Raw genomic sequence first — 112,913 nt, 5'->3', positions numbered from 1 at the left:
GGGATTTGTGGTCAACCGTCATCCACAGCCTGTGGACAGAATTTTCGTCCACAGGAGGTCGTCGATGTTGTCCACCGGCAACCCACAGGCTGAGCCCTGTTGTCCCCAGCTTCTTCCGGCTTCTCCACACCTCTGTCCACTGTTCGGCAACGCAACACACGCTCTCACCGCCCGGAGTGAAAGGCGTCACACCAAGGTGGTCGGTTGGGCTGTGGGGAACATGGGTAAAGCTGGGGACAGGCCTGGGGAGAAGTGGCCCCCTCCTGTGCATCGGGTGTGCAGAACTTTCGCCCGTCCACAGAAAGCCCCGGTTGTCCACGGGCGCCACCCACAGGACCGGTGGACAAAAAACAGTCGCTGACCTGCGCAAACGACGTTATCCACGGTATCCACAAGGCCTACTACTACTACTACCCAGAGTTAGCCAGGAATCAGCTTCGAAGTGGGGCCTGTGTACAACTCGACCGTCGACCGCCGCGGAGCTCTTGGCCCGACTTGACCCCGAGCAGCAACGACTGTCGGTGCCGTACGTCAGACTGGACCCCGGAGCCTCCCCAGCCCTCGGCAGGGAGCTCCGGTCCAGACGACGAAGGCCAGCAGGGCGAGCGAGCAACAGCAGGAGGCGGTTCCGGTGAAGATCCGGGTGGAGCGCGATGTACTCGCGGAGGCGGTGGCCTGGGTGGCCCGCAGCCTCCCGGCCCGTCCGCCGGCGCCCGTTCTCGCAGGCCTTCTGCTGAAGGCCGAGGACGGAGCTCTCAGCTTCTCCAGCTTCGACTACGAGGTCTCCGCCAGGGTCTCCGTGGACGCGGAGATCGACGAGGACGGCACGGTGCTCGTCTCCGGCCGGCTGCTCGCCGACATCTGCCGCGCCCTGCCCAACCGCCCGGTGGAGATCTCCACCGACGGTGTGCGGGCCACGGTCGTCTGCGGCTCCTCCCGTTTCACCCTCCACACACTGCCTGTGGAGGAGTACCCCGCGCTGCCGCAGATGCCGACCGCCACGGGCACCGTCCCCGGTGAGGTCTTCGCCTCGGCCGCCGCCCAGGTCGCCATCGCCGCGGGCCGCGACGACACGTTGCCGGTGCTGACCGGTGTGCGGATCGAGATCGAGGGCGACAAGGTCACCCTCGCCTCGACCGACCGCTACCGCTTCGCGGTCCGCGAGTTTCTGTGGAAGCCGGAGAACGCCGACGCCTCGGCGGTCGCCCTGGTGCCCGCCAAGACCCTCCTGGACACCGCCAAGGCACTCACCAGTGGCGACACGGTCACCCTGGCGCTCTCCGGCTCCGGCGCGGGCGAGGGCCTGATCGGCTTCGAGGGCGCCGGACGCCGTACGACCACCCGGCTGCTCGAGGGCGACCTGCCGAAGTACCGCACGCTCTTCCCGACCGAGTTCAACTCCGTCGCGGTGATCGAGACGGCCCCCTTCGTCGAGGCCGTCAAGCGTGTGGCCCTGGTCGCCGAGCGCAACACCCCCGTGCGGCTCAGCTTCGAGCAGGGCGTCCTCATCCTGGAAGCCGGCTCCAGTGACGACGCACAGGCTGTGGAGCGCGTCGACGCGGTGCTGGAGGGCGACGACATCTCGATCGCCTTCAACCCGACGTTCCTGCTGGACGGTCTGAGCGCGATCGACTCACCGGTCGCCCAGCTCTCGTTCACCACGTCCACCAAGCCCGCCCTGCTCAGCGGCCGCCCGGCCGTCGACGCCGAGGCGAACGACGCGTACAAGTACCTGATCATGCCGGTGCGCCTCTCCGGCTGATCCCGGCTGATCCGAACGTCCCCCGGCCGATCGGGGGACGTTCCCGCGGCAGTTTCCGGCGGGCCCGCTCGGCGCGGAGCGGGCCCGCCGCGCTGTTCCCGGCCGGGCGTAGGCTCGGTCCTGGGCGCAAACGCCCCGACGCTTATCGCCACGACGCTTAAGGAATCTCTGATGGAGCTCGGTCTCGTCGGCCTCGGCAAGATGGGCGGCAACATGCGCGAGCGCATCCGCCGCGCAGGCCACACCGTCATCGGTTACGACCGCAACCCGGATGTCGCCGATGTCCACAGTCTCGAAGAGCTTGTGGGCAAGCTGAAGGGCCCGCGGGTCATCTGGGTCATGGTCCCGGCCGGTGCCGCGACCCAGTCCACGATCGATGAGCTCGCCGATCTGCTCTCGCCCGGCGACGTCGTCGTCGACGGCGGGAACTCGCGGTGGACCGACGACGAGAAGCACGCCGTCGAGCTGGGCATCAAGGACATCGGGTTCGTGGACTGCGGCGTCTCCGGCGGCGTCTGGGGCCTGGAGAACGGCTACGCCCTGATGTACGGCGGCACCGAGGAGAACGTGGCGAGGGTCCAGCCGATCTTCGACGCGCTGAAGCCCGAGGGCGACTTCGGCTCCGTCCACGCGGGCAAGGTCGGCGCCGGCCACTTCGCGAAGATGGTCCACAACGGCATCGAGTACGCCATGATGCAGGCCTACGCCGAGGGCTGGGAGCTGCTGGAGAAGGTCGACTCCGTCACTGATGTGCGCGAGGTCTTCCGCTCCTGGCAGGAGGGCACGGTCATCCGTTCCTGGCTGCTCGACCTCGCGGTCAACGCGCTCGACGACGACGAGCACCTGGACAAGCTCCGGGGCTTCGCCGCCGACTCGGGCGAGGGCCGCTGGACGGTGGAGGCCGCGATCGACAACGCGGTGCCGCTGCCCGCGATCACGGCGTCGCTGTTCGCGCGGTTCGCCTCGCGCCAGGACGACTCGCCGCAGATGAAGATGATCGCCGCGCTGCGCAACCAGTTCGGCGGACACGCGGTCGAGAACAAGAAGTAGCCCCGCCGCGGGAAGCGCGGCAGCACGCACACGCACCACAGCACCACACAGCGGAACAGAGCGGAACGGCAAGGCCCGGGAGGTCGGCGCACATGCATGTCACCCATCTCTCGCTGGCCGACTTCCGCTCGTACGCCCGGGTCGAGGTGCCTCTCGACCCGGGCGTCACCGTGTTCGTGGGGCCCAACGGGCAGGGCAAGACCAATCTCGTCGAGGCCGTCGGCTATCTCGCCACCCTCGGCAGCCACCGGGTCTCCTCGGACGCCCCGCTGGTGCGGATGGGCGCGGAGCGGGCGGTGATCCGTGCGGCGGTCACCCAGGGCGAGCGATCCCAGCTGATCGAGCTGGAGCTGAACCCGGGCCGCGCCAACCGGGCTCGTATCAACAGGTCCTCGCAGGTCAGACCGCGTGACGTGGTCGGGATCGTACGGACCGTGCTGTTCGCGCCGGAGGATCTGGCCCTGGTCAAGGGCGACCCCGGTGAGCGGCGGCGGTTCCTGGACGAGCTGATCACGGCGCGTTCGCCCCGGATGGCCGGGGTCCGCTCCGACTACGAGCGGGTGCTCAAGCAGCGCAACACCCTCCTGAAGTCCGCGGCGATGGCACGGCGGCACGGCGGCCGCTCGATGGATCTGTCCACCCTCGATGTCTGGGACCAGCACCTGGGCCAGGTGGGCGCCGAGCTGCTCGCGCAGCGCCTCGACCTGATCGCCACGCTCCAGCCGCTGGCCGACAAGGCGTACGAGGACGTCGCGCCGGGCGGCGGTCCGGTGGCGTTGGAGTACCGCAGCTCGGTCGGCGAGGACACCGGCCCCGGGCGCACCCGCGAGGAGCTGTACGAGCAGCTGATCGCGGCGCTCGTGGGCGTCCGCAAGCAGGAGATCGAGCGGGGGGTGACCCTCGTCGGCCCGCACCGCGACGATCTGGTGCTCGGTCTCCGGGGGATGCCCGCGAAGGGGTACGCGAGTCACGGCGAGTCCTGGAGTTACGCGCTGGCGCTGCGGCTGGCCTCGTACGAGCTGCTGCGCGCCGAGGGCAATGAGCCGGTGCTGGTGCTGGACGATGTCTTCGCCGAGCTGGACTCCCGTCGCCGGGAGCGGCTGGCGGAGCTGGTGGCTCCGGGCGAGCAGGTGCTCGTGACGGCCGCGGTGGCGGAGGACGTCCCCGGTGTGCTGGCGGGGGCGCGGTACGCGGTGACCGCGGGCGAGGTGGAGCGGGTATGAGGGGCCGGGGTGAGAGCGCGGGGGGCCGGCGGGGGGCGGCCTCCCGCGCGGGCGGGGCGGGAGCGGCTCGCGCGAAAGCTACGGGCGCGGGCCGGGCGGGCGGTCCCGGTGGGCTGGGAGAGTCCCTGCCGGATCCGGCCGTTTCCGGGAATGCGTCCGGGACTTCCTCCGGGGCACCTTCAGGGGCGTCGAAACCGCCAGAGGTGACCGGCGTCGATCTCGCCCGGGTCGCGTTGCGGGCGGCGAAGGAGCAGGCCAGGGCGCGGGGTGCGGCGGCGCAACAGAAGAAGCAGGCGCGGCGGGGCGGCGGGCTGCGCTCGGGTGCCCGGTCGGACGGCCGGGATCCGCAGCCACTGGGCTCCGCGATCAACCGGCTGATCACCGAGCGGGGCTGGGAGACGCCCGCGGTGGTCGGCGGGGTGATGGGGCGGTGGCCGGAGATCGTCGGCGACGATCTGGCGAACCACTGTGTTCCCCTGCGGTACGACGACGATTCGGACGCCCGGGTGCTGACCGTGAGCTGCGACTCGACGGCGTGGGCGACGCAGCTGCGGCTGCTGGCTCCGCAGCTGGTGGCCCGGCTGAACGCGGATCTGGGACAGGGCACCGTACGGATGATCAAGGTGGTGGGGCCCGGGGGCCCGGAGCGCCGGTTCGGGCCGTTGCGGGCGCCCGGCAGCAAGGGTCCGGGCGACACCTACGGGTGAGGGTCCGGGCCGTCGGTGGGAGGGACTGCGCCGCCGTACGCCCGCGGTCGGGTTTCCCGTTCCTTCCCGCCGCTTCCGCACGGATGGCCGTTCACCGCGCTGAGCTGCACTTTTGGCGTAAAGTTGTCGTGTACCAGGCGGTTGTATGGGTGGGTTCGTCTGGGTTCACGCGAGAGAAAACCGGGTGGTACGGCCGGAGCGTCCCTCACCGTAGCGAGAGGTTGACAGGCCGAAGCGCTCAAAGCCCGTCAGGGCCTCTTGGAGCCCCTTCCCGAATATGGGGAGTCGTCAGCCGCTCATCCAGGGCGGCACATGCGTACTCAGGTACCGGCAAACCCCCATTCATGTCAGTGCTACCGGTAGACTGGTGAGTAATCCCGCCGCTGAGGCGGGAGTCGTCGATACAAGCCGAACGACGCAGCCGCTCCCGCCTGTCCGGAGAACGGCCTGTGCTGTGCCAGAAAGGGCGCTTCGTGGCCGATTCCGGCAACCCCAACGAGAACATTCCGTCCACAGTCGGTGAGCACGGCGAGGTCGCCGCCTCGTACGACGCCAGCGCGATCACCGTGCTGGAAGGGCTGGACGCGGTCCGCAAGCGGCCTGGCATGTACATCGGCTCGACCGGTGAGCGCGGCCTGCACCACCTCGTGCAGGAGGTCGTCGACAACTCGGTCGACGAGGCGATGGCGGGCCACGCGGACACCATCGACGTCACGATCCTCGCCGACGGCGGGGTGCGTGTGATCGACAACGGCCGGGGCATCCCGGTCGGCATCGTGCCGTCCGAAGGAAAGCCGGCCGTCGAGGTCGTGCTGACCGTCCTGCACGCGGGCGGCAAGTTCGGCGGTGGCGGCTACGCCGTCTCCGGTGGTCTGCACGGCGTCGGCGTCTCCGTCGTCAACGCCCTGTCCACCCGGGTGGCCGTCGAGGTCAAGACCGACGGCCACCGCTGGACCCAGGACTACAAGCTCGGCGTCCCGACCGCCCCGCTGGCCCAGCACGAGGCCACCGAGGAGACCGGTACGACGGTCACCTTCTGGGCCGACGGGGACATCTTCGAGACCACCGAGTACAGCTTCGAGACCCTCTCGCGCCGCTTCCAGGAGATGGCGTTCCTCAACAAGGGCCTCACCCTCAAGCTCACCGACGAGCGGGAGTCGGCGAAGGCGACGGCGGGCGCGGACAGCGCGGACGCGGTCGAGCCCGCCGATCAGGAGACCGTCCGCACGGTCACGTACCACTACGAAAACGGCATCGTCGATTTCGTGAAGTACCTCAACTCCCGCAAGGGCGACGTCATTCACCAGTCGGTGATCGACATCGAGGCAGAGGACAAGGACCGTCTCCTCTCGGCCGAGATCGCCATGCAGTGGAACACGCAGTACACCGAAGGCGTCTACTCCTTCGCCAACGCGATCCACACGCACGAGGGCGGTACGCACGAGGAGGGCTTCCGTGCGGCGATGACCTCGCTGGTCAACCGGTACGCGCGCGACAAGAAGCTGCTCCGCGAGAAGGACGACAACCTCACCGGCGAGGACGTCCGCGAGGGCCTCACCGCGATCATCTCGGTGAAGCTGGGCGAGCCGCAGTTCGAGGGCCAGACGAAGACCAAGCTGGGCAACACGGAGGCCAAGACCTTCGTGCAGAAGGTCGTCCACGAGCAGCTGACGGACTGGTTCGACCGCAATCCCAACGAGGCCGCCGACATCATCCGCAAGGGCATCGCCGCCTCGACCGCCCGTGTGGCGGCCCGCAAGGCGCGCGATCTGACCCGCCGCAAGGGGCTCCTGGAGAGTGCCTCGCTGCCGGGCAAGCTCAGCGACTGCCAGTCGAACGACCCCACCAAGTGCGAGATCTTCATCGTCGAGGGTGACTCCGCCGGCGGTTCGGCGAAGTCCGGCCGTAACCCGATGTACCAGGCGATCCTGCCCATCCGCGGCAAGATCCTGAACGTCGAGAAGGCCCGGATCGACAAGATCCTCCAGAACACCGAGGTCCAGGCGCTGATCTCGGCGTTCGGCACCGGGGTCCACGAGGACTTCGACATCGAGAAGCTCCGCTATCACAAGATCATTCTGATGGCGGACGCCGACGTCGACGGTCAGCACATCAACACCCTCCTGCTGACGTTCCTCTTCCGCTTCATGCGGCCGCTGGTGGAGGCCGGGCACGTCTACCTCTCGCGCCCGCCGCTCTACAAGATCAAGTGGGGCCGGGACGACTTCGAGTACGCCTACTCGGACCGGGAGCGCGATGCCTTGGTGGCGCTCGGCAAGCAGAACGGCAAGCGGATCAAGGAAGACTCGATCCAGCGCTTCAAGGGCCTCGGTGAGATGAACGCCGAAGAGCTGCGCGTCACGACCATGGACGTCGACCACCGGGTTCTCGGCCAGGTCACGCTGGACGACGCGGCGCAGGCCGACGACCTGTTCTCGGTGCTCATGGGTGAGGACGTCGAGGCACGGCGCTCGTTCATCCAGCGCAACGCCAAGGACGTCCGCTTCCTCGACATCTGAGTCGGCCGTACCAGCGACGCCGCAGCTCGAAAGGACTTTGACCAGCAATGGCCGACGAGAACACCCCTGTGACACCTGAACCCGTGCTGCCCGAGGAAGAGACCGTCCCCGGTGTGGGCATGCGTGTCGAGCCCGTCGGGCTCGAGACGGAGATGCAGCGCTCCTACCTCGACTACGCGATGTCCGTCATCGTCTCGCGTGCGCTGCCCGACGTACGGGACGGCCTCAAGCCCGTCCACCGCCGGGTGCTGTACGCGATGTACGACGGCGGGTACCGCCCCGAGAAGGGCTTCTACAAGTGCGCCCGCGTCGTCGGCGACGTCATGGGCACGTACCACCCGCACGGCGACTCCTCCATCTACGACGCCTTGGTGCGCCTCGCGCAGCACTGGTCGATGCGCATGCCGCTGGTGGACTCCAACGGCAACTTCGGTTCCCCGGGCAACGACCCGGCCGCCGCCATGCGGTACACCGAGTGCAAGATGATGCCGCTGTCCATGGAGATGGTCCGGGACATCGACGAGGAGACCGTCGACTTCCAGGACAACTACGACGGCCGCAACCAGGAGCCGACGGTCCTGCCGGCGCGCTTCCCCAACCTGCTGGTCAACGGCTCCGCGGGGATCGCGGTCGGCATGGCGACCAACATCCCGCCGCACAACCTCCGCGAGGTCGCGTCCGGCGCCCAGTGGTACCTGGAGCACCCCGAGGCCTCGCACGAGGAGCTGCTGGACGCGCTGATCGAGCGCATCAAGGGACCCGACTTCCCCACCGGCGCACTGGTCGTGGGCCGCAAGGGCATCGAGGAGGCGTACCGCACCGGCCGCGGCTCCATCACGATGCGCGCGGTCGTCGCGGTCGAGGAGATCCAGGGCCGCCAGTGCTTGGTCGTCACGGAGCTTCCGTACCAGACCAACCCCGACAACCTCGCGCAGAAGATCGCCGACCTGGTCAAGGACGGCAGGGTCGGCGGCATCGCCGACGTCCGCGACGAGACCTCCTCGCGTACGGGGCAGCGCCTGGTCGTCGTCCTCAAGCGGGACGCGGTCGCCAAGGTCGTCCTGAACAACCTGTACAAGCACACCGACCTCCAGACGAACTTCGGCGCGAACATGCTGGCGCTCGTCGACGGGGTGCCGCGCACGCTGTCGATCGACGCGTTCATCCGCCACTGGGTGACGCACCAGATCGAGGTCATCGTCCGGCGGACGACGTTCCGGCTGCGCAAGGCTGAGGAGCGGGCGCACATCCTGCGTGGCCTCCTCAAGGCCCTGAACGCCATCGACGAGGTCATCGCCCTCATCCGGCGCAGCAACACGGTGGACATCGCCCGTGAGGGCCTGATGGGCCTGCTGGAGATCGACGAGCTCCAGGCGAACGCGATCCTGGAGATGCAGCTGCGCCGGCTGGCCGCGCTGGAGCACCAGAAGATCACCGCCGAGCACGACGAGCTCCAGGCGAAGATCAACGGGTACAACGCGATCCTGGCCTCGCCCGCCAAGCAGCGCACCATCGTCAGCGAGGAGCTGGCGGCGATCGTCGACAAGTTCGGCGACGACCGGCGCTCCCAGCTGGTTCCCTTCGACGGTGACATGTCCATCGAGGACCTGATCGCCGAGGAGGACATCGTCGTCACGATCTCCCGCAGCGGTTATGTGAAGCGCACGAAGACGGACGACTACCGATCGCAGAAGCGCGGCGGCAAGGGCGTGCGCGGGACGAAGTTGCGGGAAGACGACATCGTCGACCACTTCTTCGTCTCGACGACGCACCACTGGCTGCTGTTCTTCACGAACAAGGGCCGGGTCTACCGGGCCAAGGCGTACGAGCTCCCGGACGCCGGCCGGGACGCGCGCGGCCAGCACGTCGCCAATCTGCTGGCCTTCCAGCCGGACGAGAAGATCGCCCAGATCCTCGCGATCCGCGACTACGAGGCCGTGCCGTACCTGATCCTGGCGACGAAGGGCGGTCTGGTGAAGAAGACCGCGCTCAAGGACTACGACTCGCCGCGCTCGGGCGGTGTCATCGCGATCAACCTGCGCGAGATGCCGGACGGCGGCGACGACGAGCTGATCGGCGCCGAGCTGGTGTCGGCCGAGGACGATCTGCTGCTCATCAGCAAGAAGGCCCAGTCGATCAGGTTCACCGCGACGGACGACGCGCTGCGCCCGATGGGCCGTGCCACCTCGGGTGTCAAGGGGATGAGTTTCCGCGAGGGCGACGAACTGCTCTCGATGAATGTCGTCCGGCCCGGTACGTTCGTGTTCACCGCAACCGACGGCGGGTACGCGAAGCGGACCCCTGTCGACGAGTACCGCGTCCAGGGTCGCGGCGGCCTCGGCATCAAGGCCGCCAAGATCGTGGAGGACCGGGGATCGCTCGTCGGTGCGCTGGTGGTCGAGGAGACCGACGAGATTCTCGCCATCACGCTCGGCGGTGGTGTGATTCGTACGCGAGTCAATGAAGTCAGGGAGACGGGCCGTGACACCATGGGCGTCCAACTGATCAATCTGGGCAAGCGCGACGCCGTCGTCGGCATCGCGCGCAACGCAGAGGCCGGTCGTGAGGCGGAAGAGGTCGATGGGGCCGATGACGTCGACGGCGAGGCGGCCGGGGTTCACGCCGATGGCGTGAGCGAAGGCACTGTCGAGGGCACGGAGCCTTCGACCGGGGAGCACGAGGAGTAGATCGTGAGTGGAGCCACGGGCGCCGGTTCGGCCGCTTCCGGAGCTGGAGCGAACGGTGCCCGTGGCTCTGCCACGGACTCCCAAGGGGGCACTGTGACGGACACACGAGGGCCTCAGCCCCAGTACGAGGGTTACGCGACCGGGCCCCTGCCCGGCGAGCGTGAGCCCGCACCGGGGTCTTCGGGGCCGTACCACCCGCCCCAGGCGTACCAGGCGCCCGGCGGCGGTACTCAGGGCGGCCAGCAGCACACCGGACAACAGGCCGGCGGCACGCTGGGCGGTGCGCAGGGCGTGGGCGGCGCTCAGGCGACGCGTAAGCCGCGCACGGGGGCGCGGACCACTCCGCGTACCCGCAAGGCCCGTCTGCGGGTGGCCAAGGCCGACCCGTGGTCGGTGATGAAGGTCAGCTTCCTGCTGTCGATCGCGCTGGGCATCTGCACGGTGGTGGCATCGGCGGTGCTGTGGATGGTCATGGACGCGATGGGCGTCTTCGAGACCGTCGGCGGCACGATCAGCGAAGCCACCGGATCGAACGAGAGCAACGGCTTCGATCTGCAGTCGTTCCTGTCGCTGCCGCGCGTGCTCATCTTCACCTCGGTCATCGCCGTGATCGACGTGGTGCTGGCCACCGCGCTGGCGACGCTGGGCGCGTTCATCTACAACCTGTCGGCGGGCTTCGTGGGCGGCGTCGAGCTCACGCTGGCCGAGGACGAGTAGCGCGCCGAGTATCGATTTTGGGACTGGCCCCGACGTGCGCTAATCTTCAGAAGTCAGCGCGACAGCGCGGCGGGGCTATAGCTCAGTTGGTTAGAGCGCATCCCTGATAAGGATGAGGCCACAGGTTCAAATCCTGTTAGCCCCACAGAACGAAGACCCCCAGTCATCAGTGGCTGGGGGTCTTCGCGTTGACGGAGTCGGTGCGGTCGGTCAGTCCTCGGGCCGGGTTCCGGGTTCTGGGCCGGCTGGGCTGGGTCCCGCCTCGGTTCGCGCGCGAATCGGGCCCGGGAGCCGGGCGTACGGACATGCTCCGGGTGTACGGGGAGGGCCTTGGGCGTCCGGGGAAGGCCCCGGGACTACGGGAAGTGGAAGTGGCCCCGGAGACGGAGAGGGCCCCGTGTCCATGACGGACCGCCGGGGCGCGGGACAGGTTCGGGGCGTACGGGAAGGGCCCCCGGCCGGTGTGAACCGGACCAGGGGCCCCGGAGTGCGGCGGCATCGGGATCAGGGGGGCGGAGCCGGGGAGTCGCCTTCCGGGGCTGAGGAGCGCGAGCCGGCCGGGCCGGTCGTGCGTGCGGTCTCCGTGGGGTCGAGCGACAGGTGCCGGGTGGCCGGTGAGGAGCCGTGGGCCTCGGCGCGGATGCGCTGCTTCATCGTGGGCGGAAGGGCCCGGTCACGCGGAAGGGTCCATCGGACCGAGGGGACGATCGGGGTTGCCGCGGTGGCTGCCGTGTGCTCCTGGGGCGCGGCGCTCGGCTGCGCCGCGGCGTTCGTGGCGCTCGCCGTGGCGGTGGCGGTGGCGAGGCCCAGCGATGCCAGGAGGGCGAAGAAGGCGGTGATGAAGGCGGTCCAGAGGTTCTTGGGCTGGAAGGTGCTCATGGCCCCTCGCTTTCGGACGGTCCGGTTGCTGACTTCTCCGATCATGTGGATCCGGGCCGCGTTTTCGGGGAGCGACGCCCGCTCTGTGCTGATCTTCGGATGAACACCACTCGTATGGTGCAACTGGAGTGGACAAGGCCTCGCGGGCGTTCGGAAGAGGGTGCCGGGAGGTCGTCCGGGGCGCCGTGGAGGGGGTGATCCGGGGCCCCGGGTAGGTCACCGATCGGTATCGGCCGGTGTGTATAGTCGGCGACAGAAGGCCCTTACGCCAAGGAAAGACGAGGTCGCGCGGTGAAGAAGCTTCTCCTGGTCGCACTGGCCGCCATCGGCGGGCTCCTCGTGTACCGCCAGATCCAGGCGGATCGCGCCGAGCAGGATCTGTGGACGGAGGCGACCGACTCCGTGCCCGCAGGTTCGGGTGTGTGAGACGGCACAGTCTGTTACGGGCCCCGGTCGCTTAGCGGCTGGGGCTTCGTGCTGTCCGGGGCCCGTTCATCGGCGTGCGGGCCCTTTATCGCGCGCGCGTGACACCCGTACCTCGTGACACCCGTACCTCGTGACACCCGTATCTCCGTGACGCCCTTACCTCTTGGCCTCTTGAGTTCACTTGAGCACATACATAAATTGCTCTGGTGAACTCCGGTGGGGTGTCGACGAGGGCAGGAACCCGGACAACGGGGGCAACGCGGCTGTGGCCGGAGACACCGGCGGTGCGGGCGGGGCAGGATGGACCGGCATCGCGGCCGGGCGGTCGACGGCACCGGCGCGTGAGGACGACGAGGGGAAGCGCGTGAAGAGGCAGCGCAACAGGGGCCGGGTGGTGGCCGCGGTGCTCGCGGCGATGTGCGCGGCGGCGGCCCTGCCGGGGCAGGCGCACGCGGCCGGCCCCGGGGCGTACGCGTTCGACCCCGACGCGAAGAACGTGCAGGGGGCGACGGCGAACGTCGAGGCGTCCGAACTCGACGAGGGCGTCCCGTACCGCAGCACGATCAGGCCGGGCGAGAAGCTCTACTACCGGGTCACGCTGGACGAGCTCTCCGCAGCCTACGTCTCGGCGGTCGCGGTGCCCGGCGACAGTGGCAAGGTCGCCTACGGCGACGGCATCAACGTCAGTCTCCGGGAGACCGACGACACCCAGTGCGGTGCGGAGCGGGCGAACTTCGGCCCGGGCGAGTACGCGCGTCCCATCGCCGCGTACGTCTCCCGGACCATCAAGGAAGGCAGCTCCAGCTGCCAGGAGAGCGGCCAGTACGACGTCCTCGTCGAGCGCGAGAGCAAGGAGACCTCCAACTCCGGTGCCTGGGACCTGGAGTTGCGCTTCCTCCAGGAGCCGCGGTTGAGGAGCGGGGCGGCCATGGCGACCGACGGGCCGAAGAGCTGGCCCTCGGCCTCGGCGAAGCCGCTGACCGGGAAACAGCAGAAGCGGACCGGTGGAGCCGGGTACTCCGAGGCCACCGGCCTGGAGGACGGCCGCTGGCAGGACACGGTCGCCCCGGGGCAGACCCGCTTCTACCGGGTGCCGGTGGACTGGGGCCAGCAGATCCACGCCACCGCCGGGCTCTCCAACAGCACAGGTGCCAAAAGGGACTTCGTGGGCAACGCGCTCACCCTGGCGCTGGACAACCCCGCCCAGGGGCATGTCTCCGACGCCACACTCTCGTACTCCGGAGGGCCCGCTTCCGCGTCCCTGAGGCCGCTGCCGCCGGTGGCCTACCGCAACCGGTTCGACTCCTCGACCCAGGTCAGCGCCATGCGCTTCGCGGGCTGGTACTACCTGTCGGTGTCCCTCAGCCCGAAGCTCAAGGAGTCCTACGGCGACGAGCCGATCCCGTTCGAGCTGGCGGTCCAGGTGAAGAACGACGCCGAGACGTCTCCGTACGAGGGCGACGCCGGGGTCTTCGGCGTCACCGACCAGGACCGGGAAGTGGCCCGGAAGGGGAAGAACGCCCGCGAGGCCGCGCGGAGCGGCCCGATGACGGTGGTCGCCGCGGCCGGCATCGGGGCGGGGTGCGTGCTGGTGCTCGGGCTGGGCGTCTGGACGTTGCTGGCCCGCCGACGCGCCGCCGGGGCCCCGGCCCCCGGCTCGCCGGCCGCCGGGGGCCACCGGCCGCCGCAGGGCCGGTAGCGGGCCCGGCGACGCCTCCGCGGTGGCGACCGCCGTTGGCCGGGACCGTCAGATCTGGGTCAGGGCCCAGATCCCGATGGCGAAACAGATCAGCGCCACCACCAGCACCACGGCCGCCACCTTCGGGGGCGGTCCCGGACGCGTTCCCCGCCGAGCGGCTTGCTGCACCGGCGGGTCCGGTACCGGTGGCCGCTGCTGGGCGGTGTAGGCGCGGGTGGCGACGGGATCGTGCGGCACGCCGGAGGTCGGCGCCCCGGAGAGGTCCGGCGCGCCGACGGCGTACGGGGGCGGCGCGTCCGCGGTGACCGGTGCGGCCTGAGGCCGCTGGAACCCCGCCTGAGGGTAGGGCTGTTGCTGTGGGGGTGAGGCTCCGGGCGGGGGCGCGAGGTGGAAGCTGCCCGTCTCCGACATCGACGTGGGGGGTGGTTCGGAGGCCTGCTGACCGGGGACCGGAACGGCCGGCCGCGCCGGTCCGGCCGCCGGACCCCCGGGCTGCCGAGGGGCGGTCACGGGCCCCTCGGGGCCGAACCCGGCCGGCAGCGGACCGATCTGGTCGAACACCTCCACCGGCTCGTCGCCCGGGCCGGGTTCGGGAAGCATCTCGACCGCCGCGGTCAGGGCCTTGCGGGCCCCCGTCGCGGTCCGGAACCGGGCGTGCGGGTCCGGTTGGAGCAGACCGGCGAGAACCTGCCACAGCGGCTCGGGAATGCCGTCCGGGGCACTCGGGGTGCCGTGCGTGGCGAAGTGCTCCACCAGCGCCTGGGAGTCGGGCTTCTTGCCCCGGAGGAGGTAGAGCGCGACCAGGCCGACCGCGAAGAGGTCCGCGGGGAAGTCGGGCTCGGCGCCCATCATCTGCTCGGGGGCGAAGTAGCCGGGCGTACCGACCACGTAGTTGGTCTCGGTCAGCCGGGGTTCACCCTTGCGCATCGAGATGCCGAAATCGGAGAGGCGCAGATGCGGGCGGCCCGTTCCGGTCGCCTCCATCAGGATGTTGGCGGGCTTGATGTCGCGGTGCACCACCCCTTCGGCGTGCACGGTGGAGAGGCCGGAGAGCAGCTGGTCCAGCAGCAGGCAGACGAAGCGTGGGGGCAACGGGCCGTAATCACCCAGGACATGGGCGAGCGAGCCTCCGCTCACGAGGTCCATGGTGAACAGGACCTTGTCGTCGTCGGCGGCCCAGCTGGCCGGGGCCAGCACGTGCGGATGTTCGATGCGCAGGGCCTGTTCGCGGACGAAGCGCAGCAGCGTGTGCGCGTCGCTCTGCTGGAGCACCTTGGCCGCGACGTACCTGCGGCGGCGGTGGTCCCAGGCGCGCCAGACGGCGCCGACCCCACCCCGTCCGATCGGATCGATCAGCTCGTACCGACCAGCGAAGACCTCACCCATTGCGCTGCGCCCGCTCCCCGTTCCTGTGGTGCCGCGGCGTCTGCCGCGGCCCGTTTCCGGCCCCCGTGCCCTGTCGGCACCAGGGCGCCGCACGGTGCGCGCGTGCCCTGGCTCCGTCGTCCGTCGTGGTCCGGAGCCGTTAGCTCTGGTGCCCCTCGTAGTGCGCGACCGCGTCCGCGGTGCGTCCCGCTCCGTACACCTTGAGGAACTCTGCCAGCTCCGGGTGGGTCGGGGCGAGGGCGTCCGCGGCATCGATGATGTCGCCGGCCGCCGCGACCGACCGCAGCAGGGACTGGATCTCGCGCACCACACGGCGGACGGTGGGAGCGCCGCCGGTGGAGGTGGTCTGGCCGGTGGCGGTCAGGACCGACCCGCCCTGCGACTTCTTGATCTCCTCCATGCGGTCGGTGGCCTCGCCCGCGCTGACGCTGCCGTCGGCCACCTGGCTCGCCAGCTCCTGGAGGGCCTGGACGCGCTGGACCACCGCGGGATTCCCGATCTTGGCCCGCTGGCCGCTCATCAGTTGGGAGAGCATCGGGGCGGAGAGCCCGAGAGCAGCGGCCAGCCGGGCCTGGTTCAGGCCGAGATCATCGATCAGCCGACGGAAGAGCGCCCCCAACGGCTCCCCGTACCAACTGCGTTGAAGCTCTCTGGCTCTTGCCGTCGCCTCTTGTTGCGCTGCGTCCATGGCGTCTCCCCATCGCTGCGGCTTCGCTGCTGCGAACCTTGCGAGCATCTTACGGAGCGTGGTCGTCCACGGGGAGTCCCTATCCTTTTGCAGGATTGCGGGGGTCACCCGGTACTCTGGTCTGCGAAGGTGACCCTGGCACGGACGTGCTGGGCGTTGCCCTCGTTCGTTGTGGCCCGGGGCCTTAGCTCAGTTGGTAGAGCGCTGCCTTTGCAAGGCAGATGTCAGGAGTTCGAATCTCCTAGGCTCCACATCACGAGACCCCATCCGACCTGCGGGAATGTAGGTCGGATGGGGTCTTCTCCTGGTTCTGGTGGGCGACGAGTGGGCCGCGCGGGTCGTCAACGGTCGATTCATGGCTTACGTGGAGACCCAGGATCTGGGCTTGATCCGCTTCGACGGACATCCTCCCTGGGCTGAACCCCTGATCTCGAATGTCCGCCACAGTGGATCAAGCCCACTCCCGAGCTGCTCACCACAAGAAGTGCGCGAGATCCCGGCGTACCGGATGGATTACGAGCTGGGTGTGAGTGCTGTGCGGTCAGTCGATCGGGCCCCAGGCCCGATGCGGCCGTCGCGGCGTGTTCCCGGAGGCGTTCTGCCCGGTGCCCGTCGTCCCCGGAGCGCCGGAGCGCCTCTCTCTCAGGGTGTACATCGCCACGACGAGGAGGGCTGCTGAGGGAAGGAGCAGTAAGGCGGCGAACACCAGGCTGAAAGCCGCCGCTGCGGTCTTCCCGTCCTGTACGGCACCGGATCCGGTGACGGCGAAGGCCCCACCGACAACGAGCGGAGGCAGTAGCCAGGGCCGCGGGTGGGGCTCGGGAGCGGGCTGGGAGGACCGTCCCTCACGGAAGGCCGCGTACCAGTAGCGGGCGCACCACCAGGCGACCGCGTACACCGAAACCGCGGCCGAGCCGAGGCCGATCAACGACCGAGTGCGGTCGGAACTGCTCACTGCCGTGGCACTGAGCGCCGTGCCTGCCAGAGCCAGGAACACCGTGAGGATCGCCCCCATGGCCAGGCGGCGCCGACGGCTGCCACGGAGAACACCGGACGGCATGAACATGATCGACACTCCAGCCATGCGCACCCTGTGAAGGGCGCTCGCGGACTCCGTCATGACGCGGACACCCGTGCAACCCTTGCCCGCCGCGCCTTTTCGTGCAACGGGTTTGATCCGGTCCGGCAGGATTCGTGAATGAATTCACGTAGATACGCAGTAAGGGCCGCGTGAAATACGGTCGAGCTGCTCGGCATTTGAACACCCCGGAGCGGAAGCGGTAGTTACTTACGGCATCAGGGTATGGCGATCATGGATACGCTCAGTTAAGTTATGCCGTGAGCTTTCTGTTTCCCGTAAGGAGATTGAATGCGTAGCGCCCTGAGTTGGTTATTGTCGCTCGTCGTGATTTTCGGTACCGCGAGTTTTGTCGGCGGTCCGGCTGTGGCCGCACCCGGAGATCCCATCACGGACATCAACGCACGCCTTGCCGCGCTTCCGGGGGTGACCGCCTCCAAGGAGGTCACCAACAGCGACCACTTCGACATGCGGGTGTACGAGGTCACGTTCGAGCAGCCCAAGGACCACCGCAACCGGGCGGCGGGCACCTTCCAACAGGTGGCCACCGTGGTGCACAGGGACGAGAACCTTCCCACGGTGCTCCTCCCCACCCAGCACCACTCCAACCAGCTGCCCCCGGGCATCATGTTCCTCACGAACAACGTCATGGTCGAGCAGCGCTTCCTGGGCGACAAACAACTGGATCCCAAGGACCTGGCGCATCTGAACATCTGGCAGATGGCCACCGATCTGCACCGCGTGACGGAGGCGATCAAGGGGATCTACGGCAAGAAATGGCTCTCCGCCGGTATGGGTGATGAGGCGGCTCAGGTCGCGACGTACCACCGCCGTTTCTACCCCGCGGACGTGCGGGGAACCTATGTCTGGGGCGGCCGGAACGACGCGCGGAACGACGACGATTCGGCGTACGACAAGTACTTCGCCCAAGTGGGGACTGCCGAGTGCCGGGACCGGGTGAAGTCCTTCCAGCGCGAGGCGCTGGTACGCCGGGACGCGCTGGGCGAGATCTTCAGCAAGCAAGCCCGGACGGACGGCGAGACCTTCGAACTGGTCGGCTCGGTCGACCGTGCCTACGAACTCGCGATCAAGAACTACCAAGAGAATTTCTGGGGGTCCGGGAGAGCGCGGCCCTGCACCCACGTGCCCCTGGAATCGGCCACCACAGCGGAGATGTGGAACGAACTCCGCTGGGCGAGCCCTCCCTTCCTCTGGGGAGACAAGGACCTGCGCTTCCACCAGCACGCCCGCTACCTGTCCGGGACCCAGACAGGCTGGCCCACGATCAGCACCCCCCACCTGGACGACCTGCTGCGCTACCCGGGCATCGACACACCGCGCACCTTCGTCGACCGCGGCATCCCGATGAAGTTCGACAGCGGGGCGATGGCGGACATCGACAACTGGGTCCGCAAGGAATCCTCCGAGATGATCTACATCTACACGAAGGACTCCCTCCGGAGCGTCGAGGGCTTCCGGGTCGGCCAGGGCAGCAAGGACTCGAAGGTCTATCTCAGCCCTCAGCCCAGGGGCGGGATCGGAAGCCTCACCCCGGCGGAACAGCAGGAGATCGTCGAGAAGCTGAGCAGGTGGGCCGACGTGAACCAGCCGACGACCGCGAAGCGCTGACGCGCCGGCCAACCGTAGGCCAGTGGAGCGTCGGATCCTGAACGCGTATCCCGCGCAATCTGTGCGACCCGCGCCCGCCGTGCACTCCCGCACGGCGGGCGCGGCGCGTCCCGGGGCAGGACACTCCGCCGCAGCGCGTCGTCCGACTTCGTCGCCGAACCAGCCGGTTCGGCTCCGCCGTGACATTCCCCGCCCGGGTGGCGAAACGCGGCTCCAGACGTTGCTCTCGCAACGCCTCTTCAGCCCGTGTCGACGTGTCAACACGGGGGCCGGATCGAGGCAGATGGAGCAGGACGCAGGAGGGTTGAAGCAGGGGTAGCGTCTGGTTCTCCGGCGTTTCCGCAGGTCAGCGGCGTAATGGTTTCGGGTTCGAATCTCCTGGGCTCCACATCCCCAAGACCCGCCTGAACTGCGGTGACGCGGCTCAGGGGGCCTTTCTCGTCTTGTTCCCGCAGCGACGGACCGCCGGGCGCCCGGCCGCCTGCCGGGCCCCGATCTCGTACGATCCGGATCCGGCGCGCTTCCTCCGGGGACCGAGCGCCGGAGGCACCAGGCACACTTCATACGTAAACAGTCGAGCCACAAAAGGACTCAGGCATGATCACGTTGACGAAGGAAGACGGCCCGGCCGACCTGGGTGGGGTGACCCATCTGTCCATCGGGGCGTCCTGGGACCCCACCGTCGGGAGCAGCGGCGGTCTGATGGGGAAGATCCGGCAGAAGGCCGGCACGGACCTCGACCTGATCGCCATCGCGCTGCAGGGCGAGGACCCGGTGCGGCTGGCAGGTCTGGACTCCCTGGACCCGCTGGGCAACGGATCGCTGGTGCACAGCGGGGACAACCAGACCGGGCACGGTGACGGTGACGACGAGACGGTCACCGTCGAGTTCTCCAAGATCCCTTCGAACATCACGGCGGTCGTCTTCATCGCTGCCGCGTACAAGAAGCGCAGCGCCTTCAGCAACGCGCGCAACATCAGCTTCAAGGTGTACGACGCGACGGGCGGCAGCACGCAGCAGGTCGCGGACATCTGGCCGAGCATGCTCACCCAGGACAACGGCGTCGCCGTGGCCAAGGCGATCCGCGAGGGCGCCGGCTGGAAGCTCCAGGTGATCAACGAGACCGGGAAGATCAAGCAGGGCGACGAGCAGGCCCTGATGCGCTTCGCCGTGAGCCGGTAGTCGCCGGGGGGCGGAGCCCCGACGCCGTCCTACGGCGGAGCGGGGCGACAGAACGAACGCGGCTGCGGTAACCGCCCGGGCGGTTACCGCAGCCGCGTTCGTTCTGTCAGGGGGTACGCACGGGGCGCCCCGTGCCGGCCGGGGTCAGGGCCGGTCGTCGAGGCCGGGGGTGTCGCCCGCGCCCGACTCGGCCTCGGCCTGCTTGGCCTTGACCTCCGGGTCGAGGTCGGCCCGGCCGCTGCCGTCGACCGAACTGAGCGGCGACCGCTCGTCGCCCACCTCGGTGGCGACGGGCGGCTCGACCAGCCAGTCCGGGTTGGCCTGCTTGTCCCACCAGCGCCAGGCGGCATAGGCGCCGCCGGCCAGGGCGCCCAGTACCAGGAACCCCTTCGCGGCCCGTCCCGCCTTGGCCCGCCGCTGGTGCTTCCTGGCCAGCTTCTGGATCTCCTTGGCCGTCACCTGGGTGCGCAGTGCCGCCAGGGCGGCCGCGCTGCGGGCGGAAGCCTGCTCGGCGACGGGCAGGGCCACCGACCGGACGTGCTCGACGCGGGGGGCGGTGTAGTCGGCGGCGCTCCGTGCGGCCCTACGGGTGGAGACCGCGGCGCGTTGCGCGGCCTCGTCGACCTTGGGCGGCACGTGCGTACGGGCCTGTTCGAGGCGCGGTGCGAGATGGGACGCGTACTGGACACGGGCCTGCTGGGCCGCCTTCGTCACCTTCGGCGCCAGTTGTGCGCGAGCCTCGTGTGCGTAGTGGGCCGCTTGCTTCTTGGCCGTGTCGGCGTAGGGCGCCACCACTTCCGCGGCGTGCTGCGCGCTGTCCTTCGCCGAGTCGGTTGCGGCGCGCACGCTGTCGATGCGGGTCACGAGATCCTCCTCCTTGGTGGCGGGTAGGTACTCCGCCTGTCCGCCCAGTTCGAAATCATGCCTGCTGCGTCCATGCCCGGCATGCGGGACGGGCATCCGGGTCATGATCGCTGCTTGCGGCCAAAACGGTTCCTGTGAAGTGTGCCGACGACAATGCCACGGTTCGGTGGTGAACGCGCCGTTTCGTCCGGCATCCGGCCGCACATTTCCCGGTCCGTGGGAGGATCGGCGGACGTCAGCGAAGGATGTGACGTCAGGCGAAGGACGAAGGAAGGCAGACCGTGGCCGAGCAGCTTTACGCCACCTTGAAGACCAATCAGGGCGACATCGAGATCCGGCTCCTGCCGAACCACGCCCCCAAGACGGTCCGGAACTTCGTCGAGCTGGCCACTGGGCAGCGCGAGTGGGTCAACCCGGAGACCGGCGAGAAATCCACGGATCGGTTGTACGACGGCACCGTCTTCCACCGCGTCATCAGCGGTTTCATGATCCAGGGCGGCGATCCACTGGGCAACGGCACCGGCGGCCCCGGCTACAAGTTCGCCGACGAGTTCCACCCGGAGCTGGGCTTCACCCAGCCGTATCTGCTGGCGATGGCGAACGCGGGCCCGGGGACGAACGGCTCGCAGTTCTTCCTGACCGTGTCCCCCACCGCCTGGCTGACCGGCAAGCACACCATCTTCGGCGAGGTGTCCGGTGAGGCGGGCCGCAAGGTCGTCGACGCCATCGCGGCCACCCCGACCAATCCGCGCACCGACCGTCCGTTGCGGGACGTGGTGATCGAGTCGGTGGTCGTCGAGACCCGCTGACGTTCGCTTCCCGGGGGCCTCGCCGGATACCCCTCGCGGGAACCAACCGCCCTGCCCGTCCGTACTGATACATAGCGGACCAGCGGGGCGGCCCTGTTCGCGCCGCCGAGCGACGAGGACCGAAAGGCAGGCCAGGACCGATGGACCAGCAGCCGCCGGGGGACCGCGGCGCCGCGGGAAGCGGTGTGCCGACGCCGACCTGCTACCGCCACCCCGACCGCGAGACCGGCATCAGCTGTACGCGCTGCGAGCGGCCCATCTGCCCCGAGTGCATGGTCAGCGCCTCGGTCGGATTCCAGTGCCCCGACTGCGTACGCCAGGGCTCGGGTACCGGGCACCACCCGGCCGCGGCCCGGCCGCGCACGCTGGCGGGCGGTGCGGTGGCCGCCGACCCGCGTCTGGTCACCAAGATCCTGCTCGGCATCAATCTGGCCGTCTTCCTGCTGGTCTCCGTCCGTCCCGCGCTGGTGAACGACCTGACGCTGCTCGGGCGGTGGGACCCGGCACCGATGCTGGTTCCCGCCACGGGCGTCGCCGAGGGCCAGTGGTACCGCTTGGTGACCTCGATGTTCCTGCACCAGGAAGTGGTGCACATCGCGTTCAACATGCTGGGGCTGTGGTGGCTCGGCGGACAGTTGGAGGCCGCGCTCGGCCGGACCCGCTATCTCGCGCTGTATCTGCTGTCGGGCCTCGCGGGCAGCGCTCTGACGTATCTGCTCGCCGCGCCCGGCCAGCAGTCGCTCGGGGCGTCCGGTGCGGTCTACGGCCTGTTCGGCGCGACCGCCGTCCTGATGCGCCGGATGAACTACGACATGCGTCCGGTGCTGGTGCTGCTGGCGCTGAACCTGGCCTTCACCTACTTCAACCGTGACGGCATCGCCTGGGAGGCACACGTCGGCGGTCTGATCGCGGGCGTCGTCATCGCCTTCGGCATGGTCCACGCGCCGCGCGAGCGGCGGACGGCGGTGCAGGCCGGTGCCTGCGGGCTCGTCCTGCTGGCGAGCGTCGGGATCATCGTCGCCCGCACGATGTCCCTCACCTGAGCCCGGCCCAGGGCCGGATCCGGAGCGGAACGGGGCCTTCCACGCCCAGGTCGATCGAAGTTGTCCACAGTGTGCGCGGAATCTTGTGCATGGCAGGAGGAACATTCGTTCCCCTTGTCGCTGAGCTGGGTTCTTCCGGCAGAACAACGGGGTGCAGCCCCCCTCGCCGAGGGGGGCTGCAGTCATACCGGCGTCAACCCGAGTCGAGGTTATCCACAGATCGTCTGACCTTTTCCCCCGACTGTGGATAACTCTGTGGGTAACTCAGGGCAAGGCTTGCGCTGGGGAGTGCTGAGCGGATACGGGACGAGCGGATACGGGGTGAGCCGATCGCCGCCGCGGCGTCAGCGGAGGAGGACCGTCACTTCCACTGCGTCGACACGGCGAAACCGCCGGCGATGAAGCCGAAGCCGACCACGATGTTCCAGTTGCCCAGGGCGTCGACCGGCAAATTGCCTTCGGTCACGTAGAACACCACGATCCAGACCAGCCCGATGAGGAACAGGGCCAGCATCACCGGAGCGACCCAACTGCGGTTGGTCAGCTTGATGGTCGTTGCCTGCTTCGCCGGGGGCGGCGTGAAGTCGGCCTTCTTGCGGATACGTGACTTCGGCACGAGGGACTCTCCTGTCGATGCGCTGCGTGACCGCGCAGAGATCTGTGGCGGGCGCCGGGGGCGGGATGCCAGGGGGAATGATGCCTCCCCCGAGCGTCCGTTAGCGTAGTGCTTCCCTGGCGCCTGATGAGATAAGGGTACGTTGAGCAATTCTGCCGACTCCCCAGAAGGCCCGGTCCGGCGCACCTCCGCGTGGGCGGTCCGGGGCCTCACCGCTGCGGTTTTCGCCCTGGCCGGGCTGATCTTCGTCACCAGCGCCAACACCGCCAAGGGCACCAATCTGCGCAGCGACTCCTCCCTGCTGAAGCTCTCCGACCTGATCAGGGAGCGCAGCGAGAAGAACGGAGAGCTGAACGATTCGGTCGCCGGCGCCCGCGCGGACATCGACGCCCTCGCCCAGCGTGACGACGGTTCCACCAAGGCCGAGGACGCCCGGCTGAAGGCCCTCGAGAAAGCGGCCGGCACCACGAAGATCACCGGCGACTCCGTCAGCGTGACGCTCGACGACGCACCTCCCGACGCCACCGCGAACCCCGGCTACCCCGAACCCCAGCCCAACGACCTGGTCATCCACCAGCAGGACCTGCAGGCCGTGGTGAACGCGCTGTGGCAGGGCGGGGCGCGCGGAATCCAGGTGATGGACCAGCGACTGATCTCCACCAGCGCCGTCCGCTGTGTGGGCAACACGCTGATCCTCCAGGGCCGCGTCTACTCCCCGCCGTACAAGGTCACCGCGGTCGGCGACCCGGGCAGGCTCAAGCAGGTGCTCAACGACTCCACCGCGATCCAGAACTACCTGCTCTACGTGAAGGCGTACGGGCTGGGCTGGAAAGTCGACGAGAACGAGGCGGTGACTCTTCCCGGGTACTCGGGCACAGTGGATCTCCACTACGCACAGCCCGCGGAGTGAGCCCGAGCTGAGCCCCGGGGAGGCCGTCCGGTGTCGGTGCGACTCGTCGTCAGAACCTTCAGTGAGCTCTGCGTCACCGTGGGTGCGCTGATCATCCTCTTCGTCGTCTACTTCCTGTTCTGGACGGGTGTGAAAGCGGCCGACGCGGCCGAGGGCGAGATCGACACCCTCCAGAGCCAGTGGGCCCGGGAGCCCGTGACGCCGGCCCCGCCGCCCGCCTCCGCGAGGACGCCCCCTTCGGCGGACCCGGACCCGTACCGAGCGGGAAAACCCTTCGCGATGATGCACATTCCCCGCTTCGGCGCCGACTGGGAGTGGCCTGTCCTGGAGAACACCGCGGTCAGAACCCTCCAGAAGGGGCTCGGGCACTACAGCGGAACAGCCCGCCCCGGTGACACGGGCAACTTCGCGGTGGCCGGCCACCGGCGGACGTACGGCGACCCCTTCAAGGACTTCCCGAAGCTGCGGGCCGGGGACGCGGTGGTCGTGAACGACGGCGCGACCTGGTTCACGTACCGCATCGCGAAGAAGCCGTACCGGACCGTGCCCACCGACACCGCCGTCGTCGACCCGGTGCCCCGCGGCTCCGGGTTCCAGGATGCCGGACGCTATCTGACGCTCACCACGTGCGAGCCGGAATGGGGAAGCAGCCACCGGCTGATCGCCTGGGCGCATCTGGACGCCACGCGGCCGGTGAGCGACGGAAGGCCGCCCGGGCTTTCCGGCTGACCCGGGCTTTTCCACAGCTGCCCCCCTCCTCGGCCACGGCCCTCTAGTCTGGTGCGGGTACCGAATGGAGGGGTCAGCATGTACGGCTGGATCTGGCGGCATCTGCCGGGCAACGCATGGGTGCGGGGTGTCATCTCGCTCGTGCTGGTTCTGGCGGTCGTCTACGCGCTGTTCCAGTACGTGTTCCCCTGGGCGGAGCCGCTGCTTCCGTTCGGTGATGTGACCGTCGACGGCGAGAGCGCCGGTGGAGCAGGAGCTGACCAGTGAGCGCACGCGTCCTCGTCGTGGACAACTACGACAGCTTCGTCTTCAACCTCGTCCAGTACCTCTACCAGCTCGGCGCCGAGTGCGAGGTGCTGCGCAACGACGAGGTGACGCCCGCCCACGCGCAGGACGGCTTCGACGGCGTCCTGCTCTCGCCGGGTCCCGGCACACCCGAGCAGGCCGGTGTCTGCGTCGAGATGGTGCGCCACTGCGCGGACACCGGCGTCCCGGTCTTCGGCGTCTGCCTGGGGATGCAGTCGATGGCGGTCGCGTACGGCGGGGTCGTCGACCGGGCACCCGAACTGCTCCACGGCAAGACCTCCCCCGTGACCCACGAGGGCAAGGGCGTCTTCGCCGGACTGCCGTCCCCCTTCACCGCGACGCGCTATCACTCGCTCGCCGCCGAACCCGGCGCGCTGCCCCCGGAGCTGGAGGTCACCGCCCGCACGGCGGACGGCACCATCATGGGGCTGCGCCACCGGGACCGGGCGGTGGAGGGCGTGCAGTTCCACCCCGAGTCGGTCCTTACCGAGTACGGCCACCTGATGCTCGCCAACTGGCTGGAGCAGTGCGGAGACCAGGGGGCCGTCGCGCGGTCGGCGGGGCTCGCGCCGGTGGTGGGCAAGGCCGCCGCGTGACCGCAGGCCGCCCCGGGCCCGACGCCGAACCGGAGGGCCCTTACGCGCAAGGGGCGTACGGGGCCGACGGCGCGTTCGTGGCGGCGGTGGACGGCCTCGCGGATCCGCTCAACGATCCGCTGCCCGGCGGTCACGCCTCGCCGTGGTTCCGGGCGGACAACATCCCGGGCCGGCCGGGAACGGACGGTCCCGGCCCGGAGTCCGGCCCGGAGTCCGCACCAGGTCCCGTAGCGCCGGAATCCGTGCCGGAGCCGATGCCCGGACACGTACCGGAGCCGGTGCTCGGGCACGTACCGACGGCGGCGTCGTCGCACGAGGCCGGTCACGCGCCCCACCAAGGGCCTCAGCGGCCCCAGGAAGACCCGAACGAGTGGTACGACCCCGCCGGGTACCAACGTGACTGGTACGGGCCCCAGGAGCCGTCTGCGCGAATAGCTCCGGCCGAGGAGCGGGCCCCGGCCCCGGAGCTCCCCGCCGAACCGCGCACCGAAGTCATCGCCGCTGTCGTCGGGGGGCCTGTCGAGCCCCGCACCGAAGTCATCAGCCGCATTCCGGCCGAGCCCGAGCCCGTTTCCCACCTCGGTCCGCCTCCCTCCGGCGGGCGGGCCGAGCGGCGCCGGGCGGCCAAGGGGCGTGGCCGTCGGCGCCCGGAACCGGTCGCCGCCCAGGCCGCCCCGATGTCCCGGATGGAGGCCCGGCGTGCGGCGAAGGCGGCCAAGGACAGCCCGGCGGTCGTCGCCAGCCGGGTGGTCGGCGAGGCGTTCATCTCGCTGGGCGTCCTCATGCTGCTGTTCGTCACCTACCAGCTCTGGTGGACCAACATCCGGGCCGAGCAGATCGCCGGCAATGAGGCGAACCGGATCCAGGACGAGTGGGCCAACGGCGACCGGAAGCCCGGGGTGTTCGCACCCGGCCAGGGCTTCGCGATCATGCACATCCCCAAGCTGGACGTCGTCGCCCCGATCGCCGAGGGCATCGACAAGGAGAAGGTGCTCGACCGGGGGATGATCGGCCATTACGGCGAGGGCAGACTCAAGACGGCGATGCCCTCCGACAAGCAGGGCAACTTCTCCGTGGCCGGCCACCGCAACACCCACGGCGAGCCGTTCCGCTACATCAACAAGCTCAACCCCGGCGACCCGATCGTGATCGAGACGCAGGACACGTACTACACGTACGAGATGGCCAGTGTCCTCCCGCAGACCGCGCCGTCCAACATCTCGGTGATCGAGCCGGTACCGGTTGGCTCCGGGTTCGAGGGCCCGGGCCGGTACCTCACGATGACGACCTGCACCCCGGAATTCACGAGTACCTACCGGCTGATCGTCTGGGGCAAGATGGTCGACGAACGGCCGCGCAGCCAGGGAAAGCCCGACGCGCTCGTCGGCTGAACATCCTCACGACAGGGACGGTGCGGTGGCAGCGAGGACCGAGCACGACGAGCGGGCCGAAACGTTCCCGTCCACGTCCCCGCCCCCGGTACGTCGGCGAGGCCGCCACCCCGTCGCGACGGCCGTCAGCGTCTTCGGCGAGCTGCTGATCACCGCGGGCCTGGTGCTCGCGCTGTTCGTCGCGTACTCACTGTGGTGGACCAACGTGCTCGCCGACCGCGAGGCCGACAAGCAGGGCGACACGGTCCGCAGCAAGTGGGCTGACGGACCGGGCGCCCTGGACACCAAGGACGGCATCGGCTTCCTGCACGTGCCCGCCATGAAGAACGGCGAGGTGCTGGTCAAGAAGGGCACCGACCCCGAGACCCTGAACAACGGCATCGCGGGCTACTACACGGACCCGGTCGAGTCGGGCCTCCCCTGGGACGACGAGGGCAACTTCACGCTGGCCGCGCACCGCGACGGGCACGGCGCGAAGTTCCACAACATCCACAAGCTGAAGAACGGTGACCCGGTCGTCTTCGAGACCAAGGACACCTGGTACGTCTACAAGGTCTACAAGACGCTCCCCGAGACGTCGAAGTTCAACGTCGACGTGATCCAGCCGGTCCCGGAGGAGTCGGGCGTCGACGAGCCGGGCCGCTACATCACGTTGACGACCTGCACCCCGGTCTACACCTCGAAGTACCGGTACATCGTGTGGGGCGAGCTGGAGCGCACGGAGAAGGTCGACAAGGACCGCACGATCCCGGCCGAGCTGCGCTGAGCCGCCGAGAAACAGCCGCTCGCGCCCGTGCACAAGGGAAGGCCCCGGTCACCATCATGGTGACCGGGGCCTTCCCTTATGCACGGGCGAGGTGTGCTGTGGTTCAGTCGTCGCCGATACCTCCGAAGAGGCCCCCTCCGCCGTCCCCGCCGCCCTCGATGGTCACGAGGGTGACGGTGCTTCCCTTGTCCGCCTGGGTGGTCGGCGCCGGGCTGCTCGTGATCACCTTGGCGTTCGGCTTGTCGACCGAGCCCTGGGAGAGCGCCACCACGAAGCCGAGCCCTTCGAGCTGGCCCTTGACGTCCTGGTACGGCCGGTTGCCGATGTCACCGGGGATCTGGACCTGCTCCGGCTGCGCCGGACCCTTGGAGACCTTCAGGACGATCTGCACGTCCTTGCCCTGCTTGCTCGGGCCGGTGGGGGTCTGTTCGATCACCTCTCCGGCCGGCTTCTCCGAATCCACTTCGGCCCGTGAGACGTTGGTGAACCCGATGCCGCGCAGTTGCTGCTCCGCCGCCTCGTACGTCCGGGTCCGCATGTCCGGCAGGTCGAGAGTGGCCTGCACGGCCACCGTGATGGTGATCTCCGCCCCGTCCTCGGCTTTCTCGCCGCCCTTGGGGTCCTGCTCGACCACGGTGCCCTCGGTCTTCTCGGACTCCTCCGTGGTGACGTTGACCGTGAAGCCCTTCTTCTCCAGCTCCTCACGGGCGCCGTCCTCGGACTTCTCCAGGACGTTGGGGATCTCGATCTTCGGTGCTCCGGCGGAGACGACGACCATGACGGTGCCGTCCTTGTCCATCAGGGCGTCGGCCGCCGGATCCTGCGAGCAGATCTCGCCCTTCTCCTGCTCCTCGCACGGCTCCTCGGTGCCGACCTTCATCGTGACGTCGGTTCTGGCCGCGAGTTTCTTCGCTTCCTGCACCGTGGAGCCCACCAGGTTCGGGGCCTTGATCTGGCCGTCGTCGCTGGTCGGGGAGAAGATCACCCGGCCGATCAGGATCGCGCCGATCAGCACCAGGATGCCCGCGACGACCAGCAGGATCGTCGAGGTGCTGCTCTTCTTCTGCTGGCGCCGGCGGCCCGCGCGGTCGTCGTAGCCGTAGCCGCCGTCGTCCGGGTTGACCGGGGGCAGCATCGAGGTCTGCGCGTTGTTCGGGTCGGTCGGGTGCAGGGCGGCGGTGGGCTGGTCGGTGTGGTAACCGTCGTAGCCCCCGTACCCCGCGGCGCCCATCGCCGCTGTGGCCGCGACCGGTCGGCCGTCGAGGCAGGCCTCGATGTCGGCACGCATCTCGTCGGCGGACTGGTAGCGGTAGTCCGGGTCCTTGGTGAGCGCCTTCAAAACGATCGCGTCCATCTCGGGCGTGATCTCGGGGTCGAAGTTGCTCGGCGGCTGCGGTTCTTCCCGCACGTGCTGGTAGGCCACCGCGACCGGCGAGTCCCCGACGAACGGAGGCCGGACCGCGAGCAGCTCGTACAGCAGGCAGCCGGTGGAGTACAGGTCGGAGCGAGCGTCGACCTGCTCGCCCTTGGCCTGCTCCGGGGAGAGGTATTGGGCGGTGCCGATGACCGCGGCGGTCTGCGTCATCGTCATCCCGGAGTCGCCCATGGCGCGGGCGATGCCGAAGTCCATGACCTTGACCTGTCCGGTGCGGGTCAGCATGACGTTCGCCGGTTTGATGTCGCGGTGGACGATCTGGGCGCGGTGCGAGTACTCCAGGGCCTGGAGGATGCCGACCGTCATCTCCAGCGTGCGCTCGGGGAGCAGTCTGCGACCGGAGTGCAGGAGCTCCCTCAGCGTCGACCCGTCGACGTACTCCATCACGATGTACGGGATGGAGACCCCGTCGACGTAGTCCTCGCCGGTGTCGTACACGGCGACGATCGCGGGGTGGTTGAGCGAGGCGGCCGACTGGGCCTCACGGCGGAACCGGGCCTGGAACGACGGGTCACGGGCCAGATCGGCCCGGAGCGTCTTCACAGCTACGGTGCGGCCGAGCCGGGTGTCGTGCGCGAGGTAGACCTCGGCCATGCCACCACGGCCGAGCACCGAGCCCAGCTCGTACCGGCCGCCGAGGCGACGCGGCTCTTCCATCTGTTCCAGCCCTCTCCGTCAGTCCCGACCGCACCCGTGTGTGGTCCGCGGCGGTGCGCTGTTCGCGCATACGCTACCGGGCACGGGTGACGTGATCAGCCCGCACCCGTCAGCCGATATCCGACCGGTATCCGATGTCCGGTATGACGGGCGGTCGCCGTGACAGGTCTCACTTCCTGCTGTCGATGACCGCCTTCATCACGTCGCGCGCGATGGGGGCGGCCAGCCCGCCACCGGAGATGTCGTCCCGGTTGGCGTTGCCGTCCTCGACCACGACGGCGACGGCGACCGGTGAGCCGTTGTCGCTCTTCGCGTACGAGATGAACCAGGCGTACGGCTTCTCGCTGTTGTTCAGACCGTGCTGTGCCGTACCGGTCTTTCCGCCCACGGTGACGCCGGGGATCCGCGCGTTGGTTCCCGTACCGTCCTTGACGACGGTCTCCATCATCTGCTGGATCTTCTGGGCGTTCTCACCGGAGAGCGCGCGGCTGAGCTCTTCGGGCTCGTGGGTGTAGACCGGGTCCAGGTTGGGCGCCTGCCGCTCGGCGACCATGTACGGCTGCATCAGTTTGCCGTCGTTGGCGATCGCGGAGGCCACCATGGCCATCTGGAGCGGGGTGGTCCGGTTGGACGCCTGGCCGATGCCGGCCATCGCGTTCTGCGGCCTGTTGTCCTCGGGGAAGATGCTCGCGTCGGCGCGGACGGGCGTGAAGACTTCCTTGTTGAAGCCGAACTTGTCCGTCTGCTCGATCATCTTCTTGTTGCCGAGGTCGTCGCTCATCTTCCCGAAGACGGTGTTGCACGACACCCGCAGGGCCTCGCGCAGCGTGGCGTCCTCGCAGGGGATGTTGCCCTCGTTCTGGAGCGGGGTGGTGGACTGCGGCAGCGTCCAGGGCAGCGGGGAGTCGGTCTTGGCGTCGATGTCGTCGTAGAGCCCGTTCTCCAGGGCGGCGGCGGCGGTGACGACCTTGAAGGTGGAGCCCGGGGGGTAGGTCTCGCGCAATGCCCGGTTGAGCATCGGCTTGTCCTTGTCCTTCAGGAGCTTCTGCCGGTTGTCCGAGTCCTTGAGGGAGTTGCCGGCGAAGATCGAGGGGTCGTAGGACGGGGTGCTGGCGAGGGCGAGGATGGCGCCGCTCTTCGGGTCGAGGGCGACCACCGCGCCCTTCTTGTCGCCGAGCCCCTCGAAGGCGGCCTTCTGGGCATCGCCGTTCAGCGTGGTGACGATGTTGCCGCCGCGCTTCTTGTCGCCGGTGAACATCGACAGCGTCCGATCGAAGAACAGCTGGTCGTCGTTGCCGGTGAGGATGCCGTCCTCCAGGTTCTCCAGCTGCGAGGAGTCGAAGGCCTGCGAGGAGTAGCCGGTGACGGGGGCCCACAGGGGCCCGTTCTTCCAGACCCGCTTGTACGTGAAGTCGCTGTCCTCGGTCTCGGTGGAGCCGGTGATGGCCTTGCCGTCGACGATGATGTCGCCGCGCTCGTGGGCGTACCGCTCGATCTCGACACGGCGGTTGTACTTGTGGCTGTTCAGCTCGTCGGCCCGGACGTACTGGAGCCAGTTGTCCCGGATGAGGAGCGAGAGGACGAGGATGCCGCAGAAGATCGCGATCCGGCGCAGGGGCTTGTTCATGGTCGGACCACCTGGGTCATCTCCGCGTCGGTGGACGGTGAGGGAGCCGGGGCCGGGCGGCGGGCGGTGTCGCTGATTCTGATCAGGATGGCGATCAGCGCCCAGTTGGCGAGCACGGAGGAACCGCCGGCCGCCAGGAACGGCATCGTCATACCGGTGAGCGGGATGAGGCCCATCACACCGCCGGCGACGACGAACACCTGGATGGCGAACGAGCCGGAGAGACCGATCGCGAGCAGCTTGCCGAACGGGTCGCGGGCCGCCAGCGCGGTGCGCACTCCGCGCTCGACGATCAGGCCGTAGACGAGGAGCACGGCCATCATCCCGGCGAGCCCGAGCTCCTCGCCGACCGTGGCGAGGATGAAGTCGGAGTTGGCGGCGAAGCCGATCAGGTCGGAGTTGCCCTGCCCGAGCCCGGTCCCGAGGGTGCCGCCGGAGCCGAAGGCCATCAGGGACTTCGCCATCTGCTCGCTGGCGTTCAGCTTGCCCCAGCCCGCGAACGGGTCGAGCCAGGCCGTGATGCGCTCCTGGACGTGCGGTTCGAACGTGGCGACGCCGACCGCGCCGATACCGGACATCAGCAGACCGAAGACGATCCAGCTGGTGCGCTCGGTGGCGACGTACAGCATCACGACGAACATGCCGAAGAAGAGCAGCGAGGAACCGAGGTCGGTCTCGAAGACCAGGATCAGGATCGAGAACGCCCAGACCATCAGGATCGGTCCCAGGTCACGGCCGCGGGGGAGGTACAGGCCCATGAACCGGCGACTGGCCAGGGCCAGTGCGTCCCGCTTGACCATCAGGTAGCCCGCGAAGAACACGGTGATGATGATCTTGGCGAACTCGCCGGGCTGGAGCGTTCCGACTCCCGGGATCTTGATCCAGATCTTGGCGCCGTTCACGGCGGGGAAGAACATCGGCAGGATCAGCAGGAACAGCGCCACGACCATGGAGATGTACGTGTAGCGCTGCAGGATGCGGTGATCCTTGAGAATGACCAGGACCGCGACCAGCATCCCCACTCCGATGGCGGAGAAGAGCAGTTGCTTCGAGGCCGCGGGAACGAAAGTGTCCAGGGCCTGGAAGCGTTCGGACTGGTCCAGCCGCCAGATCAGCGCCAGGCCCAGCCCGTTGAGCAGGGTGGCCAGGGGCAGGAGCAGGGGGTCCGCGTACCGCGCGAACCTGCGGACCGCGAGGTGGCCGACGCCGCCGAGCAGGGCGAGCCCCGCTCCGTAGCCGAGCATGCCCGCGGGCAGTTCGCCGTTGAGGGCGAGGCCCACGTTGGCATAGGCGAACACCGAGATGGCGACGGCGAAGACGACGAGTGCCAGCTCGGTGTTGCGGCGGCTCGGTGCGTCGATCGCGCCGATGGTGGTCGTGTTGGTGACAACGCTCATGGTGCTGAAGGCCCCCTACGGCTTACTGCTTACCGCACTGCGGGACCAGCTTCTTCTCTTCCTCCGAGAGGCTGGGGCCGGGAGTGGGAGCGGTGGTCGGCTTGGTCCCCTTGGCGGAGGACATGGCGGAAGTCCTGGTGGCGGGGGTTCCGGCGGTGCCGCCGGCCTCGCCCTCGCCCGTACGGGTCCGGTTCTCGGCGTCGGCCGCGCGGCGCTGCGCGTCCTTCTTGCAGGCGGAGGCCTGGGCGGCGAGCTCGGCGACCTTCTCGCGGGCGTCGGCGATGCTGCCCTCGGCGATCGTCGCCTCGACCTGCTTGCGCTGGTACGGCGGCAGGTACTTGAGCTCGATCTCGGTGTGGTTCTTCTCGACCTTCGAGAGCGAGACCCAGGCGAGGTCCTGGCTGATGCCCTGGAACAGTGCGACGTTCTCGTTCTGCGCGCCGACGTAGTACTGCGTCTGCGTCCAGCGGTAGCCGCCGTACAGACCGCCGCCGATCACGGCCAGTGCGAGCACGATGAAGACGGAACGCTTGAGCCATGTACGGCCGCCGCCCGGCTTGGTGAAGTCCTCGTCCGTGTAGGCGTCGTAGGAGCCGTCCGGCATGCCCCCGTAGCCGACGTCGCCGCTGCCGGGCGGACCGAAGCCGCCGGCCGGCGGGGGCACGGGGCGGCCGAGGCCGGCCGCGCGGCCGGCGGGCGTCTGCATGGCCCCGCCGTCGCCCAGCTGGGCCTGGTTCTCCGCGACCGCGCCGACGACGACCGGGGTGTCGTTGAGCTGCCCGGCCAGGGTGTCGTTGCTGTCGACGTCCAGGACGTCGGCCACGATGCAGGTGATGTTGTCCGGGCCACCGCCGCGCAGAGCGAGCTGGATCAGGTCCTGGATGGTCTCCTGCGGGCCCTGATAGCTGGCGAGGGTCTCTTCCATCGTCTGGTGCGAGACAACGCCGGAGAGGCCGTCCGAGCAGATCAAATAGCGGTCCCCGGCACGGACTTCACGAATGGAGAGGTCCGGTTCGACATGGTCGCCGCTGCCCAGCGCCCGCATCAGCAGGGAGCGCTGCGGGTGGGTGGTCGCCTCTTCCTCGGTGATCCGGCCCTCGTCGACGAGGCGCTGCACCCAGGTGTGGTCCTGGGTGATCTGCGTCAGGACGCCGTCTCGCAGCAGGTACGCGCGGGAGTCGCCGACGTGCACCAGGCCGAGGCGCTGACCGGTCCAGAGCAGAGCGGTGAGCGTGGTGCCCATGCCCTCCAGCTGGGGATCTTCCTCGACCATGACGCGCAGCTGGTCGTTGGCCTGCTGCACGGCCGTGCCGAGCGAGGTCAGGAGATCGGATCCCGGTACGTCGTCGTCGAGGGGGACGAGCGTGGAGATCACCTCGGAGCTGGCGACCTCACCGGCCGCCTGACCGCCCATGCCGTCGGCGATGGCGAGGAGCCGGGGACCGGCATAGCCGGAGTCCTCGTTGCCCTCCCGGATCATGCCCTTGTGCGACCCGGCGGCGAAGCGCAGCGACAGACTCATGCGCACCTCGCCCGTCGGCTCGGGGTACAGCCTGTCTCGAGCCACACTGCCCACCCTCCGGTCGGGAACCGGGCAGCGTCCGCCGTCGGGACCGCCACGGCTCGCTCGCTCCGCTCGCTCATTGTCGTACTACTTCCGCAGCTCGATGACGGTCTTGCCGATACGGATCGGCGCGCCCAGCGGAACTGGTGTCGGGGTGGTGAGCCGGGTCCGTTCCAGATACGTGCCGTTGGTGGACCCGAGGTCCTCGACGATCCACTGACCGTCACGGTCCGGGTAGATCCTGGCATGCCTGCTGGACGCGTAGTCGTCGTCCAGCACGATCGTTGAATCGTGGGCCCGGCCCAGGGTGATGGTCTGGCCCTGGAGCGCGACCGTGGTGCCCGTGAGCGTGCCTTCGGACACGACCAGCTTGGTGGGCGCCCCGCGGCGCTGCCGCCCGGGCTGTTGGCGCTGCTGGGGCGGCGCCGTTTGTTGTTGTTGGCGGCCCTGTTGGGGGCGCGCGTCGGCGGCAGTGCGGCGTGAGCCGCGCTGCGTGACGCGCGTTCCGAACAGGTCGCTGCGAATGACCTGAACGGCCACGATGACGAACAGCCACAGAACAGCCAGGAAACCTAGCCGCATGACCGTAAGGGTCAGCTCTGACATTGCCCCCGCTTCACCCTTCGGCTTGCCGGTAAACGATGGTGGTGCTGCCCACGACGATCCGCGAGCCGTCGCGGAGCGTAGCGCGGGTGGTGTGCTGCCCGTCTACCACGATGCCGTTGGTAGACCCGAGATCCTGGATCGTCGAGGGCGTTCCGGTCCGGATCTCACAGTGCCGACGTGATACGCCGGGGTCGTCGATCCGCACGTCGGCGTCGGTGGAACGTCCCATCACCAACGTCGGGCGGGAGATCTGGTGGCGGGTGCCGTTGATCTCGATCCAGCGCCTGGTCCGGGCGTCCGGCGGGGGGCCGGGCGTGGCCGGCGGGCGCCGGTCGTTCGTGGGGGCCGAGGGCCGTCCGGCGCCGGGCGGCGGGGCCGCGGGCATCGGCGGAGCGGCGCTCGGAGGGTAGCCGTAGCCGCCGGGAGCCTGCGGGGCGGCGGGCCGCCCGGCCGCGGGCTGCTGGGGCGGTGCCGACGGGTCCTGCTGTGACGAACTCGACGCCAGAGTGCGGCTGCGGACCCGGTAGAGCCCGGTGTCGAGGTCGTCGGCCTTCTCCAGGTGGACCTTGATCGGTCCCATGAAGGTGTAGCGCTGCTGTTTGGCGTAGTCGCGCACCAGGCCGGAGAGCTCGTCGCCCAGCTGACCGGAGTACGGGCTGAGCCGCTCGTAGTCCGGTGTGCTGAGCTCGACGATGAAGTCGTTGGGGACGACGGTCCGCTCGCGGTTCCAGATCGTCGCGTTGTTGTCGCACTCGCGCTGGAGGGCGCCGGCGATCTCGACGGGCTGCACCTCGGACTTGAAGACCTTGGCGAAGGTGCCGTTGACCATCCCCTCGAGGCGCTGCTCGAAACGCTTCATGACCCCCATGGGGCACCTCCTCCGGTGTCATCGTCCCTGTACTGCTTACTGATCGTATCCACGCGTCGGGAAATCGGCTGGTTCCCCTTGTCTGGCCTGTGGATGAGTGTCACCCCTCACATGGATCGTAGAGGTGGCCTCCTCACAGTGTCCCGCACTCGGGAGGCACTCTGGAGGAGTGGGGCGATGGTTCGGGGTTCTCGGTTCCCCTGCCGGGGCCGGCGAAACAACGGATGTGAATCCACCCTGTTCAGCGTGCTAATCTTCCGAATGTCGCCAGGCGCTCGCACCACACGGTGAGAGAGTCTGGAAACACCACTCATGCGCGAGTGGCGGAACGGCAGACGCGCTGGCTTCAGGTGCCAGTGTCCTTAGGGACGTGGGGGTTCAAATCCCCCCTCGCGCACGATGGGCATCGAAGAAGGTGTCCTGGTAGCACCGACGAAATGGTCGGCATCGTGATCACGATGCCGACCATTTTCGCATTCCCCCCGCTGGTCGGGGCGGTAACTGCGCCGCCAGGCGCAGGGGGCCGGTAGAGCGTGCAGATGTTCGACGCGGAAGCCGCTGCCGCCGCTCTCTCCCCTTCTCCCGTTCTCCCTCTCTCCCCACCGTCGGCGCGGGTGTTGCCGAACGCCTGCTTGCCGAACAGTTCCCGCAGTGGGCGCATCCGCCCCTCGCTCTGCTCGATCCCGCCGGTTCCCTCGAGGTGGACACCACCGATACGTCCGGGAGCGCCCCAGCCCCGCTCCATCGCGCGACAGCCGGCGGACTTCCTCACCGCGCTCCACCGGCTCGCGTCGGCGGACACGCTCCTCCCCGGCCCTCACCTCGACCACGTCGGCGAATCACGTGTCGGCACGGGACGACGACACGCGTGCCGCGATCGCCGCCACCGCGGACGTGATCGACGCAGCCGCCATGACGTACGTGGGGAACACGGTCCTCGAAGCCCCGCCCTGGTCCGGTCGACCCCGGTGCTTCCGGACGACGGGGCCTGGGCGCGCGGCCTGGCCGAGCACCACCGCTGAGACCGACGATCCGGTAGCCGGGGTCGCGCTCCCATGTAGCCTGAGGGAACTCAGCCGTATGCGGACAGCTGAGTTCCCTCGCATATTCTCAGTCGTTCGCGACTGTCGGGTTTGGTTCGGCAGAACCCCCGCTTCGAAGAGATCCGGAGCGGGGGTTCTGCCGTTGTTCCGTGGTTCGATGCCTGCTGTCCGCGGTGTTCCTCCCTCTCCGTGTTCCCGTCGGTCCGTGTTCTTGAAGGACGTGCGGGGTACGGAAAGGCGGGTGAGGAGAAGGCGGCAGCGGGTGCCCGTGGGCGGTGATCCACCGGGTGTGGGCACGGTTTCCGGACAGACTGATGGCCGGTGCACCGGCGCACTTGCATACGCTGGCCGTAGAGGTTGGATCGACGGCGACTCGGCGGTGAAGGGCTGAGCGCACAGAACGTCCCGGAGGCAGGAAATGGCGAAGCAGGCTCGCGCAGTCCAGACGTGGCGGTCGATCGTGGAGGCCGCGGCGAGTGTCTTCGACGACTACGGCTACGAGCGTGCCGCCATCTCGGAGATTCTCCGCCGCGCCAAGGTCACCAAGGGGGCCCTGTACTTCCACTTCGCCTCCAAGGAGGCCATCGCACAGGCGATCATGGACGAGCAGACCTCCACGGTCGAGTTCGAGCAGGAGGGGTCGCCGCTTCAGTCCCTGGTTGACGGTGGCCAGCAGTTCGCTTTCGCTCTGCGCCACAACTCGATGGCCCGGGCCGGTACCAGGCTCTCCATCGAGGGTGTCTTCCTCGGCGGACCGCATCCGTGGGGCGACTGGATCGACGCTACGGCCCGGATGCTGGAGCTGGGCCAGGAACGCGGTGAGGTGTTCCCGCAGATCGACCCGATGGTGTCAGCCAAAATCATCGTCGCTTCGTTCACCGGTATTCAGCTGGTCTCGGAGGCTGATTCCGGTCGGGCCGATCTGCGCGAGCAGGTGGCGGAGATGTGGCGCCACATCCTGCCGTCGATCGCTCACCCCGGCGTCATCGCCCACATCAAACCGGAGGGCCGGGTGGATCTGGCGGCCCAGGCGCGCGAGAAGACGGAGCGTGAGGAGCAGGAGGCCAGGATCGCCGCGGAGGCCAAGGGCGCGGCTTCCGATCCCGCGACCGACTCGGACTCCCGATCGGGCGGGCCAGGTATGCGGGGCGGTGGATCCGGCCGTGGTCCGCGGGCCGGGGAGACCGGCGACGAGGGCGACGAGGAGCCCGCAGGTGCGGGCGTGGCGGCCGGAGGGGGCGTCGCCTGATCTGCTCGGGCATGTTGTGTCTCACGCGATCTGCTCGGGGCGTGCTGTGTTTCACGTGAAACGTCCGATTGGGCAAGATCATTATATGGCAGGGTCGCGGTGCTCCTGTAGCCTCCGCGGCCCGTTCGGCGTTCGCCGAACGGCTGTTTACCTGCTGGGGCGGTGGGCGGACACCTGTCTGACGCGGGACGACGCGGCCGGCTCCGGGACCGGCTGCCGACCTCGTCCCCGCCGGCGGCCCCGGGAGCAGCACTGTCGTCCACCGGGCCCGCCCCGGCATCCGTCCACGGGTCCGGCGGGTGCCGGGCATCGGCGGTAGCGTCGTGCTCGGTCGCTGGAGGACAGGGCCGCTGACCGGTTCGACGGCCGGGCAGCCGGAAGCGGTACGAGGGTGGGGGAGGCGACGCTCCATGAGCGGAACCGAGGTGACGATGTCCGAGCGTCGGACTGCGGGAACGACGGGAACCGCGGCGACCGCGGGAGGGGATCCGCGCATTCCGGTCGTGCCCGGGTTCGCCCGGCGTGGTGCCGCGAGTTCACCCAAGACGGCGGGCAAGGCCCTCCGCGACCGGGTGCCGCGGTCCTCGCACGCCTCGTTGGTCCTGCCGCCAGGACGGCCGGACGCCGTGCGGGCGGTCGAGGAGTCGAACCGGGGCCGCGTGCCGGGCCTGACGCCGATACGGGTGGGCCGGATGGCGGCGACACCGTTCGCCTTCCTGCGCGGTGCGGCCGGGCTGATGGCCCACGATCTGACGGGCAGCCCGGTCACCGGGGTGGGCGCCCAGCTCTGCGGCGACGCGCACGCGGCCAACTTCGGCCTCTACGGCGATGCCCGGGGCAGCCTGGTCATCGATCTGAACGACTTCGACGAGACCGTCTTCGGGCCGTGGGAGTGGGACCTCAAGCGGCTCGCCACCTCCCTGGTGCTCGCGGGCCGGGCCGCCGGTGCCGACGAGGACACCTGCCGCCGGGGCGCGCACGACGCCGTCGGCGCCTACCGGCGCACGATGCGGCTGCTGGCCCGGCTGCCCGCCCTCGACGCCTGGAACGCGATCGCGGACGAGGAGCTCGTCTCGCACACGGACGCGCGTGACTTGGTCGGCACCCTGGAGCGGGTCTCGGAGAAGGCCCGCAACAACACCAGCGCCCGCTTCGCCGCCCGCTCCACCGAGGAGTGCCCCGACGGCGGCCGGCGCTTCGTCGACGCCCGGCCCGTGCTGCGCCGGGTGCCGGACGCCGAGGCCGCGGTAGTCGCCGCCGGGCTGGGGGGCTATCTCTCCACCGTCTCCGAGGACCGGATGCCGCTGCTGGCCCGGTACACGATCCACGACGTCGCGTTCCGGGTGGTCGGCACCGGCAGTGTGGGTACCCGGTCGTACGTGGTGCTGCTGCTCGATCACCGGGGTGAGCCGCTGGTCCTCCAGGTGAAGGAGGCACGCCCTTCGGTGCTCGCCCCCTATCTGCCCGCGGTCGGTTTCGACGTGCCGGAGGTGGCGCACGAGGGCCGCCGGGTGGTGCTCGGGCAGAAGCGGATGCAGGTCGTCAGCGACATCCTGCTCGGCTGGGCGGACATCGACGGCAGGCAGTTCCAGGTCCGGCAGTTCCGGAACCGCAAGGGCAGCGTGGACCCCGCCGCGCTCGCCGCCGACCAGGTGGACGACTACGGGCGGATGACCGGCGCGTTGCTCGCGCGGGCGCACGCTCACAGCGCCGACCCCCGCCTGCTGGCGGGCTACTGCGGCAAGAACGACGAACTCGACGAGGCGGTGGCCGCCTTCGCGGTGACGTACGCCGACCGTACGGAAGCCGATCACGCCGAGCTGGTGCGGGCGATCAATGCGGGCAGGCTGGCCGCCGAGTTCGGGATATGACGGCTCCGTGAGGCGGTGGGGCCCGGGCCGGGGTCCACCGTGTGTGCCGCGGCCCGGGCCCTGGCCATACGCTGGACGGGTGACCCACGAAGCCGCCGGGGTGCCGACCACCCGGAACGATGAAGACCAGCAGGACAACGACCGGCCGGACGCGCCCCGCCCCGCTCCTGAAGCGGGGAATGCCCCGGGGGTGCAGGACGCTCCGGAGACGCCGGACGCTTCCGGCGCCGCGGCTGCCGCTGCCGGGGAGTCCAACGGCCCCGAGGGTGCCGTGCCGCGCCCCGAGGCACGGCTGGCCAGGGCGGTGCAGGTCGCCGAGCAGGCGTTGATCGAGTTCGAGATCGCGGTGGAGACCTTCCGGGTGGAGGTCGAGAACTTCTCCCGGCTGCATCACCAGAAGCTCGGCCCGATGTACACCCGTCTCGACGAGCTGGACGCGCTGATCGCGGAGGCGCGGGCCGCCAGGACCAAGGATCCGGAGGACGAGCGCAAGGCGCGGGAGGCGCGGGCGAACGTCATGCCGATGCCCGGGGTCGACGAGCTGTTCCACGGCTGGATGGACACCGATGGGCTGTCCCCCGAGGCCGCGGCGATGCTCACCGAACAGCCGGTCCGGCCGCCGAAGCGGGTCAGGCCGAGCGAGGAGGCCCGCAAGCTCTACCGGGAGCTGGCCCGCAAGGCACACCCGGACCTTGCCCAGGACGAGCCGGAACGGCAGCGCCGGGACGAGTTCATCGCCCGGGTGAACGCCGCCTACGGGCGCGGCGACGTCGACCTCCTCAAAGAACTCGTGGCGGAGTGGGCGGCCGGCCCGGTGCAGTCCCTGACCCCGCTGAGCGAGAGCGAGGAGCTCTACGCCCGACTGGAGTGGCTGAGCCGGCGCAAGGAGCTGCTGACGGTGCTCGCCAAGGAGTTGGAGGACGGCGCGATCGGCTCGATGCTCAGGATGGCCCCGGACGACCCGGACCAGCTGCTGGAGGACATCGCGGAGCAACTGCTGGGCGAGGTGTCCCGTCGCGAGGCCGAGCTCGCGGGGATGGTGCAGTAGCGTTCCGGGTGACTCCGCCGCGTATGTACGAGGCCCAAGATCGCACGAGAGAAGGCATGACCCATGAATTTCGCCCCGCTGCCCTCGGTGGACGCCGCGGCGGTGCCGTCGGACGGCTTCGTCCTGGACGTCCGTGAGAACGACGAGTGGGCGGCCGGTCACGTCGAGGGTGCGCTGCACATCCCGATGAGCGACTTCGTGGGCCGGTTCGGCGAGCTGACCGAGTCCGCCGAGGACGGTCGGCGCGTGCATGTGATGTGCCGGGTCGGCGGCCGTTCGGCCCAGGTCACCCAGTACCTGGTCCAGCAGGGCATCGACGCGGTGAACATCGACGGTGGCATGCAGGCCTGGGACGGGGCCGGACGCCCGATGGTCACGGACAACGGGACGCCCGCCTTCGTCCTCTGAAGCCCGTGCTCGGCGGGTCTCGTCCGCTGAGCACCGCCGATCCCCCGCCGGGCGGGCCGGGCTCGGGGCCGGCAGGGGTTGTCGGTGCTGTCGGGTCAGCTGAGCGGGTGGGCGGCCAGCAGGTCGCCCAAGGCCTCCTCATGGGCCGCGGCCGGGCCGAGAGAGAGCTCGATCTGCTTCGCCCAGGCGTGGAAGCGGTGCAGTGGGTAGTCGGTGTCCGCGCCGAAGCCGCCGTGCAGGTGCTGTGCGGTCTGCACGACGCGACGGACGCCGTCGGAGGCCCAGATCTTCGCCACGGCGACATCGCCCGCCGTGGGCAGCGGCCCCCCGGCGTCGGCCGAGATCCGCCAGGCGGCCTGCCAGAGTGTCGCCTCCATCGCCCGCAGGTCGATGTACCGGTCGGCCGCCTGGACGGCCACCGCCTGGAACGTGGCGACCGGGAATCCGAACTGCTCGCGTTTGCCGGTGTATTCGGCGGTCATCGCGAGCACCTGCTCGCCCAGCCCGAGTGCGAGCGCGCAGGTTCCCGTGGTGAGCAGGGACCGCAGCCACTCCCAGCAGCCCGGCGCGTCGATCAGCTCGCGGCCCGTCACCCGCACACCGTCGAGCCGGACCTCGGCCAGGCGCTCACCGCTGGTGGAGACCTGGTCCGCCAAGGCGACGCCGTCGCGGGTACGGGGCACGAGGGCCAGGACCGGCCGCCCCCCGGCGGTGTGCGCGGGGATGGCGATCCAGTCGGCCGCCTGGGCCCAGGGAACCGCGGACTGCACCCCGTCGAGCACCCAGCCGGAGTCCCCTGCGGACGTCCCGCTCTCTCCGCTCTCCCCGTAAGGCCGTGCGGTGACGGCGAGTTCGGCGGGATCGTGACCGCTGCGTCCGTTGGCGCCGACGGTCAGGATCAGTTCACCCCGGCCGGCCGGGGGCAGCAACTCCGCCGCGAGGGTGCTCCCGCCGTACCGCTGGACCGCCATCGCGACCGCACAGCTCTCCAGCAACGGGACCCTGGCCAGCACTTTCGCCGACTCCCGCAGGACCAGGCAGAGCGCGATCGGGTCGAGGCCCGCGCCTCCGTGGTCCGGCGACAGCGTGAGACCGAGCAGGTCCGTTCGCGCCAACTCGTTCCACAGCTGTCGGTCGATGTCCTCCGCCACCGCGCCCGGGGTCAGGGCAGGGCTGGGCGCGCGGTCGGGTGCGACGTCGGAGAAGACCGCCCTGGCCGCCTCGACTGCCGCCTGCTGTTCCTCGGTGAAGGTGAAGTCCACTGTCCCGGCCTCCCGCTGACCATTCACGAGCTGATGTCTGACGGGTCGTCAAGATAGAACAGGTTCTAGAGGAAGGGAACAGTGCGGAGGCGCGAGTGTGCGGCGGCGCCCCCGGCACCGGAGGCCTCAGCGGCCTCAGCGGCCTCAGCGGTCCCAGCGGTCAAAGGACCTCAGCGGTCGAAGTCCAACTCCACCTCCGGGGTGAGCGGATGCGACTGACAGGCCAGCACGAAGCCGGCCCCGGTCTCCTCCGGTTCCAGCGCGAAGTTGCGGTCCATCCGGACCTCGCCCGAGACGAGGAATGCCCGGCAGGTCCCGCACACTCCTCCCTTGCAGGCGTACGGAGCGTCCGAGCGGCTTCGCAGGACCGTCTCCAGCAGGGATTCGGTGTCCTGCACGGGCCAGCTGCCCGAGCGGCCGTGGAGGGTGGCCGTCAGGACGGCGTCGGATGGGGCGGCGACCCTGACCACCGTCGCGTCGGTGGGGCCCTCGTCGACGTGGAAGATCTCCTGGTGGACCCGGGAGCGGTCGACGCCGAGGGTCTTCAAGGCCTTCTCCGTGCCCCGTACGAGGCCGAGTGGCCCGCACAGGAACCAGCCGTCCACCTCTGCCACCGGAAGCAGGGCGGGCAGCAGACCGGTGAGCCGTTCGGCGTCCAGCCGTCCGGAGGGGAGCCCGGCCGACTGCTCCTCCCGGGAGAGCGCGGTGACCAACTGGAAGCGGTCCGGATACCGGTCCTTGAGGTCGGCCACCTCGTCGAGGAACATCGTCGAGGACGCGGTGCGGTCGCTGCGGACCAGGCAGAACCGGGCTGTCGGCTCCCGGTCGAGGAGGGTGGCCGCCATGGACAGCACCGGCGTGATGCCGCTGCCGCCGACCACCGCCGCGAACAGACCGGGACGCGGCTTCAGGACGAAGCGGCCCATCGGAGGCATGGCCTCCACCCGGTCCCCGACGGCCAGCTCCTTCAGGGCGTACGTGGAGAACGCCCCGCCGTCGACCATGCGGATGCCCACCCGCAGGACCGGTTCGCCGGGCTGCTCGGTGGCCGGTGCGCAGATCGAGTAGGAACGGCGGATCTCCTGGCCGTCCACGGTGTAGCGCACGTTCAGATGCTGGCCGGGGGTGTGGCGGAAGGTCTCGCGCAGCTCGGCCGGTACGGCGAGGGTCACGGCCACCGCGTCGTCCGTGATCCGTTCGATCGCGCTGACCCGGAGCGGATGGAACATCTACAACTCCTTGAAGTGGTCGAACGGTTCACGGCAGGTGACGCAGCGGCGCAGGGCCTTGCAGGCCGTGGAGGAGAACCGGCTGAGCAGTTCCGTGTCCGTGGAGCCGCAGTGCGGGCAACGCACCGAGAGTGTCAGCGGCACGGGTCCGCCGCCGGCGCTGTGGGCGCGTGGCGGGGCGATGCCGAACTCGGCGAGCTTGCGGCGTCCTTCGGCGCTGATGTCGTCCGTCGACCAGGCCGGCGCCAGGACCGTGATCACGGAGACGTCCGGTATGCCGTGGTCGTGCAGCACCCGCTCGATGTCGGCGGACATCGCCTCGATCGCCGGGCAGCCGGTGTAGGTCGGAGTGAGCTGTACGGTCACCCGGCCCGGCCCGTCCAGCCGTACGTCCCGCAGGACGCCGAGCTCCGCCAGGGTCAGCACCGGTAGTTCGGGGTCGGGCACGGAGCCGGCGAGATCGCGCAGCTCCGCCTCCAGCCGGGTGTCGGTCACCATGACGCCCCCGGATGGCTGCGGTGCAGATGCTGCATCTCGGCGATCATGCGGCCGAACGGCTCGGTGTGCAGGCCCTGTCGGCCCGCTCCGGCCGCCCAGCCCCCGGACTGCGGGCCCGCCGGGAGGGTCAGGCCGGCCCGATCGATCACATCGGTGACGGCGGCGAGCCAACCATTCCGCAGCGCCCCCCAGTCGACACCGGATTCCGGGGAGCCGAGTCCTTCGACCGGCTGGAACATCTCCCCGGTGAACCGCCACAGCGAGTCCAGGCCGCTCCGCATCCGGTCGTGGCTCTCCTCGGTGCCGTCACCGAGCCTCAGGACCCACTGCTCGGCGTGGTCACGGTGGTAGGCCACCTCCTTGACGGCCTTGGCCGCGAGGCCGGTGAACTCGCTGTCCCCGGACGCCAGTCGCTCGTACAGCAGGTGCTGGTAGACCGAGAAGTAGAGCTGCCGGGCGATGGTGTGCGCGAAGTCCCCGTTCGGCTGCTCGACCAGCTGGAGGTTGCGGAAGGCCCGCTCCTCGCGGAGGTAGGCGAGCTCGTCCTCGTCGCCGGCGAGCGAGAGCAGCACCCGGGCCTGTCCCAGCAGGTCGAGGGCGATGTTGGCGAGGGCCACCTCCTCTTCCAGGACGGGGGCGTGGCCGGCCCACTCCCCCAGCCGGTGCGAGAGCACCAGCGCGTCGTCGCCGAGGGCGAGTGCGGCGCTCACAGGTGCTTCACCCCGTCCGGGATCTCGTAGAAGGTCGGGTGGCGGTAGGGCTTGTCGCCGGCCGACTCGAAGAAGGAGTCCTTCTCGTCGGGGGAGGAGGCGGTGATCGCGGTGGACGGGACCACCCAGATCGAGACGCCCTCGGAGCGGCGGGTGTAGAGGTCGCGGGCGTTGCGCAGGGCCATCTCGGCGTCCGGCGCGTGCAGGCTGCCCGCATGGGTGTGGGACAGTCCGCGCCGCGAGCGCACGAACACCTCCCACAGAGGCCAGTCGGTCGAGCTGCTCATGCCGTCTCCTCCACCTGGTGCGCGGGCGCGCTGTTCTGTGCTGTCGACTGTGCCGACGTCTGGGGCGATGACTGCGCCGGGGTGTGCTTGGCGGCGTACGCGGCCGCCGCGTCCCGGACCCAGGCGCCCTCCTCGTGGGCCCTGCGCCGCTGGGTGATCCGCTGTTCGTTGCAGGGGCCGTTGCCCTTGAGGACCGCCTGGAACTCGGCCCAGTCGATCGCGCCGAAGTCGTGTCGGCCGAGCTCCTCGTTCCACCGGATGTCGGGGTCGGGGAGCTCCAGGCCCAGTACTTCGGCCTGGGGCACACAGATGTCCACGAAGCGTCGGCGCAGCTCGTCGTTGGAGTGCCGCTTGATCTTCCAGGCCATGGACTGCTCGGAGTGCGACGAGGCGTCGTCCGGCGGGCCGAACATCATCAGCGAGGGCCACCACCAGCGATTTACCGCGTCCTGGGCCATGGCGTGCTGGGCCTCGGTGCCGCGGCTGAGGGCGAGCAGCAGCTCGTACCCCTGGCGCTGGTGGAAGGACTCCTCCTTGCAGACGCGGACCATCGCACGGGCGTAGGGGCCGTAGGAGCAGCGGCAGAGCGGCACCTGGTTGGTGATCGCGGCCCCGTCCACCAGCCAGCCGATCGCGCCGACGTCGGCCCAGGTCAGCGTGGGGTAGTTGAAGATCGACGAATAGCGCTGGCGGCCCGCGTGGAGCTTGTCGAGCAGCTCCTCGCGGCTGGTGCCCAGGGTCTCGGCGGCGCTGTAGAGATACAGGCCGTGGCCTGCCTCGTCCTGCACCTTGGCCATGAGGATCGCCTTGCGGCGCAGCGAGGGCGCCCGGGTGATCCAGTTGGCCTCGGGCTGCATGCCGATGATCTCCGAGTGGGCATGCTGCGCCATCTGGCGGACCAGCGTGGCCCGGTAGGCGTCGGGCATCCAGTCGCGCGGCTCGATCCGCTCGTCCGCCGCCACGGCCGCGTCGAAAGCCGCGATGCGGTCCGCGTCCACCGCATCCTCCGTGTCGAGCGTCTTCCGCGTCGCTTGGTCCGCAGTCACTGCCGCCATCCCGGGCTCCCTACCGACCGATCGTTCGGTTCCTTGACTTCAATGGTGAGTCGGAGGCCCGTAGGGTGTCAACCCTGTGGATAACTGAGTGGTGATCGACGGTGATCGGGGCGGGATGGATTCGGACCACGACAGGAGCTCTGCGGGCGGGGGGAAGGGCGTCTGGCCGCAGGCGTTGAACCGGCCGGCGGAAGCGCGGGACACCACCGAAGCCCTACCGCCGACGCCCTCGTCGCCGGTGGCGGAGCCCTCGGCCACCGGCCGGGGCATAGCCGGGCTCTCCTTCCCCTACCAGGTGGTCGCGGCCCTGGCGCTGTCCCTGATCGGGCTGCTTGCCACCACGCAGGTGGCCATGGTGTTCCTGCACGTCGCCCCGTCCAACACGCTGACCAAACAGCACGGGAAGACGATCGACCGCTGGATCTACCCGGAGTTCGAGCAGAACTGGAAGCTCTTCGCGCCCAACCCGCTCCAGCAGAACGTCGCCGTCCACGTGCGGGCCGATGTGGTGGAGGCCGACGGCCGGCGCACGACCAGGTGGATGAACCTGACGTACGAGGACGGCAGGGGGATACGCGGCAGCCTCTTTCCCAGCCATGTGGACCAGAACGAGCTCCGCCGGGGCTGGGACTTCTACGTCAATTCCCACGACAGCGAGAACCGCCCGAACGGCCTGCGCGGGGATCTGTCCGAGCGCTACGTGCGGCGCATCGCGATGCTGCGGCTGAGCGAGCGCGACTACGGCGGCACGATCGAACGCATCCAGCTCCGCTCCGCCACCAGCTCCATCGCCCCGCCCCCGTGGAGCAACGAGAAGATCAGCACCCGGCCGGTCTACCGCGTACTCCCCTGGTGGACCGTGACCCCGGACGATCTTCCCGAGCGTGACGCGGGCCAGGACCGGGACGAGGCGCACGGCGTGGAGGAGAACCAGTGACCATCCCCTCGCCCGCGGCGCCAGAACCCGCGGCCCCCCAGCCCGCGGCCCCACCTCCGGTCGCACCCCGCTCCGGCGGTCCCGGCGGCGGCCCGGCCCGTGCCCTCCAACGCGTCACCGCCTCGGCCCTCGGTCCGTACCAGAGCGCCGTCGTCCGGATCGGTTTCGCCGCTACCTACCTGTTCTTCCTGCTGCGCGAGCTGCCGAACCGCCACGAGCTGTACGGCCCGGACAGCCCGTGGCACTGGGATCTGGCCCGCCAGCTCACGAACGGCAACGAGGCCTTCACCGTCCTGATGTGGACGGACAGCACGCTCTGGTTCGAGGCCGTGTACGTCCTCACGCTGCTGTCCGCGACCGCGCTGCTGCTCGGGTGGCGGACCCGGACCATGTCCGTCCTCTTCATGGTCGGCGTGCTCTCGGTGCAGAACCGCAGCATCTTCATGGGCGACGGCGGCGACAACGTCGTCCACCTCATGGCGATCTACCTGGTGCTGACGCGCTGCGCCCAGGTCTGGTCGCTGGACGCCCGGCGCGCGGCGCGCGACGCTCGCCGGGTCGCGGCGGGCCTGCCGCCCCGGCGGGACATCGTGGGCCCGGCGCTCTGGGTGCTCCTCGGCCCCGTCCTCGTGGCGGCCACGCTGATGGGCGGGCTCGGCGGCACCTGGTGGCTTCCCGCCCTGCTGTGGACGATCTGGCTCTCCGCCGCCGCCTGGTGGGCCGTGAACCGCTACATACCGCACGGCGAGCCCCGCACCCTGCTCGACGTGCTGGCCAACCTCGCGCACAACGCCACGCTCGCCGTGATCATGGCCGAGGTCTGCCTGATCTACGCGACCGCCGGCTGGTACAAGATCCAGGGATCGCGCTGGCAGGACGGCACCGCGCTCTACTACCCGCTCAACCTCGACTACTTCACCCCGTGGCCCGCCCTGTCGGACATCCTGGGCGCCAGCGGGCTGATGGTGATGGTGCTGACGTATGGCACGGTCATCGTGCAGGTCGCCTTTCCGTTCACGCTGTTCAACCGACGGGTCAAGAACGTCCTGCTGTTCGCGATGATCTGCGAGCACGCGGGCATCGCCTTGCTGCTGGGGCTGCCGTTCTTCTCCATGGCGATGATCGCGGCCGACGCGGTGTTCCTGCCGACGGCCTTCCTGATGTGGCTGGGAGCCCGTGCCACTACCGGCAGGCGACGGCTGCTCTCCGGGCTGCCCGGCCGGTCGCGTACACCGGTCGGGCCCGGAGCGCCCGACGCCGCGCACGGCCCCGTGGACCCGGCGGGGGCCGGGCCCGTGAAGGACGGCCGGGGCGGTGCGGAGGAGTCCCGGCTCCAGGGCGGCGGCGGGGGCCCTACGCTCGTCGGGTGAGCAGTGAGACCGGCAGAACCCATCAGCCCCCGGCAGCGGCGGACCGCCCCTCGGACCCCGCCCGGCCGACGGCCGCTCCGGAGGGGGCCGTTCCGACGGAGCCCCACCCGGCGGAACCCCTCCAGTACGACGACGGCTACGGCCAGCCGATCGGTGTCGGGCCGCACCCGCTGCCCTGGCCCGAGGGCGAGCGCTACGACACCGAACTGCTGGCCCAGGGCGACCGGCGCAACGTGGGTGACGCGTACCGCTACTGGACGCGGGAGGCGATCGTCGCCGATCTCGACCTACGGCGGCACGACTTCCACGTGGCCGTGGAGAACTGGGGCCACGACTTCAACATCGGCTCGGTGGTGCGGACCGCCAACGCCTTCCTTGCCAAGGAGATCCACATCGTGGGCCGGCGGCGCTGGAACCGGCGCGGAGCCATGGTCACCGACCGCTACCAGCATGTGCGCCACCACCCCGACACGGCGGACCTGACCGCGTGGGCCGCGGCCGAGGGGCTGCCGATCATCGGGATCGACAACCTCCCCGGCGCCGTGCCGCTGGAGCGCACCGAACTGCCGCGCCGCTGCGTCCTGCTCTTCGGGCAGGAGGGGCCGGGTCTGACCGAACAGGCGCGTGAGCACGCCTCCATGGTGTGCTCGATCGCGCAGTTCGGCTCGACCCGGTCCATCAACGCCGGCGCCGCCGCGGCCATCGCCATGCACGCGTGGGTGCAGCGCCACGCCGACATCCCCGATCCCCGCCCCTGACGCCTGCCGGCGATGTGCCCCGGCCGGGTTGCGAAAGTGGTGGACGATGGGGTCGACCGCGTACCGATCGGAAGAAGTCCGGTGGTTGGCCCTGAGTCGAAGCACGCACTGCGTCATCTCCGCCGGGTGAAGTCGCAGCAGCCGCCCGATGCCGGCTCCGTCGAGTTCGCCGACTGGCGGAAGAGGATCGCTGGGGCGTTGGACGGGTTGGCCCGCGTGCTCGTGTTCGAGGAGGACCGTGCCAGGGCCGCGGCGGAGGCAACAGCGGCACGGGAACAGGCCGCGGTTCGACGCCGACGCGAGACCGACACTAGGCGCTGAAACCGCGGGCGGCCATCCAGACGGTGAGGTCGTGGGCGATGTCGTTGATGCTGGTCGAGGTGGTGACCTCGTGCTCGTCGCGCGTGGTGTCGCGGCGGACGACCTCGTAGCCGCCTTCGCCCAGGACGGTCACGGAGGCGGACCACGCGGGGGCGTTCTCATCGGGCTGGACGACCACGAAGGTGTTGTCGGAGTCGTCGAGGTCACTGATCATCATGAACAGCGCGTCCTCGGAGGGGTCGTCGATGCGGTCGCCGTTCTCGCTGTCGGCGCCGTAGTACTGAGCTCTCATCGCTGCTGCCACTCCCTCACCCGGTCGACCCTGGCCGCTGCCAGCATGGCAGGTGGCACCGACAGCTCGGAGCGGTCATGACCATGCGCCGATCGCGGTGATCAGGACGGTGACTTCGTGGCGGACGCCGAGTTCGTCGAACCTGGTGGCGACGGACCGTCCGCTGCTCGTCCGGGAGATCGCCTCGCCCCGCATCCGGACGATCCAGGGTGCGGAGCGAGGAACGGTGACCACTCTCAGAACATGGCCAGGCGCTGCTGGACCAGGCGCTGAAGGGCCTGGAGGAGTTCGGCGGGCCTACGCCTGGCGGCGCACCTCCACCACGCGGAAGCGGTTGGCGACGAAGGCTCCGTCGCAGAGCGCCGCGTTCGCGGCGGGGTTGCCACCGGAGCCGTGGAAGTCGGAGAAGGCCGCGGTCTGGTTGACGTAGACCCCGCCGGTCAGATTCAGCGAGAGCTGGGCCGACTCGTCCAGGCAGACGTCCTCGACGGCGCGCTCCACCTCGGGGGACGTGGTGTAGGCGCCGACCGTCATCGCCCCCTTGTCGCGGATCGTCCGGCGGAGCAGGTCCAGGGCGGCGGACGTCGACTCGACGGCGACGGCGAAGGACACCGGCCCGAAGCACTCCGAGAGGTAGGCCGCGCCGTCGTCGGTCTTGGTGCCGTCGAGCTTCACGACGACCGGCGTACGGACGACCGCGTCGGGGAACTCGGCGTTCGCGACCGTACGCGAGGGCAGGGCCACCTCGCCCAGCTCACCGGCCGCCTCCACCCGGGCCTTGACGTCCTGGTTGACCAGCGCGCCGAGCAGGGCGGACGCGCGGGCGTCGTCGCCGAGCAGCCCGGTGACGGCGGCCGCGAGGTCGGCGGCCACGTCGTCGTAGGACTTGGCGCCGTCGTCGGTGGCGATGCCGTCCCGGGGAATCAGCAGGTTCTGCGGGGTGGTGCACATCTGGCCGCTGTACAGCGAGAGCGAGAACGCCAGGTTGGTGAGCATGCCCCGGTAGTCGTCGGTGGAGTCGACGACGATCGTGTTGACGCCGGCCTTCTCCGTGTAGACCTGGGCCTGGCGGGCGTTCTCCTCCAGCCAGTCGCCGAAGGCGGTGGAGCCGGTGTAGTCGATGATCCGGATCTCGGGGCGGACCGCGAGGGTCTTGGCGATGCCCTCGCCGGGCCGCTCGGCGGCCAGCGCGACCAGATTCGGGTCGAAGCCCGCCTCGGTCAGCACCTCGCGGGCGATGGACACCGTGAGGGCCAGCGGGAGCACGGCGCGCGGGTGCGGTTTGACCAGCACCGGGTTGCCGGTGGCGAGGGAGGCGAAGAGGCCGGAATAGCTGTTCCACGTGGGGAACGTGTTGCAGCCGATGAGCAGCGCGATGCCGCGACCGGACGTGATGAACGACTTGTGCAGCTTCAGCGGATCGCGCTTGCCCTGCGGCTTGGACCAGTCCGCGGTGTCCGGGGTGCGGACCTGCTCCCGGTAGGCGTACGCGACGGCCTCCAGGCCGCGGTCCTGGGCGTGCGGGCCGCCCGCCTGGAACGCCATCATGAAGGCCTGGCCGCTCGTGTGCATCACTGCGTGGGCCAGCTCGTGGGTGCGGGCGCCGATCCGCGACAGGATCTCCAGACAGACCAGGGCCCGGGTCTCCGGTCCCGCCGCCCGCCAGGCGCCCGTGCCGGCCTTCATCGCCGGAAGCAGGACGTCCGGGTCGGCGTGCGGATACTCGACGCCGAGCTCCGGCCCGTACGGCGAGATCTCGCCGCCGGTCCAGCCGTCGGTGCCGGGCTGCCCCAGGTCGAGACGGGTGTTCAGGACGGCGTCGAAGGCGGCCTTGCCCTCGGCCGCGCCGAGACTGCCCGGGGCGCCGCCCTCTCCGTAGGCCTTCGGGTGCTCGGGGTGCGGCGACCAGTACCCGCGGGTACTGATCACGTCGAGGGCTTGGTCGAGCGTGGGCCGGTGGGTCTCGGACAGCTGCTGGGGGGTGAGCGCGGCGGCCATGGCGGACCAACTCCTCATCGAGCCGGGCGGGGACGTACGGATGGAGTTAGAGTAACCGAACGATCGGTCGGGGCAAGGGGCTCCAGGGAACCTGTGGACAACTCAGTGGTCCCCGCCTGAGCGGGGATGATCCCTCATGGGGGAGGATCGCGGACATGACCACGGCCAAGCGGGACACGTACACACCGGAGACCCTGCTCACCGTCGCCGTCCGTGTCTTCAACGAGCGCGGCTACGACGGCACCTCCATGGAGCACCTCTCCCGGGCGGCGGGCATCTCGAAATCCTCCATCTACCACCATGTGGCAGGCAAGGAGGAGTTGCTGCGCCGGGCCGTGAGCCGGGCGCTCGACGGACTTTTCGCCATCCTCGACGAGCCGGGGGCGCTGCGCGGGCGCGCGGTCGAGCGGGTCGAGTACGTCACGCGCCGGACCGTCGACCTGCTGATGGCCGAGGTCCCCTACGTCACTCTGTTGCTGCGCGTGCGCGGCAACACGAAGACGGAGCGCTGGGCGCTGGAGCGGCGCCGCGAATTCGATCAGCGGGTGTCGGAGCTGCTCCAGGCCGCGGTCGCCGAGGGCGACCTCCGGGCGGACGTGGACATACGGCTGGCGACCCGGCTGCTGTTCGGCATGGTCAACTCGCTGGTCGAGTGGTACCGGCCGCAGCCGGGCGGCTTCCCGGGGGAGGAGCAGCTCGCGGACACCATCGTCCAGCTGGCCTTCGAGGGGCTGCGGGCGAACGGCCGCTGAGCCCGCCCGTCGCGGTCAGGCGAGCTCGGCCGGCCGGTCCGGGCGCGGCCCGAGGTCCGTCTCCTCGAACACCAGCAGAGTCCGTGTCGAGAGCACCTCGGGGATGGACTGGATCCGGGTGAGGACCAGCTCCCGCAGCGCCCGGTTGTCCGGCGTGTGCACCAGGAGCAGTACGTCGAAGTCGCCGCTGACCAAGGCGATGTGCGTGGCCCCCGGCAGCGCCTGAAGCTGCTCGCGCACGGTGCGCCAGGAGTTCTGCACGATCTTGAGCGTGATGTACGCGGACGCCCCCTGCCCCGCCCGCTCGTGGTCGACCCGGGCGCCGAAGCCGCGGATCACGCCGTCCTCGACGAGCCGGTTGATCCGGGCGTAGGCGTTGGCGCGCGAGACGTGCACCCGTTCGGCCACGGAACGTATCGATGCGCGCCCGTCCGTCTGGAGGATGCGCAGAATGTCGCGGTCGATGGCGTCCAGCGGCCGCGCGGGCGGAACCGGGGGCTCCGCCGCCGGGCCCGCGGGCCCGGCCGGCGGTACGACCGCGGGGGCGGTCGTAGGCGTGGCGGCGGGCGCGGCCTGGCGCGGCTCCTCGCCCCTGTCGGCCATTTGTTCAGCTGCCATCTGCCCGCGCCTCCCCGTTGTGGACGACCTGTTCCTATCCCAGGCTGTGGAGAACCGTTTGTCCACAGGCTGACGGCGCCTGTAGCCAAAATGCCTCCGCGACCGAACAATCGGTAGGTGAGGCACACCACATCCGTGCCTCGTCCACCCCGCGACATCTCGCTCCCTATCGATACCCCCGATCGATCACCCCTCGATCTCCCTCGATGCCAGGAGGTGCTTCTCATGACGGTCCAAGAGCTGCCCGGCGCGGCCGCTTACCGGCCCACGCCGCCCCCGGCCTGGAAGCCGATCACCGACCCCGCCCCGCTGCTCCCGGACCCGGAGCCCTACCGGGTGCTCGGTACGGACGCGGTCGCCGACGTCGACCCCGAGCTGTTGCTCCGGCTCCACGCCGAGCTGGTCCGCGGGCGCCGCTACAACGCCCAGGCCACCGCGCTGACGAAGCAGGGCAGGCTGGCGGTCTACCCGTCGAGCACCGGCCAGGAGGCGTGCGAGATCGCCGCGGCCCTGGTCCTTCAGGACCGCGACTGGCTCTTCCCCAGCTACCGCGACACGCTGGCCGCTGTCGCGCGCGGCTTGGACCCGGTCGAGGCGCTGACCCTGCTGCGAGGCGACCGGCACACCGGCTACGACCCGCGCGAGCACCGCATCGCCCCGCTGTGCACCCCGCTGGCCACCCAGCTCCCGCACGCCGTGGGGCTGGCGCACGCCGCCCGGCTCAAGGGCGACGACGTGGTGGCGCTCGCCATGGTCGGTGACGGCGGCACCAGTGAGGGCGACTTCCACGAGGCGCTGAACTTCGCGGCCGTCTGGAAGGCCCCGGTCGTCTTCTTCGTCCAGAACAACGGCTTCGCGATCTCCGTGCCGCTGGCCAAGCAGACCGCCGCCCCCTCCCTCGCCCACAAGGCCGTGGGATACGGGATGCCGGGCCGCCTCGTCGACGGCAACGACGCCGCCGCGGTGCACCAGGTCCTCGGCGAGGCCGTGGCACGGGCCCGGCGTGGCGAGGGCCCGACCCTGGTCGAGGCGGTCACCTACCGCATGGAAGCCCATACGAACGCCGACGACGCCACCCGCTACCGGGTCGACAGCGAGGTCGAGGCGTGGAAGGCGCACGACCCGGTGCGGCTGCTGGAGCGTGAGCTGACGGGGCGCGGGCTGCTGGACGACGAGGGCATCGCCCGGGCGAAGGAGGCCGCGGAACGCATGGCCGCCGCCCTGCGCGACCGGATGAACGCCGATCCGGAGCTGGCCCCGATGGACCTGTTCACCCATGTCTACGCCGAGCAGACCAGCCAGCTCCGGGAGCAGGCCGCCGCCCTGCGCGCCGAGCTGGACGCCGAGCGGGACCACGACGAGTACGGCGCGGAGGCAGGACGATGACCACGGCGGCAGTGACGGCCGACGGACGCCGGACGAAGGCGAAACCGGCCACGATGGCGCAGGCCCTCGGGCGCGCGCTCCGCGACTCGATGGCCGAGGACCCCACCGTGCATGTGCTCGGTGAGGACGTGGGCACGCTCGGCGGCGTCTTCCGGATCACCGACGGGCTGGCGAAGGAGTTCGGCGACGACCGCTGCACCGACACCCCGCTGGCCGAGGCGGGCATCCTCGGCGCGGCCGTCGGCATGGCGATGTACGGGCTGCGGCCCGTGGTGGAGATGCAGTTCGACGCGTTCGCCTACCCGGCGTTCGAGCAGCTGATGAGCCATGTCGCCAAGATGCGCAACCGCACCGGCGGGGCCATGCCGCTGCCCATCACCGTGCGGGTGCCGTACGGCGGCGGGATCGGCGGGGTCGAGCACCACAGCGACTCCTCCGAGGCGTACTACATGGCCACCCCCGGTCTGCACGTCGTCACGCCGGCCACGGTGGACGACGCGTACGGGCTGCTGCGGGAGTCGATCGCCTCGGACGACCCGGTGATCTTCCTGGAGCCGAAGCGGCTCTACTGGTCCAAGGCCGACTGGTCGCCCGAGGCCCCCGCCACGGTCGAGCCGATCGGCAGGGCCGTGGTGCGCCGTTCCGGGCGCAGCGCCACCCTGATCACGTACGGGCCCTCCCTGCCGGTCTGCCTGGAGGCCGCCGAGGCGGCGGTCGCCGAGGGCTGGGACCTCGAAGTGGTGGACCTGCGCTCGCTGGTGCCGTTCGACGACGAGACGGTGGCCGCGTCGGTGCGGCGCACCGGGCGCGCGGTCGTGGTCCATGAATCCCCCGGATTCGGCGGGCCCGGCGGCGAGATCGCGGCCCGGATCACCGAGCGGTGCTTCCACCACCTGGAGGCTCCGGTGCTGCGGGTGGCCGGGTTCGACATTCCTTACCCGCCGCCCATGCTGGAGCGGCACCATCTGCCGGGCGTGGACCGGGTGCTCGACGCGGTGGCCCGGTTGCAGTGGGAGGCGGACAGCTGATGGCCCAGGTGCTCGAATTCAAGCTGCCGGACCTCGGTGAGGGACTGACCGAGGCGGAGATCGTCCGCTGGCTGGTGGAGGTCGGCGACGTCGTCGCCATCGACCAGCCCGTCGTCGAGGTCGAGACGGCCAAGGCCATGGTGGAGGTGCCCTGCCCCTACGGGGGTGTGGTGACCGCGCGGTTCGGCGAGGAGGGCGCGGAACTTCCCGTCGGCGCACCGCTGCTGACGGTCGCCGTCGGAGTACGGGAGGAGCTGGAGACCTCGGATCCCGTCCCGCCGGGCCCGGCGGGCGCGCGGAACGGCTCCGCCCCCTCCGGTCCGTCCTCGTCGTCCTCGGGTTCCTCCGCCACGGAGTCCTCGGGCGGCTCGGGGAACGTGCTCGTGGGGTACGGGACGGGTGCACCGGCAGCACGCCGTCGGCGCATCCGGCCGGACGGGCTCGACCGGACACGGTCCGGAGCTCTGATGTCCGAAGCCCCGGTGTCCGTGGCTCCGGTGGTTTCTGTGTCCGTGGGGCCGGTGTCCGAAGCCCCGGTGCCGGTGGTCTCTCCGCTGGTACGCCGACTGGCCCGGCAGCACGACATCGACCTGCGGCGGCTCGCGGGTTCGGGGCCCGACGGGCTGATCCTGCGTGCCGACGTCGACGGCGCGATCCGGCAGGCGGAACAGACCGCGCCGGCGACGACCTGTACGGCCCAGGCGCCCGGGGCCCCGACCGGAGCTCCCCCGGCTGACGCGGCCGAGGCCCTCGTTTCCCCGGCTGCTCCGGCCGCCGAACGGATTCCGTTGCGCGGGGTGCGGGGAGCGGTCGCCGACAAGCTGACGCGCAGCCGGACCGAGATCCCGGACGCCACCTGCTGGGTCGACGCCGACGCCACCGAGCTGATGGCGGTCAGGGCAGCGATGAACGCCGCCACCGGTCCGTCCGCCGGACCGAAGGTGTCGGTCCTGGCCCTGCTGGCGAGGATCTGCACGGCGGCGCTGGCCCGGTTCCCCGAGCTCAACTCCACCGTGGACACGGAGGCCCGGGAGATCGTCCGGCTGCCCGGCGTGCACCTCGGGTTCGCGGCCCAGACCGAACGGGGCCTGGTCGTTCCGGTCGTCCGGGACGCGCACGCCCGTGACGTCGAGTCGATCGGGGCCGAGATCGCCCGGCTGACCGAGCTGGCACGGACCGGGAAGCTGAGCCCGGCCCAGCTGACCGGAGGCACGTTCACGCTGAACAACTACGGGGTGTTCGGGGTCGACGGTTCGACGCCGATCATCAACCACCCGGAAGCGGCGATGCTCGGCGTCGGCCGGATCATGCCCAAGCCGTGGGTGCACCGGGGCGAACTGGCCGTACGGCAGGTCGTTCAGCTGTCCCTCACCTTCGACCACCGGGTGTGCGACGGCGGAACCGCGGGAGGCTTCCTCCGGTATGTGGCGGACTGCGTGGAGCAGCCGGCGGTGCTGCTGCGCACCCTGTAGCGGAACGGCCGGTGTCGTGCCGGACGCGCCCCTGCGGGGACCGGGTTTCCCGGCCACCCCGGCGGGCGCGTCTCTCCGGGCCGCCGCCCATACTCGACGTATGACCGCCTATGACGTGATCGTCCTTGCCGGCGGGGCCGCGAAGCGGCTCGGCGGCGCCGACAAGCCAGGAGTCCGGGTGGGCGGCCGGGCGCTGCTCGACCGGGTGCTCGCGGCGTGCGACGGCGCGGCACTCACCGTCGTGGTGGGCGGCCGCCGTGCCACTGCCAGACCGGTCGTCTGGACCCGGGAAGTGCCCGAGGGCGGAGGCCCGTTGGCGGCGCTGGGGGCGGGACTGCGGCTGACGACGTCGGAGCGCGTTCTCGTCCTCTCCGCCGACCTTCCGTTCCTCGGCGCGGGGACGGTCGGCGCGCTGCTCGCCGCCGCCGGAGGGCTCGGCCGGGAAGGGGCCCTGTGCACCGACCCCGACGGGCGTGACCAGCCGCTGGTGGCCGCCTACCGTGCCGAGCCGCTCCGCCGGGAGCTGGCGCTGCTCGCCACCGAGTACGGGAGCCTCGCCGGGCTACCGCTCCGGCTCCTGACGGCGGAGCTGGATCTCGACCGGGTCGACGCGGGCCCCGACGCCGCGTTCGACTGCGACACTTGGGACGACATCGCCGCCGCCAGAGCCCGGATCAGGGAGCATGGGGCCGTGCTGGAGGAATGGATCACCTCGGTCAAGAACGAACTGGGTATCGAACTCGACGTCGACACCAGTGTCCTGCTCGACCTCGCCCGTGACGCCGCGCACGGAGTCGCCCGCCCCGCCGCACCGCTCACGACCTTCCTGGTCGGGTACGCGGCGGCCGGGGCGAGCGTCGGCGCGGGGCCCGACGGGGCCGCGGCAGCAGTCGCGGAGGCCACGCGCAGGGCCACCGCTCTGGCTCTGCGCTGGGAAGCCGAAACCGAAGCCGAAGCCAAGGCCGAAACCCAAGCCGAAGCCAAGGCCGAAGCAGAAGCAGAGCCGAGTGCGAGGGGCGATGAGGCGGGCGGGGCGAAGCCCGACGCGGGCCGCGAGGGGACCGGGAAACCATGACCGGCCCTGACCGGAGCGGACCTACCGGCCCCGTGCGTGACCTCACCAGCCCCACCGACGTCACCCGCCCCGTGGCTGACCCGGTCGGACGCGATATCCCCGCGCCCGACCCCGCCCCGGCCGGACGCGGGAGCGACCTCGCTCACGATGAGGCGGAGCGGGCCTTCGAGCAGGCGCTCGCCCTGGTCGGTGGGTCGAGCCGGCGTCCGAGCCTTACGTGGGACGCCCCCGGCGATGGCCTGAGCGAGGGCCGGGGCAACGGCCCGGGGGACCCTGCGGAGGAGCCGACGGAAACCCCTGCCTCGGCGGCTCGGTCCGGAAGCCGTGTCCGGTCCGCCGCCCCGCCGCCGCCCCCGCCCCTCTCCTGGGACCGGGCGCGGGCGGTCGCGGCGAGGACCGGGCGGGCCACTCCGCTCGCGACGATCCGGTTGCCGCTCGACCGCGCGCTGGGGCATGTGCTGGCCGAGGCGCTCGGCGCGCTCACCGATCTGCCGTCCTTCGACACCTCGGCCATGGACGGCTGGGCGGTCGCCGGCCCGGGGCCCTGGGCGTTCGGGGCCGGGGCGGGGCTCCTCGCCGGACGCGGCCCCGCCACCGCACTGCCCGACGGCACCGCCGTGCGTATCGCCACCGGCGCCCGCGTCCCACCCGACACCACGGCGGTCATCCGCACCGAGCACGCGTATGCCGACGAGGCCAAGGGGCTGCTGCACGCCCGTCGGCCCGTGGCCGCCGGGCAGGACATCAGGCTCCGGGGCCAGGAGTGCCGCTCGGGTGAACAGCTCGTCCCGGCCGGGACGGTCGTGACCCCGGCCGTGCTCGGTCTCGCCGCGGCCGCCGGGTACGACGCGCTGCCCGCCGTGCCCCGTCCGCGCGTCGACATCCTCGTCCTCGGCGACGAACTGCTCGCCTCCGGCCTGCCGCACGACGGGCTGATCCGGGACGCCCTCGGCCCCATGCTCGGCCCCTGGCTGCGGGCCTTGGGCGCCGAGGTCTCCGGGCCCCGCCGCCTCGGGGACGACGCAGCAGCGCTGCGCGACGCCCTCACCGCCTCCGACGCCGACCTGATCGTCACCACCGGCGGCACCGCCTCCGGCCCGGTCGACCATGTGCACCCGGTCCTCGACGCTCTCGGTGCCGAACTGCTGGTGGACGGAGCCGCGGTCCGCCCCGGCCACCCCATGCTGCTGGCGCGGCTGCCGACCTCAGCACAGCAGCAGGCACAGCAGCAGGGACAGCAACAGGGACAGTCGCAGGGGCAGCAGGGACCGCCGGACGGGCCCTTTCTGGTCGGGCTGCCCGGCAATCCGCTCGCGGCCGTGTCGGGTCTGCTGACGCTCGCGGAGCCGCTGCTCGCGGGCCTTGCGGGCCGGCCCGCACAGGACGCGTACCGGGCTCTCGTCCATGCCGAGGTGTACGGGCATCCGCACGACACCCGCCTCGTCCCCGTGGTCCACCGCGCTGGCCGGGCGGGCGGCCGGGACCATGTCGCGCCGCTTCGCTACAACGGGCCGGCGATGCTGCGGGGGATCGCCGCGGCGGACGGGCTGGCCGTGGTGGAGCCGGGCGGGGTACGGTCCGGCACCGAGGTGGAGATTCTGGATCTCCCATGGGCCCCGGCGACGCCGTGGACGGAAGGGTGTTTCACGTGAAACTTCCCGGCCACGATGCGATGGCCAGGCGAGCCGACGAACTGGTCGTGCCGACCCGGGTGATGCTCCCCCGCCGGGTCGTCGACGGCCCGGCCCGCCAGGTCGGCAAACGCCTGATGATGGCCCTGCTCGTGCTGGCCGCGACCGTGCTGATCGTCTGGCTCGACCGCGGCGGCTACAACGACAACGCCGACGGCAAGGTCGATCTGCTCGACGCGGTCTACTACGCGACGGTCACCCTCTCCACCACCGGGTACGGGGATATCACTCCGTACAGCGACGGGGCCAGGCTGATCAACGTGGTGCTCGTGACACCGCTGCGCGTCCTCTTCCTGATCATCCTGGTCGGCACCACTCTCGAAGTCCTCACCGAACGGACCCGGGAGGACTTCCGACTGAAGCGTTGGAGATCCAACTTGCGTGACCACACCGTTGTCGTCGGCTTCGGCACGAAGGGCCGCTCGGCGATCCAGACCCTCTGCACCACCGGCCTGCGGAAGGACCAGATCGTCATCGTCGATCCGGCCTCCAAGGTGATCGAGGCCGCCAACGCCGAAGGCTTCGCCGGTGTGCTCGGCGACGCCACCCGCAGCGATGTCCTGCTGCGCGCCGAGCTCCAGAAGGCGCGTCAGATCATCATCGCCACCCAGCGCGACGACACCGCTGTCCTGGTGGCCCTGACCGCACGGCAGCTGAACCGCGGGGCGAAGATCGTGGCGGCCGTGCGCGAGGAGGAGAACGCTCCCCTGTTGCGGCAGTCCGGCGCCGACGCCGTCATCACCAGCGCCAGTGCCGCCGGGCGGCTGCTCGGCCTCTCCGTCCTCAGCCCCAGCGCGGGCACCGTCATGGAGGACCTGATCCAGCAGGGCAGCGGCCTCGACCTGGTGGAACGGCCGGTCATAAAGGCCGAGGTGGGCAAGAACGTACGGGAGACGGACGACCTCGTCGTCAGCGTCCTGCGCGGACACCGGCTGCTCGGCTACGACGACCCGGCGGCCAGCCCGTTGCAGCTGACGGACCGGGTGATCACTATCGTGCGGAAGAGTCCCAGCTCCACCTCCGTGCCGAACAACTCGATGCCGCCGCGCCCCTGATCGCACGCCGTGCCGGAGTAGCCTCGCGGCCATGCATGCGATCACGATTCCCGAACCCGGCGGCCCCGAGGCGCTCGTGTGGGCCGAGGTGCCCGATCCCGTACCCGGCGACGGCGAGGTCCTCGTCGAGGTCGTCGCCAGCGCTGTGAACCGTGCGGACGTGCTCCAGCGGCAGGGCTTCTACAACCCGCCGCCCGGCGCGTCCCCCTACCCCGGTCTGGAGTGCGCGGGCCGCATCCTCGCGCTCGGCCCCGGGGTGACCGGCTGGGCGGTCGGCGACGCGGTGTGCGCGCTGCTGGCGGGCGGCGGCTACGCGGAGAAGGTCGCCGTGCCGACCGGGCAGTTGCTCCCCGTACCGGAGGGCGTCGACCTGGTGGAGGCCGCGGCGCTCCCCGAGGTCACCGCGACCGTGTGGTCCAACGTCTTCATGGTGTCCCATCTCCGCCCCGGCGAGACCTTCCTGGTGCACGGCGGCTCCAGCGGCATCGGCACGATGGCGATCCAGCTGGCGAAGGCGGTCGGCGCCCGGGTCGCGGTCACGGCGGGCAGCCCGGAGAAGCTTGCCCGGTGCGCCGAACTGGGGGCGGACATCCTCATCAACTACCGCGAGCAGGACTTCGTCGAGGAGATGCGGGAGAACACCGCCGGGGCGGGGGCCGACGTCATCCTGGACCTCATCGGCGCCAAGTACCTGGACCGGAACGTCCAGGCGCTCGCTGTCAACGGCCGCCTCGCGATCATCGGGCTCCAGGGCGGCGCCAAGGGCGAGCTGAATCTCGGCGCCCTGCTGACCAAGCGGGGAGCCGTCACCGCGACCTCCCTGCGGGGCCGTCCGCTCCACGAGAAGGCCGCCATCGTCGCCGCCGTACGCGAGCACGTGTGGCCGCTGATCGACGGTGGGGTGGTCCGGCCGGTGGTGGACCGGGCGCTGCCGATGGGGGACGCCGCCGAGGCGCACCGGGTGCTGGAGTCCAGCGCGCATATCGGCAAGGTGCTGCTGGTCGCGCCGTCGGCCGGCGCCTGACCCGTAAACGGCAACACGGCAACACGTACGGCAACACGGCAACACGGACGTCAGGACGGCACGCGTACGGCAAGGCGGAGTGACCGCAACACATATGGCAAGACAGCTACATATACGGCGAGGGGCCCGGCACGCACCGTGATGTGTGCCGGGCCCCTCGCGGTCGGTCCTCGAACTCCAGGAGGCGGATACGGGTTACAGATACGGGCCCGAACGGATCGGGCCGTGCGGGTCCGCGCCGCCTTCCTCGTCCTCGTGCCCCGAGCCGGGCGGCAGGGCGCGGCGCATCTGCTCCAGCTGGGCGCGGGCCGCCATCTGCTGCGCGAACAGCGCCGTCTGGATGCCGTGGAACAGGCCCTCCAGCCAGCCCACGAGCTGTGCCTGGGCGATCCGCAGCTCGGCCTCGGAGGGCACCGACTCCTCGGTGAACGGCAGGGAGAGCCGCTCCAGCTCCTCGACCAGCTCGGGCGCCAGGCCGTCCTCCAGCTCCTTCACGGAGCTGGCATGGATCTCCTTGAGCCTGACCCGGCTCGCCTCGTCGAGAGGGGCCGCCCTGACCTCCTCCAGGAGCTGCTTGATCATGCTGCCGATGCGCATGACCTTCGCGGGCTGTTCCACCATTTCCGTCACCGGGACCTCGCGCGACTCGTCGTCACCGGCACCGCCGCCGATAGCCATTCCGTCCTGGCCCACGACAAGGACCTGCGGGTGCTCCTGCGACCGGTCATTCCTCGGCATTTCCATGCCGCCATTGTCTCGCACACGTGCCGTACCCCACGTTGGTGCCCCCGAAAACGGAAGATCCACCGTCCTCGGGGGCACCGGAGGCCTTCCGGGAGCACCGGAAGCGCCGCTCACCCCGCGCGGCGGGCCAGGGGCAGCCGCGCGCCGGTGAGGCCGGCGGCCAGCAGCCCGGCCAGCACCGGGACGACCAGGGCCAGCAGCCCGACGGTCTCCCACGGCATCACGATCGGTGTGTAGGCCGACTGCATCGGGTCCTCCCGCATGTTCGCCAGCGCCGCGCGAAGGTCGGTCAGCCGCAGTGCGACCGCGGGCACGAGCCCCGCCACCGTTCCCAGGAGCACCCCGGTCAGGGCGACGACCAGGCACTGGAAGCCGGACAGCGAACGCCGTACGCCCGGGGGCGCGCCCACCGCGCTGAGCGTGGTGAGGTCGGCCTCCGCGTCGGCCTTGGACAGACCGGTCGTGATGGCCGCCGCGCCCAGGGTCACCACTCCGGCGAAGAGGGCGAGGATCAGCAGGATCACCTCGTCGTCCTCTTGCCGCATGGAGTTCGCGGTCATCACGTACGTGCTGTCACCGGTGAGCATGATCGCCGCGTCGACCGCCTGCCGCTCCGCGTCCGTCGGCTCGCTCTCCAGCGTGTAGATGCTGCCTATCTCCTCGGAGTGCAGGCCGAGCCGGTCCGCGGTCCGCTGCGGCATGATCATTCGGATGCTCGGGGTCGACGCGTATCGCTCCGGTGCGACGTACACCTTCAGCTGCTCGGTGGTGGAGCGAGCCTTGCCGGGGTGCAGGGCCCGGTTCTTCTTGTCGCGGTCGTTGTAGGTGTGGACGGCCTTGAGGGTGACCTCGCCGTTCTTCGCGTAGGCGGAGTTGAGCAGGACGGGGGTGCCCGCGGCCAGGGCCTTTGCCGCCGCCGGGTCGTCGAGTTTCACGTACGAGGTGAGCAGGGCCGCGTCCCCGACGACGATCTTGCTGCTGTCGGTGTGGAACGACGTCATGGTGGAGCTCACGTCGATGCAGGCGGGGGAGTTCATCAGCCGCTTGTGCGCTTCGGCCGAGATCCTGAGCGCGAGTTCCTTCGCGCCTTTGCCCTTCAGGGGGCAGGAGTGCCCCTTGCCGGTGGGCTTGACGAGTTCGAGGGTGCCGCAGCCGTTCTCCTCCTCGTAGTACACGAAGCAGTCGCTGCCCGCCCATACGCGTCCGACTTCGGCGCGCCCGCCGCTGACCGGGAGGTTCTGTTCGACGGCGGCCCGTGCACGGGGCAGCTCGGTCTTCCCGGTCGCACCGGCGGTCATCAGCGCGGCGGTGCCCGAGGTGAGGTTCGGCTGGTGCCGGTACTCCGACTCCGCGGTGCTGCTGCTGGTGTACGTGGCGATGGCGACGCTGCCCGCGACGGCCGCCATCACGGCGGCGACGGCGGGTGCGGTGCGGCCCCGGTTGCGCGCCGCGTCGCGCAGGGCGATGCGGGGCGTCAGCGGCAGCCTCCGGCCGAGCCGGCCGAGGAAGCCGACGATCACCGGGATGCAGCCGAGGACGCCCAGCTCGGCGAGGACGGATCCGCCGGCGACGAGATTGACGTTGCCGTCGATTCCGCCGTACACCGCGACGGCGACACCGATGGCGAGCGCGCCGACACCGATGACGGGCAGTACACGGGAGCTGCGGCGGGTGCCGCGCCGGCCGGTGAGCGACTCCAGGACCGGCTGGCGGCCCGCGACGATCGCCGGGGCGAGCGCGGCGAGGACACCGGTGAGCAGACCGAGCACGGCGATGCCGAGGATTTCCCAGGGCCGTACGGTCAGTTCGCCGAAGCGGCTGCCCGTGTAGTCCTCGATCATCGGGCGGAACAGGGCGGTCAGGCCGAACCCGGCGCCGACGCCGGCCACCGCGCCGACCGCGCCGAGCACCGCGCCGCCGGCGAGCACCACGGCCCGGATCTGGCCCCGGCTGCCGCCGCACGAGCCGACCAGGCCCAGCTGCCGACGCGAACGACGGGCGCCCACGGCGAACGCGGGACCGGCCAGCAGTACGACCTCCAGGCTGGCCATGGCGGCCACGGTGAGGGCCGCCGCGGTCAGCGCCGCCTTCGGGTCGTACGGGCTGCCCATCCGGTCCGCCATGGGGACCTCGGAGTCCGGCGGCGGGTCCAGGACGACCTGCCGGGAGGTGACCAGCACGCCCTTCTCGTTGGCGGCGAGCACGTCCGGCCAGGTCACACCTGCCCCGGGCGGGCCCTGAACCAGCCACTCCAGCCGGTCGGCCTGCGGCGGCAGAGTCTCCTTGTCGTGCTCCGAGGACTTCTTCCACGGGGCGATGACCGCGCCCGGCATGGCGAACAAGGACTTCTGCTTCAGCTCGGCGGGCAGTTCCACCGCGCCGACAAGGGTGTACCGCTGCTGAGGGCCGCGCACGGTGACACGGTCGCCGATGGACAGCCCGGAGGCCTCCACGAACGCCTCGGTCGCCGCGATCTCGTTCGCCGCCTTCGGGAAAGCCCCGTCGGTCAGTTCGATCCGGCCGCGCAACAGGGGATCCGAGATGCGCAGTTCGGTGATCCGGGCGTCGGCGATCCCATGACGGGTCGTCACGGACGCCGGCACGGATCGCTCGGTGAGGTAGCGCGAACCCTTGGGGAAGGTCGCCGGTACGTCGACGGGGCCGCGCTCGGCTTCCGGGAGCGGATCCGGGGCATCCTCGTGCGTCCCCCAGAGATTCGCGTCAGGCATCTGCTCCAGCGGGATCGGCCCCAGCCCCTGATCCCTGAACCGGGCGTCGGCCGTGCCCAGGCCCGCCGTCAGCTTTTCGGCCGGGGTCGCCAGGGCGCTGCGGTAGGTGAGGTCGGCGGCGGTCACACCGAGGACCGGCAGGGCGATCATCGCGACGACCAGGGCGCTGCGGCCCTTGGCCCGTGCGGCGTCGCGCCGGGCTATGCGGAAGGCGGCGCGCAGGCCGGGGAGCGGGCTCACGTGGCGGCCTCGGCGGTTCCGGCGGAGAGCAGGGAGTCGGCCCCGGTGGTCAGCGTCTGGTCGACGATCGAGCCGTCCCGGAGGAACACGACGCGGTCGGCCCAGGCCGCGTACCTGGGCTCATGGGTCACCATGACGCCGGCCGCGCCCTGGTCGCAGCGGGTGCGCAGCAGGGCGAGGACGGCCTCGCCGGTCTCGGAGTCGAGTGCTCCGGTCGGCTCGTCGGCGAGCACGAGGCGCCGGTCGCCGATGAGAGCGCGGGCGATGGCGACGCGCTGCTGCTGGCCGCCGGACATCTCGTCGGGGAAGCGGTCGGCGATCTCCTCCAGCTTCAGTTCGGCCAGGGCCGTGAGGGCCTCCTCGCGGGCCTTGCGCACGGAGACGCCGTCGAGTTCGCGGGGCAGCGCGATGTTCTCGGCGGCGGTCAGGGCGGGGATGAGGTTGTAGTCCTGGAAGACGTAGCCGACGCTGCGGCGGCGCAGTGCGGCCATCCCCTTGGGGCCGAGGGCGGCGAGGTCCTGGCCCTCGATGACGACCTGGCCGCTGGTGGCGGTGTCGAGCCCGCCGGCCAGGGTCAGCAGGGTGGACTTGCCGGAGCCGGAGGGGCCCATCACGGCGACCAGTTCGCCCGGGTACACGGCGAGCTGGATCCCGCGCAGGGCGTGCACCTCGGCGATGCCGGAGCCGTGGGTACGGGTCAGCGCCCGAAGTTCGAGTACGGGGCTGCCGCCGGGCGTCCCGGAGGACGGCGGGGGCGGGGGTGTGGCGGACGAAGGCATGGTGGGTGGTTCCCCCCTGGGAACAACGTGGATCGGGTAGGGGCGGCACCGCCGCCCGGGCTGTGGGCGGGTGGTGCCGGGACGGTCGCCCGTCTGTGCCGCGGGTGTCGGCGTCTGTGCCGCGGGTGTCGGCGTCAGCGCCTGGACCGTGTGCGCCCGGCCGGTGCCCGGACCGGACCGCGGGCGGCCGCGGGGCCGGGGTCGGCGGCGGGCTCGGTGGCCGCGGCCTCGGCGAGGCGGACGAGCCGGGACTCGCAGTGGTCGAGCCAGCGGGCCTCGGCCTCCGCCTGGAAGATCAGTTGTTCCACGACGAGCAGCCAGGCGACCTCATCGCGGTTGGCCGGGACGTCGGCCAGGGCCTGGGCCTTGAGCCGGGTGTAGTCCTGCATGGCCTTGAGCGTGTGGTGGCGCTGCGACTGGATGACGCCCCGGATGTCGACACCCGGCGCCCCCACGGCCATGGCGAGCTTGATGGCCAGCTCGTCGCGGGGCGGGCTGGTGCGGTCCACCGGTGTCTCGAACCAGCTGCGCAGCTCGGCGCGGCCGTCGTCGGTGATCGCGTAGAGGTCGTGCCCGGCATCGTCCGAGCCCTCCTGGACGATCATGCCGTCACGCTCCAGGCGGCTGAGCGTCGTGTAGACCTGTCCGACGTTCAGGGGCCAGGTGGAGCCGGTGCGCGACTCGAATTCGGTGCGGAGCCGGGACCCGTAACGGGGGCCCCGCTCCAGCAGGGCCAGCAGGCCGTGGCGAATGGACATACTGAGTATGTATACCGAGTATGTTCGTCCTGGCAAGTCTCGCCGGAGTCAGCCGTGGCCGCGAAGCCCGGTTCCGCCGGAGTCGGCCGTGGTCGCGAAGCCCGGTTCCCGCCGGAGGTGCCCGTGGGCCGCGGCGATCCGTTCCGCCGGGCGTACCCGCTGCTCGTGACGCTCAGTTCGCCCGGCGCATCCGGAACGCGAGGAAGCCGAGCCCCAGCCCGACCAGCGCGATGCCCGTACCGAGCGACATCTGCTGCACCCGGCGTACGGACGCGGCGTCCAGAGCCTGCCCGGACCGGTGCCCCGGATCAGTGAAGGCGCTGGGTGGCGGGGTGGAAACGGGCAGGTCGACGGGGTCGGCGAGGCCCCCATCGGGCTCGTCCTCCGCGACGGGATCCTCGGCCCGCGCCAGCTCCAGCGGCGACAGCGAACGCCCGGGACGCGCCTTGCCGGCCCCGGCCTCGCGCCCGGCCAGGGGGGCGGTCGACCCGGACACGCCGGGGGAAGCGGAAGGGGAGGCGGCGGCGGAATCCGGAGAGTCGGCCCCGGGCCCGGCGGGGGCCCGCGCCCCGGGCCCGGTCGCTGCCGTGGAGGACGGGACCGGGCCGGTTCCCGGCGCTCCGGAGACCGGGACGCCGGAGCGCGGCGGCAGGGCGGAGGGGAGCGCCGAGGGGGACGCGGAGCCCGACGGTACGGGGGCCGTACGGGAGGGGGTCCTGGGCGCGGTGGCGGCGGGGCTCGACGACCCGGGGGACGTGGTGGCGCGGGACGGGCCTTCGGGCGCCGGTGAACCGTGGGCAAAGCCGCCCAGTGGCCCCAGCGCCGCTCCGGCCGCCGCCATCAGAGAGACCGCACACCTCGATGACCATGAGGCCGGAAGTCCTGGAGCCATGAGATCAGCGTCACACGGGCCCTGTCATCCGGCATCCCGGACGCGGTATCCGGAAATACGGGCCCTGATAGCGGTCCGGGACGGAGGTCGGTCCGGTCCGGGACGGAGATCCGTGGACCCGTAACGATCAACTTCGGACACCGCCCGGCCGGGTGGTGTCCCGGGCCGACGGATCAGGAGGGCTTGCCGGTGGAGACCTGTAGTTCGAAGTGGGCGCCGCGTTCGGAGACGGCCGCGCCCGAGGACGGGAACTGGCCGACGACCTGGCCCTCGGCGTAGGTGTTCCCCTTCTCCTCGATCTCCTTGATCGTCCAGCCCGCGGCGGCCGCACAGGCCTTCGCGGACAGGATGTCCTTGTAGACGAAGTTCGGTGCCTGGACCTTCGCCGGGTCGTTGGAGTCCTCGGAGGCGTCCGTGCATTCCGTGGCCTTCATCGTCCGGTTGCGCTCCGGCGGGCGGTACCCCTCCACCGACTCGCCGGTGCCCGCCTCGCCGCCCTTGCCCGCCTCGTCGTCCTTGCCGCCCTGGAGGGCGATCGCGGTGATCAGGCCGCCGATGGCCAGCAGCGCGACGACGATCGAACCGACGACGACCGGCATGTTCCGCTTGGAGCCGCCGCCGGCGGTGGCGCCCACGGCCGTCGAGTGCTGCGGGCCGACCGCGTACGGCGGCGGGGTCCGGTGGGCCAGTGGGCCCGGGGGCTGATAGCCCTGGGCCGCCTGCGGGTAGCCGTAGCTCGGCGTGGGCGCCGGGGTCGGCCGGCTGTACGGGCCCGGCTGGTGGGGCTGCTGCTGTGGATGCGGCTGGTACGGCGTCTGGACGCTGTGGGGCGCCGGGATGCCCTGGTCGACCGGCGGGAACACCGCCGAGCCGACACCGGAGCCGCTGTTGGCGGGCCCGCCGCCGGCCACGATCACCGGGGCGCCGGTCCGGCCGTCGGAGGCGTTCAGCACGCGGGCGATCTCGTCGCGCATCGCGGCTGCGCTGGGGAAGCGCTCGTTCGGGTTCTTCTTGAGCGCGCGGGCGACGAGGGCGTCCATCGCCGGGGTGACCGACCGGTTGATGCTGGACGGCGCGACCGGCTCCTCCTGCACATGCGCGTACGCGATGGCCAGCGGCGAGTCCGCGTCGAACGGGATCCGGCCGGTGAGCAGCTGGAAGAGCATGATGCCGACCGAATACAGGTCGGACCGGGCGTCGACACCGCGGCCGAGGGCCTGCTCGGGGGAGAGGTACTGCGGGGTGCCGACGACCATGCCGGTCTGCGTCATCGAGGTGACACCGGACTGCATGGCACGGGCGATGCCGAAGTCCATGACCTTGACGATGCCGCGCTTGGTCATCATCACGTTGCCGGGCTTGATGTCCCGGTGGACCAGGCCCATCTCGTGGCTGGTCTCCAGCGCGGCGAGCACGTCCGCCGTCACCTTGAGGGCCTTGTCCGCCGGCATCGCGCCGTGACTGCGGATGTCGGCGGCCAGCACCGAGCCGAGCGGCTGCCCCTCGACGTACTCCATGACGATGTACGGCATCAGCGCACCGCCGAGCTCGTCCTCGCCGGTGTCGAAGACGGAGACGATGTTGGTGTGCTGGAGTTTGGCGACGGCCTGCGCCTCCCGCCGGAAGCGCTCGCGGAACGACTGCTCGCGGCCCAGCTCGGTGTGCAGGGTCTTGATCGCGACCTGGCGGTCCAGGGCGGAGTCGTAGGCCAGGTACACGGACGCCATCCCGCCCTCGCCGAGCAGGTCGCGCAGCTGGTAGCGGCCGCCCGCGACCGCCCCGCCCGCGTAGCGGCCCTGTGCGCCGTCCTGGCTCATGACTTGCATCCCCCTCGGCGGCGCGCGGTCGCACGCGGTGTAGCTGTCTGACGTGATTGCGTGCGAAGCGGTTCCGTACAACGCGATTACGCGCCAAGTCTGCCCCAGGGGTCCGACACGTCAAGCCGGGTGCCCGTTCCGTGACCCTCAGCACAGGAAGCGTCTCGGAAGCGTTACAGGAAACGCATCAAATCCCTGTGCGGGACGCGCCGGGCGGGCCGACTGTCCTGCCACCGCGGAACCGTGGTGTCCGGTGGAGGCTGTAGCGTGACGTGGCAATGCAGCAAGGCACCGTGAGAACCCGCGGACGCGCGGACAGATACGACGGCGAGGACTGATGGCACCCGATTCCGAAGCAGACGGCGGCGGAGTTTCGGATGGCTCCGACGCCTGGGGTATCGGCGGCGTGGTCGGTGACGGACGTTACCGGATGACCTACCGGCTCGGCCGGGGCGGCATGGCAGAGGTCTACGCGGCGGAGGACGTCCGGCTCGGACGCACGGTCGCGGTGAAACTGCTCCGTTCCGACCTGGCCGAGGACCCGGTCTCCAAGGCGCGCTTCACCCGCGAGGCACAGTCCGTCGCGGGACTCAACCACCACGCGATCGTCGCCGTGTACGACTCCGGCGAGGACGTCGTGGGCGGCCAGACCGTTCCGTACATCGTGATGGAGCTGGTCGAGGGCCGCACCATCCGCGATCTGCTCCTGACCGCGGAGGCCCCGCCTCCCGAGCAGGCGCTGATCATCGTCTCGGGGGTGCTCGAAGCCCTCGCCTACTCGCACCAGCACGGGATCGTGCACCGCGATATCAAGCCCGCCAACGTGATCATCACGGAGTCCGGCGCGGTCAAGGTGATGGACTTCGGCATCGCCCGCGCGCTGCACGGCGCGCAGTCGACGATGACCCAGACCGGCATGGTCATGGGCACTCCGCAGTACCTCTCCCCCGAGCAGGCGCTCGGCAAGGCCGTCGACCACCGGTCCGACCTGTACGCCACCGGCTGCCTGCTCTACGAACTGCTGGCGCTGCGGCCCCCGTTCACCGGCGAGACCCCGCTCTCGGTGGTCTACCAGCACGTCCAGGACATTCCGGTGCCGCCGTCCGAGGTCTCGGACGTGGTGCCGCCGGAGCTGGACGGGATGGCGATGCGCGCGCTGGCGAAGGACCCGGACGACCGGTTCCAGAGCGCCGAGGAGATGCGCGGGCTCGTCCAGTACAGCCTGCAGATGCTCCACGTCCAGGGCGGCCACACGGGCACCTGGAACACCGGCCCGGTCGCGCTGCACGAGGGAGGCCATACCCCGCCGCACGGGATGTCCGGCTCCACCCGCGCGATGGGCCACCCGACGCACGGGGACACCTCGCAGGGGCCGATCCTGCCGCCGTACAACCCGGACGACGGCGGCTACGACGGCGGCGGCCGGCGGCGCTCCGGCGGGCGCGGCAAGATGTGGCTCTTCGTGCTGCTCGCGCTGATCGCGATCGGCACCGGGGTCGCCTTCGCCCTCAACGCCGCGAAGGACAACGGCGGGGAGAAGGACCCGGTCACCCCGTCCACCTCGGTCAGCCAGACGGAGGAGAAGCCCTCCGAGGAGCCGTCCGAGGAGGAGGAGACCGAGGAGCCGGACGACCCGGACACCTCCACCGGCGATCACACGCAGCCCGATCCGCCGCCGTGGACCCCGGACCCGACCCCGAGCAAGCCCTCGTTCACCCCGTCCCCGACCCCGACCGACACGGATGCCGGGGCGTCGGACGGCAACACCAACGAGGGCGGCAGCGGCGAGCCCACCGGTGAGCCCACCAACCCGACCACCGACCCCGGCACCCCGGGCGGAGCAGGTGACGACGGCGGGGCCGGCGACGACGGGGGTACGGGCACCACGCCCGGCGATACGTCGCTCGGTGCCACGACGGGATAACGCTCCACCGCACCACTCCTTGAGCCCGGCGTGCGCCCTCGTGGCGCGCGCCGGGCTCACGTGGTCCCCTGCCACCGCTTCACTCGGTGAAGGCCGCGCACACCGCCTCGTACTCCCGCGTCCACCACACCGCCAGGGCCGACACCGCGGGGAACTGCGGGTCGGCCCTGCGGTCGTCGAGGCGGTAGCGCCAGCGGAGTATCCAGAAGTCGTTGAGCCGCTCCCACCACACCCGGTGCACGGCGGCCGCCAGCTCCGCGGCCCCGGCCCCGGCGGCCCGCCGGTACGCGCGGGCGTACGCCCGTACCTTCGCGAGGTCCAGTTGCCCGGCCGGGCGGACGAAGAAGATCGCCGCCGCCCGGACCGCCTCCTCGGCGCGCGGCTGTACGGCCAGCCGGTCCCAGTCCACGATCGCGACCGGGTCGGCGCCCCGGTAGAGCAGGTTCAGCGGGTGGAAGTCCCCGTGCACCCAGCCGGTGGCGGGTCCGTCCGGGGCGGGCGGGCGGCGGTGGGCGTGCTGTTCGAGCAGGGTGCGGCGCTCCACGAGCCGGTGCACGGCGAGTTCGTCGAAGGCGTCGCGGGGGGCGTCCCGGCTGCCCTGCCCGCGCGCGGCGGCCAGCAGGTCGTCGATCAGCGCGAAGGTGTCGGCGGCGTCCGGGCTGCGGTGCCCCGGCCGGGCGGGCGGGCTCGCCGGATGCGAGCCGTCGCGCGGTGCCATCACCTGTTCCAGGCCGGTGTGGACGGTCCCCAGGAGCGCACCGAGCCGACGCGACTGGGAGAGGGTCAGCTGGGATCCGACCCGGTGGAGGCCGTCGACCCAGGGGTGCAGGGCGTAGCACCGTTCGCCGATCACGGTGACGGTGTCGCCCCGGGTGTCCGTCAGGGGCGGGACGACGGGAACACCGAGCGACTGCAGGCGCTGGGTGGCGCGGTGCTGGCGCACGATCGCGGCGCGTTCGCCGCTGGGGTCGTCCAGGTGCTTCTTGTCGAGATGGTGCTTGAGGAAGTAGGAGCCGCTCGTGGTGGAGAGGCGGTATCCGTGGTTCAGCAGGCCCTTGGTGATCGGCTCGCAGGCGAGCGGCTCGCCCACGTTCGAGTAATGGCGCAGCACCTTGCCGACCGGGGGAACAGGTGGACGAGTGACATATGAGCGCGGCACTTACCAGATGTTAGATCACTCTGTGTGGCCGTTCGGCGGACTTGCGGTCGCGCCCGCAGGTGCGCTAGGGGCAGGCGGCAGTTTGACGGCAGGCCCTGGCCGGGGGGCTGTCGCAGGCCTGCCGGCGCCTCGACGCCTCAGAAGTTCAGCGTGTGTTCCGTGACGAAGTGGGGATCGACCCGGAGGTAGGCCGGCGCGAAGGGCTCCCCGTTGACGGAGACGGGCGCGGCGCCGAACAGCCGCTCCTGCTCGGGGCAGGGGTGCACGATCTCGGCGGGACCGGTGAACTGCACCGACCACAGGTCGCCGCCGTCGCCGGAGGCCGTGTCGTTGTAGTTGTCCGCGCCGTACGCGACGACACTCCCGTCGCACGCCTCGTGGTGGCCGAAGCCGCTGTGCATCCGCAACAGGATGCGGCCGTCGCACACGATGTGCCGGGCCACCGTCAGGAACGGCAGGGCCCGCATGCTGGTCGCGAGGCGGCCGTAAGGGACGCGGCGGAGCAGTTCGATGGGCTCGGCTCTTCCGACCGGCTCGGCCCGCTCGATCGTGCCGGTCGCGGGGAGTCCGGCCGTGCCGGTCGCGGCCCGCCGGATCGTCCCGGTCGCGGGGAGTTCGTCGAAGGACATGGATTCCACTGTCCCCCGGCCGTAGGGGCCGCGTAAGAGTCGCCTGCCCCGGGTGGCCCGGGACCAAAGTCCCCCTGCGGCGTGGCGTTGGCTCAGCGGCGCTCGGCCTGGAGCCGTGCGACGTACGCGGCGGCCTGCGAGCGGCGCTCCATGCCCAGCTTGGACAGCAGGCTGGAGACGTAGTTCTTGATGGTCTTCTCGGCGAGGTGCAGGCGCTCCCCGATGACCCGGTTGGTCAGGCCCTCGCCGATCAGGTTCAGGATCTTGCGTTCCTGCTCGGTGAGGCCCGCGAGCTTGTCGTCGCCCCTGCCGCCGCCGTCGCGCAGCCGCTCCAGCACCCGGGCGGTGGCCACCGGGTCGAGCAGGGATTTTCCGGCCGCCACGTCCCGTACGGCGTTCAGCAGTTCATTGCCGCGGATCGCCTTGAGCACATATCCCGAGGCGCCCGCCATGATCGCGTCGAAAAGCGCCTCGTCATCGGCGTACGAGGTGAGCATCAGGCATTTGATGTTCTCGTCCTGGGAGCGGACCTCCCGGCAGACCTCCACCCCGCTGCCGTCCGGCAGCCGTACGTCGAGCACCGCCACGTCGGGGCGCGTCGCCGGGATCCGCACCAGGGCGTCCGCGGCCGTACCGGCCTCGCCGACCACCTCGATGTCCGCCTCGACGGAGAGCAGCTCATGGACGCCACGCCGGACGACCTCGTGATCATCGAGCAGAAATACCGTGATTTTTCCATCTTCGCGCACGATCGCAGTCTCACATACTCGCCTGCCTTCCGCTCTTCCCTGGCGCTGATTCGCGGGATAGCGTGCCGTTGTTCCGGCGGCCTGCAAAGCTGTTTCCAGTGCCCTGACCAGCAGAGCTTCGCGATTTTTTCGATTTACTTGGAAATCCAAGCAAAATCGCAGGTCAGATAGGGTTTCGCAGTTATGCGAAGCACTGGGTAACGTGCCTATGACAGGGCGCTCGCCGGGGCACCTGTCACGCCTGATCCCGGCCGGCCGGCACCCACCCCGTGCGCGGTCGCCGGATTCAGGCGAGCCGCACTGGTTCCCGGCAGACCCCGGGGGCCGGACCGACGGAGGAGCACGCACGTGACCGTGGAGAGCAGTGCCGCCGCGCGTAAACCGCGACGCGCCAGTAAGCGGACCAGCGCCGCGAAGAAGCCGCAGAGTTCCGAGCCCCAGCTCGTACAGCTGCTGACGCCCGAGGGCGAGCGCGTCGAGCACCCGGACTACAGCATCGACCTGAGCGCCGACGAGCTGCGCGGTCTGTACCGGGACATGGTTCTCACCCGCCGCTTCGACGCCGAGGCGACCGCCCTCCAGCGCCAGGGCGAGCTGGGCCTGTGGGCCTCGCTGCTCGGCCAGGAGGCCGCCCAGATCGGCAGTGGCCGGGCCCTGCGCGACGACGACTACGTCTTCCCGACCTACCGGGAGCACGGGGTCGCCTGGTGCCGCGGCGTCGACCCGACCAATCTGCTGGGGATGTTCCGCGGGGTGAACCACGGCGGCTGGGACCCGAACAGCAACAACTTCCACCTGTACACGATCGTCATCGGCTCGCAGACGCTGCACGCCACCGGCTACGCCATGGGCGTCGCCAAGGACGGCGCGGACTCCGCCGTGATCGCGTATTTCGGTGACGGTGCCTCCAGCCAGGGCGATGTCGCCGAGTCGTTCACCTTCTCCGCGGTCTACAACGCCCCGGTCGTCTTCTTCTGCCAGAACAACCAGTGGGCCATCTCCGAGCCCACCGAGCGCCAGACCCGGGTGCCGCTCTACCAGCGTGCCCAGGGCTACGGCTTCCCCGGCGTCCGGGTCGACGGCAACGACGTCCTCGCCTGCCTCGCCGTCACCCGCTCCGCGCTGGAGCGCGCGCGCCGGGGCGAGGGCCCGACCCTCGTCGAGGCCTTCACCTACCGGATGGGCGCCCACACCACCTCCGACGACCCGACGAAGTACCGGGCCGACGAGGAGCGGGCCGCTTGGGAGGCCAAGGACCCGATCCTGCGGCTGCGTGCGTACCTGGAGAAGGAGAATTTCGCGGACGACGCCTACTTCACCGCCCTGGACGAGGAGAGCGAGACCCTCGGCAAGCGGGTGCGGGAGACGGTGCGCGCGATGCCCGACCCGGACCCGATGGCCCTGTTCGATCACGGCTACGCCGACGGCAACTCCCTCGTGGACGAGGAGCGCGCCCAGTTCGCCGCCTACCAGGCATCGTTCGCCGACTCTGCCGAGGAGGGCAAGTAGCCATGGCCGTGGAAAAGATGTCCATCGCGAAAGCGCTCAACGAGTCGCTCCGCCTCGCCCTCGACAACGACCCCAAGGTCCTCATCATGGGTGAGGACGTCGGCAAACTCGGCGGCGTCTTCCGCATCACCGACGGACTCCAGAAGGACTTCGGCGAGGACCGGGTGATCGACACCCCGCTCGCCGAGTCCGGCATCGTCGGCACGGCGATCGGCCTGGCCCTGCGCGGCTACCGACCGATCGTCGAGATCCAGTTCGACGGCTTCGTCTTCCCCGCGTACGACCAGATCGTCACGCAGCTCGCCAAGATGCACGCCCGTGCGCTCGGCAAGATCAAACTGCCGGTCGTCGTGCGCATCCCGTACGGCGGCGGCATCGGCGCGGTCGAGCACCACAGTGAGTCCCCCGAGGCGCTCTTCGCGCACGTCGCGGGGTTGAAGGTGGTCTCGCCGTCCAACGCGAGCGACGCGTACTGGATGATGCAGCAGGCCGTCCGGAGCGACGACCCGATCATCTTCTTCGAGCCCAAGCGGCGTTACTGGGACAAGGGCGAGGTCGACACCGGGTCCGTCCCCGGCCCACTGCACAAGGCCGTGACCGTCCGTGAGGGCAGCGACCTGACGCTCGTCGCGTACGGGCCCATGGTGAAGGTCTGCGTGGAAGCGGCCGAGGCCGCCCAGGAGGAGGGCAAGTCGATCGAGGTCCTGGACCTGCGCTCGATGTCCCCGATCGACTTCGACGCCATCCAGACCTCGGCCGAGAAGACCGGCCGGGTCGTGGTCGTCCACGAGGCGCCCGTCTTCTACGGCTCCGGCGCGGAGATCGCCGCCAGGATCACCGAGCGCTGCTTCTACCACCTCGAAGCGCCCGTGCTGCGGGTCGGCGGCTACCACGTCCCCTACCCGCCGGCCCGGCTGGAGGACGAGTATCTGCCCGGTCTGGACCGGGTGCTCGACGCCGTCGACCGCTCGCTGGCGTTCTGAGGAGAGGGTTCGTGACGACGATGACCGAAACGTCTGCTCGTTTCCGTGAGTTCAAGATGCCCGACGTGGGTGAAGGACTGACCGAGGCCGAGATTCTCAAGTGGTTCGTCCAGCCCGGCGACACCGTCACCGACGGCCAGGTCGTGTGCGAGGTCGAGACCGCGAAGGCGGCCGTCGAGCTGCCGATCCCGTTCGACGGGGTGGTGCACGAGCTGCGCTTCCCCGAGGGCACGACCGTCGACGTCGGCCAGGTGATCATCGCGATCGACGTGGCCCCGGGCAGCGGCGACGTGCCTGCTCCGGCACCGGCCGCCGAGCCGGTCCAGGAGGCCGCGGCGGCCGCCGGTTCGACTGACGGTGACGCGCCGAAGGGCCGCACGCCGGTCCTGGTGGGTTACGGGGTCGCCGAGTCCTCCACCAAGCGCCGCCCGCGCAAGGGGTCCTCGGCCGCTCCGGAGGCCGCCGCCGTCGCGGCGGCGGTGCAGGCCGAGCTGAACGGGCACGCGGCGCCGGCTGCTCCCGCTCCTGCTCCCGTGGTGCCGGATCAGGCCGGTGCGCCGGACGGAGGCCGTCCGTTGGCCAAGCCGCCGGTCCGCAAGCTCGCCAAGGACCTGGGCATCGACCTGGCGACGGTGATGCCGACCGGCAAGGACGGCATCATCACCCGCGAGGACGTCCACGCGGCGGCTCCGGCCGCGGTTCCTGTGGCTGCCGGGGCCCTGTCTCCGGCGGCCCCCGAGGCCCCGGCAGCCGCCGTGGTCTCCGACTCCGCCCGCGAGACCCGGATCCCGGTCAAGGGTGTTCGCAAGGCCATCGCGCAGGCGATGGTGGGCAGCGCGTTCACCGCTCCGCACGTCACCGAGTTCGTCACGGTCGACGTGACGCGCACGATGAGGCTCGTGGCCGAGCTGAAGGAGGAAAAGGAGATGGCGGGGGTGCGGGTCAACCCGCTCCTGATCATCGCCAAGGCCCTCCTCGTCGCGATCAGGCGCAACCCCGAGGTCAACGCCGCCTGGGACGAGGCCAACCAGGAGATCGTGCGGAAGCACTACGTGAACCTGGGCATCGCGGCGGCCACCCCGCGCGGTCTCATCGTGCCGAACATCAAGGACGCGCACGACAAGACGCTGCCGCAGCTCGCGGCGGCCCTGGGCGAGCTGGTCACCACGGCCCGGGACGGCAAGACCTCCCCGGCGGCGATGGCGGGCGGCACGGTGACCATCACCAACGTCGGCGTCTTCGGCATCGACACCGGTACGCCGATCCTCAACCCGGGCGAGTCCGCGATCCTCGCGGTCGGCGCGATCAAGCTCCAGCCGTGGGTCCACAAGGGCAAGGTGAAGCCGCGTCAGGTCACCACGCTGGCCCTGTCGTTCGACCACCGCCTGGTCGACGGCGAGCTGGGCTCCAAGGTGCTGGCCGATGTGGCGGCGATCCTGGAGCAGCCGAAGCGCCTGATCACCTGGGCGTAGGTGCTTTTCCCGGTGGGCCCGTACGTTGCGGCGTACGGGCCCACCGGCATGTCCGGCCCTCACCGCACGGCGAGTTCGGCGAACACGGTCTTCCCCACCGTGCGCGGCTCGACGCCCCAGTCGTCGGCGAGCTGCGCGACGATCAGGAGCCCGCGCCCGTAGCAGTCGTCGGCGTCGGGCCTCCGGACGCTGGGCAGCCGCTCCCCGCGCGGATCGCTGACCGCGATACGGAGTGCGCTCGCGGTGAGGCTGAGGTGGACCCGGAAGAGCCGGCCCCGGATCGCCCCGTGCAGCAGGGCGTTGGTCGCCAACTCGCTGACCAGGAGCGCCGCGTCCCCGGCGAGGGAGGGATGCCCCCACTGGAGGACGAGCCGGGCGGCGCGGTGCCGGCTGAGGACGACGCTGTGCGCGGTGGGCGTGTAGTCGACGCGGTCCTCGCGGAGGACGGGGCCGGGGGTGGGGGATGGGATCGCCTGGGCTGCGGTCATGGGCGCGTGCCTCCGGGGTGGGGTGGGCGGTGGCGATGTCGCTGCTGCGGTGGGCCGGGCCCGTGAGTCTTCGGTCCCGGCGCAGGGCAGGGCGGTGCACTTCCGCCGAGTTGGTTCCGCTGTGCGAGCGGCGGAACACCGACGGTATTGACCCTTCAGGAGTCGGTGCAAGTGAAACGGAGACAATTGTCCCCAACGAGTGACGGCAGTCGACGGCTCGTCCCGGGAAGCGGGACACTGGAGCCGTGAATCCAGCGACACCGCAAGGGAACCGGTCGTCAACTGTCCTTGGGCGCAGGCTCGGTAGCGAGCTGCTGCGCCTGCGGGACGCGTCCGGGAAGACACAGCAGCAGGCCGCCCAGGTCATCAGCGCGACCAACTCGAAGATCGTGAAGATGGAACGGGGCTGGGTGCCCATGAGGGACCCGGACATCCGCACGCTCTGCGAGTTCTACGGTCTGGAGGATGCGAAGTCCGTCGGGCGGCTGTTGGAAGTCGCCCGGGTGGACCGGGAGCGCCGCAAGGCGAAGGGCTGGTGGAATCAGTACCCGGAGCTGCGTTCGCTGGTCGAGTACGTTGCGCTTGAGGACATCGCGAGAGGCGTGCGGACCTGGCAGGGGGCCTTCGTTCCAGGGCTGCTCCAGACGCCGGACTACGCCAGGGCGCTCGCAGTCGGGAACGCGGACTGGGACGACCCGGACGAGATCGAGCGTTTCGTCGAAGCGAAGATCGCACGGCAGGCACGTCTCTCGGACAGCACTCCGCTGGTGTTGTGGGCGATTGTCGCCGAGGCGGCTCTGCGCCAGCTGGTCGGTGGTCGCGAAGTGATGCGGGCTCAATTGGCTCACTTGGCCGACGCCGCCGCCGAGCCAAATGTCACGGTGCAGGTTGTCCCGTTCCTCGCGGGCTCGCACCCGGGCATGACCAGCGCTTTCAGCATTGTCTCGTTCGCGGAACCCGGTGCGATGGACGTGGTCTACATGGACACGACGTCGTCTACGCTGTGGCTGGAGAGTGAGACGGATGCCGCCCGCCACAACGTCACCTTCGGTCGCATTGCCAGAAGTGGACTCGCTCCCCGCGATTCCATCGCTCTCATAGGGCGTATTCGCAAGGAGTTGTAGCTGTGCCCCACTTCGAATTCGTCAAGTCCAGCTACAGCAGCGGCAACGGCGAGTGCGTCGAAGTGGCCCGCAACATCCCCCGTACTGTCGCCGTCCGCGACTCCAAGCGCCTCGGCGGCCCCGTCCTCACCCTCGCGCCCGCCGCGTGGGACGCCTTTACGGCCGACCTGCGCCGGCAGCCGTAGCCGTACGTACGCCGAAGGGGCCCGGGCCCGCACGATGTGTGCGGGCCCGGGCCCCTTCGCCGTACAACGCGTGCGGGCTACTTCTTGAACCCGTAGTCCATCAGCTTCTTCGCGTCGGCGGTGCGGTTCGCCTCGGAGGACGACGTGAGCACCGTGCCGATGACCGTCTTGCCCTTACGGGTCGCGGCGAAGACCAGGCAGTACTTGGCGGTCGGGCCGGAGCCGGTCTTGACGCCGATGTCGCCGCTGTAGCTGCTGAGCAGCTTGTTGGTGTTGCTCCACGACATGTTGCGGTAGCCACCGCTCTTCGTGGTCACCTTCTGCTTCGTCGACTTGGTCTTGACGATCGAGCGGAACGTGGAGTTCTTCATCGCCTTGCTGGCGATCTTCGTCAGGTCACGGGGCGTCGAGTAGTTGTTGCCGCCCCCTATGCCGTCGAACGAGTCGAAACGGGTGTTCTTCAGCTTGAGGCTCTTCGCCGTGGAGTTCATCTTGCCGATGAACGACTTCACACGGGCCGCACGGGTCTTGCCGGAGCCGAACTTGTCGGCCAGGGCGTACGCGGCGTCGCAGCCGGAGGGGAGCATCAGGCCGTAGAGGAGCTGGCCCACGGTGGGCTTGTCGCCGACGATCAGCCGGGCGGACGAGGCGTTCTTCGAGACGATGTAGTCGCTGTACGCCTTCTTGACCGTGACCTTGGACTTCAGGTTCACGTTCTTCTGCGACAGGACCACCAGCGCCGTCATGATCTTGGTGGTGGAGCCGGTGGAACGTCGGGTGTCCGCGGACTTGGTGAAGAGGGTCTTCCCGGTGCCGTTGTTCATCACGAAGCCGCCCTTGGCGACGATCTTCGGGGTCGGCGGCGCGGCGGCCTGCGCGGTGGAGGCGAAGGCGCTGCCCGCGAGCACCGCACCGGCGGTGAGGGTCACGGTGGCCGTGACGGTGGTGCGATTGATGCGCTTGATGCCGATTTTCAACTGAACGCTCCAAATGCCCCTGATATGCGGCCACATAAGGGTGCCGCTCGGAGGTGAGACTCCTGAGGGCGGGCAATGGATGTGTTGCTGATGGGGTGAATTTGCGCAGCCTTGACCGTGGCGGTCAGGGCGGCGCCGTAAGCGGTTCGCTCAGGCGTAGGAGGAGAGGAGTTCGTCGAGCGTCCAGATCGTGGCCCGTACCCCGGACGTACGTGCGAGATAGCGGTCCCGCTCAATGAGGATGTTGAGATCGCCGCAGCCGAGTCTGTTGCAGGCGTGCTCGATCAGGCTGCTTCCCGTACGGCCGCCGTCCACAAGGGCTCGCAGGTGGGCCGCGTCCCATTCGACCTCGTTGAGTGCCCAGGGCGCCTTGCCCTCGATGACCGTGGTCAGGACTGCGGAAAGCCGTTCCGCGCAGGACCGGCGGGCCCGTCCGTCGGACACCTGGGCGATGTGGTTGCCCGTTTCGATGATCGCGGTGACCGGCAGCAGGAGATCCGTGTTCCGGCGATCACGTCTTCTCTTCAGTTCGTCGATCACCTGCTTGCGGTCCTGGCACTTGCCGGGGACCTCCAGCAGATTGCGCAGGATCGACGTGTCGACGAACTCCACCCCCCTCGCCATGCTTCATCCGATCCCGAGGAGCCGGTCGAATTCCGCGTAGTCCCGTTCGCCGCGTTCCTCCCGCACCAGCCGGCCATGGGTCACCACGTCGCCCAGCGGGCCCGACCCCATCGCCGTGGCGTAGCCCTCCAGCTCGGTCAGCCGGGTCAGGAGGCTGGTGCCGGTGGCCCGGTCCCTTGAGCAGACGATGACGCCTTGGTGATCGTCACCGCTGAGGGCGGAGAGCAGGGCCGGGCTGTGGGTGGTGATGAGGACTCGGGTCGCGTTCTCCGTCGCCGCTCCACGGACGAGCCGTAGGACTTCCGCCGCTTGAGAGGGATGCAGCCCGTTCTCCAGCTCCTCGATCACCAGCGTCAGCGATCGACGGAAGTCGCTCTCCGGCGCGGGCCCGAGATCGAGTCCGCCGCCACCGGTCAGCAGCGAAGTCGTGATCGCGAGAAACCTGAGCATTCCGTCGCTCATCTCGCGGGCGGGGGTGAGCCCCAGCGGCCCCTCGTCGAGCGCGAGCATGACGTCCCCGAGCTCCGACCTGGTGACGACCAGCCGTTCGATGTCGTGATCGGCCAAGCCTCGGAGGAGGCCGACGAGGCTCTCGAAGATCTCCTCGTCGTGCCGTTCGATGTCGCCGATCGCAGCGGAGAGGTTCTCTGCTGTTCTGCGGAGACGGGAGTCGCGCGCCGGTACGTACTGGCGCATCAGGTGCGGGACCGGATCGAGGTGGAAAGCCCCCGTGAGGGCGGTCAGCAGTGCTTCGGCAGCCCAGACCGTGTCGATCTCTCCACCGCTGTCACCGGGCACGCGCTGCGGGAGCTGGGAGGTCAGCAGCCGATTGCCGCGGAAGAGAGCTCTCGGGTTTCGCCCCGGCTTGCCGTTGTGCCAGGAGGCTTCGATGTCGGGTCGCTGGACGTGGAGTTCGCCGCTGGAGAGAAGCGTCTTGGTGCCGTTCGAGGTCGGGCCGGTGAGCCGTTCCTCGATGATCCGCACGCCCGGATCCACCGTGATCGTCACGTCGAACCCGATGGGGCCGTACTCCGTGCTGACCGTGCAACCCAGTGCGAACCGGTCCGAGCCGTGCGGCACGCACCCGTTCAACCCGCCTCGCACCGGCCCGCCCGCGCTGCGCCGGCTCTCCAGTGCCTCGCTGATGTCGTCCCCGTGTGCCAGCCGGGAGAGGACCTCCAGCCCGTCCAGCGCGTTCGACTTGCCGCTGCTGTTGCGCCCGATGAGAACGGTGAGAGGTGCCAGCGGGAGCACCGCGCCGTTGAAGCTCTTGAACGCGGTGAGACGTACCTCTTCGATGGCGTGACCTGTCACCCGCTCAACGTAACGCAAGGGCCCCGGCGCAGACAGCTGGACGCCGTCCAGAATCCGGACGTAGCTCCTCATGCGTACATGTTGTATCTATGCTGTGCGCATGCCTGCCGCACCCTCCGCCCCCGTACAGCCGCCGACCTCCTCCCTGAAGCGCCCGCCCGCCGCCGAGCGCGTCTACACGCACATCAAGGAAGCCGTCCTGGACCGCCGTTACGAGGGCGGGACGCTGCTCACCGAAGGGGACCTGGCGGACGCGGTCGGCGTCTCCCGGACGCCGGTGCGCGAGGCGCTGCTGCGGCTGGAGGTCGAGGGGCTGATCAAGCTCTACCCGAAGAAGGGCGCCCTCGTGCTCGCCGTCTCCGCGCAGGAGATCAAGGACGTGGTGGAGACCCGGCTGCTGGTCGAGGAGTTCGCCGCGCGCAAGGCGGTACCCGCCTCCGCGCGGTTGATCGCCCGGCTGGAACAGCTCCTGAAGGAGCAGCGGCAGTTGGCGGAGGACGGCGATCTGGCGGAGGTGGCGGTGAAGGACCGCTGCTTCCATGCCGAGATCGTGAAGAACGCCGGCAACGAGATCCTCTCGCGCCTCTACGACCAGCTGCGCGACCGTCAGCTGCGGATGGGCGTCGCCGTGATGGAGGCCCACCCGGGAAGGATCGAGGCCAACATCATCGAGCACGGTGAGCTGCTGGAGGCGATCCGGGCCGGGGACGCCGAGGGAGCGGCCCTGGTCGTGCGCCGCCATGTCGGCCGGGTGCGGGTGCTGGTGCGGGGTGAGGACCGGTGAGTTCGGCCGCCGCGCCCACCCTGTCGCTGCCCGGTGACCCGCCCGGCGGCAGGAGTGCCGCCTGGGTCTGGGGCATCGGCGTCGCCGTCTACTTCGTCGCGATCATCTTCCGTACGAGCCTGGGCGTCGCCGGACTCGACGCCGCCGACCGGTTCGACGTCAACGCCTCCGCGCTGTCCACGTTCTCGATCCTCCAACTGCTCGTCTACGCGGGCATGCAGATACCCGTCGGCCTGATGGTCGACCGGCTCGGCACCAAGAAGGTCCTCACCATCGGGGCCGTCCTGTTCACCGTCGGGCAGCTCGGCTTCGCGCTCTCCCCCTCGTACGGCATGGCGCTGGCGGCCCGCGCGCTGCTCGGCTGCGGCGACGCGATGACGTTCATCAGCGTGCTGAGGCTCGGCAGCCGCTGGTTCCCGGCCCGGCGCGGGCCGCTGATCGGCCAGGTCGCGGCGCTGTTCGGGATGGCGGGCAACCTCGTCTCGACGCTGTTCATCGCCCGGGCGCTGCACAGCTACGGCTGGACCGCGACGTTCGTCGGCAGCTCGCTGGCCGGTGTCGTGGTGCTGGTGCCGCTCGTGCTGTTCCTCAAGGACCACCCCGAGGGCCACGAGCCGCCGCCCGCCGAGCACGCCGGAGCCGTGTACGTCCGCCGGCAGATCGCCGCCGCCTGGCGGGAGCCCGGGACCCGGCTCGGGATGTGGGTGCACTTCACCACCCAGTTCCCGGCGATGGTGTTCCTGCTGCTGTGGGGGATGCCGTTCCTGGTCGGGGCGCAGGGGCTGAGCCGGGCGACGGCGGGCACGCTGCTCACCCTGGTGGTGCTGTCCAACATGGTGGTGGGGCTCGTCTACGGGCAGATCATCGCCCGCCACCACGAGGCACGGGTCCCGATCGCGCTGGGCACGGTGGCGACGACGGCCCTGTTCTGGGCCTCCGCGATCCTCTACCCGGCCGACCACACGCCGATGTGGCTGCTGGTCGTCCTGTGCGTGGTACTCGGCGCCTGCGGACCGGCCTCGATGGTCGGCTTCGACTTCGCCCGGCCGGCCAATCCCCCCGAGCGTCAGGGCACCGCCTCGGGAATCGTCAACATGGGCGGTTTCGTCGCCTCGATGACCACCCTGTTCGCCGTCGGGGTTCTGCTGGACGCCACGGGCGACAACTACCGCATCGCGTTCGCCTCGGTCTTCGTCCTGGAGGCGCTCGGTATCACCCAGATCCTGCGGCTGCGCCGCCGGGCGGCGCTCAGGGAACGCGATCACCACGTGGTGAGCCGCGTCGAGGCCGTGCACGTACCGGTCTAGCCGTTCCGTACGCGCTCGGCGGCGCGCCCGTCGCCCATGGTCCGGGACGGGCGCCGCCGGGGTGCGGGGACGGTGCTACGGGGTCACGGCGAAGTTGTCCAGGATCGCGGTGGCCAGCTCCTGGTCGCCCTCGACCTTGACCCGGTCGGCGACGGCCGTGTGGCGGACCCGGCCGCAGGCGAGCCGGACGTACGTCTCCCAGTCCAGCGACAGTGTCACGGCGGGGCCGAGCGAGGGCGCGCCGTCCACCGAACCGCGGCCCTCCGCGTCGACCCGTACCGTCCGCAGGAACTCCACCGGGCCGTGCACGTCGAAGACGACCGCCGAATTCGCGGGCGCGCCCGCACCCTTGGCCACCACCTTCGGCAGCCCGGAGAGCAGCATGTCCCGGGCGATCAGGGCGCCGGGGGAGTCCAGGTTGCCGGGCTGCCCGAGCGTGGCGCGCAGGTCCTGCTCGTGCACCCAGAGGTCGAAGGCCCGCAGGTTCAGCGCTGTTTCGAGGGTCTGCTCGGTGCCCAGCGGCGCGCGGACCCTGGTCTCGGGGCTGCGCGACTCGTTGCGGATCTGGCGGGCCCGGCGGATGAGGACGTACTCCAGCTCGGAGGTGATCTCCGGGGCGGTGTGGTGCCGCCGGACGTCGACCTGCATCTCCATGTAGCGGGCGAAGTCGCTCTGTACGTGGTACAGATCGCGCGGCAGCGTGTGGATCGGCCGGGGGTCGCCGAGCATCTCGCACTCCACGCCGATGACGTGCGACACGACGTCGCGCACCGACCATCCCGGGCAGGGCGTACGGCGGTTCCACTCTCCCTCGGCGAGGGGCTTCACCAGCTCGGCTATCGCCTCGATGGAGTGGGTCGCGGCGTCGGTGTAGGGCTGGAGGCTGGGATGGACGGTCACGGGACCCCTCGTGCGGTTCTGCGGTGCATGGGCAGGAGTGCCGGCGGGAGGGCCGACACCGACGGCGCTGTCGGCGAGCTGCGTGGGAGGTTCGACCGCTAAGTTACGCTGCGAGCAGGCACCCCGGCAGTGCTTTCGTGTGACGATCGTAGGCCCGTGTTGACGGCTCGAATGCCAGGACGGTGGTAGTGTGCGCGCCTCCCTCATCCAGATCGCAGTGGAACCGGACGAATCCATCGATGCCCGCAGGGTGCGAGCTGCCTCGTTGGTGGTCGCCCAGCGGGGCGCTGACCTGGTGGTTCTCCCTGAACTATGGCCGGTCGGGGCATTCGCCTACACCGCCTTCGAGGCGGAGGCGGAGCCGCTGGAGGGCCCCACGCACGAGGTGATGGCGAAGGCCGCCGCCGAGGCCGGGACCTGGCTGCACGCCGGATCCTTCGTCGAACGGGCGGACGACGGCACCCTGTACAACACCAGCCTGGTCTTCTCGCCCCAGGGCGAGCGCACAGCTGTCTACCGCAAGATCCACCGCTTCGGCTTCGACCGGGGCGAGGCGGTGATGATGGGCGCCGGCGAGGAGTTGGTGACCGTCGCGCTGCCGGACACCACCCTGGGCCTCGCCACCTGTTACGACCTGCGCTTCCCCGAGCAGTTCCGGGGGCTCGTCGACGCGGGCGCCGAGACGCTGGTTATCGCGGCGGGCTGGCCCGAGCGCCGCCGCTCCCACTGGACGCTCCTGACGCAGGCCCGTGCCGTGGAGAACCAGGCGTACGTGCTCGCCGTCGGGACGGCGGGCACCCACGGTGACGTCCAGCAGGCCGGGCACAGCATCGTCGTCGACCCGTGGGGTGAGGTGCTGGCCCAGGCGGGCGCGGACGAGGAGGTCCTGACCGTCGAACTGGACCCGGCGAAGGTGCGCGCGACCCGGGAGCAGTTCCCGGCGCTGAAGGACCGCCGGCTGGGGCTCGCGCCGCCGCTCTGAAGGCCCCCCGTGCGGGGTGGGCGCTCAGGCCCTCTGCGCGGGCAGGCGCTCAGCCCCCGTTCTCCTTGTCCGCCAGCACGATCACGCACATGGCCACCGCGATGAGCAGCGCGATGTCGGTGTCGTCCCGGACGACGTCGATGCCGTACGTGTCCCGGATGGTCAGCAGGCGGCGCGAGATCCGGGCCAGCAGCTCGCCGTCGTACTCGATGGCGAACTCGCGGTCCAGGATCCTGCCGCTGACGTCCAGCTCCGTGCCGTCCACCAGCGTCACCCGGTAGTGGTTGCGGAGCAGCGAAAGCCGCTTGCGCTTGACCTTGGCGAGCTCCTCGCCGCCCCGCTCGATGAGCATCGTGTCGCGCAGGCTGATCAGCTTCTGCCGCAGTTCGACCAGGACCCGGCCGTCCGCGTCCTTCAGCTCGAAGGTGTCGCGCAGCCGCATCGCCTTGCCGTCGACCAGGAAGACCTTGCGGCCCCCGTCGTCCTCGATCCAGTAGTCGTCGCCGATGGCGAACAGCCGCTCACGTACGAGAAGTCTCATGGGGCACAGGTTCCCCCGGGGCCCGGCGGAATGCGCGCAGGCGGTCACGGTGTCGACCGGTGCCATGGCTGTGCTGGTCGTGTGCAAGCTCGACCGTGGGTTGGATGCGCAGCCGCTGGGTGTGGTGCATAGGCAGTTCGCTCACCTCGCCCGGTCCACGAATCGGAGCCCCGTGCTCTCGTCCGAGACCGTTTCTGGCCGGTGAGTGGCAGGAACCGACGCGTGACTGGTTCACCGACAGCTATGAGTACGGCGGGCTCGCGGCCTACGGAGCTCGGGGCAAGCAGTCCGTCGTCGCTGCGATGTGTCTGACCGACCGGTGATCTGGATGCCGTGATCGGAACAGGCTTGACCTTGACGCAGGGTCAACCCTCCATTCTTCCGGGAGGAGCTTCCGCGCAATCGCCTGGAACTGCTTCGCGAAGGAGGAAAAGAATGACCATGACAGCCCAACCGATCGCCGGTCCGGCGATTCGCGTGCAAGGTCTCAAGAAGTCGTACGGGAAGCTCGAAGTGCTGCGCGGTGTGGACTTCGACGTGGCGCCGGGCAGTATCTTCGCCCTGCTCGGTTCCAACGGGGCGGGCAAGACCACGACCGTGAGGATTCTCGCCACGCTCCTGAAAGCCGACGCGGGGGTGGCGAGCGTCAAGGGCTTCGAGGTTGCCACGCAACCGGCGAGCGTGCGTGAGTCCATCAGTCTTACCGGACAGTTCGCCGCCGTCGACGAGATCCTCAGCGGTCGGGAGAACCTCCGCCTCGTCGCCAGGCTGCGCCACGCCAAGGACCCCGGCGCCATCGCGGATGACCTGCTCAGGCGTTTTTCGCTGAGCGAGGCGGGCGAGCGGAGAGTGTCCACGTATTCGGGTGGGATGCGCCGCCGACTGGACATCGCGATGAGCCTCGTCGGTAATTCGCCGGTGATCTTCCTGGACGAGCCGACGGCCGGTCTCGACCCCGAGGCGCGCATCGAGGTGTGGGACGCGGTGAAGGAGCTGGCCGGCCACGGAACGACGGTGCTGCTCACCACGCAGTATCTGGACGAGGCCGAGCAACTGGCGGACCGGATCGCGATCCTTCACCAGGGGCGGATCATCGTGAACGGCACCCTCGCCGAGCTCAAACAGCTCTTCCCGCCCGCCAAAGTCGAATACGTCGAGAAGCAGCCGACTCTCGAGGAGATCTTCCTCGCAGTCATCGGCGGCGGCGACAAGAGCGACGCCACTGGCACGACAACCGGGGGACGAGGATGACCGGGTACTTCCTTAACGACACTGCCGCGCTGACAGGGCGGACTCTGCGCCATGTCACCCGCAGCATGGACACCATCATCACGACCGCCATCACGCCGGTCGCCATGATGCTGATGTTCGTCTACGTGTTCGGCGGCGCCATAGATACCGGGTCGGTCTCGTATGTGAACTACATGCTGCCCGGCATCCTGCTCATGACCATCGCGTCGGGCATCTCCTACACCGCGTACCGGCTGTTCACCGATGTGAAGAGCGGGATCTTCGAACGATTCCAGTCCATGCCGATCGCTCGGTCGGGTGTGCTGTGGGCCCACGTCGTCACCTCTCTGGTCGCCAACCTGATCGCGCTCGTGCTCGTGATGGGCGTCGCTGTGCTCATGGGCTTCCGCTCAGGGGCAGGAGTGTCGGCATGGCTCGCGGTCACCGGCATCCTGTTCCTGTTCACCCTGGCGCTGACCTGGCTCGCCGTGATCCCCGGGCTCTCCGCGTCGTCGGTCGAGGGAGCGGGCGCGTTCGCCTACCCGCTCATCTTCCTGCCGTTTGTCAGTTCGGCGTTCGTGCCCACGAAGACGATGCCCGGCCCGGTGCGCTGGTTCGCCGAACATCAGCCGGTGACGTCGATCGTCAACACGATCCGCGACCTGTTCGCCCAGCAGCCGGTCGGCGACGACATCTGGACCGCCCTCGCGTGGTGCGTCGGCATCCTCGTCGTGGCGTACGTCTTCGCGATGGCCGCCTACCGCCGGAAGATCGCCTGAGGCAGGCTGAGACCCATGCTCACCATCAGCCAGCTCGCGGCGTACGCCGGGGTGACAGTGCGGGCGGTGCGTCACTACCACCGGATCGGGTTGCTGCCGGAGCCCGAGCGCGACCGGTCCGGATACCGGACCTACGACGCCGCCGCGGTCGTGCGACTGATCCGGATCCGCACCCTCGCTGACGCCGGCGTGCCGCTGGCCCGGGTGCAGGAACTCCTCACCGCCGGCCCGGAGGAGTTCGTCGGCGGCGCCCAGGAGATCGACAAGGCCCTGCGCGCCGAGATCCGGCGGCTGCAGGACACTCGCAGCCGGCTCGCCAGGCTCGCCGCAGGAGAGCACCTGGCGCTTCCGCAGAGCGTTGTGGACTACCTCGACCGGCTGCGTGGTCTCGGCGTCGAGGAGCGGTACATCGAGATGGAGCGGGACGCCTGGATCATGATCGCCGCCCAGGTGCCGCACTCGATCGACTCCGTGATCGCCAAGAAGCACGAGGAGCTGGACGACCCCGACATGGTGAAGCTCTACAGCCTTCTCGGCGGGGCACTCGACTGGACGGCCGGCGATCCGCGGATCGCCGAGGTCGCCGACATCATGGAGCGCTTGATGGTTCGCGCTGTGGAGGCCGGCGACGTGGGTGCCGACGACGGCATCGACGATCAGTTCGTCGACCTGCTGGACTCGACCATGGCCGAGTCCTCACCGCACGCCGCGCGGCTGTTGGCGATCCTGGAGGAGCGGGGCTGGAGGGGTTGGACCCGCATCGAGCGAGTGCCTGCCCAGGGACTCAACACCGAGCTGCCGCCATCGTGAAGGCAGGTCAGGGTCCTGGAGCGAAGCTATTCGGGGGTGCACATGCCGGCCGGGGCAGGCCGGCTGCCTCCGCCTCGGCGAGGAACAGGGCCGGCGCGGTGGGGGTGGGCAGCGTGGATGTGCTTCATGGCAGTGGTGATCGAGATTCCGAAGACACGGACGAGGTGGACGGGATCTTCGGTCTCACCTGCTGCGGGACGTCCCGAAGTGGGAAACGTACGAGATCCCCCCGCGTCTCGGCGACGGCTGGAGGATCGCCTCATGAGCGAGCCCAGGACGTATCCCAGCGCGCCGGTGGAACGGCGGCCGAAGCCCGAGGGGACGGCTCTGCTCACAGGACTCGTCTACTGCGCGGTACCCGGCTGTGGTCGCCGGATGCACCGGGTGGGAGGCAGCTACCAGTGCATGGCTCGCCGCGCGGGCAACCAGTGCATCGGAGCGTCAGCGCTGGCTGATGCGGTTGACCAGTACGTGACGGAACAGTTCCTCACGAAGCTCCCAGCGCTCGAACCGGACGACCCGTTGCTTGTCGCGATCGCAGACCGCTGGGTCCACCGCGTGGACCCGGAGACCTTCGCGAAACGTGATGCGCTTACTGCTGAGATCCAGGATGAGGAAGCCCGCCTCGCCGATCTGGAGGACGCGCGATACGTGCGCGGTGAGTTCAGTGGCCCCGCAGCTGTGGAGCGCTACAACCGGCTTGCAGAGCGTCTGAGGGGGCGCATCGAAGGGCTTGGCGCCGATCTTCGCAAGCTCCCCATGCCGTTTGTGGACGTGTCGCCGATGCTTGACGGCCTCATCCTGCGTGAGGCGTGGGCTGAGGCCACGAACGAAGACCGGCGCGGCCGGTTGTCACTCGCGATAGACCGGGTCGAAGTGACGAAGGGAGTGCGCGGACAGCGGATCATCCCTGAGCAACGCATCCAGATCCATTGGGCGAAGCTGGGTACCGACAGCGTCATCTGAGCGCCGGCGTAACCCCTCCAGCTGTCGGCAGCGGGCACGCGTGACGAAGTGACGAAGTGACGCTCTCTCTCCGTTACCTCTTATAGAAGTGTTGTTGTTTCTATGAGTGGATCAGAACTAATCGTCATTCCGTCACTTCGTCACCGGGATGTCCAAAGTTCAGGCGCGGCCCTCACTGCGCCCCCGGCCCCAGCTCGGAAAATGCGCCCTGGTTGCGGCTCCGTTTTTGGACTGCCGACGCTTGCGGCCACGGGGAAACGGCCTCTTTGAGACCCTGGGAACGCCCCCGTTAAAGGGGGCATAGGTTGTGCGAAGGGTTGCTGGAGCCTCCGGTGGCTGCCCGTGCTGGGTGGCTTTCGGGGGCTTCGTCGTACCCGCGCCGTGAACCAACAAGCTTGTCCTGACGCCCTCTTGCGCTGGTCAGCCACAGGGGTGAGGCTCGTGCACGTTGGTGCAACCGACTCGACACCTGGAGTGATCGTGAACCTAAGGTTCCTCGGCATCATCCCGAACACGCCGACCGACGAGTCCCCGACCATCTGGCTCGATGAAGAGACCGGTGACCTGCTGATCCAGTCGTACAAGGCGACGGTGGAAGAGGTGAAGGCTTGCCAGGAGATCGGCTCGGTCCCCGGGCATTCCACGGACGTGCCGGACCACGAAACGATCATCAGGCTTCCCGCGGTGATGCTGAAGTACATCCCACGCCCAGACGAGAATGGAGAAGCCGGAAGTGCAGCCACCCGCGCGTAACGCACTGTCCCGCGCACAGCAGTCGGCCGTGCATCTTGAGTTGCGTGACAGCTACATGCTCGATGACCCGGAGTTCCTTGCCTGGCAGCAGGGCGAACGGCTGGACCCGGCTGATCGGTCGTCGTGGTGGGGCGGCTGGCACGACGCGGTGAGTGCTGCCACGGCGCGCGGAGTGGTGGTTCGCCGGGTCCGCATCGTGTCCGAGCCGATCAGTGACTACGTGCGCTATGAGTACGACTGCACCTTCACCAATCTCGCTGCGGGTGAGATGGTCCGGTGGCTGCCCCGCCGGCAGACGACGGACTTGGCGTTGCCAGGTACGGACTTCTGGGTCTTCGACGGCAGCCAATCCCTCTTCCACCACTTCACCGGAGAGGGCCAGTTGGACGAGGACGGGCGGGAGTACACCGACGATCCTGCGCGGGTCCAGCTGTGCACCACGGCGTTCGAGGCCGTCTGGCAACGAGCCATCCCGCACGAGGAGTACAAGCCGCGCTGACCGATCACCACCATGGCTGTCTCTCCCTCTTCGAGTGCCCAGCAGGCCCGGCAGGCGCTGGCGAACCGACTCGCTGAGCTCTGCCGGGACTCCGGCCTGAACGGGCGCGATCTCGCCCGGCTCTGCGGATGGCACCCGTCCAAGTCATCCCGGATCATGAACGCCCGTACGCCTCCGTCCGCCGACGACATCCGGGCTTGGTGCCACGCGTGCGGGGCCGAAGGGCAGACGGACGACCTGATCGCCTCGCTGCGGACCGTCGAAGACATGTGGATCGGCTGGCGACGCATGGAGCGCGCTGGGCTCAGGCACGCCCAGGAAGCCCGTCTGCCGCTCTTCGAACGAACCCGCCGGTTCCGCTCCTACTCCTCGTGGTTCGTTCCGGGCCTGATCCAGACCTACGGCTACACGGAAGCCGTCTTGCGTGCCGTGCAGCGGAGACGGGTCGAGGTCGATGACGTGGCCGATGCCGTCGCCGTGCGCATGGAGCGTCAGCGCGTCCTCTACGAGGGTGACCGCCGGTTCGCGTTCCTGGTTGAGGAGTCGGTCTTGCGTAACGGTCTCGGCGGGCCGGACGTGCAGGAGGAGCAGCTCAGCCACCTGCTTACGGTCGGCTCCCTGCCCAGCGTCAGCCTGGGCGTGGTGCCCACGCGGACCGATCGGTCCCGGATGCCGGTGGAAGGCTTCTGGATCTTCGACACGGCACAGGTCAACGTCGAGCTGGTCTCCGGCTACCTCACGCTGACCCAGCCGAGCGAGGTTGCCGCGTACGCGGACACATTCACGGAACTGGCCGAGATGGCGGTCTATGGGGCGAAGGCCCGCGCGCTGATCACCAGCGCCATTCAGGCCCTCAGGTGACAACCGTGCAACCTCATGCAATCTTCTGGGAGTTGCGGCTTCACTGTTCCTAGCGTGGTCGCTACACGGACGACAAGAGGAGCGGGGCCGTGAAGACGATCACGTATGCGCAACCCCCGGTAGAGCTGCCGTTGCGAACAGCCCCGTACCCCGTACCGGCGGCCGACTGCGGCGTATGCGCTGCCCTGGCCGTACAGCGCCGGGAAGCCCGTCACCGGGGCGACCACTCCACGGTCAGCGATCGCAACGTGGAGCTTCGGAACCACCCGCACCCTGGGGAATCGGCATGACCGTGAGGGCCGTGCTCCGGTACGTCAGCTACGTCATGCACCGCCACCCCTCGGCGGAGACGACGGCCACGGCGCGGTGCCTGAACCCGGACTGCCAGTGGACTGCCGCGCCGACCGGGATCGCGGACGTGTGTACCGACATGTGCATCGAGCACACGGGCCGGACCGGTCACATGACCTTTCTGCGGGAGTTCTCGGAAGTCGCTGTGGTGGAGCGCATGCCCTGAGCAGGCGGTTCGCACCGGCGTGATCCTGCGTTCACGGGCGGATGGCAAGCTTGAAGGATGAACGATGCTGCTCCGGCGCCCACTCCCGCGCCCGCACCCCGCAAGCGTGCCCGTGTCCGTGCCCCCGAGCTGATCGGCAAGGGCGGCTGGCTGAACACCGGCGGCAATGAGCTCACCCTCGCCGACCTGCGAGGTAAGTGCGTTGTTGTGGATTTCTGGACGTTCTGCTGTGTGAACTGTCTGCATGTCCTGGACGAGCTGCGCGAGCTGGAGGAGAAGCACCGCGACACCGTGGTGATCATCGGTGTCCACTCGCCGAAGTTCGTCCACGAGGCCGAGCACCGGGCCGTCGTCGACGCCGTCGAGCGCTACGGGGTCCACCACCCCGTCCTCGACGACCCCGAGCTGGCCACCTGGAAGCAGTACGCCGTACGCGCCTGGCCGACGCTCGTCGTGATCGACCCCGAGGGATACGTCGTCGCCCAGCACGCGGGCGAGGGCCATGCGCACGCCATCGAGAAGCTCGTCGAGGAGCTGGAGGACGAGCACGGGGCGAAGGGCACGCTCCGCCGCGGCGACGGCCCCTACGTGGCGCCCGAGCCCGTCGCCACACATCTGCGCTTCCCCGGCAAGGCACTGCTCCTGCCGGACGGGGGCCTCCTGGTCTCCGACACCACCCGGCACCGTCTGGTCGAGCTGGACGCCGACGGCGAGACCGTACGCCGTCACTTCGGCACGGGCGAGCGCGGCCTGAACGACGGCGGCCCGGATGAGGCCCGGTTCAGCGAACCGCAGGGGCTCGCCGTGCTCCCGGACGGCCGGATCGCCGTCGCGGACACCGTCAACCACGCCATCCGTGCCCTGGACCTCACGACCGGCGTGACCAGCACCCTCGCCGGGACCGGCCGCCAGTGGTGGCAGGGGACCCCGACCAGCGGTCCGGCGCGCGAGGTGGACCTCTCCTCGCCGTGGGACGTCGCCTGGTTCGGCGACCGGTTGTGGATCGCCATGGCGGGCGTGCACCAGCTGTGGACGTACGACCCGCAGGGCGCGACCGTACGCGTCGCCGCCGGGACCACCAACGAGGGCCGCCTCGACGGGCCGGCCGCCGAGGCCTGGTTCGCCCAGCCGTCCGGGCTCGCCGTCTCCGCCGACGGGGAGCGGCTCTGGGTCGCCGACTCGGAGACCTCCTCGCTGCGCTGGGTCGACCGCGCCGAGCACGTCCGCACCGCCGTCGGCACCGGTCTCTTCGACTTCGGCCACCGCGACGGGGCAGCCTCCCAGGCGCTCCTCCAGCACCCGCTCGGCGTGACCGCGCTGCCCGACGGGTCGGTCGCGATCAGCGACACGTACAACCACGCCCTGCGCCGGTACGATCCGGTCTCCGGCGAGGTCACCACGCTGGTCACCGATGTCCGCGAGCCCAGCGACGCGGTGCTGGTCGACGGCGATCTGATCGTCGTCGAGTCGGCCCGCCACCGGCTGACCCGGCTCCGGCTGCCGGAGGAGGCGGTCCGGGTCGCCGACCAGGCGCACCGCACCCGGCGGGCCGCCACCGAGATCGCCCCGGGCGCCCTCCGCCTCGACGTCGTCTTCCAGGCGCCGGCGGGCCAGAAGCTGGACACGCGCTACGGCCCCTCGACCCGGCTGCTGGTCTCCGCGACCCCTCCGGAGCTGCTGGCGGAGGGCTCCGGCGCGGGCACGGACCTCGGGCGCGACCTGGTCCTCGCGGACGGGGTCACCGAGGGTGTGCTGCACGTCTCCGCGATGGCGGCGTCCTGCGACGACGACCCGGCCAATGAGTACCCGGCCTGCCATGTGCACCAACAGGACTGGGGCGTCCCCGTCCGCGTGACCGCGCAGGGAACGCCCCGGCTGCCGCTGGTGCTGGCGGGCATGGACGAGCAGAGCTGAGAGGGCGGAGGAGGTCCGACAGCCGGACCGCTCGGCCACGCGGACCCCTCGTCGCGCGCACTGTCAGCGGTAGCGCGGACCGGCCGTCGCGCGGTCCGTCAGCGGTAGCGGTGCTCGTCGTCCGCGACGACGGTGGTGGTGGGCGGCACGATCATACGGCGACGCCGCGCGATGCTCATGTAGACGAAGACCCCCACCAGGCCGACGAGCATCATGATCCAGCCGACCAGGTCGACGTTGACGGTGTCCATCTGCCAGTCCGTGGCGAACGCCAGGATCGCGCCCCCACCGATCAGGAGAATGCATCCTCCGAGTCCCATGAATCCCGCCTCCTCGACCGCCCGGTGAGTCCGGGCCGGTGTACGTGTCGCGTACCCGGCCCGGCAACAACCATGTGTGAGGAGGCGGTTGCGCGGGCGGTTCAGCCCGCGAGGAACGAGGCGAGCGCGTTCGCCAGCAGATACGGGTCGTCGGCGCCGCACAGCTCACGCGCGCTGTGCATCGAGAGGATCGCCACACCGATGTCCACGGTCTGGATGCCGTGCCGGGCCGCGGTGATCGGTCCGATCGTGGTGCCGCAGGGCATCGCGTTGTTGGACACGAAGCTCTGCCACGGCACGCCCGCCTTCTCGCAGGCCGCGGCGAACACCGCACGGCCGCTGCCGTCGGTGGCGTACCGCATGTTGACGTTGACCTTGAGGATCGGCCCGCCGTTGGGGACCGGGTGGTGCGTCGGGTCGTGCCGCTCCGCGTAGTTGGGGTGCACGGCGTGGCCGGTGTCGGAGGAGAGGCAGACCGTCCCGGCGAAGGCGCGGGCGCGGTCCTCGTACGTGCCGCCGCGCGCGAACACCGAGCGCTCCAGCACCGAGCCCAGCAGCGGACCGTCGGCCCCGGTGTCGGACTGGGAGCCGTTCTCCTCGTGGTCGAAGGCGGCGAGCACCGGGATGTACGGGATGTCGGCGTCGCTCTGCCCGGCGACGGCGGCCAGGGCGGCGGTCGCGGCGTGCACCGAGAGGAGGTTGTCCATCCGGGGCCCGGCCACCAGCTCCCGGTCCCGGCCCAGGTAGGAGGGCGGCTCGATGGCGTGCGGCATCAGGTCCCAGCCGGTGACGTTCTCCGCGTCGACGCCCGCCTCCTCGGCGACGAAACGGATCAGGTCGCCCTCCTCGACGGCGCCGAGCCCCCAGATCGGCTGCATGTGCTTCTGCCGGTCGAGCTTGAGCCCCTCGGTGTTGGCCGAACGGTCCAGGTGCACGGCCAGCTGCGGCACGCGCAGCAGCGCCCGGTCGATGTTGACCAGCCGGTGGGTGCCGTCCCGCAGGGAGATCCGTCCGGCCAGGCCGAGGTCCCGGTCGAGCCAGGTGTTCAGCAGGGTGCCGCCGTAGACCTCGACGGCGATCTGGCGCCAGCCGTGCGCCCCGGTGTCGGGCAGCGGCTTCACCCGCAGGTTCGGGGAGTCGGTGTGCGCCCCGGCGATCCGGAACGGGGTGTGCGGCCCGGCGCCCTCCGGCACGTACCAGGCGACGATCGCCCCGCCGCGCAGCACGTACTTCCCGCCGGCCGACGCGTCCCAGGCGGCGGTCTCCTCGACCTGCCGGAAGCCGGCCTGCTCCAGGCGCCCGGCGGCGTTCGCCACCGCGTGGTACGGGGACGGGCTGGCCGCCAGGAAGGACATCAGGTCATCGGTGTGCGCGCGGTCGAACCGGAGAGGGGAACTCATGTTCTTCACTGTAACGAGGACTCGGGGTCCGGTATCCGGTGACCGGGGAGTTCGGCCGCCCTACAGCTCGTCGATCGCGGTCAGGTCGATGTCGATGTCGTAGGGGGCGGAGAGCTTGAGCCGGTCGTGGTGGACGCCGGTGGAGACGTACGTCCTGTTGACCGGGTCGAGCTCATAGGTGATGACCATGGGGCGGTCCATCTCGCCGGTCATCTCGACGAGCCAGAAGTGCTGGATGCCCGCCGCCGCGTACGTGTGCGGCTTGGTGTCCCGGTCGCGGTCCTCGGAGTCGGGCGGGACGACCTCGACGGCGAGGAGGACGTCCGCGGCCCGGTAGCGGGTCTGCAGCTGGTTGCCGTCCGCCTCCGCCGACACCACCACCAGATCCGGCTCCGGCACACTCCTCTTGCCCAGGACGACCGCCATCTCCCGGCGTACTCGCAGGTGGCCGGGGACATGGACGCGCAGCCCCTGTTCCAGCAGATACATCGCCAGCGTGTGGAACTTCCGCTGCGGACTCACGAGAACCAGGCTCCCGTCGATCAGCTCGGTGTGCGGCGGGAGGTCAAGCGTGAAGAATTCGTCCACGGTGTAGCCGTCCGCGGGCGGGACCGGCCACTGGGAGCCGTCCGACTGACGGTGCAGCGATTCGGGCAGTGCCTCGGCGGTCATGGTTCCTCCCATGGACGGGATTCCGGGCCGTGTACTCAGCGTACCCAGCTGATACGACAGCGCCGCCACCCGAACGAAGTCCGGATGGCGGCACGCGTTGACGAAACGGGCGAGCGATTCCTTAGAACGCGGCCTCGTCCAGCTCCATCAGGGAGTTGTCGACGGACTCGGCGAGCGCGCGCTCGGTCGAGACGCCCGGCAGGACGTTCGCGGCGAAGAACTTCGCGGCGGCGATCTTGCCCTGGTAGAAGGGGACGTCCCTGGCGGAGGCGGTCGGCAGCTTCTCGGCCGCCACGGCCGCGCCCTTGAGCAGCAGGTAGCCGACGACGACGTCGCCGGAGGCCATCAGCAGGCGGGTCGTGTTGAGGCCCACCTTGTAGATGTTCTTGACGTCCTCGCCGGTCGCGGTGAGGTCGGTGATCATCGTGCCGACGATCGCCTCCAGGTCCACGGCGGCCTTGGCGAGCGAGTCCAGCGCCGGGACCAGCTCCTCGTTGCCGTGGGCGCCCGCGAGGAACTTCTTGATCTCCTCGGAGAGCGTGTTGAGCGAGGCGCCCTGGTCGCGGACGATCTTCCGGAAGAAGAAGTCCTGACCCTGGATCGCCGTGGTGCCCTCGTAGAGGGTGTCGATCTTGGCGTCCCGGATGTACTGCTCGACCGGGTACTCCTGGAGGTAGCCGGAGCCGCCGAACGTCTGGAGCGACTGCGCGAGCTGCTCGTAGGACTTCTCGGAGCCGTAGCCCTTCACGATCGGCAGCAGCAGGTCGTTGAGGCCGTTGAGTGCCTTGGCGTCCTCGCCCGCGGCCTCCTGCTCCTGGATCGCGTCCTGGACGGAGGCGGTGTACAGGACGAGGGAGCGCATGCCCTCGGCGTACGCCTTCTGCGTCATGAGCGAGCGGCGTACGTCGGGGTGGTGCGTGATGGTGACCTTGGGGGCCGACTTGTCCATGAAGTTCGCCAGGTCCGGACCCTGGACGCGCTCCTTGGCGTACTCCAGCGCGTTCAGATAGCCCGCGGAGAGGGCGGCGATCGCCTTCGTGCCGACCATCATGCGGGCGAACTCGATGATGCGGAACATCTGGCGGATACCGTCGTGCTTGTCGCCGATCAGCCAGCCCTTGGCGGGGTGCCGGTCGCCGAAGGTCATCTCGCAGGTGTTGGAGGCCTTGAGGCCCATCTTGTGCTCGACGTTCGTCGCGTACACGCCGTTGCGCTCGCCCAGCTCGCCGGTGGTCCGGTCGAAGTGGAACTTCGGGACCATGAAGAGCGAGAGGCCCTTGGTGCCGGGGCCGGCGCCCTCGGGGCGGGCCAGCACGTAGTGGATGATGTTCTCGGACATGTCGTGCTCGCCCGAGGTGATGAAGCGCTTCACACCCTCGATGTGCCAGGAGCCGTCCTCCTGCCGCACGGCCTTCGTCCGGCCGGCGCCGACATCGGAGCCGGCGTCCGGCTCGGTCAGCACCATCGTCGAGCCCCACTGCTTCTCGACGGCGATCTCCGCGATCTTCTTCTGCTCCTCGTTGCCCTCGTCGAAGAGGATGCCGGCGAACGCCGGGCCGGAGGAGTACATCCACACGGCCGGGTTCGCGCCGAGCAGCAGCTCCGCGTAGCCCCAGATCAGGGAGCGGGGCGATGTGGTGCCGCCGATCTCCTCGGGGAGACCCAGGCGCCAGTACTCGGAGTCCATGAAGGCCTGGTACGACTTCTTGAAGCTCGCCGGGACCGGGGCGGTCCTGGTCTCCGGGTCGAAGACCGGCGGGTTGCGGTCGGCGTCGGCGTAGGAGTCGGCGAGCTCGTTCTCCGCGAGGCGCGCGATCTCGTCCAGGATGCTCTTCGCGGTGTCGACGTCCATCTCACCGAACGGACCGGTGCCGTACACCTTGTCGCGCCCGAGGACCTCGAAGAGGTTGAACTCGATGTCGCGGAGATTCGACTTGTAGTGCCCCATGGGAAGGCTCCGTAATCCATAGCAGTGGCGCACAGCGCCCCGGGGAGTGATGCGGGTCGGGCGACAGGCAGGCGTAGGTCTATCAGCTGACCTCTACGATGATGCTACCCGTCAGTAATAAGGCGCAACCCCTCAAGCCGTAGATGTGTCCGATTACTCTTTGCAGCATGTACGGCTACGACCAGAACCCTGGTGCTCAGCAGCAGATGGGCCAGATGGGTCAGATGGGCCAGATGGGTCAGATGGGCGGCGGCTACGGCGAGCAGCCGCTGTATCCCGAACCGTCGCCGCCCTCCCTGGCCGACGCGGTACGGGCCTTCACCACCGGCTCCCTCTCCGCCGAGGACTTCCAGCAGATCTTCGCCACGTCGAAGGTCTACTGCCCGCGCGGCGACAACCCGGGCTTCCTGGCGCTGCACAACACGCAGCAGCCGGTGATCCCGATGTTCACCACGCTGAAGGAGCTGCGGCTCTACGCGGGCAAGGAGTCCAAGTACTTCGTGATCACGGGGGCCGAGGTGATCGACCTGCTGCCGACGGGCTATGGCTTCGTCCTGGACATGGAGGGTGATCACCGGATGGTCTTCGACGCCAAGGCCGTCGAGCAGATGGTCGACTTCGCGATGCGCCGTATGTACGGGTAGGCGTGCTCTCTCGGTGGGTCGCTGACCTGCTGTCTCGTTCTTCGGACACGGGTCCGTGCCAGGAGTGGCGCGGGCCCTTTTCGCTGTCGGGTCACGGGTGGGCCCATCGGTGTGGCCGCCCGGGAATACGCGACGCCTTGCGGGATGTTCACCATTCAACTAAATTGATGGCAGAACACTCGCCCGGAGGTGGCTCCCATGCCCGCAGTGACCGTCGACAACCTGCTGACCCTGCCCAAGGTGGCCGCCTCGGGTGACGCCGCATCCCGACCCGTCCTCGCCGTCACGACCGCGCCGAGCGGATTCGAGGGCGAGGGTTTCCCCGTCCGCCGCGCGTTCGCGGGGATCAACTACCGGCACCTCGACCCGTTCATCATGATGGACCAGATGGGTGAGGTGGAGTACGCGGCCGGCGAGCCGAAGGGCACCCCCTGGCACCCGCACCGCGGCTTCGAGACGGTCACGTACCTGATCGACGGGACCTTCATCCACCAGGACTCCAACGGGGGCGGCGGCACCATCGAGAACGGCGACACCCAGTGGATGACCGCCGGATCCGGACTGCTGCACATCGAGGCCCCGCCGGAGTCGCTCGTCATGTCCGGCGGGCTCTTCCACGGCCTCCAGCTCTGGGTGAACCTGCCCAAGGCCGACAAGATGATGGCCCCGCGCTACCAGGACATCCGCGGCGGCGAGGTCCAGCTGCTCGCCTCCCCCGACGGCGGCGCGCTGCTCCGGGTCATCGCCGGTGAACTCGACGGACACGAGGGGCCCGGGATAACCCACACCCCGATCACGATGATCCACGCCACCGTCCGGCCCGGCGCCGAGGTGAACCTGCCGTGGCGCGAGGACTTCAACGGCCTCGCCTACGTCCTGGCCGGGCGCGGCACGGTCGGCGCGGAGCGCCGCCCCGTGGCGATGGGGCAGACCGCGGTGTTCGGAACCGGCGGTTCACTGACCGTCCGCGCGGACGAGCGACAGGACGGCAACACCCCGGACCTGGAGGTCGTCCTCCTCGGAGGCCGCCCGATCCGGGAGCCGATGGCGCACTACGGACCGTTCGTGATGAACAGTCAGGCCGAGCTGAAGCAGGCCTTCGAGGACTTCCAGGCCGGCCGTCTGGGCACGGTCCCCGCGGTCCACGGCATGGCCGAGGGCGGACGGTAGGAGTTGGCGGCGGTGCTGGCGCAGGCACGCAACGCCTCTGCCGGCACCGCAGCTTGCACCCGGTTGCGTGACTTCAGCTCGCCCAGCACTCGGCTGACGTGGGCCTTCACCGTCGACTCCGCCGTGTCGGGACGAGCGGCGGTGTCGGCATGGGACAGGCCTTCCCCGAGGCAGGCCGGTGTCGGCATGGGTCGGGCCTTCCCGAGGCAGGACAGGACCTCGCGCTCGCGCGGGGTCAAGCGATGGGAGGACCGCGCGGTCCAGGCTCACCTCGCTCCGCGGCCGGGCGGTCCGGGCCCGACCTCCGCGCGCTCCGGCTGCGGACCGCGCGCGGCGAACTCGGCGATCAACCGGCGTGTCACGTCGGGCATCACGGGGCCCACCAGTGGGTCCGGCCGTGTTCGGCAGGACGCCGTAGGGCGCCGTCAGTCGCGCTTGACGGGGTTCGAGCCGCGCGTCGACTGGAACAAGCCCATCACGATGAGCACTCCGCCGATGGCCATCAGAACGACGCCGACCTTCGTCAGTGTGATGACGGGGGTCTCCACGCCGTCCGTGAACAGCCGTAGGGCCAAGCCCACGGCGAAAGTGATGACACCTTCCAGCAGATTCTTCGACGCCTGCTTCATGAGCGGCCACTCTCCTTCGAGAACGTGCGCCGGCGCGCCGCGCACCGTTGACGGGTCCTGATCAGCATAGAAACGGAGCGTGACCCCGTCCTCACCCCGCAGAACGAACGGGGATACACCGTTCGACGGACCGGAATCCGGTCGGTCCGTGGCGCGTATCCATCGAACGTCGCAGTGCGCTGTGTGAACCCGCGGTCCTCCGCCGGAGCGCGTCGAGGCCGCCCCGGCGCCCCGCTCTCCGGCCCGGTTTCCTGGCAGGTCCTCCACGCCGCCTCGTGTCCGTAAGCCCTCTGACGTCCCGTCACTCGTACGGGGGCGGTGGGCGGGACAGCCGCCGCGCCCCGTGATCGGGTGGGAGGGTGCCCGCACCCAAGCCCCTCCTTCCCGAGAGCGCCCGCCGCGCGGCCGCCTGGTGCGGTGTCGTCCTGCTCGTCGTGGGCGTCGCCGCTGTCGCGATCTGGCTGGTCGTCGTCCTCAAGACCGCGGTCACCCCGGTGCTGCTCGCCCTGCTCGGTACCGCCCTGCTCGGCCCCGTCCACCGGTGGCTCATCGACCGCAGGCTCAACCGGTCGCTGGCCGCGGGGCTGACCTGTGCGGCTCTCGTCGCGGTGGTCGGGGGCGCCGGGTACATCGTCGTCACCGCCCTCGTCGACTCCGGCTCCCAGATCGTCGACTCGCTGAAGGCCGCCGGCCAGTGGGTCGTGGACCATCTGGACATCGCGGGGGCCACGAACGTCGACAATCTGGCCGACAACGCGAAGAACCTGGTCGAGAAGTTCGGGGCGAGCGCGGCGGGCGGTCTGCTCAGCGGCATCAGCCTGGTCGGTTCGCTGGTGGCGACCAGTGTGCTGGCCCTGCTGCTGACCTTCTTCTTCCTGCGCGACTCGGACCGGGCGGTGAACCTGGCCCACTCGGTGGCCCCGCGCGGCACCGGGGACCTGGTCGAGGCCATGGGGCGCCGGGCGTTCGAGGCCGTCGAGGGCTTCATGCGCGGCACCACGTTCATCGCCCTGATCGACGCCGTGTGCATCACGGTGGGCCTGCTGATCCTGGACGTTCCCGGGGCGGTGGGGCTCGGCGCACTGGTGTTCGTCGGCGCGTACATCCCCTACCTCGGGGCGTTCCTCTCCGGCGCGGTGGCGGTGCTGGTCGCCCTGGCCGACCGGGGGTTCGTGATCGCTCTGTGGGTCCTGGGGGTGGTCCTCGCCGTCCAGGTGCTGGAGGGCCATGTGCTCCAGCCGATGATCCAGAGCCGCACGGTCCAGATGCACCCCGCCATGATCATGGTCGCGCTGACGGCGGGGGCGAGCGTGGCGGGCCTGCTCGGCATGCTGCTGGCCGTGCCCCTGTGCGCGGCGGCCTTCGGTGTCCTGGGTGAGCTGCGGAGGGGGTACGCGGCACGTCCTGGTCCGGCCTCGGGCGGTTCCAGCCGGGTCGACGGCGATCCCGGCCCTTCCGGTGCCTGAGGGCGGAACCGTTACGCGGGTGGGGCCGGGCACACCGGAGGGTGGGGCCGCGGAAGGGCCCGGGGGCCCGGCACTCAGGACGTGAGCCCCTGGGCCCCCTCAGGACTTGGCGGCCTTCCCCGACTCCACCGACTCGTCCGGCTCCACCGAATCGTCCGGCTCGTCCGGCTCGTGCAGCTCGAACCAGATCGACTTCCCCTCCCCGCGCGGATCCACCCCCCACGCGTCCGCCAGCATCTCCATCAGCACCAGCCCCCGCCCGCTGGACGCCATCTCGCCCGGCCGCCTTCGGTGCGGCAGTTCGTCACTGGCGTCGGCGACCTCGACGCGCAGACGCCGCTCCCCCTGTTCGCCGGAGACCTGCGCCACCATCAGAGCGTCCCCGTCCGTGTGGACAAGCACGTTGGTGGCCATCTCGGAGACCATCAGGACCGCCGAGTCGACCTGCTCGGGATCGCTCCAGTCGTGCAGCAGCTCGCGCACGAGCTGCCGGCCGACCGAGACCCGCTCGGGCTCGGCCTGCGCGATGGTCATGACGCTGCGGCGCGGCGGTGTCTCCCGGGCGTGGACGCTCTCGCGCCGCAGCACCAGAACCGCGATGTCGTCCTCCCGCCGGTCCGCGAGCGGCCCCGTCGTGTAGTGCGAGGCCGGCCCGTGCACGGCCTGGACCAGGGCGTCGGCCAGCTGTTCCAGGTCCTCGGCCGGCTCCTCCAGGACCGGGCGCAGCCGGGCCCAGCCGGTGGCCATGTCGTGCCCGCCGGTCTCGATGAGGCCGTCCGTACACAACATGATCGTCTCGCTGGGTTCCAGGACCACCCGGGTGGTGGGGTAGTCGGAGTCCGTCTCGATCCCGAGCGGCAGCCCGCCGGCCGTCTGCCGGATCACCGCGGTCCCGTCGGCGCTGACCACCACCGGGTCGGGGTGGCCCGCGCGGGCGATGTCCAGGGTCCCGGCCTCCGGGTCGACCTCCGCGTACAGGCAGGTCGCGAAGCGCGGCGCCGCGGGCTCCACGTCGCCCTCGACGCTCTCGTACGCGTCGGTGAGCCCGGCCAGGAAGCGCGAGGCCCGGGAGAGCACGGCGTCCGGGCGGTGCCCCTCGGAGGCGTAGGCGCGCAGGGCGATGCGGAGCTGGCCCATCAGCCCGGCGGCCCGCACGTCATGGCCCTGGACGTCGCCGATGACCAGGGCGATGCGGCCGTTGGGCAGCGGGATCATGTCGTACCAGTCGCCGCCCACCTGGAGCCCGCCGCCGGTCGGCACGTACCGCGCGGCCACCGTCATGCCGGGGATCTCCGGGCCCAGCGTCGGCATCATCGAGCGCTGGAGCCCGAGCGACAGCTCGCGTTCCGTCTCGGCCACCCCGGCGCGGGCCAGGGCCTGGGCGAGCATGCGGGCGACCGTCGAGAGCACCGCGCGCTCGTCCGGGGAGAACGCCACCGGATGCCGGAACCCCGCCATCCAGGCGCCCATCGTGCGGCCGGAGGAGACCAGCGGCAGAAAGGCCCAGGACTGCCGTCCGAAGCGCGAGACGAGCGGCCAGGTGGCCGGGTAGCGGCGGCGGTACTCGTCGGGGGAGGGCAGGTAGATCGCCCGGCCGGTGCGGACGACCTCGGCGGCCGGGTAGTCCGTCTCCAGGGGCATGTCGATGAAGGGCTCCTCGTCCCCCGGGTTGTGCCCGTGGTGCCCGATGATGGTCAGCCGCCCCCCGGCGGGACCGAAGACCGCGAGGCCGTCCGGGGAGAAGCCGGGCATGGAGAGCGATCCGGCGACCCGCAGCACCTCCGCGGTGGACCGGGCCTCGGCCAGCGCCCGCCCGGCGTCCAGCAGGAACGCCTCCCGGGACCGGCGCCAGTCCCCGGTGATCGGCGTGTGGGCGGCGTCCGTGGAGCCGGGCTGCGGCTCGGCGACCTCCTGGAGCGTGCCGAGGAGGACGTAGTCCCCGGCGTCCCGGTCCGGCGGGACGACCGGCTTGGAGCGGCTGCGCACGGTACGGAGGACCCGGCCGCGCTCGTCCACGATCCGCAGCCGCGCCTCGGCGAGGGTGCCCTCGGTGACCGCGAGGTTCACCACCCCGTAGATCTCGTTCCAGTCGACCGGGTGGAAGCGGGAGCGCACCGCGGATTCGCGGTAGCTGCCGGGCTCGGCGGGCAGACCGAGCAGCCGGGCCGCCTCCGCGTCGAGCGTGACCGTGCCGGCTGCGTTGTCCCAGCGCCACAGGCCCGTCGCGATCGCGGCCAGGACTTCCTCGGTGCGCATTGCCCCACTTTAGGAAGATGTGCTCGGTGGACGCCACCGAGGGGCCGCCACCTGCTGCGGCGCCCGGCCGGGGCCGCGGCGCAAAGGAAATGAAGCGTCCCGTCCCCGGGCGGTAGCCTGGGGGCGCTCGATCCACCCCTAACCGCGAAGACTGGATGAACGACGATGCACCGGTACAGGTCCCACACCTGCGGCGAGCTCCGCGCCTCTGACGTCGGCACCGACGTCCGGCTGAGCGGCTGGCTGCACAATCGCCGAGACCTGGGTGGCATCCTCTTCATCGATCTGCGCGACCACTACGGTCTGGTGCAGCTCGTCGCCCGCCCCGGCACCCCCGGTAACGAGGCCCTGGCGAAGCTCACCAAGGAGACCGTCGTCCGGATCGACGGCAAGGTCTCCGCGCGCGGCGCCGAGAACGTCAACCCGGAGCTGCCGACCGGCGAGATCGAGATCGAGGTCACCGAGGTCGAGGTGCTCGGCGAGGCCGGCCCGCTGCCCTTCACGATCAACACCGAGGACGGCGTCAACGAGGAGCGGCGTCTGGAGTACCGCTTCCTCGACCTGCGCCGCGAGCGCATGCACCGCAACATCCTGCTGCGCTCGGCCGTGATCGCCTCCATCCGCTCCAAGATGGTGGCCCTCGGCTTCAACGAGATGGCGACCCCGATCCTCACCGCGACCTCCCCCGAGGGTGCCCGTGACTTCGTCGTCCCGTCCCGGCTGAACCCCGGCAAGTTCTACGCGCTGCCGCAGGCTCCGCAGCAGTTCAAGCAGCTGCTGATGATCTCGGGATTCGACCGCTACTTCCAGATCGCGCCCTGCTTCCGCGACGAGGACGCCCGCGCGGACCGCTCGCCGGGCGAGTTCTACCAGCTCGATGTCGAGATGTCCTTCGTCGAGCAGGAGGACGTCTTCCAGCCGATCGAGAAGCTGATGACCGAGCTCTTCACCGAGTTCGGCAACGGCCGCGAGGTCACCTCGCCGTTCCCGCGCATCCCGTTCCGCGAGTCGATGCTGAAGTACGGCAACGACAAGCCGGACCTGCGCGCCAAGCTGGAGCTCGTCGACATCTCGGACGTCTTCGCCGACTCCGGGTTCAAGGCGTTCGCCGGCAAGCACGTCCGCGCGCTGCCGGTCCCGGACACCGCGGGTCAGTCCCGGAAGTTCTTCGACGGCCTCGGCGAGTACGCCGTCGAGCACGGTGCCAAGGGCCTGGCCTGGGTGCGCGTGGGCGAGGACGGGACGCTGGCCGGACCGATCGCCAAGTTCCTCACCGAGACCGACGTCAAGACGCTCACCGAGCGCCTCTCGCTGGTCCCGGGCCACGCCGTCTTCTTCGGCGCGGGCGAGTTCGACGAGGTCTCCAAGATCATGTCGGCTGTCCGGGTCGAGGCGGCCAAGCGCGCCGGTCACTTCGAGGAGGGCGTCTTCCGGTTCTGCTGGATCGTCGACTTCCCGATGTACGAGAAGGACGAGGAGACCGGGAAGATCGACTTCTCGCACAACCCCTTCTCGATGCCCCAGGGCGGCCTCGCCGACCTGGAGGAGAAGGACCCGCTGGACATCCTTGCCTGGCAGTACGACATCGTCTGCAACGGCATCGAGCTGTCCTCGGGCGCCATCCGTAACCACGAGCCCGAGCTGATGCTCAAGGCCTTCGAGATCGCCGGTTACGACCGCGAGACCGTCGAGCACGAGTTCGCGGGCATGCTCCGCGCGTTCCGTCTCGGCGCCCCGCCGCACGGTGGCATCGCCCCGGGCGTCGACCGCATCGTGATGCTGCTCGCCGACGAGCCCAACATCCGGGAGACGATCGCCTTCCCGCTCAACGGCAACGCCCAGGACCTGATGATGGGCGCCCCGACCGAGCTGGACGAGACCCGCCTGCGCGAGCTGAACATCCAGCTGCGCAAGCCGGTCACCGCGAAGGGTGCGGGAGCGTCGGAGAAGACCACGGACAAGCCCACGGAGAAGTAGTTCCGGAGCCCACGGAGAAGTAGTTCCGGAGCCCACGGAGAAGTAGTTCCGGAGAAGCAGCCCTCGCGGCTGCTCGCGCTCTGTGGATGTTTCACGTGAAACAGCCCCCGATCACCCGATCGGGGGCTGTTTCGTTGCCCAGGCCGGAGAGCCGGTGACAACAGGGCTACGCGGTCAGGGCGACGGGGTACGGCCGGATGGCCCCGGTTCGGGTTCGGCCGGGCCGGGCCCGGCAAGGACTGGCACCGAGATTCCCCTCGCATCCCGCCTTGCCGCGTCGCGCCGTCCGCCGCCACCCGAGGAGCCCGCCACCGTGTCCGTCCCGCGCCGCCCGCCCGCCCTGCTCGCCGCACCGCTCCTCGTCCTGGCCCTCCTGGTCACCGGCTGCGCCTCCGACGCCGCTCCCGCGAAGGCTCCCGTAGGAGCTCCGGGGCTGGGCGCCGCGGGCCCGGAGTCCGACGCCGCCTCCGCACGCCGGGCATCACCCGGCCCGGAGCCCGCGCCGAGCCCCGCCGAGATCCCCGGTCTGGGGCCGGAGACCCTGGCCCAGATCCCGGCCGAGGCCCGGCAGGCGTTCGTCGTGACCGGCGAGGAGACCGACTCCAACCGGTCCAGCGCGGTCCTCTACAGCCGCGAGGACCCGGCGGAGGGGTGGGTGTCGGTGGCCGGTCCGTGGGACGCGCACAACGGTATGGAGGGCTGGACCGACTACCACGTGGCGGGCGACCTGAGGTCCCCCCAAGGCGTCTACTCCCTCACCGACGCGGGTGGCCGGCTCCCCGACCCGGGAGCGCTGCTGCCGTACGACGAGCACCCCCGGTTCGCGGTGGACGGCGAGGGCTTCTTCGGAGAGCCGCTGGAGGGCTCCTTCGACTACGTCGTGGCGATCAACTACAACCGCACGGAGGGCGTCAGCCCCCTGAACCGCACCCGCCCGCTCGGCCTCGAACGCGGCGGCGGAATCTGGGTCCACGTCGACCACGGTGGCCCCACCCAGGGCTGTGTTTCCGTCCCGGAGGAGCGGATGGAGGAGCTGCTGCGGATGCTGGACCCGGAGATGAAGCCGGTGATCGTGATGGGGGACGCGGAGACGCTGGGGCGGTGAGGGGCTGATCGGCCGTACGGGCGGGGCCCCTTGCCCATACGCTGATGATGTCCCCCGGTACAAGTGAATCGGTGGCCCGGTGCAGGAGGAGGTCGTTGTGAGCGTGTTCGAAGACGTCCTGACGCAGGACGTCTTCGAAGAGCTGGCCCGTAGCGCCCTACGTGCTGAGGAGGCACTGCGGCTGGAGTTCGTGAACGGGAAACTGGGGGTCAAGGCTGTTCCGGACGGGGACCACGGGCGGATCATCGAGTGGCTGACCCGCCTGTGCATGCAGGCGGATCCGAACCGATGGCTCTATCCCGAGCAGGGGCTGCGAGTCGAGACGTATCGCAAGGGAAACGCCCGCCCCGGCGGAGCCTTCGCCCGCAGTGGTGCCTTCGTCGGCCAGGGAGAATGGGCCAGTTCCGACGGTGTCCTCATGGCCGTCGAGGTCACCTCGTACGACGAGGACACCGACCGCCGCGACCGCGTCGAGAAGCCCCGCGCTTACGCAGAGACCGGCATCCCCGTCTACCTGCTGATCGACCGGGACAGCTGTGAGGTGAAGGTCCACTCGGGGCCCGACGGTGTGCGCTACGAGCAGGTCGTGACCGTGCCGTACGGCAGGACCGTCACACTCCCCGACCCGGTCGGGATCGAGCTGGACACCGAGCCGCTCAAGAACTGGACGCGCTGACCCGACGCGATACGCGAGGAGCCCGGGACCGTGAACGGCGGTCCCGGGCTCCTCGCGTACGGACGAACGCGTTACGCCGGCTTCTCCTCCAGGCGCGGGAACAGCACCGCGCCCTTCGTCACCGTCGCGCCCGCGGGCAGGATGCCCCAGGCGCCCGCGTCCTGGACCCTCTGGTCGGCCAGCGCGCCCAGGGACTCCTCCGCGCCCAGGGACTCCCACAGGCTCTGCGAGGTCTCCGGCATCACCGGGTTGAGCAGGACCGCGACCCCGCGCAGCGCCTCGGCTGCCGTGTACAGGATGGTCGCCAGGCGGGCCTGGCCCTCCGGGGTGGTGTCCTTGGCCACCTTCCACGGCTCCTGCTCCGTGATGTAGCCGTTGACCTGCTTCACGAAGTCGAAGACCGCCAGGATGCCGGACTGGAAGTCCAGCTCCTCACCGATCTTCAGGTCGGCCGTCGCGACGGCCTTCGCCAGCCCCTCCCGCACGGCGCGCTCGGCGTCACCGGCGGCCGTGGCCTCCGGCAGCGCCCCGTCGAAGTACTTGCCGACCATCGCCGCCACGCGCGAGGCGAGGTTGCCGTAGTCGTTGGCCAGCTCGGAGGTGTAGCGGGCGGTGAAGTCCTCCCAGGAGAACGACCCGTCGCTGCCGTACGCGATGGCCCGCAGGAAGTACCAGCGGTACGCGTCCACACCGAAGTGCGAGGTCAGGTCCTGCGGCTTGATGCCGGTCAGGTTGGACTTGGACATCTTCTCGCCGCCGACCATCAGCCAGCCGTTGGCGACGACCTTGCCGGGCAGCGGCAGACCCTGCGCCATCAGCATCGCGGGCCAGATCACCGAGTGGAAGCGGAGGATGTCCTTGCCGATCAGGTGCACGTTCGCCGGGAACGTACCGTCGAACTTCTCCTGGTTGGCGCCGTAGCCCACGGCCGTCGCGTAGTTGAGCAGCGCGTCGATCCAGACGTAGATGACGTGCTGGTCGTCCCACGGGACCGGGACGCCCCAGTCGAAGGTCGAGCGCGAGATCGACAGGTCCTGGAGGCCCTGCTCGACGAAGTTCACGACCTCGTTGCGCGCCGACTCGGGCTGGATGAAGCCGGGGTTCGCCGCGTAGAACTCCAGCAGCCTCGGGCCGTACTCGCTCAGCTTGAAGAAGTAGTTCTCCTCCTTGAGGAGCTCCACCGGCTTCTTGTGGATCGGGCAGAGCTTCTGCCCGGCGAACTCGCCCTCGCCGTCGATCAGATCGCCGGGGAGCTTGTACTCCTCGCAGCCCACGCAGTACGGGCCCTCGTATCCGCCCTTGTAGATCTCGCCCTTGTCGTAGAGGTCCTGTACGAACTCCTGCACACGGTCGGTGTGCCGCTTCTCCGTCGTCCGGATGAAGTCGTCGTTGGCGATGTTCAGATGCTCCCAGAGGGGCTTCCACGCCTCCTCGACGAGCTTGTCGCACCAAGCCTGCGGAGTGACGTTGTTCGCCTCGGCCGTGCGCATGATCTTCTGACCGTGCTCGTCCGTGCCGGTGAGGTACCACACCTTCTCGCCGCGCTGGCGGTGCCAGCGCGTGAGCACGTCGCCTGCGACGGTCGTGTAGGCGTGGCCCAGGTGAGGAGCGTCGTTGACGTAGTAAATGGGGGTCGAGACGTAGTACGCCGTCGCCCCCTGCTTCTCGGATCCAGTGGCCGCCATGGTCGAAATCCTAACGGCCCGACCACGATCGACTCACATCGATAAGAGGAGGCCGTGTGCGGGCGGAGGGCAGCACTCCGGTGGAGAGCTTTGCGAAACATCCGTTCCCGTAATGGTTCCCGTAGGAAAGTCGCATCCTGGGAGGGAGCGGACAAGCGTGCACGAGGCAGGGGACATCACCATGCGGGTACTGGTCGCCGAGGACGAGGAGATCCTCGCGGAACTGGTCGCCACCGGACTGCGCCGCGCCGGCTTCGCGGTCGACACGGTGTACAGCGGGGACGCGGCCCTCGCCTACCTCGGCCTGCACGACTACGACGTCGTCGTGCTCGACCGCGACCTCCCCCGGGTACACGGCGACGACGTGGCCCGCCGGCTGGTCGCCTCCGGCTCCCGTACCCGGATCCTGATGCTCACCGCCTCGGGCACCATGGAGGACCGGGTCGCCGGGCTCGACCTGGGGGCCGACGACTACGTGGCCAAGCCGTTCGAGTTCCCCGAGCTGGTCTCCCGGGTCCGCGCCCTGCGCAGGCGCAGCGCCAGACCCGTGCCGCCCCAGCTGGAGCGGCACGGCATCCGGCTCGACACCGTACGGCGCTCCGCGCTCCGCGACGGCCGGGACCTGGACCTCTCGCCGAAGGAGTTCACCGTGCTGCAACTGCTCCTGGAGGCGGACGGCGGCACGGTCAGCGCGGAAGAGCTGCTGGAGCGGGCCTGGGACGCCAACGCCGACCCGTTCACGGGGGCCGTGCGCGTCTGTATGAGCAAACTCC

General features: G+C 70.1%; 104 protein-coding genes and 3 tRNA genes (1 of these 107 only partly in view). 62 read left to right on the top strand and 45 right to left on the bottom strand.

Annotated features, from left to right (window positions below; translation table 11 throughout):
- The first annotated feature begins 631 nt into the window (after positions 1-631).
- The 8 genes from dnaN to ACZ60Q_RS07780 all read left to right on the top strand — a co-directional run bounded on the left by dnaN (position 632) and on the right by ACZ60Q_RS07780 (position 10,810).
- Positions 632-1,762 (top strand): DNA polymerase III subunit beta, encoded by a 1,131-nt coding sequence (gene dnaN / locus ACZ60Q_RS07815; RefSeq protein WP_469629944.1) that lies wholly within the window; start codon positions 632-634, stop codon positions 1,760-1,762.
- 171 nt (positions 1,763-1,933) lie between these two features.
- Complete coding sequence (gene gnd / locus ACZ60Q_RS07810) at positions 1,934-2,812, top strand: phosphogluconate dehydrogenase (NAD(+)-dependent, decarboxylating) (RefSeq protein ID WP_007447373.1); 879 nt, start codon at positions 1,934-1,936, stop codon at positions 2,810-2,812.
- Between the two features lie 92 nt (positions 2,813-2,904).
- Positions 2,905-4,035, top strand: a complete 1,131-nt coding sequence (gene recF / locus ACZ60Q_RS07805; protein WP_469629941.1) for a DNA replication/repair protein RecF — start codon at positions 2,905-2,907, stop codon at positions 4,033-4,035.
- Between the two features lie 203 nt (positions 4,036-4,238).
- The gene (locus ACZ60Q_RS07800; RefSeq protein ID WP_469629938.1) at positions 4,239-4,742 is read left to right on the top strand and encodes a DciA family protein; all 504 of its coding nucleotides are present in this window, start codon (positions 4,239-4,241) and stop codon (positions 4,740-4,742) included.
- Positions 4,743-5,191: 449 nt separating this feature from the next.
- Positions 5,192-7,261 carry a DNA topoisomerase (ATP-hydrolyzing) subunit B gene (gene gyrB / locus ACZ60Q_RS07795; RefSeq protein ID WP_469629935.1) on the top strand — a complete coding sequence of 690 codons (2,070 nt, stop codon included), beginning with the start codon at positions 5,192-5,194 and terminating at the stop codon, positions 7,259-7,261.
- Positions 7,262-7,308: 47 nt separating this feature from the next.
- Positions 7,309-9,948 carry a DNA gyrase subunit A gene (gene gyrA, locus ACZ60Q_RS07790; RefSeq protein WP_469629933.1) on the top strand — a complete coding sequence of 880 codons (2,640 nt, stop codon included), beginning with the start codon at positions 7,309-7,311 and terminating at the stop codon, positions 9,946-9,948.
- Between the two features lie 93 nt (positions 9,949-10,041).
- On the top strand, positions 10,042-10,665 hold the full coding sequence (locus ACZ60Q_RS07785; RefSeq protein ID WP_469629932.1) for a DUF3566 domain-containing protein: 624 nt from the start codon (positions 10,042-10,044) through the stop codon (positions 10,663-10,665).
- Positions 10,666-10,736: 71 nt separating this feature from the next.
- Positions 10,737-10,810, top strand: a tRNA-Ile gene (locus tag ACZ60Q_RS07780).
- A gap of 359 nt (positions 10,811-11,169) precedes the next feature.
- Here ACZ60Q_RS07780 and ACZ60Q_RS07775 read toward each other — a convergent pair.
- Positions 11,170-11,544, bottom strand: a complete 375-nt coding sequence (locus tag ACZ60Q_RS07775) for a DUF6344 domain-containing protein (protein WP_469629929.1) — start codon at positions 11,542-11,544, stop codon at positions 11,170-11,172.
- 291 nt (positions 11,545-11,835) lie between these two features.
- On the opposite strand from ACZ60Q_RS07775, the gene ACZ60Q_RS07770 reads away from it, so the two are divergent.
- Positions 11,836-11,970 carry a DLW-39 family protein gene (locus ACZ60Q_RS07770; protein WP_003958712.1) on the top strand — a complete coding sequence of 45 codons (135 nt, stop codon included), beginning with the start codon at positions 11,836-11,838 and terminating at the stop codon, positions 11,968-11,970.
- A gap of 364 nt (positions 11,971-12,334) precedes the next feature.
- Complete coding sequence (locus ACZ60Q_RS07765; protein WP_469631240.1) at positions 12,335-13,669, top strand: hypothetical protein; 1,335 nt, start codon at positions 12,335-12,337, stop codon at positions 13,667-13,669.
- Between the two features lie 48 nt (positions 13,670-13,717).
- Here ACZ60Q_RS07765 and ACZ60Q_RS07760 read toward each other — a convergent pair whose 3' ends face one another.
- A complete protein-coding gene (locus ACZ60Q_RS07760; RefSeq protein WP_469629927.1) occupies positions 13,718-15,055 on the bottom strand; it encodes a serine/threonine protein kinase in 1,338 nt (445 codons plus the stop codon).
- 139 nt (positions 15,056-15,194) lie between these two features.
- A complete protein-coding gene (locus ACZ60Q_RS07755) occupies positions 15,195-15,743 on the bottom strand; it encodes a DNA-binding protein (protein WP_469629925.1) in 549 nt (182 codons plus the stop codon).
- Between the two features lie 178 nt (positions 15,744-15,921).
- Here ACZ60Q_RS07755 and ACZ60Q_RS07750 point away from each other — a divergent pair.
- Positions 15,922-15,994 (top strand) — tRNA-Ala (locus ACZ60Q_RS07750).
- 290 nt (positions 15,995-16,284) lie between these two features.
- On the opposite strand, the gene ACZ60Q_RS07745 is transcribed toward ACZ60Q_RS07750, so the two are convergent.
- Positions 16,285-16,827: a hypothetical protein gene (locus ACZ60Q_RS07745; protein ID WP_469629923.1), complete on the bottom strand. Its 543-nt coding sequence runs from the start codon at positions 16,825-16,827 to the stop codon at positions 16,285-16,287.
- Between the two features lie 285 nt (positions 16,828-17,112).
- Here ACZ60Q_RS07745 and ACZ60Q_RS07740 point away from each other — a divergent pair, with 285 nt between their 5' ends.
- Together ACZ60Q_RS07740 and ACZ60Q_RS07735 are read left to right on the top strand one after the other, a co-directional pair.
- Entirely contained in the window at positions 17,113-18,450 is a 1,338-nt protein-coding gene (locus ACZ60Q_RS07740) for a hypothetical protein (protein ID WP_469629920.1), read from the top strand.
- 597 nt (positions 18,451-19,047) lie between these two features.
- Positions 19,048-19,632, top strand: a complete 585-nt coding sequence (locus tag ACZ60Q_RS07735) for a TerD family protein (protein WP_469629916.1) — start codon at positions 19,048-19,050, stop codon at positions 19,630-19,632.
- Positions 19,633-19,776: 144 nt separating this feature from the next.
- Here ACZ60Q_RS07735 and ACZ60Q_RS07730 read toward each other — a convergent pair whose 3' ends face one another.
- Positions 19,777-20,496, bottom strand: a complete 720-nt coding sequence (locus ACZ60Q_RS07730) for a DUF5324 family protein (RefSeq protein WP_469631237.1) — start codon at positions 20,494-20,496, stop codon at positions 19,777-19,779.
- 281 nt (positions 20,497-20,777) lie between these two features.
- Between ACZ60Q_RS07730 and ACZ60Q_RS07725 the strand changes: the two genes are divergently transcribed.
- Together ACZ60Q_RS07725 and ACZ60Q_RS07720 are read left to right on the top strand one after the other, a co-directional pair.
- Positions 20,778-21,305, top strand: a complete 528-nt coding sequence (locus ACZ60Q_RS07725; RefSeq protein ID WP_265600590.1) for a peptidylprolyl isomerase — start codon at positions 20,778-20,780, stop codon at positions 21,303-21,305.
- 140 nt (positions 21,306-21,445) lie between these two features.
- Entirely contained in the window at positions 21,446-22,348 is a 903-nt protein-coding gene (locus ACZ60Q_RS07720; protein ID WP_469629913.1) for a rhomboid family intramembrane serine protease, read from the top strand.
- Positions 22,349-22,709: 361 nt separating this feature from the next.
- On the opposite strand, the gene crgA is transcribed toward ACZ60Q_RS07720, so the two are convergent.
- A complete protein-coding gene (crgA, locus tag ACZ60Q_RS07715) occupies positions 22,710-22,964 on the bottom strand; it encodes a cell division protein CrgA (RefSeq protein ID WP_469629910.1) in 255 nt (84 codons plus the stop codon).
- A 142-nt stretch (positions 22,965-23,106) separates the two neighbouring features.
- Between crgA and ACZ60Q_RS07710 the strand changes: the two genes are divergently transcribed.
- The 6 genes from ACZ60Q_RS07710 (at position 23,107) to ACZ60Q_RS07685 (ending at position 27,662) form a co-directional block, all read left to right on the top strand.
- A complete protein-coding gene (locus tag ACZ60Q_RS07710) occupies positions 23,107-23,874 on the top strand; it encodes a DUF881 domain-containing protein (protein ID WP_469629907.1) in 768 nt (255 codons plus the stop codon).
- A 30-nt stretch (positions 23,875-23,904) separates the two neighbouring features.
- Positions 23,905-24,603, top strand: coding sequence for a class E sortase (locus tag ACZ60Q_RS07705; protein WP_469629904.1), 699 nt, complete (start codon positions 23,905-23,907; stop codon positions 24,601-24,603).
- 78 nt (positions 24,604-24,681) lie between these two features.
- Positions 24,682-24,870, top strand: coding sequence for a hypothetical protein (locus tag ACZ60Q_RS07700; protein ID WP_003967905.1), 189 nt, complete (start codon positions 24,682-24,684; stop codon positions 24,868-24,870).
- Entirely contained in the window at positions 24,867-25,505 is a 639-nt protein-coding gene (locus ACZ60Q_RS07695) for an aminodeoxychorismate/anthranilate synthase component II (RefSeq protein ID WP_469629901.1), read from the top strand. Before ACZ60Q_RS07700 ends, ACZ60Q_RS07695 begins: the two co-directional genes overlap by 4 nt.
- Positions 25,502-26,896 carry a class E sortase gene (locus tag ACZ60Q_RS07690; protein ID WP_469629898.1) on the top strand — a complete coding sequence of 465 codons (1,395 nt, stop codon included), beginning with the start codon at positions 25,502-25,504 and terminating at the stop codon, positions 26,894-26,896. The genes ACZ60Q_RS07695 and ACZ60Q_RS07690 overlap by 4 nt, the downstream gene beginning before the upstream one ends.
- Positions 26,897-26,921: 25 nt before the next feature.
- Positions 26,922-27,662 (top strand): class E sortase, encoded by a 741-nt coding sequence (locus ACZ60Q_RS07685; protein WP_469629895.1) that lies wholly within the window; start codon positions 26,922-26,924, stop codon positions 27,660-27,662.
- Positions 27,663-27,765: 103 nt separating this feature from the next.
- Here ACZ60Q_RS07685 and pknB read toward each other — a convergent pair whose 3' ends face one another.
- From pknB to ACZ60Q_RS07655, 6 genes are all read right to left on the bottom strand, one after another.
- On the bottom strand, positions 27,766-29,754 hold the full coding sequence (pknB, locus tag ACZ60Q_RS07680; RefSeq protein ID WP_469629892.1) for a Stk1 family PASTA domain-containing Ser/Thr kinase: 1,989 nt from the start codon (positions 29,752-29,754) through the stop codon (positions 27,766-27,768).
- A gap of 169 nt (positions 29,755-29,923) precedes the next feature.
- On the bottom strand, positions 29,924-31,381 hold the full coding sequence (locus tag ACZ60Q_RS07675; RefSeq protein ID WP_469629889.1) for a peptidoglycan D,D-transpeptidase FtsI family protein: 1,458 nt from the start codon (positions 31,379-31,381) through the stop codon (positions 29,924-29,926).
- Positions 31,378-32,778, bottom strand: a complete 1,401-nt coding sequence (locus ACZ60Q_RS07670; RefSeq protein ID WP_469629887.1) for an FtsW/RodA/SpoVE family cell cycle protein — start codon at positions 32,776-32,778, stop codon at positions 31,378-31,380. Before ACZ60Q_RS07670 ends, ACZ60Q_RS07675 begins: the two co-directional genes overlap by 4 nt.
- Before the next feature lie 22 nt (positions 32,779-32,800).
- Positions 32,801-34,300 carry a PP2C family protein-serine/threonine phosphatase gene (locus ACZ60Q_RS07665; RefSeq protein ID WP_469631234.1) on the bottom strand — a complete coding sequence of 500 codons (1,500 nt, stop codon included), beginning with the start codon at positions 34,298-34,300 and terminating at the stop codon, positions 32,801-32,803.
- A 129-nt stretch (positions 34,301-34,429) separates the two neighbouring features.
- Positions 34,430-34,948 (bottom strand): FHA domain-containing protein FhaB/FipA, encoded by a 519-nt coding sequence (locus ACZ60Q_RS07660; protein ID WP_469629884.1) that lies wholly within the window; start codon positions 34,946-34,948, stop codon positions 34,430-34,432.
- 10 nt (positions 34,949-34,958) lie between these two features.
- A complete protein-coding gene (locus ACZ60Q_RS07655; protein ID WP_469629882.1) occupies positions 34,959-35,816 on the bottom strand; it encodes an FhaA domain-containing protein in 858 nt (285 codons plus the stop codon).
- Between the two features lie 314 nt (positions 35,817-36,130).
- Here ACZ60Q_RS07655 and ACZ60Q_RS07650 point away from each other — a divergent pair.
- From ACZ60Q_RS07650 to ACZ60Q_RS07630, 5 genes are all read left to right on the top strand, one after another.
- Positions 36,131-36,213 (top strand) — tRNA-Leu (locus ACZ60Q_RS07650).
- A gap of 1,064 nt (positions 36,214-37,277) precedes the next feature.
- Positions 37,278-38,108: a ScbR family autoregulator-binding transcription factor gene (locus tag ACZ60Q_RS07645; protein WP_469629879.1), complete on the top strand. Its 831-nt coding sequence runs from the start codon at positions 37,278-37,280 to the stop codon at positions 38,106-38,108.
- 410 nt (positions 38,109-38,518) lie between these two features.
- Entirely contained in the window at positions 38,519-39,979 is a 1,461-nt protein-coding gene (locus tag ACZ60Q_RS07640) for a DUF2252 domain-containing protein (protein ID WP_469629876.1), read from the top strand.
- A gap of 79 nt (positions 39,980-40,058) precedes the next feature.
- Positions 40,059-41,027: a J domain-containing protein gene (locus ACZ60Q_RS07635; protein WP_469629874.1), complete on the top strand. Its 969-nt coding sequence runs from the start codon at positions 40,059-40,061 to the stop codon at positions 41,025-41,027.
- Positions 41,028-41,090: 63 nt separating this feature from the next.
- Positions 41,091-41,435 carry a rhodanese-like domain-containing protein gene (locus ACZ60Q_RS07630; RefSeq protein WP_215105740.1) on the top strand — a complete coding sequence of 115 codons (345 nt, stop codon included), beginning with the start codon at positions 41,091-41,093 and terminating at the stop codon, positions 41,433-41,435.
- A 95-nt stretch (positions 41,436-41,530) separates the two neighbouring features.
- Here the strand turns inward: ACZ60Q_RS07630 and ACZ60Q_RS07625 are convergent, their stop codons facing one another.
- The 6 genes from ACZ60Q_RS07625 to paaA all read right to left on the bottom strand — a co-directional run bounded on the left by ACZ60Q_RS07625 (position 41,531) and on the right by paaA (position 46,476).
- Positions 41,531-42,697 carry an acyl-CoA dehydrogenase family protein gene (locus tag ACZ60Q_RS07625; protein ID WP_469631231.1) on the bottom strand — a complete coding sequence of 389 codons (1,167 nt, stop codon included), beginning with the start codon at positions 42,695-42,697 and terminating at the stop codon, positions 41,531-41,533.
- A gap of 170 nt (positions 42,698-42,867) precedes the next feature.
- Complete coding sequence (locus ACZ60Q_RS07620; RefSeq protein ID WP_469629870.1) at positions 42,868-43,926, bottom strand: 2Fe-2S iron-sulfur cluster-binding protein; 1,059 nt, start codon at positions 43,924-43,926, stop codon at positions 42,868-42,870.
- On the bottom strand, positions 43,927-44,424 hold the full coding sequence (paaD, locus tag ACZ60Q_RS07615; RefSeq protein WP_469629868.1) for a 1,2-phenylacetyl-CoA epoxidase subunit PaaD: 498 nt from the start codon (positions 44,422-44,424) through the stop codon (positions 43,927-43,929).
- Positions 44,418-45,134, bottom strand: coding sequence for a 1,2-phenylacetyl-CoA epoxidase subunit PaaC (paaC, locus tag ACZ60Q_RS07610; protein WP_469629865.1), 717 nt, complete (start codon positions 45,132-45,134; stop codon positions 44,418-44,420). The genes paaD and paaC overlap by 7 nt, the downstream gene beginning before the upstream one ends.
- Positions 45,131-45,421 (bottom strand): 1,2-phenylacetyl-CoA epoxidase subunit PaaB, encoded by a 291-nt coding sequence (gene paaB, locus ACZ60Q_RS07605; RefSeq protein ID WP_469629863.1) that lies wholly within the window; start codon positions 45,419-45,421, stop codon positions 45,131-45,133. The genes paaC and paaB overlap by 4 nt, the downstream gene beginning before the upstream one ends.
- The gene (gene paaA, locus ACZ60Q_RS07600) at positions 45,418-46,476 is read right to left on the bottom strand and encodes a 1,2-phenylacetyl-CoA epoxidase subunit PaaA (protein ID WP_469629860.1); all 1,059 of its coding nucleotides are present in this window, start codon (positions 46,474-46,476) and stop codon (positions 45,418-45,420) included. The genes paaB and paaA overlap by 4 nt, the downstream gene beginning before the upstream one ends.
- Positions 46,477-46,591: 115 nt before the next feature.
- Here paaA and ACZ60Q_RS07595 point away from each other — a divergent pair, with 115 nt between their 5' ends.
- From ACZ60Q_RS07595 to ACZ60Q_RS07585, 3 genes are read left to right on the top strand one after another with little or no spacing between them, the layout of a single operon-like run.
- Positions 46,592-47,413 carry a DUF5819 family protein gene (locus tag ACZ60Q_RS07595; RefSeq protein ID WP_469629857.1) on the top strand — a complete coding sequence of 274 codons (822 nt, stop codon included), beginning with the start codon at positions 46,592-46,594 and terminating at the stop codon, positions 47,411-47,413.
- The gene (locus ACZ60Q_RS07590; protein ID WP_469629854.1) at positions 47,410-48,783 is read left to right on the top strand and encodes an HTTM domain-containing protein; all 1,374 of its coding nucleotides are present in this window, start codon (positions 47,410-47,412) and stop codon (positions 48,781-48,783) included. Before ACZ60Q_RS07595 ends, ACZ60Q_RS07590 begins: the two co-directional genes overlap by 4 nt.
- Positions 48,780-49,541 carry a TrmH family RNA methyltransferase gene (locus ACZ60Q_RS07585; protein WP_469629851.1) on the top strand — a complete coding sequence of 254 codons (762 nt, stop codon included), beginning with the start codon at positions 48,780-48,782 and terminating at the stop codon, positions 49,539-49,541. The genes ACZ60Q_RS07590 and ACZ60Q_RS07585 overlap by 4 nt, the downstream gene beginning before the upstream one ends.
- 310 nt (positions 49,542-49,851) lie before the next feature.
- Here ACZ60Q_RS07585 and ACZ60Q_RS07580 read toward each other — a convergent pair whose 3' ends face one another.
- From ACZ60Q_RS07580 to paaN, 3 genes are all read right to left on the bottom strand, one after another.
- On the bottom strand, positions 49,852-50,154 hold the full coding sequence (locus tag ACZ60Q_RS07580; RefSeq protein ID WP_469629849.1) for a hypothetical protein: 303 nt from the start codon (positions 50,152-50,154) through the stop codon (positions 49,852-49,854).
- A 75-nt stretch (positions 50,155-50,229) separates the two neighbouring features.
- Positions 50,230-50,388, bottom strand: a complete 159-nt coding sequence (locus ACZ60Q_RS07575) for a hypothetical protein (RefSeq protein ID WP_469629847.1) — start codon at positions 50,386-50,388, stop codon at positions 50,230-50,232.
- A 63-nt stretch (positions 50,389-50,451) separates the two neighbouring features.
- On the bottom strand, positions 50,452-52,152 hold the full coding sequence (paaN, locus tag ACZ60Q_RS07570; protein WP_469629844.1) for a phenylacetic acid degradation protein PaaN: 1,701 nt from the start codon (positions 52,150-52,152) through the stop codon (positions 50,452-50,454).
- Positions 52,153-52,307: 155 nt separating this feature from the next.
- On the opposite strand from paaN, the gene ACZ60Q_RS07565 reads away from it, so the two are divergent.
- Positions 52,308-52,904 carry a TetR/AcrR family transcriptional regulator gene (locus ACZ60Q_RS07565; RefSeq protein WP_469629840.1) on the top strand — a complete coding sequence of 199 codons (597 nt, stop codon included), beginning with the start codon at positions 52,308-52,310 and terminating at the stop codon, positions 52,902-52,904.
- A gap of 15 nt (positions 52,905-52,919) precedes the next feature.
- Here the strand turns inward: ACZ60Q_RS07565 and ACZ60Q_RS07560 are convergent, their stop codons facing one another.
- Positions 52,920-53,522, bottom strand: a complete 603-nt coding sequence (locus ACZ60Q_RS07560; protein WP_469629837.1) for an Lrp/AsnC family transcriptional regulator — start codon at positions 53,520-53,522, stop codon at positions 52,920-52,922.
- Between the two features lie 225 nt (positions 53,523-53,747).
- Here ACZ60Q_RS07560 and pdhA (ACZ60Q_RS07555) point away from each other — a divergent pair, with 225 nt between their 5' ends.
- The 7 genes from pdhA (ACZ60Q_RS07555) to ACZ60Q_RS07525 all read left to right on the top strand — a co-directional run bounded on the left by pdhA (ACZ60Q_RS07555) (position 53,748) and on the right by ACZ60Q_RS07525 (position 62,253).
- On the top strand, positions 53,748-54,908 hold the full coding sequence (gene pdhA, locus ACZ60Q_RS07555; protein ID WP_469629834.1) for a pyruvate dehydrogenase (acetyl-transferring) E1 component subunit alpha: 1,161 nt from the start codon (positions 53,748-53,750) through the stop codon (positions 54,906-54,908).
- Positions 54,905-55,936, top strand: coding sequence for an alpha-ketoacid dehydrogenase subunit beta (locus ACZ60Q_RS07550; RefSeq protein WP_469629831.1), 1,032 nt, complete (start codon positions 54,905-54,907; stop codon positions 55,934-55,936). The genes pdhA (ACZ60Q_RS07555) and ACZ60Q_RS07550 overlap by 4 nt, the downstream gene beginning before the upstream one ends.
- Positions 55,936-57,408, top strand: a complete 1,473-nt coding sequence (locus ACZ60Q_RS07545) for a dihydrolipoamide acetyltransferase family protein (RefSeq protein ID WP_469629828.1) — start codon at positions 55,936-55,938, stop codon at positions 57,406-57,408. The genes ACZ60Q_RS07550 and ACZ60Q_RS07545 overlap by 1 nt, the downstream gene beginning before the upstream one ends.
- A 100-nt stretch (positions 57,409-57,508) precedes the next feature.
- The gene (locus ACZ60Q_RS07540; protein WP_469629825.1) at positions 57,509-58,483 is read left to right on the top strand and encodes a DUF6457 domain-containing protein; all 975 of its coding nucleotides are present in this window, start codon (positions 57,509-57,511) and stop codon (positions 58,481-58,483) included.
- Positions 58,480-60,135 (top strand): molybdopterin molybdotransferase MoeA, encoded by a 1,656-nt coding sequence (locus ACZ60Q_RS07535; RefSeq protein WP_469629823.1) that lies wholly within the window; start codon positions 58,480-58,482, stop codon positions 60,133-60,135. The genes ACZ60Q_RS07540 and ACZ60Q_RS07535 overlap by 4 nt, the downstream gene beginning before the upstream one ends.
- Positions 60,093-61,229 (top strand): potassium channel family protein, encoded by a 1,137-nt coding sequence (locus ACZ60Q_RS07530; protein ID WP_469629821.1) that lies wholly within the window; start codon positions 60,093-60,095, stop codon positions 61,227-61,229. Before ACZ60Q_RS07535 ends, ACZ60Q_RS07530 begins: the two co-directional genes overlap by 43 nt.
- Before the next feature lie 31 nt (positions 61,230-61,260).
- Entirely contained in the window at positions 61,261-62,253 is a 993-nt protein-coding gene (locus tag ACZ60Q_RS07525) for an NAD(P)H-quinone oxidoreductase (protein ID WP_469629818.1), read from the top strand.
- 195 nt (positions 62,254-62,448) lie between these two features.
- Here the strand turns inward: ACZ60Q_RS07525 and ACZ60Q_RS07520 are convergent, their stop codons facing one another.
- The 6 genes from ACZ60Q_RS07520 to ACZ60Q_RS07495 form a co-directional block, all read right to left on the bottom strand.
- Positions 62,449-62,997, bottom strand: coding sequence for a bacterial proteasome activator family protein (locus ACZ60Q_RS07520; RefSeq protein WP_469629815.1), 549 nt, complete (start codon positions 62,995-62,997; stop codon positions 62,449-62,451).
- Positions 62,998-63,107: 110 nt separating this feature from the next.
- Positions 63,108-65,966 carry an FtsX-like permease family protein gene (locus ACZ60Q_RS07515; RefSeq protein ID WP_469629813.1) on the bottom strand — a complete coding sequence of 953 codons (2,859 nt, stop codon included), beginning with the start codon at positions 65,964-65,966 and terminating at the stop codon, positions 63,108-63,110.
- On the bottom strand, positions 65,963-66,745 hold the full coding sequence (locus ACZ60Q_RS07510; RefSeq protein WP_469629810.1) for an ABC transporter ATP-binding protein: 783 nt from the start codon (positions 66,743-66,745) through the stop codon (positions 65,963-65,965). Before ACZ60Q_RS07510 ends, ACZ60Q_RS07515 begins: the two co-directional genes overlap by 4 nt.
- A 134-nt stretch (positions 66,746-66,879) precedes the next feature.
- On the bottom strand, positions 66,880-67,503 hold the full coding sequence (locus ACZ60Q_RS07505; protein ID WP_469629808.1) for a PadR family transcriptional regulator: 624 nt from the start codon (positions 67,501-67,503) through the stop codon (positions 66,880-66,882).
- Between the two features lie 172 nt (positions 67,504-67,675).
- Complete coding sequence (locus ACZ60Q_RS07500; RefSeq protein ID WP_469629805.1) at positions 67,676-68,344, bottom strand: hypothetical protein; 669 nt, start codon at positions 68,342-68,344, stop codon at positions 67,676-67,678.
- Between the two features lie 224 nt (positions 68,345-68,568).
- On the bottom strand, positions 68,569-70,212 hold the full coding sequence (locus ACZ60Q_RS07495; RefSeq protein WP_469629803.1) for a protein kinase domain-containing protein: 1,644 nt from the start codon (positions 70,210-70,212) through the stop codon (positions 68,569-68,571).
- 337 nt (positions 70,213-70,549) lie between these two features.
- Between ACZ60Q_RS07495 and ACZ60Q_RS07490 the strand changes: the two genes are divergently transcribed.
- The gene (locus ACZ60Q_RS07490) at positions 70,550-72,136 is read left to right on the top strand and encodes a protein kinase domain-containing protein (protein WP_469629800.1); all 1,587 of its coding nucleotides are present in this window, start codon (positions 70,550-70,552) and stop codon (positions 72,134-72,136) included.
- Positions 72,137-72,215: 79 nt separating this feature from the next.
- Here the strand turns inward: ACZ60Q_RS07490 and ACZ60Q_RS07485 are convergent, their stop codons facing one another.
- From ACZ60Q_RS07485 to ACZ60Q_RS07475, 3 genes are all read right to left on the bottom strand, one after another.
- A complete protein-coding gene (locus tag ACZ60Q_RS07485; RefSeq protein WP_469631228.1) occupies positions 72,216-73,247 on the bottom strand; it encodes a phosphotransferase in 1,032 nt (343 codons plus the stop codon).
- 185 nt (positions 73,248-73,432) lie between these two features.
- Positions 73,433-73,924, bottom strand: coding sequence for a pyridoxamine 5'-phosphate oxidase family protein (locus tag ACZ60Q_RS07480; protein WP_469629798.1), 492 nt, complete (start codon positions 73,922-73,924; stop codon positions 73,433-73,435).
- A gap of 92 nt (positions 73,925-74,016) precedes the next feature.
- Positions 74,017-74,673, bottom strand: coding sequence for a response regulator (locus tag ACZ60Q_RS07475; protein WP_469629795.1), 657 nt, complete (start codon positions 74,671-74,673; stop codon positions 74,017-74,019).
- 348 nt (positions 74,674-75,021) lie between these two features.
- Between ACZ60Q_RS07475 and pdhA (ACZ60Q_RS07470) the strand changes: the two genes are divergently transcribed.
- From pdhA (ACZ60Q_RS07470) to ACZ60Q_RS07460, 3 genes are read left to right on the top strand one after another with little or no spacing between them, the layout of a single operon-like run.
- On the top strand, positions 75,022-76,182 hold the full coding sequence (pdhA, locus tag ACZ60Q_RS07470) for a pyruvate dehydrogenase (acetyl-transferring) E1 component subunit alpha (protein WP_469629793.1): 1,161 nt from the start codon (positions 75,022-75,024) through the stop codon (positions 76,180-76,182).
- A gap of 2 nt (positions 76,183-76,184) precedes the next feature.
- Positions 76,185-77,165 (top strand): alpha-ketoacid dehydrogenase subunit beta, encoded by a 981-nt coding sequence (locus ACZ60Q_RS07465; RefSeq protein WP_469629790.1) that lies wholly within the window; start codon positions 76,185-76,187, stop codon positions 77,163-77,165.
- Between the two features lie 11 nt (positions 77,166-77,176).
- Positions 77,177-78,637, top strand: coding sequence for a dihydrolipoamide acetyltransferase family protein (locus ACZ60Q_RS07460; protein ID WP_469629787.1), 1,461 nt, complete (start codon positions 77,177-77,179; stop codon positions 78,635-78,637).
- A 59-nt stretch (positions 78,638-78,696) separates the two neighbouring features.
- Here ACZ60Q_RS07460 and ACZ60Q_RS07455 read toward each other — a convergent pair whose 3' ends face one another.
- Positions 78,697-79,125: an ATP-binding protein gene (locus ACZ60Q_RS07455; protein ID WP_469629784.1), complete on the bottom strand. Its 429-nt coding sequence runs from the start codon at positions 79,123-79,125 to the stop codon at positions 78,697-78,699.
- Positions 79,126-79,370: 245 nt separating this feature from the next.
- On the opposite strand from ACZ60Q_RS07455, the gene ACZ60Q_RS07450 reads away from it, so the two are divergent.
- On the top strand, positions 79,371-80,249 hold the full coding sequence (locus ACZ60Q_RS07450) for a helix-turn-helix domain-containing protein (protein WP_469629781.1): 879 nt from the start codon (positions 79,371-79,373) through the stop codon (positions 80,247-80,249).
- Positions 80,250-80,251: 2 nt separating this feature from the next.
- The gene (locus ACZ60Q_RS07445) at positions 80,252-80,434 is read left to right on the top strand and encodes a DUF397 domain-containing protein (RefSeq protein WP_469629779.1); all 183 of its coding nucleotides are present in this window, start codon (positions 80,252-80,254) and stop codon (positions 80,432-80,434) included.
- A gap of 77 nt (positions 80,435-80,511) precedes the next feature.
- On the opposite strand, the gene ACZ60Q_RS07440 is transcribed toward ACZ60Q_RS07445, so the two are convergent.
- The 3 genes from ACZ60Q_RS07440 to ACZ60Q_RS07430 form a co-directional block, all read right to left on the bottom strand.
- Complete coding sequence (locus tag ACZ60Q_RS07440; RefSeq protein ID WP_469629776.1) at positions 80,512-81,411, bottom strand: D-alanyl-D-alanine carboxypeptidase family protein; 900 nt, start codon at positions 81,409-81,411, stop codon at positions 80,512-80,514.
- 150 nt (positions 81,412-81,561) lie between these two features.
- Positions 81,562-82,035, bottom strand: coding sequence for a hypothetical protein (locus tag ACZ60Q_RS07435; RefSeq protein ID WP_469629773.1), 474 nt, complete (start codon positions 82,033-82,035; stop codon positions 81,562-81,564).
- 3 nt (positions 82,036-82,038) lie between these two features.
- Entirely contained in the window at positions 82,039-83,421 is a 1,383-nt protein-coding gene (locus ACZ60Q_RS07430; RefSeq protein WP_469629770.1) for an AAA family ATPase, read from the bottom strand.
- A 28-nt stretch (positions 83,422-83,449) separates the two neighbouring features.
- Here ACZ60Q_RS07430 and ACZ60Q_RS07425 point away from each other — a divergent pair, with 28 nt between their 5' ends.
- Complete coding sequence (locus ACZ60Q_RS07425) at positions 83,450-84,133, top strand: GntR family transcriptional regulator (protein WP_469629767.1); 684 nt, start codon at positions 83,450-83,452, stop codon at positions 84,131-84,133.
- Positions 84,130-85,440 carry an MFS transporter gene (locus ACZ60Q_RS07420; RefSeq protein ID WP_469629764.1) on the top strand — a complete coding sequence of 437 codons (1,311 nt, stop codon included), beginning with the start codon at positions 84,130-84,132 and terminating at the stop codon, positions 85,438-85,440. The genes ACZ60Q_RS07425 and ACZ60Q_RS07420 overlap by 4 nt, the downstream gene beginning before the upstream one ends.
- A gap of 75 nt (positions 85,441-85,515) precedes the next feature.
- On the opposite strand, the gene ACZ60Q_RS07415 is transcribed toward ACZ60Q_RS07420, so the two are convergent.
- Positions 85,516-86,340: a maleylpyruvate isomerase family mycothiol-dependent enzyme gene (locus ACZ60Q_RS07415; protein WP_469629761.1), complete on the bottom strand. Its 825-nt coding sequence runs from the start codon at positions 86,338-86,340 to the stop codon at positions 85,516-85,518.
- Between the two features lie 190 nt (positions 86,341-86,530).
- Between ACZ60Q_RS07415 and ACZ60Q_RS07410 the strand changes: the two genes are divergently transcribed.
- Positions 86,531-87,322, top strand: a complete 792-nt coding sequence (locus ACZ60Q_RS07410; protein ID WP_469629759.1) for a carbon-nitrogen family hydrolase — start codon at positions 86,531-86,533, stop codon at positions 87,320-87,322.
- Positions 87,323-87,371: 49 nt separating this feature from the next.
- On the opposite strand, the gene ACZ60Q_RS07405 is transcribed toward ACZ60Q_RS07410, so the two are convergent.
- Positions 87,372-87,863 carry an LURP-one-related/scramblase family protein gene (locus ACZ60Q_RS07405; RefSeq protein WP_469629756.1) on the bottom strand — a complete coding sequence of 164 codons (492 nt, stop codon included), beginning with the start codon at positions 87,861-87,863 and terminating at the stop codon, positions 87,372-87,374.
- Between the two features lie 441 nt (positions 87,864-88,304).
- Between ACZ60Q_RS07405 and ACZ60Q_RS07400 the strand changes: the two genes are divergently transcribed.
- The 9 genes from ACZ60Q_RS07400 to ACZ60Q_RS07360 all read left to right on the top strand — a co-directional run bounded on the left by ACZ60Q_RS07400 (position 88,305) and on the right by ACZ60Q_RS07360 (position 96,192).
- Complete coding sequence (locus ACZ60Q_RS07400) at positions 88,305-89,114, top strand: ABC transporter ATP-binding protein (protein WP_469631225.1); 810 nt, start codon at positions 88,305-88,307, stop codon at positions 89,112-89,114.
- Positions 89,111-89,872: an ABC transporter permease gene (locus ACZ60Q_RS07395; RefSeq protein WP_469629753.1), complete on the top strand. Its 762-nt coding sequence runs from the start codon at positions 89,111-89,113 to the stop codon at positions 89,870-89,872. Before ACZ60Q_RS07400 ends, ACZ60Q_RS07395 begins: the two co-directional genes overlap by 4 nt.
- 15 nt (positions 89,873-89,887) lie before the next feature.
- The gene (locus ACZ60Q_RS07390; RefSeq protein ID WP_469629750.1) at positions 89,888-90,682 is read left to right on the top strand and encodes a MerR family transcriptional regulator; all 795 of its coding nucleotides are present in this window, start codon (positions 89,888-89,890) and stop codon (positions 90,680-90,682) included.
- 261 nt (positions 90,683-90,943) lie between these two features.
- Positions 90,944-91,648: a recombinase zinc ribbon domain-containing protein gene (locus tag ACZ60Q_RS07385; protein WP_469629747.1), complete on the top strand. Its 705-nt coding sequence runs from the start codon at positions 90,944-90,946 to the stop codon at positions 91,646-91,648.
- A 480-nt stretch (positions 91,649-92,128) separates the two neighbouring features.
- On the top strand, positions 92,129-92,401 hold the full coding sequence (locus ACZ60Q_RS07380; RefSeq protein ID WP_469631222.1) for a hypothetical protein: 273 nt from the start codon (positions 92,129-92,131) through the stop codon (positions 92,399-92,401).
- Positions 92,382-92,900, top strand: a complete 519-nt coding sequence (locus tag ACZ60Q_RS07375) for a DUF6879 family protein (protein WP_469629745.1) — start codon at positions 92,382-92,384, stop codon at positions 92,898-92,900. Before ACZ60Q_RS07380 ends, ACZ60Q_RS07375 begins: the two co-directional genes overlap by 20 nt.
- Positions 92,901-92,912: 12 nt before the next feature.
- Complete coding sequence (locus ACZ60Q_RS07370) at positions 92,913-93,761, top strand: helix-turn-helix domain-containing protein (RefSeq protein ID WP_469629742.1); 849 nt, start codon at positions 92,913-92,915, stop codon at positions 93,759-93,761.
- Positions 93,762-94,047: 286 nt separating this feature from the next.
- Positions 94,048-94,278 carry a DUF7848 domain-containing protein gene (locus ACZ60Q_RS07365; RefSeq protein ID WP_469629740.1) on the top strand — a complete coding sequence of 77 codons (231 nt, stop codon included), beginning with the start codon at positions 94,048-94,050 and terminating at the stop codon, positions 94,276-94,278.
- A 57-nt stretch (positions 94,279-94,335) separates the two neighbouring features.
- Entirely contained in the window at positions 94,336-96,192 is a 1,857-nt protein-coding gene (locus tag ACZ60Q_RS07360; RefSeq protein WP_469629738.1) for an NHL domain-containing thioredoxin family protein, read from the top strand.
- A gap of 98 nt (positions 96,193-96,290) precedes the next feature.
- Here the strand turns inward: ACZ60Q_RS07360 and ACZ60Q_RS07355 are convergent, their stop codons facing one another.
- The 4 genes from ACZ60Q_RS07355 to ACZ60Q_RS07340 form a co-directional block, all read right to left on the bottom strand.
- The gene (locus ACZ60Q_RS07355; protein WP_469629735.1) at positions 96,291-96,512 is read right to left on the bottom strand and encodes a DUF6458 family protein; all 222 of its coding nucleotides are present in this window, start codon (positions 96,510-96,512) and stop codon (positions 96,291-96,293) included.
- A gap of 101 nt (positions 96,513-96,613) precedes the next feature.
- Positions 96,614-97,912: a M18 family aminopeptidase gene (locus ACZ60Q_RS07350; protein ID WP_469629732.1), complete on the bottom strand. Its 1,299-nt coding sequence runs from the start codon at positions 97,910-97,912 to the stop codon at positions 96,614-96,616.
- Between the two features lie 60 nt (positions 97,913-97,972).
- Positions 97,973-98,596, bottom strand: coding sequence for a Uma2 family endonuclease (locus ACZ60Q_RS07345; RefSeq protein ID WP_469629730.1), 624 nt, complete (start codon positions 98,594-98,596; stop codon positions 97,973-97,975).
- A 109-nt stretch (positions 98,597-98,705) separates the two neighbouring features.
- The gene (locus tag ACZ60Q_RS07340; RefSeq protein WP_469629727.1) at positions 98,706-100,532 is read right to left on the bottom strand and encodes an acyl-CoA dehydrogenase; all 1,827 of its coding nucleotides are present in this window, start codon (positions 100,530-100,532) and stop codon (positions 98,706-98,708) included.
- A gap of 167 nt (positions 100,533-100,699) precedes the next feature.
- On the opposite strand from ACZ60Q_RS07340, the gene ACZ60Q_RS07335 reads away from it, so the two are divergent.
- Both ACZ60Q_RS07335 and ACZ60Q_RS07330 read left to right on the top strand, forming a co-directional pair.
- Complete coding sequence (locus ACZ60Q_RS07335; RefSeq protein ID WP_018957229.1) at positions 100,700-101,176, top strand: SseB family protein; 477 nt, start codon at positions 100,700-100,702, stop codon at positions 101,174-101,176.
- A gap of 198 nt (positions 101,177-101,374) precedes the next feature.
- Complete coding sequence (locus ACZ60Q_RS07330) at positions 101,375-102,346, top strand: pirin family protein (protein ID WP_469629725.1); 972 nt, start codon at positions 101,375-101,377, stop codon at positions 102,344-102,346.
- Here ACZ60Q_RS07330 and ACZ60Q_RS07325 read toward each other — a convergent pair.
- Positions 102,253-102,534 (bottom strand): LuxR C-terminal-related transcriptional regulator, encoded by a 282-nt coding sequence (locus tag ACZ60Q_RS07325; protein ID WP_469629723.1) that lies wholly within the window; start codon positions 102,532-102,534, stop codon positions 102,253-102,255. The two genes, ACZ60Q_RS07330 and ACZ60Q_RS07325, sit on opposite strands and share 94 nt — an antisense overlap.
- 237 nt (positions 102,535-102,771) lie before the next feature.
- Positions 102,772-102,975 carry a DUF5708 family protein gene (locus tag ACZ60Q_RS07320; RefSeq protein ID WP_469629720.1) on the bottom strand — a complete coding sequence of 68 codons (204 nt, stop codon included), beginning with the start codon at positions 102,973-102,975 and terminating at the stop codon, positions 102,772-102,774.
- Between the two features lie 359 nt (positions 102,976-103,334).
- Here ACZ60Q_RS07320 and ACZ60Q_RS07315 point away from each other — a divergent pair, with 359 nt between their 5' ends.
- The gene (locus tag ACZ60Q_RS07315; protein WP_469629718.1) at positions 103,335-104,441 is read left to right on the top strand and encodes an AI-2E family transporter; all 1,107 of its coding nucleotides are present in this window, start codon (positions 103,335-103,337) and stop codon (positions 104,439-104,441) included.
- Positions 104,442-104,540: 99 nt separating this feature from the next.
- Here the strand turns inward: ACZ60Q_RS07315 and ACZ60Q_RS07310 are convergent, their stop codons facing one another.
- Positions 104,541-106,697 carry an ATP-binding SpoIIE family protein phosphatase gene (locus ACZ60Q_RS07310; RefSeq protein WP_469629715.1) on the bottom strand — a complete coding sequence of 719 codons (2,157 nt, stop codon included), beginning with the start codon at positions 106,695-106,697 and terminating at the stop codon, positions 104,541-104,543.
- A gap of 165 nt (positions 106,698-106,862) precedes the next feature.
- Between ACZ60Q_RS07310 and aspS the strand changes: the two genes are divergently transcribed.
- The 3 genes from aspS (at position 106,863) to ACZ60Q_RS07295 (ending at position 110,455) form a co-directional block, all read left to right on the top strand.
- Positions 106,863-108,674, top strand: a complete 1,812-nt coding sequence (gene aspS, locus ACZ60Q_RS07305) for an aspartate--tRNA ligase (RefSeq protein WP_469629712.1) — start codon at positions 106,863-106,865, stop codon at positions 108,672-108,674.
- A 313-nt stretch (positions 108,675-108,987) separates the two neighbouring features.
- Positions 108,988-109,779 (top strand): L,D-transpeptidase family protein, encoded by a 792-nt coding sequence (locus tag ACZ60Q_RS07300; RefSeq protein ID WP_469629710.1) that lies wholly within the window; start codon positions 108,988-108,990, stop codon positions 109,777-109,779.
- A 97-nt stretch (positions 109,780-109,876) separates the two neighbouring features.
- Positions 109,877-110,455 (top strand): Uma2 family endonuclease, encoded by a 579-nt coding sequence (locus ACZ60Q_RS07295; RefSeq protein WP_469629707.1) that lies wholly within the window; start codon positions 109,877-109,879, stop codon positions 110,453-110,455.
- A gap of 71 nt (positions 110,456-110,526) precedes the next feature.
- On the opposite strand, the gene metG is transcribed toward ACZ60Q_RS07295, so the two are convergent.
- Positions 110,527-112,140 (bottom strand): methionine--tRNA ligase, encoded by a 1,614-nt coding sequence (gene metG / locus ACZ60Q_RS07290; protein WP_469629705.1) that lies wholly within the window; start codon positions 112,138-112,140, stop codon positions 110,527-110,529.
- A 181-nt stretch (positions 112,141-112,321) separates the two neighbouring features.
- Between metG and ACZ60Q_RS07285 the strand changes: the two genes are divergently transcribed.
- Positions 112,322-112,913, top strand: the 5' portion of a protein-coding gene (locus tag ACZ60Q_RS07285) for a response regulator transcription factor (protein ID WP_032752670.1). Its footprint extends 62 nt past the window's final position; 592 of the gene's 654 nt are visible here — the first part of the coding sequence; its start codon is at positions 112,322-112,324; the stop codon falls past the right edge of the window.

The organism is Streptomyces sp. NPDC104313 (assembly GCF_055583985.1).
This window is presented reverse-complemented; position numbering and strand designations above follow the sequence as displayed.

Excerpts from the sequence above, each read along its gene's own strand:
- ACZ60Q_RS07520 (WP_469629815.1), bottom strand. The coding sequence starts at position 62,997 with ATGGAAATGCCGAGGAATGACCGGTCGCAGGAGCACCCGCAGGTCCTT.
- ACZ60Q_RS07425 (WP_469629767.1), top strand. The coding sequence starts at position 83,450 with ATGCCTGCCGCACCCTCCGCCCCCGTACAGCCGCCGACCTCCTCCCTG.
- gyrA (WP_469629933.1), top strand. The coding sequence starts at position 7,309 with ATGGCCGACGAGAACACCCCTGTGACACCTGAACCCGTGCTGCCCGAG.
- ACZ60Q_RS07525 (WP_469629818.1), top strand. The coding sequence starts at position 61,261 with ATGCATGCGATCACGATTCCCGAACCCGGCGGCCCCGAGGCGCTCGTG.
- ACZ60Q_RS07435 (WP_469629773.1), bottom strand. The coding sequence starts at position 82,035 with ATGGCGAGGGGGGTGGAGTTCGTCGACACGTCGATCCTGCGCAATCTG.
- gnd (WP_007447373.1), top strand. The coding sequence starts at position 1,934 with ATGGAGCTCGGTCTCGTCGGCCTCGGCAAGATGGGCGGCAACATGCGC.
- metG (WP_469629705.1), bottom strand. The coding sequence starts at position 112,140 with ATGGCGGCCACTGGATCCGAGAAGCAGGGGGCGACGGCGTACTACGTC.
- ACZ60Q_RS07620 (WP_469629870.1), bottom strand. The coding sequence starts at position 43,926 with ATGTTCCATCCGCTCCGGGTCAGCGCGATCGAACGGATCACGGACGAC.
- ACZ60Q_RS07455 (WP_469629784.1), bottom strand. The coding sequence starts at position 79,125 with ATGACCGCAGCCCAGGCGATCCCATCCCCCACCCCCGGCCCCGTCCTC.
- ACZ60Q_RS07385 (WP_469629747.1), top strand. The coding sequence starts at position 90,944 with ATGAGCGAGCCCAGGACGTATCCCAGCGCGCCGGTGGAACGGCGGCCG.
- ACZ60Q_RS07335 (WP_018957229.1), top strand. The coding sequence starts at position 100,700 with ATGTACGGCTACGACCAGAACCCTGGTGCTCAGCAGCAGATGGGCCAG.
- ACZ60Q_RS07535 (WP_469629823.1), top strand. The coding sequence starts at position 58,480 with ATGACCGGCCCTGACCGGAGCGGACCTACCGGCCCCGTGCGTGACCTC.
- ACZ60Q_RS07740 (WP_469629920.1), top strand. The coding sequence starts at position 17,113 with ATGCGTAGCGCCCTGAGTTGGTTATTGTCGCTCGTCGTGATTTTCGGT.
- ACZ60Q_RS07775 (WP_469629929.1), bottom strand. The coding sequence starts at position 11,544 with ATGAGCACCTTCCAGCCCAAGAACCTCTGGACCGCCTTCATCACCGCC.
- ACZ60Q_RS07660 (WP_469629884.1), bottom strand. The coding sequence starts at position 34,948 with ATGTCAGAGCTGACCCTTACGGTCATGCGGCTAGGTTTCCTGGCTGTT.
- ACZ60Q_RS07390 (WP_469629750.1), top strand. The coding sequence starts at position 89,888 with ATGCTCACCATCAGCCAGCTCGCGGCGTACGCCGGGGTGACAGTGCGG.
- ACZ60Q_RS07510 (WP_469629810.1), bottom strand. The coding sequence starts at position 66,745 with ATGCCTTCGTCCGCCACACCCCCGCCCCCGCCGTCCTCCGGGACGCCC.
- pknB (WP_469629892.1), bottom strand. The coding sequence starts at position 29,754 with ATGGAAGAGCCGCGTCGCCTCGGCGGCCGGTACGAGCTGGGCTCGGTG.
- ACZ60Q_RS07495 (WP_469629803.1), bottom strand. The coding sequence starts at position 70,212 with ATGAGCCAGGACGGCGCACAGGGCCGCTACGCGGGCGGGGCGGTCGCG.
- ACZ60Q_RS07655 (WP_469629882.1), bottom strand. The coding sequence starts at position 35,816 with ATGGGGGTCATGAAGCGTTTCGAGCAGCGCCTCGAGGGGATGGTCAAC.
- aspS (WP_469629712.1), top strand. The coding sequence starts at position 106,863 with ATGCACCGGTACAGGTCCCACACCTGCGGCGAGCTCCGCGCCTCTGAC.
- ACZ60Q_RS07735 (WP_469629916.1), top strand. The coding sequence starts at position 19,048 with ATGATCACGTTGACGAAGGAAGACGGCCCGGCCGACCTGGGTGGGGTG.
- ACZ60Q_RS07630 (WP_215105740.1), top strand. The coding sequence starts at position 41,091 with ATGAATTTCGCCCCGCTGCCCTCGGTGGACGCCGCGGCGGTGCCGTCG.
- ACZ60Q_RS07345 (WP_469629730.1), bottom strand. The coding sequence starts at position 98,596 with ATGGGAGGAACCATGACCGCCGAGGCACTGCCCGAATCGCTGCACCGT.
- ACZ60Q_RS07350 (WP_469629732.1), bottom strand. The coding sequence starts at position 97,912 with ATGAGTTCCCCTCTCCGGTTCGACCGCGCGCACACCGATGACCTGATG.
- ACZ60Q_RS07320 (WP_469629720.1), bottom strand. The coding sequence starts at position 102,975 with ATGAAGCAGGCGTCGAAGAATCTGCTGGAAGGTGTCATCACTTTCGCC.
- ACZ60Q_RS07505 (WP_469629808.1), bottom strand. The coding sequence starts at position 67,503 with ATGTCCATTCGCCACGGCCTGCTGGCCCTGCTGGAGCGGGGCCCCCGT.
- ACZ60Q_RS07360 (WP_469629738.1), top strand. The coding sequence starts at position 94,336 with ATGAACGATGCTGCTCCGGCGCCCACTCCCGCGCCCGCACCCCGCAAG.
- ACZ60Q_RS07490 (WP_469629800.1), top strand. The coding sequence starts at position 70,550 with ATGGCACCCGATTCCGAAGCAGACGGCGGCGGAGTTTCGGATGGCTCC.
- ACZ60Q_RS07465 (WP_469629790.1), top strand. The coding sequence starts at position 76,185 with ATGGCCGTGGAAAAGATGTCCATCGCGAAAGCGCTCAACGAGTCGCTC.
- ACZ60Q_RS07565 (WP_469629840.1), top strand. The coding sequence starts at position 52,308 with ATGACCACGGCCAAGCGGGACACGTACACACCGGAGACCCTGCTCACC.
- ACZ60Q_RS07355 (WP_469629735.1), bottom strand. The coding sequence starts at position 96,512 with ATGGGACTCGGAGGATGCATTCTCCTGATCGGTGGGGGCGCGATCCTG.
- ACZ60Q_RS07530 (WP_469629821.1), top strand. The coding sequence starts at position 60,093 with ATGGGCCCCGGCGACGCCGTGGACGGAAGGGTGTTTCACGTGAAACTT.
- ACZ60Q_RS07325 (WP_469629723.1), bottom strand. The coding sequence starts at position 102,534 with ATGCCGACACCGGCCTGCCTCGGGGAAGGCCTGTCCCATGCCGACACC.
- ACZ60Q_RS07665 (WP_469631234.1), bottom strand. The coding sequence starts at position 34,300 with ATGAGTCTGTCGCTGCGCTTCGCCGCCGGGTCGCACAAGGGCATGATC.
- pdhA (WP_469629834.1), top strand. The coding sequence starts at position 53,748 with ATGACGGTCCAAGAGCTGCCCGGCGCGGCCGCTTACCGGCCCACGCCG.
- ACZ60Q_RS07560 (WP_469629837.1), bottom strand. The coding sequence starts at position 53,522 with ATGGCAGCTGAACAAATGGCCGACAGGGGCGAGGAGCCGCGCCAGGCC.
- ACZ60Q_RS07580 (WP_469629849.1), bottom strand. The coding sequence starts at position 50,154 with ATGAGAGCTCAGTACTACGGCGCCGACAGCGAGAACGGCGACCGCATC.
- ACZ60Q_RS07550 (WP_469629831.1), top strand. The coding sequence starts at position 54,905 with ATGACCACGGCGGCAGTGACGGCCGACGGACGCCGGACGAAGGCGAAA.
- paaA (WP_469629860.1), bottom strand. The coding sequence starts at position 46,476 with ATGGCGGCAGTGACTGCGGACCAAGCGACGCGGAAGACGCTCGACACG.
- ACZ60Q_RS07540 (WP_469629825.1), top strand. The coding sequence starts at position 57,509 with ATGACCGCCTATGACGTGATCGTCCTTGCCGGCGGGGCCGCGAAGCGG.
- paaN (WP_469629844.1), bottom strand. The coding sequence starts at position 52,152 with ATGGCCGCCGCGCTCACCCCCCAGCAGCTGTCCGAGACCCACCGGCCC.
- ACZ60Q_RS07675 (WP_469629889.1), bottom strand. The coding sequence starts at position 31,381 with ATGAACAAGCCCCTGCGCCGGATCGCGATCTTCTGCGGCATCCTCGTC.
- ACZ60Q_RS07500 (WP_469629805.1), bottom strand. The coding sequence starts at position 68,344 with ATGGCGGCGGCCGGAGCGGCGCTGGGGCCACTGGGCGGCTTTGCCCAC.
- ACZ60Q_RS07645 (WP_469629879.1), top strand. The coding sequence starts at position 37,278 with ATGGCGAAGCAGGCTCGCGCAGTCCAGACGTGGCGGTCGATCGTGGAG.
- ACZ60Q_RS07310 (WP_469629715.1), bottom strand. The coding sequence starts at position 106,697 with ATGCGCACCGAGGAAGTCCTGGCCGCGATCGCGACGGGCCTGTGGCGC.
- ACZ60Q_RS07480 (WP_469629798.1), bottom strand. The coding sequence starts at position 73,924 with ATGTCCTTCGACGAACTCCCCGCGACCGGGACGATCCGGCGGGCCGCG.
- paaD (WP_469629868.1), bottom strand. The coding sequence starts at position 44,424 with ATGGTGACCGACACCCGGCTGGAGGCGGAGCTGCGCGATCTCGCCGGC.
- ACZ60Q_RS07760 (WP_469629927.1), bottom strand. The coding sequence starts at position 15,055 with ATGGGTGAGGTCTTCGCTGGTCGGTACGAGCTGATCGATCCGATCGGA.
- ACZ60Q_RS07370 (WP_469629742.1), top strand. The coding sequence starts at position 92,913 with ATGGCTGTCTCTCCCTCTTCGAGTGCCCAGCAGGCCCGGCAGGCGCTG.
- ACZ60Q_RS07395 (WP_469629753.1), top strand. The coding sequence starts at position 89,111 with ATGACCGGGTACTTCCTTAACGACACTGCCGCGCTGACAGGGCGGACT.
- ACZ60Q_RS07430 (WP_469629770.1), bottom strand. The coding sequence starts at position 83,421 with ATGAGGAGCTACGTCCGGATTCTGGACGGCGTCCAGCTGTCTGCGCCG.
- ACZ60Q_RS07405 (WP_469629756.1), bottom strand. The coding sequence starts at position 87,863 with ATGAGACTTCTCGTACGTGAGCGGCTGTTCGCCATCGGCGACGACTAC.
- ACZ60Q_RS07595 (WP_469629857.1), top strand. The coding sequence starts at position 46,592 with ATGGATTCGGACCACGACAGGAGCTCTGCGGGCGGGGGGAAGGGCGTC.
- ACZ60Q_RS07340 (WP_469629727.1), bottom strand. The coding sequence starts at position 100,532 with ATGGGGCACTACAAGTCGAATCTCCGCGACATCGAGTTCAACCTCTTC.
- recF (WP_469629941.1), top strand. The coding sequence starts at position 2,905 with ATGCATGTCACCCATCTCTCGCTGGCCGACTTCCGCTCGTACGCCCGG.
- ACZ60Q_RS07745 (WP_469629923.1), bottom strand. The coding sequence starts at position 16,827 with ATGGCTGGAGTGTCGATCATGTTCATGCCGTCCGGTGTTCTCCGTGGC.
- ACZ60Q_RS07400 (WP_469631225.1), top strand. The coding sequence starts at position 88,305 with ATGACAGCCCAACCGATCGCCGGTCCGGCGATTCGCGTGCAAGGTCTC.
- ACZ60Q_RS07755 (WP_469629925.1), bottom strand. The coding sequence starts at position 15,743 with ATGGACGCAGCGCAACAAGAGGCGACGGCAAGAGCCAGAGAGCTTCAA.
- ACZ60Q_RS07720 (WP_469629913.1), top strand. The coding sequence starts at position 21,446 with ATGGACCAGCAGCCGCCGGGGGACCGCGGCGCCGCGGGAAGCGGTGTG.
- ACZ60Q_RS07365 (WP_469629740.1), top strand. The coding sequence starts at position 94,048 with ATGACCGTGAGGGCCGTGCTCCGGTACGTCAGCTACGTCATGCACCGC.
- ACZ60Q_RS07670 (WP_469629887.1), bottom strand. The coding sequence starts at position 32,778 with ATGAGCGTTGTCACCAACACGACCACCATCGGCGCGATCGACGCACCG.
- ACZ60Q_RS07545 (WP_469629828.1), top strand. The coding sequence starts at position 55,936 with ATGGCCCAGGTGCTCGAATTCAAGCTGCCGGACCTCGGTGAGGGACTG.
- ACZ60Q_RS07700 (WP_003967905.1), top strand. The coding sequence starts at position 24,682 with ATGTACGGCTGGATCTGGCGGCATCTGCCGGGCAACGCATGGGTGCGG.
- ACZ60Q_RS07330 (WP_469629725.1), top strand. The coding sequence starts at position 101,375 with ATGCCCGCAGTGACCGTCGACAACCTGCTGACCCTGCCCAAGGTGGCC.
- paaB (WP_469629863.1), bottom strand. The coding sequence starts at position 45,421 with ATGAGCAGCTCGACCGACTGGCCTCTGTGGGAGGTGTTCGTGCGCTCG.
- ACZ60Q_RS07640 (WP_469629876.1), top strand. The coding sequence starts at position 38,519 with ATGAGCGGAACCGAGGTGACGATGTCCGAGCGTCGGACTGCGGGAACG.